This is a genomic window from Cupriavidus sp. KB_39 (assembly GCF_052114485.1).
GTDB lineage: Bacteria > Pseudomonadota > Gammaproteobacteria > Burkholderiales > Burkholderiaceae > Cupriavidus.
Map to the genome: position 1 here is coordinate 1 of NZ_JBFREV010000019.1, position 109,912 is coordinate 109,912.

89 protein-coding genes are annotated in these 109,912 nt (G+C 65.8%); 30 read left to right on the forward strand and 59 right to left on the reverse strand.

The features are described from left to right. A partial coding sequence (locus tag AB4Z27_RS15530; protein WP_441644754.1) for a helix-turn-helix domain-containing protein occupies positions 1-497 on the forward strand: 497 nt, incomplete at its 5' end. Positions 498-641: 144 nt separating this feature from the next. Next, entirely contained in the window at positions 642-1,532 is an 891-nt protein-coding gene (locus AB4Z27_RS15535) for a serine hydrolase domain-containing protein (RefSeq protein WP_441644755.1), read from the forward strand. A 76-nt stretch (positions 1,533-1,608) separates the two neighbouring features. Here the strand turns inward: AB4Z27_RS15535 and AB4Z27_RS15540 are convergent, their stop codons facing one another. Then, positions 1,609-2,559, reverse strand: a complete 951-nt coding sequence (locus tag AB4Z27_RS15540) for a tripartite tricarboxylate transporter substrate binding protein (RefSeq protein ID WP_441644756.1) — start codon at positions 2,557-2,559, stop codon at positions 1,609-1,611. Positions 2,560-2,834: 275 nt separating this feature from the next. Here AB4Z27_RS15540 and AB4Z27_RS15545 point away from each other — a divergent pair, with 275 nt between their 5' ends. After that, a complete protein-coding gene (locus tag AB4Z27_RS15545) occupies positions 2,835-3,476 on the forward strand; it encodes a TetR/AcrR family transcriptional regulator (protein ID WP_441644757.1) in 642 nt (213 codons plus the stop codon). 5 nt (positions 3,477-3,481) lie between these two features. Here the strand turns inward: AB4Z27_RS15545 and AB4Z27_RS15550 are convergent, their stop codons facing one another. From AB4Z27_RS15550 to AB4Z27_RS15565, 4 genes are read right to left on the reverse strand one after another with little or no spacing between them, the layout of a single operon-like run. Beyond that, complete coding sequence (locus AB4Z27_RS15550) at positions 3,482-4,882, reverse strand: efflux transporter outer membrane subunit (protein ID WP_255370868.1); 1,401 nt, start codon at positions 4,880-4,882, stop codon at positions 3,482-3,484. Beyond that, positions 4,869-8,033 (reverse strand): efflux RND transporter permease subunit, encoded by a 3,165-nt coding sequence (locus tag AB4Z27_RS15555; RefSeq protein ID WP_441644758.1) that lies wholly within the window; start codon positions 8,031-8,033, stop codon positions 4,869-4,871. Before AB4Z27_RS15555 ends, AB4Z27_RS15550 begins: the two co-directional genes overlap by 14 nt. Before the next feature lie 4 nt (positions 8,034-8,037). After that, positions 8,038-9,258, reverse strand: a complete 1,221-nt coding sequence (locus tag AB4Z27_RS15560) for an efflux RND transporter periplasmic adaptor subunit (RefSeq protein WP_092296276.1) — start codon at positions 9,256-9,258, stop codon at positions 8,038-8,040. Between the two features lie 4 nt (positions 9,259-9,262). Next, on the reverse strand, positions 9,263-10,069 hold the full coding sequence (locus AB4Z27_RS15565; RefSeq protein WP_441644759.1) for an alpha/beta hydrolase: 807 nt from the start codon (positions 10,067-10,069) through the stop codon (positions 9,263-9,265). A gap of 228 nt (positions 10,070-10,297) precedes the next feature. Between AB4Z27_RS15565 and AB4Z27_RS15570 the strand changes: the two genes are divergently transcribed. Then, entirely contained in the window at positions 10,298-11,305 is a 1,008-nt protein-coding gene (locus AB4Z27_RS15570; RefSeq protein WP_092296823.1) for a LysR family transcriptional regulator, read from the forward strand. 13 nt (positions 11,306-11,318) lie between these two features. Here AB4Z27_RS15570 and AB4Z27_RS15575 read toward each other — a convergent pair whose 3' ends face one another. The 3 genes from AB4Z27_RS15575 to AB4Z27_RS15585 form a co-directional block, all read right to left on the reverse strand. Further along, positions 11,319-11,885, reverse strand: coding sequence for a TetR family transcriptional regulator (locus AB4Z27_RS15575; protein WP_441644760.1), 567 nt, complete (start codon positions 11,883-11,885; stop codon positions 11,319-11,321). A gap of 104 nt (positions 11,886-11,989) precedes the next feature. Further along, on the reverse strand, positions 11,990-13,201 hold the full coding sequence (hmpA, locus tag AB4Z27_RS15580) for an NO-inducible flavohemoprotein (RefSeq protein ID WP_092296285.1): 1,212 nt from the start codon (positions 13,199-13,201) through the stop codon (positions 11,990-11,992). A 158-nt stretch (positions 13,202-13,359) separates the two neighbouring features. After that, positions 13,360-15,300 (reverse strand): lactonase family protein, encoded by a 1,941-nt coding sequence (locus AB4Z27_RS15585; RefSeq protein WP_441644761.1) that lies wholly within the window; start codon positions 15,298-15,300, stop codon positions 13,360-13,362. 289 nt (positions 15,301-15,589) lie between these two features. On the opposite strand from AB4Z27_RS15585, the gene AB4Z27_RS15590 reads away from it, so the two are divergent. After that, positions 15,590-17,443 carry a hypothetical protein gene (locus tag AB4Z27_RS15590; RefSeq protein WP_441644762.1) on the forward strand — a complete coding sequence of 618 codons (1,854 nt, stop codon included), beginning with the start codon at positions 15,590-15,592 and terminating at the stop codon, positions 17,441-17,443. A gap of 33 nt (positions 17,444-17,476) precedes the next feature. Here the strand turns inward: AB4Z27_RS15590 and AB4Z27_RS15595 are convergent, their stop codons facing one another. Then, positions 17,477-19,744 carry an eCIS core domain-containing protein gene (locus tag AB4Z27_RS15595; RefSeq protein WP_441644763.1) on the reverse strand — a complete coding sequence of 756 codons (2,268 nt, stop codon included), beginning with the start codon at positions 19,742-19,744 and terminating at the stop codon, positions 17,477-17,479. A gap of 387 nt (positions 19,745-20,131) precedes the next feature. Here AB4Z27_RS15595 and AB4Z27_RS15600 point away from each other — a divergent pair, with 387 nt between their 5' ends. Continuing rightward, complete coding sequence (locus tag AB4Z27_RS15600; protein WP_441593323.1) at positions 20,132-20,857, forward strand: sensor histidine kinase; 726 nt, start codon at positions 20,132-20,134, stop codon at positions 20,855-20,857. Then, positions 20,854-21,498, forward strand: a complete 645-nt coding sequence (locus AB4Z27_RS15605; protein ID WP_441593103.1) for a response regulator — start codon at positions 20,854-20,856, stop codon at positions 21,496-21,498. Before AB4Z27_RS15600 ends, AB4Z27_RS15605 begins: the two co-directional genes overlap by 4 nt. An 18-nt stretch (positions 21,499-21,516) precedes the next feature. Here AB4Z27_RS15605 and AB4Z27_RS15610 read toward each other — a convergent pair whose 3' ends face one another. From AB4Z27_RS15610 to AB4Z27_RS15705, 20 genes are all read right to left on the reverse strand, one after another. Continuing rightward, entirely contained in the window at positions 21,517-24,111 is a 2,595-nt protein-coding gene (locus AB4Z27_RS15610) for a putative Ig domain-containing protein (RefSeq protein WP_441644764.1), read from the reverse strand. Beyond that, positions 24,108-25,496, reverse strand: coding sequence for an ATP-binding protein (locus AB4Z27_RS15615; protein ID WP_441644765.1), 1,389 nt, complete (start codon positions 25,494-25,496; stop codon positions 24,108-24,110). Before AB4Z27_RS15615 ends, AB4Z27_RS15610 begins: the two co-directional genes overlap by 4 nt. Next, positions 25,480-28,434: a contractile injection system tape measure protein gene (locus tag AB4Z27_RS15620; RefSeq protein ID WP_441644766.1), complete on the reverse strand. Its 2,955-nt coding sequence runs from the start codon at positions 28,432-28,434 to the stop codon at positions 25,480-25,482. Before AB4Z27_RS15620 ends, AB4Z27_RS15615 begins: the two co-directional genes overlap by 17 nt. Then, entirely contained in the window at positions 28,431-31,052 is a 2,622-nt protein-coding gene (locus AB4Z27_RS15625; protein WP_441644767.1) for a hypothetical protein, read from the reverse strand. The genes AB4Z27_RS15620 and AB4Z27_RS15625 overlap by 4 nt, the downstream gene beginning before the upstream one ends. Beyond that, positions 31,049-31,867 (reverse strand): hypothetical protein, encoded by an 819-nt coding sequence (locus AB4Z27_RS15630; protein WP_092296313.1) that lies wholly within the window; start codon positions 31,865-31,867, stop codon positions 31,049-31,051. The genes AB4Z27_RS15625 and AB4Z27_RS15630 overlap by 4 nt, the downstream gene beginning before the upstream one ends. After that, on the reverse strand, positions 31,857-36,041 hold the full coding sequence (locus AB4Z27_RS15635) for a baseplate J/gp47 family protein (protein WP_441644768.1): 4,185 nt from the start codon (positions 36,039-36,041) through the stop codon (positions 31,857-31,859). Before AB4Z27_RS15635 ends, AB4Z27_RS15630 begins: the two co-directional genes overlap by 11 nt. A gap of 11 nt (positions 36,042-36,052) precedes the next feature. Next, positions 36,053-36,472, reverse strand: a complete 420-nt coding sequence (locus AB4Z27_RS15640; protein WP_441644769.1) for a GPW/gp25 family protein — start codon at positions 36,470-36,472, stop codon at positions 36,053-36,055. Between the two features lie 2 nt (positions 36,473-36,474). Further along, positions 36,475-36,747 carry a PAAR domain-containing protein gene (locus AB4Z27_RS15645; RefSeq protein WP_255370870.1) on the reverse strand — a complete coding sequence of 91 codons (273 nt, stop codon included), beginning with the start codon at positions 36,745-36,747 and terminating at the stop codon, positions 36,475-36,477. Positions 36,748-36,845: 98 nt separating this feature from the next. Continuing rightward, complete coding sequence (gene vgrG, locus AB4Z27_RS15650; RefSeq protein ID WP_441644770.1) at positions 36,846-38,633, reverse strand: type VI secretion system tip protein VgrG; 1,788 nt, start codon at positions 38,631-38,633, stop codon at positions 36,846-36,848. Between the two features lie 3 nt (positions 38,634-38,636). Then, entirely contained in the window at positions 38,637-39,335 is a 699-nt protein-coding gene (locus AB4Z27_RS15655) for a LysM peptidoglycan-binding domain-containing protein (protein ID WP_092296328.1), read from the reverse strand. Continuing rightward, a complete protein-coding gene (locus AB4Z27_RS15660) occupies positions 39,336-39,536 on the reverse strand; it encodes a DUF5908 family protein (protein WP_092296331.1) in 201 nt (66 codons plus the stop codon). It abuts the gene before it with no gap. Between the two features lie 4 nt (positions 39,537-39,540). After that, positions 39,541-40,011 carry a phage tail protein gene (locus AB4Z27_RS15665; protein WP_441644771.1) on the reverse strand — a complete coding sequence of 157 codons (471 nt, stop codon included), beginning with the start codon at positions 40,009-40,011 and terminating at the stop codon, positions 39,541-39,543. A 13-nt stretch (positions 40,012-40,024) separates the two neighbouring features. Beyond that, positions 40,025-40,483: a phage tail protein gene (locus AB4Z27_RS15670; RefSeq protein ID WP_092296337.1), complete on the reverse strand. Its 459-nt coding sequence runs from the start codon at positions 40,481-40,483 to the stop codon at positions 40,025-40,027. A gap of 56 nt (positions 40,484-40,539) precedes the next feature. Then, complete coding sequence (locus AB4Z27_RS15675; RefSeq protein ID WP_441644772.1) at positions 40,540-42,096, reverse strand: phage tail sheath family protein; 1,557 nt, start codon at positions 42,094-42,096, stop codon at positions 40,540-40,542. Between the two features lie 24 nt (positions 42,097-42,120). Then, a complete protein-coding gene (locus AB4Z27_RS15680; protein ID WP_441644773.1) occupies positions 42,121-42,783 on the reverse strand; it encodes a hypothetical protein in 663 nt (220 codons plus the stop codon). A 71-nt stretch (positions 42,784-42,854) separates the two neighbouring features. Next, entirely contained in the window at positions 42,855-43,430 is a 576-nt protein-coding gene (locus AB4Z27_RS15685) for a DUF4255 domain-containing protein (protein ID WP_177219951.1), read from the reverse strand. A gap of 676 nt (positions 43,431-44,106) precedes the next feature. Continuing rightward, positions 44,107-44,952, reverse strand: coding sequence for a DUF7281 domain-containing protein (locus tag AB4Z27_RS15690; protein ID WP_441644774.1), 846 nt, complete (start codon positions 44,950-44,952; stop codon positions 44,107-44,109). Further along, positions 44,949-46,184: a hypothetical protein gene (locus tag AB4Z27_RS15695; protein ID WP_441644775.1), complete on the reverse strand. Its 1,236-nt coding sequence runs from the start codon at positions 46,182-46,184 to the stop codon at positions 44,949-44,951. The genes AB4Z27_RS15690 and AB4Z27_RS15695 overlap by 4 nt, the downstream gene beginning before the upstream one ends. 5 nt (positions 46,185-46,189) lie before the next feature. Beyond that, positions 46,190-46,813, reverse strand: a complete 624-nt coding sequence (locus AB4Z27_RS15700) for a hypothetical protein (protein ID WP_441644776.1) — start codon at positions 46,811-46,813, stop codon at positions 46,190-46,192. Beyond that, complete coding sequence (locus AB4Z27_RS15705; RefSeq protein ID WP_441644777.1) at positions 46,806-50,495, reverse strand: ATP-binding protein; 3,690 nt, start codon at positions 50,493-50,495, stop codon at positions 46,806-46,808. Before AB4Z27_RS15705 ends, AB4Z27_RS15700 begins: the two co-directional genes overlap by 8 nt. A gap of 196 nt (positions 50,496-50,691) precedes the next feature. Between AB4Z27_RS15705 and AB4Z27_RS15710 the strand changes: the two genes are divergently transcribed. The 4 genes from AB4Z27_RS15710 to AB4Z27_RS15725 all read left to right on the forward strand — a co-directional run bounded on the left by AB4Z27_RS15710 (position 50,692) and on the right by AB4Z27_RS15725 (position 53,185). Then, positions 50,692-51,513 (forward strand): helix-turn-helix transcriptional regulator, encoded by an 822-nt coding sequence (locus AB4Z27_RS15710; RefSeq protein ID WP_441644778.1) that lies wholly within the window; start codon positions 50,692-50,694, stop codon positions 51,511-51,513. A gap of 18 nt (positions 51,514-51,531) precedes the next feature. Next, the gene (locus AB4Z27_RS15715; protein WP_441644779.1) at positions 51,532-51,693 is read left to right on the forward strand and encodes a hypothetical protein; all 162 of its coding nucleotides are present in this window, start codon (positions 51,532-51,534) and stop codon (positions 51,691-51,693) included. A 67-nt stretch (positions 51,694-51,760) separates the two neighbouring features. Then, entirely contained in the window at positions 51,761-52,834 is a 1,074-nt protein-coding gene (locus AB4Z27_RS15720; RefSeq protein ID WP_441644780.1) for a helix-turn-helix transcriptional regulator, read from the forward strand. A gap of 72 nt (positions 52,835-52,906) precedes the next feature. Further along, positions 52,907-53,185 carry a hypothetical protein gene (locus tag AB4Z27_RS15725; RefSeq protein WP_441644781.1) on the forward strand — a complete coding sequence of 93 codons (279 nt, stop codon included), beginning with the start codon at positions 52,907-52,909 and terminating at the stop codon, positions 53,183-53,185. A 314-nt stretch (positions 53,186-53,499) separates the two neighbouring features. On the opposite strand, the gene AB4Z27_RS15730 is transcribed toward AB4Z27_RS15725, so the two are convergent. Both AB4Z27_RS15730 and AB4Z27_RS15735 read right to left on the reverse strand, forming a co-directional pair. Continuing rightward, a complete protein-coding gene (locus AB4Z27_RS15730) occupies positions 53,500-56,907 on the reverse strand; it encodes a TM0106 family RecB-like putative nuclease (RefSeq protein ID WP_441644782.1) in 3,408 nt (1,135 codons plus the stop codon). Positions 56,908-56,976: 69 nt separating this feature from the next. Then, positions 56,977-58,329, reverse strand: a complete 1,353-nt coding sequence (locus tag AB4Z27_RS15735) for a deoxyguanosinetriphosphate triphosphohydrolase (protein WP_441644783.1) — start codon at positions 58,327-58,329, stop codon at positions 56,977-56,979. A gap of 759 nt (positions 58,330-59,088) precedes the next feature. Here AB4Z27_RS15735 and dgt point away from each other — a divergent pair. Further along, on the forward strand, positions 59,089-60,537 hold the full coding sequence (gene dgt / locus AB4Z27_RS15740) for a dGTPase (protein WP_441644784.1): 1,449 nt from the start codon (positions 59,089-59,091) through the stop codon (positions 60,535-60,537). After that, positions 60,534-61,094, forward strand: a complete 561-nt coding sequence (locus tag AB4Z27_RS15745) for a primase 1D-like protein (protein WP_441644785.1) — start codon at positions 60,534-60,536, stop codon at positions 61,092-61,094. Before dgt ends, AB4Z27_RS15745 begins: the two co-directional genes overlap by 4 nt. 730 nt (positions 61,095-61,824) lie before the next feature. Here the strand turns inward: AB4Z27_RS15745 and AB4Z27_RS15750 are convergent. Beyond that, positions 61,825-63,009 (reverse strand): hypothetical protein, encoded by a 1,185-nt coding sequence (locus AB4Z27_RS15750; protein WP_441644786.1) that lies wholly within the window; start codon positions 63,007-63,009, stop codon positions 61,825-61,827. A gap of 404 nt (positions 63,010-63,413) precedes the next feature. On the opposite strand from AB4Z27_RS15750, the gene AB4Z27_RS15755 reads away from it, so the two are divergent. Next, positions 63,414-64,121: a LuxR C-terminal-related transcriptional regulator gene (locus AB4Z27_RS15755; RefSeq protein WP_441593123.1), complete on the forward strand. Its 708-nt coding sequence runs from the start codon at positions 63,414-63,416 to the stop codon at positions 64,119-64,121. After that, on the forward strand, positions 64,114-66,042 hold the full coding sequence (locus AB4Z27_RS15760; RefSeq protein ID WP_441644787.1) for an ATP-binding protein: 1,929 nt from the start codon (positions 64,114-64,116) through the stop codon (positions 66,040-66,042). The genes AB4Z27_RS15755 and AB4Z27_RS15760 overlap by 8 nt, the downstream gene beginning before the upstream one ends. Positions 66,043-66,057: 15 nt before the next feature. Here AB4Z27_RS15760 and AB4Z27_RS15765 read toward each other — a convergent pair whose 3' ends face one another. The 3 genes from AB4Z27_RS15765 to AB4Z27_RS15775 form a co-directional block, all read right to left on the reverse strand. Further along, entirely contained in the window at positions 66,058-66,708 is a 651-nt protein-coding gene (locus AB4Z27_RS15765) for a DsbA family protein (RefSeq protein ID WP_441644788.1), read from the reverse strand. Between the two features lie 42 nt (positions 66,709-66,750). Then, the gene (locus AB4Z27_RS15770) at positions 66,751-67,248 is read right to left on the reverse strand and encodes a cupin domain-containing protein (RefSeq protein WP_441644789.1); all 498 of its coding nucleotides are present in this window, start codon (positions 67,246-67,248) and stop codon (positions 66,751-66,753) included. Between the two features lie 384 nt (positions 67,249-67,632). Then, on the reverse strand, positions 67,633-68,535 hold the full coding sequence (locus AB4Z27_RS15775) for a LysR family transcriptional regulator (RefSeq protein ID WP_441593129.1): 903 nt from the start codon (positions 68,533-68,535) through the stop codon (positions 67,633-67,635). A gap of 124 nt (positions 68,536-68,659) precedes the next feature. Between AB4Z27_RS15775 and AB4Z27_RS15780 the strand changes: the two genes are divergently transcribed. Both AB4Z27_RS15780 and AB4Z27_RS15785 read left to right on the forward strand, forming a co-directional pair. Beyond that, on the forward strand, positions 68,660-69,352 hold the full coding sequence (locus tag AB4Z27_RS15780; RefSeq protein ID WP_441644790.1) for a type 1 glutamine amidotransferase domain-containing protein: 693 nt from the start codon (positions 68,660-68,662) through the stop codon (positions 69,350-69,352). Positions 69,353-69,545: 193 nt separating this feature from the next. Further along, positions 69,546-70,082, forward strand: coding sequence for a hypothetical protein (locus tag AB4Z27_RS15785; protein WP_143093914.1), 537 nt, complete (start codon positions 69,546-69,548; stop codon positions 70,080-70,082). On the opposite strand, the gene AB4Z27_RS15790 is transcribed toward AB4Z27_RS15785, so the two are convergent. The 6 genes from AB4Z27_RS15790 to AB4Z27_RS15815 form a co-directional block, all read right to left on the reverse strand. Then, a complete protein-coding gene (locus tag AB4Z27_RS15790; protein WP_441644791.1) occupies positions 69,992-71,119 on the reverse strand; it encodes an NAD(P)/FAD-dependent oxidoreductase in 1,128 nt (375 codons plus the stop codon). The genes AB4Z27_RS15785 and AB4Z27_RS15790 overlap by 91 nt on opposite strands. A gap of 22 nt (positions 71,120-71,141) precedes the next feature. Next, the gene (locus AB4Z27_RS15795; RefSeq protein ID WP_441644792.1) at positions 71,142-74,828 is read right to left on the reverse strand and encodes an autotransporter outer membrane beta-barrel domain-containing protein; all 3,687 of its coding nucleotides are present in this window, start codon (positions 74,826-74,828) and stop codon (positions 71,142-71,144) included. Between the two features lie 234 nt (positions 74,829-75,062). Next, positions 75,063-75,710, reverse strand: a complete 648-nt coding sequence (locus AB4Z27_RS15800) for a LysE family translocator (protein WP_441644793.1) — start codon at positions 75,708-75,710, stop codon at positions 75,063-75,065. A 102-nt stretch (positions 75,711-75,812) separates the two neighbouring features. Beyond that, the gene (locus AB4Z27_RS15805) at positions 75,813-76,166 is read right to left on the reverse strand and encodes a helix-turn-helix transcriptional regulator (protein ID WP_441644794.1); all 354 of its coding nucleotides are present in this window, start codon (positions 76,164-76,166) and stop codon (positions 75,813-75,815) included. A gap of 128 nt (positions 76,167-76,294) precedes the next feature. Continuing rightward, complete coding sequence (locus AB4Z27_RS15810) at positions 76,295-76,585, reverse strand: hypothetical protein (protein WP_092296383.1); 291 nt, start codon at positions 76,583-76,585, stop codon at positions 76,295-76,297. Between the two features lie 113 nt (positions 76,586-76,698). Then, the gene (locus AB4Z27_RS15815; RefSeq protein ID WP_441644795.1) at positions 76,699-77,688 is read right to left on the reverse strand and encodes an SLAC1 anion channel family protein; all 990 of its coding nucleotides are present in this window, start codon (positions 77,686-77,688) and stop codon (positions 76,699-76,701) included. Between the two features lie 99 nt (positions 77,689-77,787). Between AB4Z27_RS15815 and AB4Z27_RS15820 the strand changes: the two genes are divergently transcribed. Beyond that, positions 77,788-78,732 carry a LysR substrate-binding domain-containing protein gene (locus tag AB4Z27_RS15820; protein WP_441644796.1) on the forward strand — a complete coding sequence of 315 codons (945 nt, stop codon included), beginning with the start codon at positions 77,788-77,790 and terminating at the stop codon, positions 78,730-78,732. Here AB4Z27_RS15820 and AB4Z27_RS15825 read toward each other — a convergent pair. Further along, the gene (locus AB4Z27_RS15825) at positions 78,701-79,114 is read right to left on the reverse strand and encodes a MerR family transcriptional regulator (RefSeq protein WP_441593145.1); all 414 of its coding nucleotides are present in this window, start codon (positions 79,112-79,114) and stop codon (positions 78,701-78,703) included. The genes AB4Z27_RS15820 and AB4Z27_RS15825 overlap by 32 nt on opposite strands. 99 nt (positions 79,115-79,213) lie before the next feature. On the opposite strand from AB4Z27_RS15825, the gene AB4Z27_RS15830 reads away from it, so the two are divergent. Continuing rightward, entirely contained in the window at positions 79,214-79,432 is a 219-nt protein-coding gene (locus AB4Z27_RS15830; protein WP_092296392.1) for a DUF2188 domain-containing protein, read from the forward strand. 65 nt (positions 79,433-79,497) lie between these two features. Here AB4Z27_RS15830 and AB4Z27_RS15835 read toward each other — a convergent pair whose 3' ends face one another. The 4 genes from AB4Z27_RS15835 to AB4Z27_RS15850 all read right to left on the reverse strand — a co-directional run bounded on the left by AB4Z27_RS15835 (position 79,498) and on the right by AB4Z27_RS15850 (position 82,584). Further along, positions 79,498-79,692 (reverse strand): DUF1059 domain-containing protein, encoded by a 195-nt coding sequence (locus tag AB4Z27_RS15835; RefSeq protein ID WP_092296395.1) that lies wholly within the window; start codon positions 79,690-79,692, stop codon positions 79,498-79,500. A 62-nt stretch (positions 79,693-79,754) separates the two neighbouring features. Then, positions 79,755-80,756 carry a Bug family tripartite tricarboxylate transporter substrate binding protein gene (locus AB4Z27_RS15840; RefSeq protein ID WP_092296398.1) on the reverse strand — a complete coding sequence of 334 codons (1,002 nt, stop codon included), beginning with the start codon at positions 80,754-80,756 and terminating at the stop codon, positions 79,755-79,757. Between the two features lie 45 nt (positions 80,757-80,801). Continuing rightward, positions 80,802-81,776: a tripartite tricarboxylate transporter substrate binding protein gene (locus AB4Z27_RS15845; protein WP_441644797.1), complete on the reverse strand. Its 975-nt coding sequence runs from the start codon at positions 81,774-81,776 to the stop codon at positions 80,802-80,804. Between the two features lie 37 nt (positions 81,777-81,813). After that, positions 81,814-82,584: a GntR family transcriptional regulator gene (locus AB4Z27_RS15850; RefSeq protein WP_441644798.1), complete on the reverse strand. Its 771-nt coding sequence runs from the start codon at positions 82,582-82,584 to the stop codon at positions 81,814-81,816. A gap of 101 nt (positions 82,585-82,685) precedes the next feature. Here AB4Z27_RS15850 and AB4Z27_RS15855 point away from each other — a divergent pair, with 101 nt between their 5' ends. From AB4Z27_RS15855 to AB4Z27_RS15880, 6 genes are all read left to right on the forward strand, one after another. Continuing rightward, positions 82,686-83,522 (forward strand): amidohydrolase family protein, encoded by an 837-nt coding sequence (locus AB4Z27_RS15855; RefSeq protein WP_441593148.1) that lies wholly within the window; start codon positions 82,686-82,688, stop codon positions 83,520-83,522. Positions 83,523-83,809: 287 nt separating this feature from the next. Continuing rightward, positions 83,810-84,751 (forward strand): dihydrodipicolinate synthase family protein, encoded by a 942-nt coding sequence (locus tag AB4Z27_RS15860; RefSeq protein WP_441593150.1) that lies wholly within the window; start codon positions 83,810-83,812, stop codon positions 84,749-84,751. A 120-nt stretch (positions 84,752-84,871) separates the two neighbouring features. Further along, the gene (locus AB4Z27_RS15865; protein WP_441644799.1) at positions 84,872-85,522 is read left to right on the forward strand and encodes a TRAP transporter small permease; all 651 of its coding nucleotides are present in this window, start codon (positions 84,872-84,874) and stop codon (positions 85,520-85,522) included. A 1-nt stretch (position 85,523) separates the two neighbouring features. After that, positions 85,524-86,789, forward strand: coding sequence for a TRAP transporter large permease (locus AB4Z27_RS15870; RefSeq protein ID WP_441644800.1), 1,266 nt, complete (start codon positions 85,524-85,526; stop codon positions 86,787-86,789). Positions 86,790-86,872: 83 nt separating this feature from the next. Next, entirely contained in the window at positions 86,873-87,874 is a 1,002-nt protein-coding gene (locus tag AB4Z27_RS15875; RefSeq protein WP_441644801.1) for a TRAP transporter substrate-binding protein, read from the forward strand. Between the two features lie 80 nt (positions 87,875-87,954). Next, positions 87,955-88,635, forward strand: coding sequence for a GntR family transcriptional regulator (locus AB4Z27_RS15880; protein ID WP_441593325.1), 681 nt, complete (start codon positions 87,955-87,957; stop codon positions 88,633-88,635). A 10-nt stretch (positions 88,636-88,645) separates the two neighbouring features. Here the strand turns inward: AB4Z27_RS15880 and AB4Z27_RS15885 are convergent, their stop codons facing one another. The 3 genes from AB4Z27_RS15885 to AB4Z27_RS15895 all read right to left on the reverse strand — a co-directional run bounded on the left by AB4Z27_RS15885 (position 88,646) and on the right by AB4Z27_RS15895 (position 92,962). Then, positions 88,646-89,314, reverse strand: a complete 669-nt coding sequence (locus AB4Z27_RS15885) for a hypothetical protein (RefSeq protein ID WP_092296424.1) — start codon at positions 89,312-89,314, stop codon at positions 88,646-88,648. Then, positions 89,311-90,696: a cytochrome-c peroxidase gene (locus AB4Z27_RS15890; protein WP_441644802.1), complete on the reverse strand. Its 1,386-nt coding sequence runs from the start codon at positions 90,694-90,696 to the stop codon at positions 89,311-89,313. The genes AB4Z27_RS15885 and AB4Z27_RS15890 overlap by 4 nt, the downstream gene beginning before the upstream one ends. Before the next feature lie 115 nt (positions 90,697-90,811). Next, positions 90,812-92,962 (reverse strand): alkaline phosphatase family protein, encoded by a 2,151-nt coding sequence (locus tag AB4Z27_RS15895; protein WP_441644803.1) that lies wholly within the window; start codon positions 92,960-92,962, stop codon positions 90,812-90,814. A 383-nt stretch (positions 92,963-93,345) separates the two neighbouring features. On the opposite strand from AB4Z27_RS15895, the gene AB4Z27_RS15900 reads away from it, so the two are divergent. Further along, the gene (locus AB4Z27_RS15900) at positions 93,346-94,293 is read left to right on the forward strand and encodes a 2OG-Fe(II) oxygenase (protein ID WP_441644804.1); all 948 of its coding nucleotides are present in this window, start codon (positions 93,346-93,348) and stop codon (positions 94,291-94,293) included. Here AB4Z27_RS15900 and AB4Z27_RS15905 read toward each other — a convergent pair. From AB4Z27_RS15905 to AB4Z27_RS15925, 5 genes are read right to left on the reverse strand one after another with little or no spacing between them, the layout of a single operon-like run. Beyond that, positions 94,265-95,230, reverse strand: a complete 966-nt coding sequence (locus tag AB4Z27_RS15905; RefSeq protein ID WP_092296436.1) for a tripartite tricarboxylate transporter substrate binding protein — start codon at positions 95,228-95,230, stop codon at positions 94,265-94,267. The two genes, AB4Z27_RS15900 and AB4Z27_RS15905, sit on opposite strands and share 29 nt — an antisense overlap. Before the next feature lie 33 nt (positions 95,231-95,263). After that, complete coding sequence (locus AB4Z27_RS15910) at positions 95,264-96,118, reverse strand: amidohydrolase family protein (RefSeq protein WP_441644810.1); 855 nt, start codon at positions 96,116-96,118, stop codon at positions 95,264-95,266. A 28-nt stretch (positions 96,119-96,146) separates the two neighbouring features. Continuing rightward, a complete protein-coding gene (locus AB4Z27_RS15915; protein WP_092296439.1) occupies positions 96,147-97,355 on the reverse strand; it encodes a CaiB/BaiF CoA transferase family protein in 1,209 nt (402 codons plus the stop codon). Positions 97,356-97,381: 26 nt separating this feature from the next. Further along, a complete protein-coding gene (locus AB4Z27_RS15920; RefSeq protein WP_092296442.1) occupies positions 97,382-98,377 on the reverse strand; it encodes a tripartite tricarboxylate transporter substrate binding protein in 996 nt (331 codons plus the stop codon). 49 nt (positions 98,378-98,426) lie between these two features. Next, positions 98,427-99,305: an HpcH/HpaI aldolase/citrate lyase family protein gene (locus AB4Z27_RS15925; RefSeq protein ID WP_441644805.1), complete on the reverse strand. Its 879-nt coding sequence runs from the start codon at positions 99,303-99,305 to the stop codon at positions 98,427-98,429. A 96-nt stretch (positions 99,306-99,401) separates the two neighbouring features. Between AB4Z27_RS15925 and AB4Z27_RS15930 the strand changes: the two genes are divergently transcribed. Continuing rightward, the gene (locus AB4Z27_RS15930) at positions 99,402-100,277 is read left to right on the forward strand and encodes a LysR substrate-binding domain-containing protein (protein ID WP_092296448.1); all 876 of its coding nucleotides are present in this window, start codon (positions 99,402-99,404) and stop codon (positions 100,275-100,277) included. Here AB4Z27_RS15930 and AB4Z27_RS15935 read toward each other — a convergent pair. The 3 genes from AB4Z27_RS15935 to AB4Z27_RS15945 all read right to left on the reverse strand — a co-directional run bounded on the left by AB4Z27_RS15935 (position 100,200) and on the right by AB4Z27_RS15945 (position 102,799). Continuing rightward, positions 100,200-101,171 (reverse strand): DMT family transporter, encoded by a 972-nt coding sequence (locus AB4Z27_RS15935; RefSeq protein WP_441644806.1) that lies wholly within the window; start codon positions 101,169-101,171, stop codon positions 100,200-100,202. The two genes, AB4Z27_RS15930 and AB4Z27_RS15935, sit on opposite strands and share 78 nt — an antisense overlap. Then, positions 101,168-102,091: a bifunctional helix-turn-helix transcriptional regulator/GNAT family N-acetyltransferase gene (locus tag AB4Z27_RS15940; protein WP_092296451.1), complete on the reverse strand. Its 924-nt coding sequence runs from the start codon at positions 102,089-102,091 to the stop codon at positions 101,168-101,170. Before AB4Z27_RS15940 ends, AB4Z27_RS15935 begins: the two co-directional genes overlap by 4 nt. Positions 102,092-102,169: 78 nt before the next feature. Next, complete coding sequence (locus AB4Z27_RS15945; RefSeq protein ID WP_441644811.1) at positions 102,170-102,799, reverse strand: TetR/AcrR family transcriptional regulator; 630 nt, start codon at positions 102,797-102,799, stop codon at positions 102,170-102,172. Between the two features lie 73 nt (positions 102,800-102,872). Here AB4Z27_RS15945 and AB4Z27_RS15950 point away from each other — a divergent pair, with 73 nt between their 5' ends. Genes AB4Z27_RS15950 through AB4Z27_RS15960 form a run of 3 tightly spaced genes read left to right on the forward strand, consistent with a single transcriptional unit; the run spans position 102,873 to position 106,146 of the window. Then, the gene (locus AB4Z27_RS15950) at positions 102,873-104,399 is read left to right on the forward strand and encodes a flavin-containing monooxygenase (protein WP_441644807.1); all 1,527 of its coding nucleotides are present in this window, start codon (positions 102,873-102,875) and stop codon (positions 104,397-104,399) included. Continuing rightward, positions 104,396-105,364: an alpha/beta fold hydrolase gene (locus AB4Z27_RS15955; protein WP_441593170.1), complete on the forward strand. Its 969-nt coding sequence runs from the start codon at positions 104,396-104,398 to the stop codon at positions 105,362-105,364. Before AB4Z27_RS15950 ends, AB4Z27_RS15955 begins: the two co-directional genes overlap by 4 nt. Before the next feature lie 32 nt (positions 105,365-105,396). Continuing rightward, positions 105,397-106,146 carry a Coq4 family protein gene (locus AB4Z27_RS15960; RefSeq protein WP_092296463.1) on the forward strand — a complete coding sequence of 250 codons (750 nt, stop codon included), beginning with the start codon at positions 105,397-105,399 and terminating at the stop codon, positions 106,144-106,146. 12 nt (positions 106,147-106,158) lie between these two features. Here AB4Z27_RS15960 and AB4Z27_RS15965 read toward each other — a convergent pair whose 3' ends face one another. Both AB4Z27_RS15965 and AB4Z27_RS15970 read right to left on the reverse strand, forming a co-directional pair. After that, positions 106,159-108,156 (reverse strand): lactonase family protein, encoded by a 1,998-nt coding sequence (locus AB4Z27_RS15965; RefSeq protein WP_441644808.1) that lies wholly within the window; start codon positions 108,154-108,156, stop codon positions 106,159-106,161. A 46-nt stretch (positions 108,157-108,202) separates the two neighbouring features. Continuing rightward, a partial coding sequence (locus tag AB4Z27_RS15970; protein WP_441644809.1) for a lactonase family protein occupies positions 108,203-109,912 on the reverse strand: 1,710 nt, incomplete at its 5' end.

Genomic DNA, 109,912 nt, shown 5'->3' on the forward strand with positions numbered 1-109,912 from the left:
TGCCCGAGTCCATCACGATGACGATGCGCGAAYTCGACCGATTCAAGGTGATTCAGGCCGTGGTCGAACAAGGCCTGCCGATATGGCGCGCGGCCGAGAAGCTTGGCCTGTCGCGGCGACAGATCGAACGGCTGGCGCTCCGATATCGCRAGGACGGGCCCTGTGGGTTGGGTTCTCGCAAGCGTGGATGCAGCAGCAATCGGCAGCTTCCTCCTGGTCTGGAATCCCGCGTGCGCGGCCTGATCCGCGACAGCTACGCGGACTTCGGGCCGACTTTGGCGGCCGAGAAGCTACGCGAGCGCAACGGCACCCGAATTGGCGACGCAGACGGTCCGTCGGATCATGATCGACGCCGATTAGGCGCAGTCTATTCCCTCGCCGACATCCCCCTCGCCCACGCCCGACTCGAAAGTTCCGGCAACGGCCTACAGGGAAAAATCGCGATAGCGGTCGGACCGTTGGCGCAGCTCGACATGGAGAGGGCTCTCTGCGAATAGAACTCTGCCATTCGCCTCCATCACCTCTATTCCTTCGTCAAGGTCGTAGTTTGAGCAGTCATTGCGGACGGCGCTACCGGTTGATGGTGTATCTTGCCTGCTCCACGCTTTACCACCATCCAGCCACTACCGCTTGAGTGCTCAATGCTGATCTCCGTCATCTCCAACGGCCAATCACCAAGACCTCCCGGGCAATTTGAACCCGCCGTACCATGGTGGAGTTTTACTAAGACAGTATTGGCCGCGACAGCTCTGACACTGGTGCGAGACAGACTGCTCGACCTGGATACTTCACTTCCTGAAAGCGCATTCACCTTGCGCCAACTCCTGCGGCACGAGGCTGGACTCGCAGACTATGGCGAGCTTCCCGAGTACCACGCTGCCATTGCAAACCATGAAGCGGCATGGTCGCCAGACGAGATGATGCGCCGTCTCGATGGTCGCCGGCTTCGATACACCCCCGGAGCTGCCTGGCGCTACTCGAATGTTGGCTACATGCTCGTAGCAAGGCTTATCGAACGTGCGACAGACCAGCCGCTTGAAGAAGCCGTCAGGCGGCAGGTGTTGGTGCCTCTCGATATTTCGGCGGCTCGTTTCGCAACGGAGCGCACAGATATACACCGGGATTACCTCGACAGTTCGTTGAACTACGATCCGGCCTGGGTCTATCACGGATTGCTGATCGGCCCCGTTTCGCAGGCTGCTCTTCTTCTGGATCGTCTGCTCGCCGGAGAGCTTCTTCCCGCCAACTTGCTTCAGGATATGCAGTCGACACGGGTACTGGGTGGCCCGATCGCCGGGCGTCCCTGGATTTCGCCAGGATACGCTCTGGGTCTTATGCGAGGCGCTATCGGAGGCGGCTTGATCGTGGCTGGACATACCGGATGTGGGCCCGGAAGTGTCGTGGCGGTCTATCGTGGCGCCGTTGGTGAAGCCACGGCGTGCTGCGCAGTTTTCTCGCCGGGTGCAAATGAGGGGGACATCGAGGCGCACGTTGTCCAGCAGATACATGAGGCGCTGGAGAAAACGCGCTGAGGGCATTCTCCGGTCATGCCTGGCGTCTAGTGGATATCAGTCTCTGCCCATCCTGGATGCCCGCTTTGGGTTGGAACTACTGGGGCGTCAGCTTGATCGAGGCGGCCATCTTCCTAAGCCTCTCGGTCTCGTCGACGTAGAACTTCGCGGACGCCGCAAGGGTCTGTGGCTTCATCGGCTGCACGCCGGAGAGCTCAAGCGCCTTGATCAGTTCGGGCGACCGCAGCGCTTGCTGCGAGGCGTCCGTCAATACGCGGGCACGCTCCGCTGGGACACCGGCCTTGCTCATGACGCCCAGCCAGATCGAATACACGAACTCGGACTTGCGCGCGACGCTGGTTTCGGAGATGGCAGGCACGTCGGGCAGAGTTCGCATGCGCTGCGTGTCCAGCACCGCCACCGCCTTGATCTTGTGYGTTTCCAGCAACTGCGTGGAGGCACCGAGGTTTGGCAGAATCGTCATGTCAATCTGGCGACCGGTCAGGTCTGCCAGCATTGGCGTGGCGCCCTTGTACGGCACCTGCAGCATCTTGGCGCCGGTCAGCTGAGCCATGTATTCGGCGACGATGTGGTACATGGTCCCGTAGCCCGGATTGCCGAAGGTCAGGCTATTGCTACCTGCCGACTTGCCGGCCGCGATGATCTGTTCCAKCGASTTGTACGGCAGGTCGCTGCGCGTCATCACGACGAGTGGGTGGTTCGAGACCGGCGCCAGCAGAGTTAGTTCCTCTGACTTGTACTTGGCGCTGGCAAGCGCCAGCGGCGTCAGGATGGCCTCGTTGGGCGAGCCCATGATGAGCGTGTAGCCGTCTGCCGGACGGCTCAGCAGCCGCTGCACTGCCAGCGCGCCGCCGGCGCCGGGCAGATTCTCGATGATCACGGGCTGGCCGAGCGCCTTGGCCATTGCCGGCTGCATGGCCCGCGCCAGCACATCGGCGGGCCCTCCCGGAGGAAATGCGACCAGCATCGATATTGGCTTGGTGGGAAACGCGTCGGCAGCGGATGCCGGTGCGCCGGTCAGCGTCATCCCCAGGATGACGGCACTAAGCGCCATCCAGCGKTTGGCGGGGGGGTGTCCTCGGTCTTGCATCTCGTCCTCCACTTTATTAGACCTTCTCGCATCGATACGAGAACCGGTTGTGAGGGGATTGTTGGCCGGAAATYTTGTTCGAGATACAGCAATCCTTACACAAGATCGTTGCTCTGTGGGCAACGCAGAGCGGGAAGGACATGAAGGCGCGATCGGCCWGCAGTCGCCGCTYGAGACCGTGAGAGGCCGTTCAGTGTGTGGCGATATCGGCTATGCTCCGCAGCATCCGCCTTCATCCAGTCGTTCCTCCCATGGGCCATTCGCAAGCCTCCAGGCAAGCCACTCACGCACGCATTGTCACCATTGCGGCGCAGCGTTTCCGCGTGCACGGACTTCGCGGCATCGGCGTAGCGGACATCATGCAGGAAGCCGGGCTGACGGTGGGCGGCTTCTACAAGCACTTTCCCACACGTGAGGCGCTGGTCTGCGAGGCGATGGCCGAGGCGTTCCTCGATACCGACCAGTGGAGCCTGCGCCTGCGTGCAAATCTTCGGCGATCATTGCGGGAATACCTTGGGGAATCGCATCGGGACCGGCGCGAAAACAGCTGCGGCATTGCGGCCTTCCTGAACGACACGGGTGTCAGCGGTGTGGAATCGCGCGCGTTGTATACGAATCGGCTGCGGCGGTTGGTGGAACTGATTGCGTCGCTGCTGCCGGAGGACGGAGGCGACAGGCGGGCCAAGGCGATGCTGGTGTATAGCGCGTGCGTAGGGGCGCTGACCCTGTCACGCGCGGTGTCCGATGCAAAGTTATCGAGGGAATTGCTGAATGCCGTGGCGGATCARCTGATGGCGGTGATTGAAAYGCCMGACCGCTCCCCTGCTCCTCTCCCTGAGGGAGAGGAGCGCTAAGCTACCTACTGCACTTCCCAGCCACCTCCAGCCGCCGCAAAGATCCGCACCAGTGCCTTGCGCAAGTTCGCATCCGAGGCCGCCTGGCGTGACTCCGCCTCTAGCTGATCCCGTTCCGCTACCAGTACATCGAGCAGTCCCACATACCCATATCGATATTGCAGGCGCGCCAGTTCTGCCGCCTTGCGGTTCTGCGCCACCCCTGCCGTCAAGGATGCATTCTTGACGTTCTCGTTCAGATACCCGGACAGCGCGTTCTCCATGTCCTCCAGCGCATCGAGCACAGTCTGCTGATAGCCGAGATAGGCCTGCGTCTGCCGTGCATCGGCCGCGTTGATCTGCGAGCGGATGCGACCGAAGTTCAGCACCGGCTGGATCAGCCCGGCGCCAATCCCCCACGGTGTTGATGAGAACGGCGATGCGCTCTGCGCCCCGAAGAAGGCCGTCAGCGAGATGTTGGGAAACAGTTCCGCCACCGCTGCCTTGCGCGCCGAGATGCTCGCTGCGAACTGGCGCTCCGCCACACGCACGTCGGGCCGCGTGGCCAGCACCGTTGCCGGGGCCGAGACAACGATGCCTGGATCGAGCGGTTGCCAGGCCGGCTCTCCGGCAAGCATCGCCGACAACGAGCCCGGCGTGCGGCCCAGCAGGCTCGACAACCTGTTCATCGCGCCGTCGTATCCGGTACGCAGCGTAGGCAGCAGCGACTCCGTTGCGGATACCTGTGCGGCGGCACGCTGTACGTCGAAGTTGCTCGCCAGCGCGCCCTGCTTCTGCGCCTCGATCAACTGCAGTGTGCGGCGCTGGCTGTCCAGGTTGCGTTCCGTGATGCCAATCTGCTGCGCGAAGTTGCGCAGTTCGAAATAGCTGCGTGCCACCTCGGCCAGCAGCGCCACGCGCACCGCCTGCTGGCTCGCTTCAGCGGACTGCAGCACCGCAGCCGCCTGTGCCGTGCGTGCCTGGTTGCGGCCAAACAGGTCCACCTCCCACGCGGCCGAGATCGCCACTTGATTGATCGTCACGGCCTGGTCATTGGTCACGAACCCCCGGTTGCCGCGCTCGGAGCTGGCCGTCGCATTGACCTGCGGCGCCAGCGCCGATTGCGCCAACAGGCGGCCCGCGCGGGCCTCCTCCACCCTGGCTTTGGCAATCGCCAGTGCCTTGTTGCTGGCCAATGCCTCGCTCACCAGGGTATCGAGTGTCGGGTCGCGGAAGCGCGACCACCACGTCTGGTCTACGCCGGCACCGGCGTCGGCCACCAGATAGGCGTTTGCCGCCCCATTTCCGTCCTCCAGCTTCGTCCACTGCGGCGCAGGATCGATGCCCGACGACTGCGGCCCCACGGGTGCCGTGCAGGCCGCCAGCGCCGCAGCCGCCAGCGCCGTCATCAGCTTAAGCTTCAACATGGTGATGCACCTTTTCGGTCTTGGTGATGCGCTTCTCCAATGCGCGCGCCATCACATAGAAAATCGGGGTCAGGAACAGGCCGAAGAACGTTACGCCGATCATGCCGAAGAACACCGCCACCCCCATGGCATGGCGCATCTCGGCACCGGCACCGTGCGACAGCACCAGCGGCAGCACGCCTGCGATAAACGCGATGGATGTCATCAGGATAGGCCGCAGCCGCAGGTGAGCCGCCTCCACCGCCGCCGCAAACGTGGACTTTCCCTCGATCTCCAACTCGCGCGCGAACTCGCCGATCAGGATGGCGTTCTTGCACGCCAGCCCTATCAGTACGAAGAAGCCGATCTGCGTGAACAGGTTGTTGTCGCCCTTGGTCAGCCACACGCCCATGATGGCCGAGAACAGGCACATGGGCACGATCATGATGATGGCCAGCGGCAGGAACACGCTTTCGTACTGCGCGGTCAGCACCAGGAACACCAGCAAGATGCAGATCGGGAACACGATCAGCGCCGTGTTGCCGGCCAGGATCTGCTGGTAAGCCAGYTCRGTCCATTCGAACGTCATCTCGCCGGTCAGCGTGTCGTCCAGGATCTTGSTGATCGCGGCTTGTGCCTGCCCCGTGGAGTAACCGGGCGCCGGGCCGCCGTTGATATCGGCCGAGCGATAGCCGTTGTAGCGTGCGGCGCTCTCCGGCCCGCTGGTGTCGCTCAGCGTAACCACCGCGCCCAGCGGCACCATCTTGCCCTCGCCATTGCGCACCTTCAGTCGAAGAATGTCATCACGCGACGAGCGGAAGTCCGCATCGCCCTGTGCAATCACCTGATACGTGCGGCCGAACTTGTTGAAGTCGTTCACGTACAGCGAGCCCAGGTAGATCTGCATGGTCTTGAAGATGTCATCCACGTCGATGCCCAGCTGCGACGCCTTGGTGCGATCCACATCGGCAAATAGCTGCGGCGTGGTGACGCTGTACGTGGAGTACACCCCGGCCAGCTCGGGCGCCTTGCGCGCTTTCTCCAGCACCGTGTTGACGGTCTTGCTCAGCGCCAGGTAACCCACATCGCCCCGATCCTCGATCTGCAGCTTGAAGCCGCCCGTATTGCCCAGCCCTTGCACGGGCGGCGGCGGAAACACAGCGATGAACGCATCCTTGATGGCGCTGTACTTCTGCTGCAGCGCGCCGGCCAGGGCCGGACCGGACGAGCCGATCTCGCGCATCTCCTCGAACGTCTTCTCGCCGAAGAACACGGTTGCCGACGAAGAACTGTTGATGAAGCCATTCAGCGACAGCCCCGGGAACTGCACCGCATTGCGGAAGCCCGGCTCCTTGGCGGCGATGTCGGTCATCTGCCGCACAACCGATTCGGTTCGCTCCAGCGTGGCACCATTCGGCAGCTGGATCAGGTTGACCAGATATCCCTTGTCCTGGATCGGCACGAAGCCCGACGGCACCTTGCTGAAGCCCAGCACCGTGGCCCCCAGCAGCACGAGGTAGATGGCGATCGAACCGCGCTTGCGATGCAGCGCGCGCGTCACGCCCCCGCTGTACGCCTCGGAACTGCGGTGGAAGAATCGGTTGAATCTGGTGAAGAAGCCACCAAGCAGCCGGTCCATGAAGCGCGTCAGCCGGTCCTTGGGCGCATCGTGCCCGCGCAGCAGCAGCGCCGCCAGTGCCGGCGACAGTGTCAGGGAGTTGAAGGCCGAGATCACCGTGGAGAACGCAATGGTCAGCGCAAACTGGCGATAGAACTGCCCGGTCAGGCCGCTGATGAAGGCAATCGGCACGAACACGGCGCACAGCACCAGGGCGATGGCGATAATCGGACCAGTCACCTCCTTCATGGCCTTGATGGTCGCATCGCGTGGCGAGAGCCCGGTGGCGATATTGCGCTCCACGTTCTCCACCACCACGATGGCATCGTCGACCACGATGCCGATGGCGAGCACCAGCCCGAACAGCGACAGCGCGTTGATTGAGAACCCGAACGCATGCATCGCTGCAAAGGTGCCCACCACGGACACGGGCACCGCCAGCAGCGGGATGATCGCTGCACGCCAGGTCTGCAGGAACAGGATGACCACAAGTACCACCAGCACGATGGCTTCGATCAGCGTATGCGTGACGGCGGTGATCGAGTCGCGCACGAAGGTCGTGGGGTCATAGGCGATGCGGTACTCGAGCCCCTTGGGAAACCGCTTGCTCAGTTCCTCCATCCGTGCCCGCACATTGTTCGATATTTCGATGGCGTTAGCGCCCGGCGACTGGAAGATCACCAGTGCCAGCGCCTGCTTGTTGTCCAGCAGTGCGCGCAGCGCGTAGTCGCTGGCGCCAATCTCGATGCGCGCCACATCCTTGAGGTAGGTAACCACCCCGCCGTCGCGCTTGACAATGATGTTCTCGAACTGGTCGACATCGGACAAACGCCCCTGCACGTTAACCGGCAACTGGATCTCGACGTTGTTCGCGTATGGCGCGGCACCAATCACCCCTGCCGCCACCTGGATATTCTGCTTGCGGATGGCGGCCACCACCTCGTCGGGATTCATGTTGCGCTCGGCCACTTTTTGCGGRTTGAGCCAGATGCGCATGGCGTAATTGCCCGAGCCGAACATGTTGATCTGGCCGATGCCGCTGATCTTGGCCAGTTCGTCCTTCACGTTGAGCCGTGCGTAGTTGCGCAGGTACAGCATGTCGTACTGGTCATTGGGCGAGACCAGGTGCACCACCATGGTCAGGTCGGGCGAACTCTTGACCGTGCTGACGCCGAGCTGGCGCGTCACGTCCGGCAGGCGCGGCAGTGCCTCATTGACGCGGTTCTGCACCAGTTGCGTGGCGAGGTCCGGATCGGTGCCGAGCTTGAACGTCACGGTGAGCGTCATCTGGCCATCGCTGGCGGCCTGCGACGACATGTAGAGCATGTTCTCCACGCCGTTGATCTGCTCCTCGAGCGGCGTGGCGACGGTTTCGGCAATCACCTTCGGATTGGCGCCCGGAAACTGCGCGCGCACCACCACCGACGGCGGTACCACTTCCGGATACTCGGAGATCGGCAGCTTGGGGATGGCGATCAGCCCAGCCAGGAAGATAATGATGGAAATGACCGCCGCGAAGTTGGGCCGATCGACGAAGAATTTCGAGAGATTCATGCTGTCACTCCGCCAAGGGCGGCGTGCCCCGCGCCGGGCCCGCCGATGCCGTCTTCACCGCCTCGGGAGCGGCCTCCCTCGGGGCGACCACGACATCGGGGCGGACGAACTGCAAGCCCTTGGTCACCACGCGGTCGCCCGCGTTGAGCCCGCTCAGCACGATATGCCGGCCATCGACGCCCGCGCCGAGCGTCACTTCGCGATAGACGATCTTGTTCTCCGGCCCCACTACGAAGACGAACTTCTTGCTCTGGTCGGACCCCACCGCCACGTCCGGCACCAGTAGCGCACGGGTGTCTCCGCTACCGGCCAGGCTGATGGAGACGAACATGCCGGGCACTAATGCGCCGTCCTTGTTGGCAAAGCGCGCTCGCGCGCGGATGGTGCCGGTGTTCACATCGATGCTGTTATCGAACGTGTAGATCTTTCCCTGATAGACGTGTTCGGCATCGCCCTGGAGCCGCATGTCCACAGGGATCTGCTGTTCCTTGCTTTGCGTGTCCGCGTGATTGCGGATGGAGCGGACATAGCTCTGCTCGTCCACCTCGAAGTCCGCATAGATCCCATCGTTGGACACGATACGCGTGAGCACCGGCGCGTTGGGGCCCGGTTGCACGAGGTTCCCCACCGTCAATTCGGCACGACTGATACGGCCCGCGATGGGTGCCTTGACGTAGGCATAGTCGAGATTGATGCTGGCCTGCCGCAACGCGGCATTGGCGGCCAGCACCGCCGCCTGCGCCATGCGGTACTCGTTGCCGCGCTGGTCGTGCACGCTCTTGGGAATYGCCTCGGCGGCRATCAGGCCCTTGGCGCGGTCGTACTCGGTGGTGGCAAACTCCGCCCGCGCACGCGCCGAGGCGAGGTCGGCACTCGCGCGCGCCACGGCGGCTTCGTACGGCCGCGGATCGATCACGAACATGACCTCGCCRGCGCGTACGGACTGACCGTCGCGGACCTTCACTTCCACGATGCGCCCGCTCACCTCGGGCCGCACGAGCGCCTCGTCCACCGCCTTGAGTCGCCCGGAGAAGCTGGTCCAGACGCGCACGTCCTCCGGCTGCAGCGACTTCACGGTCACCTCCGTGGGCGCAGCGGCGGCCGGCGGTGCGGCGGCGCTTGTTTCGGTCAGCGCCACACTGGCTGCCAACCCGGCTGCCACCATGACGGCACCGACGCCCGCCAGCACCGGTGGACGGCGGAAAATGGATCTACGTTGTTCCATGACTTCACTCCTGCGAAGCGTGTCTTTGTGGATGGGATGTTCGTTGCGCGCGGCGCGGGCCGGCTTCGGCAGCGTGGAGACGGCGAGCGAAGAACGCTGCCACGTCGGCCAGCGCGCCGGCATGGGTCACGATCGACTGGTGTGACGCCTCGGCGTAGCGGGTGGTCTCGGTCGGCACGCCCGCCGCAATCAGTTCGCTGGCGTAGGTCTCGCCTTCGATGTGGCAGAGGTCGCGCGCGGCGCTCACGATCAGCGTGGGCGGCAACCGTTGCAGGCGGCGCGACTCCAGCGGCGCCACGTAGGGGTGCAAGTGCTGGAGGACGTCAGGCAAGTAGGCGCGATAGGCCATGGCGCAGTCGCTCGCCGAGAGATCGGCCCCAACCAGCCTCCCGCCATCGGCCAGCCGGGTCATGCTGGGGTCGAGTAGCGGGGCAATCAGCGCTTGCGCGAGCAGCGTCAGGTCCTTGCGGTCACGCGCCATGGCCGCGATGCCAGCCGCGAGGTTGCCGCCGGCATCGTGACCTGCGATACCCATGCGGCGCGCGTCACCGCCGTAGGTGCCCGCATTGGCCAAGGCCCAAAGCCCTGCCAGATACCCGTCCTCAAGCGGTACAGGAAACGGAAACCGGGGCGACAGCGAATAGCCCACCGCAATCACCACGGCTGGGGTGGCGGCGGCAATGGCCCGCGCTGCCGCGTCGGCGTACGCCACACTGCCCTGCACGAAACCGCCGCCGTGCAGGTAGAGCACCACGGGAGGCCGGACGTCCAGTCCGACCGGCACGTAGATGCGCAAGGGAATCGGCTGCACGTGACCCGCAATCCGCACGCTTTCCACGCGRRTCGTTACAGGAGGGGATTGGCCATTCGGGACCATGAGGGGCTGCCTRGAATTGCAAATGCTGCGATGCACGAAGTCTGGTACATTGCGAACTTCTGGTAAACGTTCATAATCCAGAACACAATTTGGCGTGACCGAACAATCGGGCCCGTAACGCACCAGGCGTTCCGGTCCGGCGCACCAATGAAGGGCAAGACGATGGATAAGGTCCAGGCAATGGAAGTCTTCACGCGCGTGGTGGAGATGAACAGCTTCTCGCGTGCGGCGGAGGCGCTGGGGTTGTCGCGCACGTCGGCCACCACGATCATCCAGGGACTGGAAGCGCACTTGCGCGTGCGGCTCATCAACCGCACCACGCGGCAGCTCAGGCTGACGCCCGAGGGCGCCGACTATTACGAGCGCTGCATGCGCATCCTCGCGGAGATTGCCGAGACCGAGGTGGCCATGACGCGCTCTGGTCAGGGGCCGATGGGCAGGCTGCGCGTGGAGATGCCGGCGGCCATCGGCCGCGCCATCGTCGTGCCGCGGCTGCATACGTTCCACGCGCGTTTTCCCGACATCGAACTGGTGGTGGGCTATGGCGACAAGCTCGTGGACCTGATCCAGGACGGCGTGGATTGTGCGATCCGCGTCGGACCGCTACAGGACTCGAGCCTGGTAGCGCGCGGCCTGGGCGACATGCACCTGGCCACCGTGGCCAGCCCGGCTTATATCGCCCGCCATGGCATCCCGCGTACGCTGGCCGACCTGGCACACCACACCGCCATCCATTACTTCTCCAACCGCACCGGGCGCACGCTGGACATGAACTTCATCGTGGACGGCAATCCGGTGGAGGTGGCGATGCGCGGCCGCGTCAGCTTCAATGACGCCGATGCCTACGTGGCGTATGGCCTGAGCGGCGCCGGCATGCTGCAGGCGCCCCGCTTCATGGTGAAGGAGCACCTGCGCAGTGGCGCGCTGGTGGAGCTATTGCCGCAATGGCGGCCACGGCCGATTCCGATTGCGGCGATCTATCCGCAGAACCGGCATCTCGCGCCAAAGGTGCGGGTGTTCGTCGACTGGGTGGCGCAGATGTTCGAATGCTGCCCGCTGCTGGCGGCGGATGAAGGCAAGTGTCCCGATGCGATGCCGCTGGCAGGCGCATCCGCTCGCGTGCCGGCCGCGGCCCCCGCGATAGCACACGAGCACGAAGCCGTGCTGTAGGGCGCCAGCGTCCCTAGCGCAGCGGCGTGGCGAGTTGGACCAGACCGTCCGCCACGTTGTCGAGGAGGTCTTGCGAGTACGCGGGATCGCTGACGGCACGGGACAACCCCATCGCACCGACGAAGGCGGAGAGTTGAAGCAGCGCCATCGCCCGTGAATCGGCGTGCCCTTCCGCCTTGTTGAGTCCTTCCAGGAAGTCCAGCACGCSGTTCACCTCGAGCGTATAGGCATCGCGTGTGGTCGGGTCTGCGTGCGCGATGTCGTGCACCAGCGCCACCAAGGGGCAGCCAACACCGGGTGCGTCCCGGTGCGCGGCATTGAGGTAATTSCGCACCGCACTGGGCGCATCAGGCGATCCTGCAGCCCACTCATCGAGACTGCGCGCGGCGATAYGGACGACTTCGGCCAGCATTGACTCGCGCGACGAGAAATGCCGGTAGAACGCCCCCGGCGTAATACCTGCCTCGCGGGTGATCTCAGCCAGCCCGATCCCTGAAAAACCATGCTCGCGRAAGCGCTGTGCGGCGACGGCAAGTATGCGTTGACGCGTAGAGGCCTTCGTCTCCTTCGAGTGTCCCATGTTGCATGCAGTGATTCAGCGGTTGGCAATATGGCACGCATTGTCGCGCGTAAGTCTCAAGCCAGCAATCATGACGAGATCCACTGCTCGCTGGCCTTCTTGGGTTATTCGGCGAACAGGTCGGGGCCGAAAACCTCGTAATGAATATGCGACTCACGAATGCCCAATCCCTTCAGCGCGTCATGCTGGAGCCGCATGAATGGAATCGGGCCACAAATGTAGTAATCGGCATCGGTCAGCAATATCGAATCCTTGATCGCCGCCACGTCGATTAGCCCGGCAAAATCGTAGTCGTGATTGGCGATATCCTCCGGCAGTGGCGCATCGTAGAACACGATCAAATCGAAATTKGGRAATGTCCGAGCCGTCTCGCGCAGCCGGTCGCGCATGGCGTGAACGCTCCCATTACGGGCACCATGCACGAAAACTACATGCCGCTGCGGGTCCTGGATCGCCTGCGTCAGCATGCTGACCATCGGCGTCAGCCCTACGCCGCCGCTAATCAGCACGATGGGCGTGCGCGCATTGACGTCGATATGGAAACTGCCATAAGGCGCTGCCAACCTGACTTCATCGCCGACATTCACGTGGTCATGCAGCAGGTTCGATACATAGCCCGCMGGCTGCGGCCCGCCCCCTTCACGCTTGACCGAGATCCGGTAGCTGCGGCCATTCGGCATATCGGACAGGCTGTACTGACGAATCTGCTGCATACCCAGTGCAGGCACGTTGATGGCAACGCTGGTGTACTGGCCGGGCTCAAAGTTGACCACCGGCCCGCCATCGACGGGTTCCAGAACGAATGAGGTGATAACGCTGCTTTCCGCGTCCTTTGACCGCACGACAAAATGCCGCCAGCCCGTCCAGCCCCCGTCCTGTGCCCCCGACCGCTCATACAGATCGCTTTCCATCCCCATCAGCACATCGGCAAGATTCCCATACGCCTGCGCCCATGCCGAGATAATGTCGTCCGTCGCTGCACTGCCCAAGACTTCCTTGATCGCCGCAAGCAGATGCTCCCCGACGATAGGATATTGCTCGGGACGAACACCCAGACTCGCRTGCTTGTTSGCRATATTGGTTAATACCGCCATCAGACTGCTCGGATCCTCGATATTTTCCGCATAGGCATAAACCGCCCGCGCCAACGCCTGCTGCTGCTGCCCCCGCTCCTGGTGAGCCATGTTGAAGATGTTCTTCAACTCAGGATGGGCCTGGAACATGCGCGTGTAAAAGCACTTGATAATGTCGTAGCCGTGCTCAGCCAGGACGGGAGCGGTGGCCTTGACGATGTCTTTGGTTTTTTGGGTGAGCATGGGGGATCTCCTTGGGGGCAGGTCAAGCGGCKYAGGCGCTTGAACAGCATAGGAGACGTGAGGCGGAGCGGTGAGGCGAGGCTTATGCCATCGCCGCTGGTCGAGTCGTCCGTCGGCCGGTTGCGGTCCTGCTGGAACCGCAACCGSCCCGCCTCTCCTCAGGGCCTCGGCTCGACAATGGCGATCGCCACGTTGCCGTTGCCGGTGGGGAATGGGCTGCCCGGCACCGCGGTCAAGGCACCGCTCGTCCCGTTAATCGCGTAGCCGTAGACCGATCCATTGAGCGCCGGCGCGTACAGAAACTTCCCGTTCGGCGTCACGCGCAGCCTTTGGGTGCCTATCCCGGCAGCAACATTCACCGGAGCCGTTGTCGGCATGCCTGTTGTGGCATCGATCTGAAGAGACGAAATATTGTTGCTGCCGCTGTTGGCCACGTAGGCAAACTGGCCGGAAGGTGCCATCGCGATATCGGTCGGCGCCGAACCCACTGCAAACGCGTTGGTACCGACAATGAGGCCAGAACCGGCAGCCAGTGCATGAACGCCGACGGTGCCGCTGCCCATGTTAGGGGTATAGAGAAACGCCCCGTTCGGCGAAAGCACAGCCGCATTCGGTCCGATGCCTCCGGAAGGCGTGTCAGCAAAAAATCCGATATAAAGATCGCCCCGCAACGTCGTGACCGCATCCGCACTCGTGCCGGCCACGTAGATCCACTGTTCGTCGGGTGAAATCGCGATAGCCGTCCCCGCCTGCGTTGCGGATCCCACCTTGATGTTGCTAGTCCAGGCACGCGGCATACCACTGGCGGCATCCACGTCGTACCGAAATGTCCAGCCAGAATCCAAGCCTACGTAGAACGACTGCCCAGAGGGCGACACGGCGATGGTTCTAACTCCCGCGATTGGACTCGGTATCGCGGCAGCTGGCACGGCTTCCAAAACGCCGGATGCCGGGTCCAGCGCAAATGGCATCAATCTGTCTGTGTCTCGCATCAGCGCGTACGCTACCCGTCCCGACGGCAAAAAGGCGAGATCGGCGATCTGCCCCGTGGCCGCAAACGGACTACCTTGCACCGCGGCGAGCGCGCCGCTGATCGGGTCGATCCGGTAGACAGATAAGGTGCGGTCTGTGCTGTTGGCCACCACGGCAAACTGCGCCTGCACACAGGTGATCGCAATGTTGGTCACGCTGGCCGCCGCGAGCGTGCCGCTGCCATTGCCCACCGTGCAGGTCTGCCCGGCGGGTTGGCCGACCACGGTGACGTTGTAGGCCGTGCCGACAGCGCGCGAAGCCGGCATCGCGAAACTGCCGTTGGCATTGACGACCTGGGTGTCGCCATTGGTGTCGGCCAGTTGCAGGCTCTTGCCCGCAGCCAGGCCCGACACGGTGCCGCCCACGGTGTAGATCGTCGGTGCAGCGCCTCGCGACAGCGCCGCATTGGCGCACAGCCGGCCGCCAGCCGGGGCGTCGGCGCAGGCCGTCAGCACGCCGGCTGCGGCGGCGACGGCCGAGACAGGGCTCGCCACCTGGGCGCTGTGGCCGTCGGCGGCTGGGGTGGCCACGAAGCTGGCGCCATCCGTTGTCCACGCCCAGTTGGTGAGATCCCCTGCCCCGTCCACGCCGTCCGAGCGGCGCACGGCGACGGTCACGGTCTGCGCGGCGCCGCCGGCCGTCACGACCAGACTCGCCGGGGTCAGCACAAGGGTGTACGACTTGGCGGGCGCGGCCTGCACCACCAGATGGGTGATGCTGGTGATGCGGCTGCCATCGGCCAGCGTCGCCGTGGCCGTGATGTTGGCCGCGCCGGCGGCCAGGGTCTGGATCGTGGCGTAGGTGCCGACCGGCCCCATGACCGATGCCGAGGCGGCTGGCGCCTTGTCCGAGGCGCTCGCCACGGTGGCCACGGCCGGATCGGAAGACGTCCAGGCGAAGCTCGCGCCCTTCACCTCGGTGCCGTCGGCGGCCAGCAGCGTCGCCTTGAGCGTCAGCGTGCCACCCGCCACCGGCGCGGCGCTGCCGGTGTCGACCACCAGGCGCGCTGCCGCGGGCGTGGCGGTCGGGCTTTCGGGGGGATCATCGGAGCCGCAGGCGGCGAGCAAGGCCGCGGCGAGCAAGGCAAGGCCGGCAGCGCGCGCGCCGGCAATAGCGTGTGAGACATGGCCCCAACCCGTATCTATATAGAGAGGGCCGCCCAAGCCTTGAGCCGGCGGCCACTTGCGCCCTCAACGGGGCAGCTTGCGCGCGACTCTATCAGCGCCGGCGATATGCCACATCCCCCAATCGGGGGGTGGCTGGTGCGAGCGCATCGAATACCCACCACGGCCCTCGTGGACAACACGCGAGCGGCCTGCTAGTGTCCTCGGCAATCCCAACCTTCCAGCGATCCCAATGCGTGAATCCCTGACGAGGCAGAAAAAGGCCCCTGATCCTCATGCCACGGAACCCGGCTCCGCCGAGCGATCGGCAACGCCGGTGGGGGCGGGCGGCCGGCAGGCGCTGGTCGACCGCTCGCCCCGGCAGTTGCATCAGCGCCAGGCGCTCGCGTCGCTGACTGCCGCCGGCACGTCTCCGGTCCTGCAAGGCAAGTTCGTCTACAAGAAGGATGAGGAATTGCGCGACATCAGCAGCCGGGCCGCCGCAGGGAAGCTCGCCARGGAACTCTATGGCGACGAGGCCACGCCCAGTCAGATCGCCGCCTTGGTTGCGCTCGCCACCAAGGGCGACCATGGCACGCTGAACACGCATGAACTCCTCGACAAGCTCGACGACCCCCGCCTGGAACGGTTCGCGCTGAAACAGATTGGCCGCCGCCTGCATACCACCCGGAACGTGGGCGCGTCTTATCCGGAAGCGCGCTCGCGGACCCATCGGCATCTGGCGCAAGAAGAGCAGGAGGCGAAGGCCAAAGCGGAAAACAAGAAGAAGCGCAAGCGGAGCGACGACGACTCGGATACAGAGGCCGTGGAGGCCGATCCGGTGGGCGATTTCTCGTACGTCGACCTCCATTCGATCCTTGCCGCGGCCACCCAGGGCATGGATCCCGAACAGGCCAAGCAGGCCGCCCAGGCCGCGGTGGACAATTTCGAGCGCATGAAGCTCCATGTCGATGTCCGGATGGACGCCGACATCCAATTGATGGTGCAGCATGCCCTGCAATATCAGGCGTTCAATCATCCGCAACTGAAGGGGCGCCGGAAGCAGGGCCCGACCGACGAGGAGGCCGGGCAAAACCGGTTCCGCCAGTTCGAGCTGGAAAAGTCCAAGGCCATGCTGGTGCACGACGCCAGCCACGGCTTCGGCAGGACCCTGCCCCCCAAGCCCACCGAACCGGACCAGCCCGAGCTGGCGTTCTCCGCACTGATGGATGTCAACCGGCCGCTGCCCCAGAGCACCCTCGACGGTGCCACCTACAAGGCCGTTTTCCTCTGCACCAAGCAGATCCTCGAACTCGCCTATCGGGCCCTGCCGGAAAACAAGGCGCCCTCCCCGGAGAATTTCTTCACCCAGCGGCTGCACCTGAACAACGCCTTCGCCCAGCAGATGACCCAGATGGACGGCACGCATCTGACGACGCCGGACGAGGCAACCACCTACGTGCAGAACACGCTCGGCTTCCCGAAGTTCAGCACCCGCGGCGAGGAGTCGGACGATGACCAGTCCGATGCAGAAGACTATGGGACGCACAGCGACGCCAGCGTCATGGACGTCGATGAGAACATCTTCCAGAACAAGCCGAGGATGGACTTGTTCACGGTCAGTCTGGCCACGCTTTCCAAGGTGGCTTCGCAGAAGCAGCTGATCGACGAAATGGACTCGGCGCGCCCGGCGCGCCCCGGCCGCAAAACCGCCGAGGAGCGCGACCGCAAGCATACGAAGCGCCGCAAGCTGCTGAAGCGGCGCGTCGAATGGGCGAACCAGCAGCACGGTACGGACTTCCACGTCACGCGGCTGGAGTCCGACTACCTGAAGCGCAAGAAAGCCCTGATCGACAAGATGGAGACTGGTCTGGAGATGGAACTCGACAAGACCGTGGACACAGACGAGCGCCAGGCGCTGGAGGACAAGCTCACGATGCTGTCCGACCTGCAGGTGAATCTCGACCAGTTCTACACCGACACCTCGGTCAAGTCGCTGCGCGAGAAGCGCACGGCAAGCAAGCGCTGGAAGGCCACGAAGGCCCACAAGCCGACCTTCGGGCCCGTGGGCAGCGAGAAATCGCTCACGGCCTACCTGGACGACTAGAACCAGACGCCGGGCGCCAGCGGTGGCGCCCTGTCACAGCCCCCGCTTTCCGCGTCGCCGCTGGTGGTGGAAGATCCGCCGGTAGGCCTCCGGATAGGTCTCCGGGGAGACCAGCACCAGCGTCCGCACGGCCGTTTTCTGGTCCTCCCGCAGCCCGTTCCAGGCGATATGCATCGCATTCGGCGCCTTGCCGTTCAGGTCCGCCGCCAGCGCCTGCATGCCCTTGTAGTATCCGGCGTTGCGGGGCATGTCCGTGAGCAGGTGCACGTTCTTCGCGCCGGCCGTCTCGGCCAGAATCCGATAGATGATGGTCGACTGGGCCCCCGTGGTGTCTCGCATCTCGTTGTTGACCCGGTCCACATACTCGGGCTTCTGGGTGGGCGCGAAATCAAGGTCGCCCAGAGGCGCGTCGGGGGTTTCCGCCGCGCGTTCCGCCCCGGGCACATAGGTCACGATGAAGTTCTTGTTGCCCTTCATGAGCGCCAGGTTTTCGCCCGATGCCGCCATGCGCAGTTCGTCCACCCGGGCGTCGGCACCATGGACGGTGTTGTTCGAGCCGAGTCCGGTGTAGATCTGGCCCAGGTGCGGCTTTTTCTTGCGAAGGTCGTCGAAGCGCTTCGCCGCATCGGGCGAATTGTTGAACAGGATAATTTCCCACCAGGGCTCGGGATGCGCCTTCTTGAACTGGCTGATGGCCTTGGCGACCGCACCCTCCAGCTTGCCGCTGTATTCGGCCTCCAGCCGCGTCTTCTCATCCTTTTTGCGCTGCTTCGCATTCGGCCCCGTGATCAGGTTGGTTGCCGCCGTGATCTTCTCGTCGGCCTGGTGYCCCTTCATTTCGATTTCCACCCGCAGCGGCTTGCCACTGGCCGTGAAGTAAGACTGCGCGACGCCAAGCGTGCCGTCGAGGAAGCCCCTCAATGTCAGGAATGCGCTGTCGGCACTGGCGGTGCGCTGGATGCCGGTCAGCTGGGCAGCGGTCAGGTCCTCGATATGCGTGTTGTCGCCWACCAGTGCGTGGTGCACCAATTTTTGCGCGTCAGAGAGCTGTTCCTTGATGTTGCCTTCGTGGCTGAGGATCGGCACATCGTCCTGCGACAGGAAGACATCGCACTCGATACCGTCCAGCGACGGTGCCGTGGGGGTGCGCGTGGTCTGGGCATAGGCCGCGTCGAACGCCGACTTCGAGTTTTCCGCGGGGTTGCCGGTGCGACGCAGATCGGTCTGGCGGATCAGCCCGCCGCGCGTGCGGTTGGTGGGACCATGGCCGCGATGCGCGACGATGCTGACGCCGGGGCGCTCGGCCATTCTCAGGCGCAGCTTGCGCAGTTCAAGCTGGACATCGTCCGAGCTGTGCTGGTTCTCGAGCCAGAAATCGAGCGGCCCGAGCAAACTGTACGCCTCGTAGTCCTGCGACGTGAGGGCGGTGTCCGGTTTCACGGCCTCCTGGAGTGCGCTGACGCTGTCGCGGTGAATGCCGTCATCGGCAGGCACGGTCGCCTCGGTGAGGCCGAGATCGGTATCGACGGTCACCAGGAAGGTCTTCAGCCCCGTCACCACCGGGTCGATATGGGGCACCGCCCGGTTCTGGTAGAGCGCGCCGGCAAGGCGGTTCAGCTTGCGGAAACGCTGGAACTTGAGCGAGGCATCGAGCGGCGCCTCGGGATGGCCCTCCGCCTGCTTGCCGGCCTTCGTTGTCGCATGCTCGACGTCGCCATACGCGTCKGGCTTTCGCTGGATTGCCCCGTGCGCGGCCGCCACGCCAGACCGGGGCGCTGCCGTGCCCTGCCCCCCTGCCAGCGCCAGGCTGCCCATCCGGTCAGCCTCCCGCTCGAGAGCTTCGTCATCATTGACGGGAATTCCCGCCTTGAGCTGGCGCGTGGGCTGCACGCGGCCTTGTGCCTGTTGCACGACGTGCCACGCCTCGTGGGGCAAGTGATGCGCCTGACCAGCCGCCAGATGAATGTCGTGGCCCTGGGCATAAGCCAAGGCCTGCGCGCGCGCCGGCGCTGGCGAGTTGTAATGAACCTTCACGTGGTCCATTGACATGCCCGAGAGCGCTTCGATCCCCGACTTCAGCTGTGCCGGCAGGCCATCGGACCGCGCATCGGCCATCGCCTGCCGGTCCCGCAGCGCGTTAGCGCGCTCGCCATGGCTGGCGAGGTCCTGGGCCTGCCGSTGGACGGGCGCCTGCAGGCGCCCGTCGTGCATGGCGTCGTGGGCGTTCTCAGGCTCCCGTCGCGCGCGCGGCGATGCGTGGCTGGCTTCGGGGCGATGGGGCTTTTCCACTTTCAGGCGCATGGCAGGTCCGTCTTCTTCCGTCTACTTGAGGGTGGATCCAATACTAGTCAATCGAATGTCACGCGACGATGTCACATGAAGTGGTCGGAGGCGCCAGGGACTAAGCGCCCCGCTATCGCGGCGCGATACGGGATTAAACGCCGCTTACATCTCGATTAAACAAGAAGAAATCGCTCGTTGTTTTACGCGTTTTTTCCGCAGGATGCGCAGCGGGTACGCGATCTATAGTACTGTCCGATACGCGTCGGCCCCCAGGTTCCATCCTGTACGAGGCCGGCCAAAATCCCGGCTGACGGCGCCGCAACCATGCGTCCAATGCAAAGGCATTGCCGGAGAGCTGTTGAGTCTTTTCGGGAATTCGGACGAATGATGAGTGGTTCATTGCCTGTGCCGGCATCGCACTTCGACGATTTGCGTGCCGTCTCTTACCATCGGGGCAGCCATACCGCGCTTGACCCCGCCGCCCGCGCGGCCCTGGCCCAGACATTGCACGACGACCTTGCGCAACGCCTCTCGTTCGCGCTGATCCAGATCGACACGGCCACCCAGGGAGCCGCCGCCGCTGCCGCAAGCACGAGCAGCGACCCGCGCGACGCGGCGCTGCGCCACGGCCGCCAACTCGTCAAGGACGCACTGCGCACCACGCGCGACGTGATTGCCGGCCTGCTCGATGCGGCCACGCCGGCAGCCCCGGAGCCCCCATGCGCGTTTCCGGTGCAATGCGCGCGGATCGTAGAGGCCGCGCGGCAGCAGAGCCGGCAGGGTATCCATATCGATGTCGATGCGGCGCCGCTGCCCGCCGATCCGCCAGCGGCGGTGGCACGTGTGCTGTTGCGCGCGATACGCGAGCTGCTCGCCAACGCCGGCAAGCATGCGTCGGGGGCGCGCGTGGCGCTGGCCCTGCGCGGGGTCGATGGCGCCATCGACATTACGATCGCCGATGACGGCCCCGGCTTCGACGCCGCCCTGCTCCACCAGCCCGCGCGCGGCCACTGCGGCTTGCGCGGGCTGCCGGGCGCGCTGCGCCAGGTCGGGGCGGAACTCGCTCTCGAGACTGCGCCAGGCCGGGGCGTGCGCGCGCGCGTCCGCTGGCCGGGCGCGGGCGCGCCATGACCATCCGCATCGTGGTCGCCGACGACCACGCGATGATCCGCGAGGGCCTGATCGCACTGCTGCAGCGTGAAGCCGACATGGAAGTGCTGGCCCAGGCCCGCAACGGCATCGAGTTGCTTCACCTGGTGCGCTCGGTCCGGCCGGACGTGGCGATCCTCGACATCGGCATGCCGATCATGAACGGCATGGAGGCCATCCGCCGGCTGGCCGCCGAGTCCATGCCGTGCAAGATGCTGTGCCTGTCCGTCAACAACCAGCACCAGGAAGTCATCGCGGCGCTCGACGCCGGCGCATCGGGCTATGTGCTGAAGGAAAACTCCTACGACGAACTGGCCCGCGCCGTGCGCCGCGTGATGGCTAACCAGGTCTACCTGAGCGGCGAGCTGATCGGCGGCGTGCTCCACGCCGCGCGCAGCCCCGCCGCCGTGGAGGTGCCGCTGCGGCTGCCGCAGCTGACCGCGCGCGAGCGCCAGATCGCGCAGCTGTTTGCCGAGGGGCACAGCACCAAGTCGATCGCCCGCCTGCTGTTTCTCAGCGACAAAACCATCGCCAGCCATCGCGAGAACACCTTCCGAAAGCTCGGCATCCGCAGCATCGCCGAGCTGACGCGCTACGCGATGCGCGAGGGCCTGAGCCAGTAGCAAGCGCTTCGCCATGGCTCAGGGCCTCTGCACTTTGGGCTTGAGCAGCGGCACCAGCAGCGCGACGATCACCACCGCCAGTACCGCGAAAAGCAGCTGGTTGCTGAAGTTCGCGGAAGCGAGGTCGGGATCGCAGCGCAACAGCAGCCCGCCGATCACCAGCGGCACAATGCCCGCCACCACGACATAAAGCTGGTACGGCCGGCCCAGCGCGCGCACGCGGCACGAGAGGAGCAACGCGGCCAACGACACGGCCACGATGCCGAGCAGCAGCCAGAACGCCGCGCGCAGCGCCCAGCGCCAGTCGCAGACCAGATTGCACAGCGCGCCCTCGCGCGTCTCGCCCGCCAGGATGGTGCCACGCAAGGTGGTTTCCACCAGGTGGGTGAACGTGGCATCGGCCACCGGCTGCGGCCACAGCGCCACCCCGCCGAAGTTGTCGTTGAAGTAAGCCATGTCGTCGCTCATCTGCTGCGCCTGGCTGCTGCCCACCGACACCAGCGGCAGGATGCGCCGCATCAGGATTGCCCGGTTGGTGCCGGCCAGCGCCGGCGTGCTCTCCACGGCCTCGCGCAGCGTCTTCTTGCTCAGCGTGGTCGGCTCCGGCAGCGCCACCAGGTAACGCACGGTGACATTGGTGTGGGATCGATAGCCACCCGCGCCCACGGCGATGCGACCATCCTGGAACGGCGGATCCTCGGCGCGCACCAGATAGTCGAGCAGCCCGTCGAAGGTCCAGGTAGCAGAGGGAGGGTCAGCCGGCGGCGCCGGCGGCGGAGGCGCCCTGCCCCGTGCGGCGGGCGTGGGCGGATTGGACGGCTTGGGCGCCGTAGCAGTGGCCGGCTCGTCGCCGTGGCGCAGCGCAGGCACGAGGTCCGCCGCCTGGACCATCAGGTTCAGCGTGTAGTGGCGGTGGCGCTGGCGCATCTCGGCAATCAGCGCGTGCACCAGACGGTTGCGGAAGTCGTCGAACGCGGCGTAGCGYGCATCGCCGGGCAACGGCGGTTGGTCGAGGAACAGCGTGATGCCGTCGCCGACATGGCTCTCGCCAGCCAGCCCGGGAACGCGGTCCTCCCAGCGGGTGTCCAGCCGCCGGAGCGGCGTGTCGATCAGCCGCAGCGCCTGCCGTGCGGCCTCCTCGGCCACGCGCCGCCGCTGTGTCTCGGGCAGGCGCAGCAGAAACTGCCAGTCCTTGCGATAGAGCGTCACGTCCAGCTTGCTGCCATAACGGTGGATCGCACGCAGGAAGTCGATCTGCGCCGCATCGGGCGCGAGGGGCGTGACGTTGCCGTCCTCGTCGAACGGYTGCGCATAGCCGACCAGCCGGTCATAGAGCCCGAAGTCGGTCTTTGGCCCGGTCTTCGGGTCGCTCCAGTTCGGCACCATGCCATAGACCTTGCCGGTGGACTCGGACACGAAGCAGTTGCAGCCGGTGCCTGACCAGCCCGGTGCCACGGCCTTGGCGGCATCGTGGCTGGTCATGGCCTGCTCGACCAGCCAGGCGCGTACGCGCGGCGGCAGCAGCGTAGCCGGCAGGTCCTGCCACTTGACCGGCGTCTCGGCCAGTTGGGGCGGCGTCTTCGGCGGCGGGCCCTGCCATGCCGTGAGGCAGCGCTCGCGCCACTGCGCGGCACCGGGGGCGGCCTTGCCGGTATCGAGCGCGACCTTGGCGGTCAGCTCCGCCGCGTAGGTGCAGACACGCGCATCGAGGGCGGCGGTGAACAGCGCGCGCGTCGGGTATTCCACATTGACCAACGGCTGCAACAGTGTGGCCAGTTGGCTGGCGCCGGCCTCGCTCAGTTCGTCGAGGCCATCGGGGTCTGGCGCCGGTGGTGCCGGGGGCGCCGGGGGCGTCGATGGGCCCGCCCCCTCGCCTTCGGCCTCGCCCTCCGGCGCCGGCGGTGCCGCGGGCGGGGCGATCTTGCCGAGCACAGCCTCGGTCAGCAGCCACGTATCGATCAGCGTGCGCCCACGCAGCGGGGTTTGCGTGGCCGCGATCGGCACGGTCTGGATCGGCGGATCGGCGGCGGGCGTGGAAGCCGGCCGTGCCGGCGACGGCGCGCGCGGCCCGACCACGTTCAGCGCAAAGCGCTGGCGCACGCCTTGTCCCCAGCGGTCGCGCAGTTCGACCAGGAAGGTGTGCCGGCCGCGTCTCGCCGTGGCACCCTGCACGTTACCGGCCGCATCGAGCGCCAGGCCCTCCGGCAAGCCGTTGTCAGCCGCGCGGAACACGTAGGGCGGCTCGCCACCCGTGGCGCGGAAGCGGTACGTATACGGCAGGTTCTCTACCGCCGCCGGCAGCGTGGTCACAGCCGTCTTTTCGAACGACAGCGGGTCGGCATCGGCAATGCACTGATCGGGCACGGGCTGGCCCGGCGCCACCGCGCACGACAGCGCAGCCGGCGCCGAGGCGACCACCGTCACCACCGCCAGCGGCGCACCGGCCGGCGCGGACGCCGGCACCGCCACGGCAGCCGAAGCCGGCACGGAAGCCGGGGCAGGCGGGGCCACCCCGGCCGATGCCTGCCCCGGCGTTGCCGCCGGGGCAGGCCAGAGCAACCCGAGCCCGGCCGCGAATAGCGCCGCTGCAAGACCCCGCCGCGCTGGCCTCATGGTGTCCTCCCTTCCTTGCGCAGCTCGCGCGCGATGCCGTGCAACAGATGCCCGGCCCCAATCTGCACCGCGCCCTCCCGATGGGCCTGCAAGGCGGCGAAGCGCAGCACGTTGACCATGGCCCCGCCAGACAGCTCATGCCGCTCGGCCAGCTCCGGCAAATCGATATCGGCCGCAAGCCGCCCCGGCTCGCGGATCAGGCTGCGCCACAGCCGCAGCCGCTGGGTTGCATCAGGCATCGGGAAATAGATCATCGACTGAAAGCGGCGCGAGAAGGCCTCGTCGAGGTTCCCGCGCAAATTGGTGGCCAGGATCACTGTGCCCGGGAAGTCCTCCACGCGCTGGAGCAGGTAGGCCACCTCCTGGTTCGCGTGGCGGTCGTTGCTGCTCTGCGTGGCAGAGCGCTTGCCGAACAGCGCGTCCGCCTCGTCGAAGAACAGCACCCAGCGCCGGCTCTGCGCCTGGTCGAACACGCGCGCAAGGTTCTTCTCGGTTTCGCCGATGTACTTGGAGACCACCATCGACAGGTCGATCCGGTACACGTCCACGCCCGCGTCCTGCCCCAGCAGCGTGGCGGTCAGCGTCTTGCCGGTGCCGGGTGGGCCGTAGAACAGGCAGCGGTAGCCGGGTTTGACGGTCCTGGCAAGGCCCCAGGTCTCCATCAGGGCCGGGCCGTCGCGCAGCCAGGTGCGCACGATCTCGATCTCGTCCATCACGTCCGGCGCGAGCACGAGGTCGTCCCACGCCAGCGCCGTGGCGATGCGCCGCGCCGGAAACTGCGCGTTGTAGTCGGGTTTGTGCCAGACGCCGGTCTGCAGGCGCTGGAGCGTCTCGGCGCTGACGCGCAGCGCGCCGCTCAACTGCGGTTCGCCACCGATCTCCCCATCGAGCTGCAGCAGGCCTGCTTGCGCAAACRCATGATCGGGGTCGAACAGGGCCAGCGCGGCGATCCGGGCGGCCAGGTCCTCGCCAGCCAGCAGGAAGATGGCCGTTTCCCCGCTCGGCAGGAAGCCGCCGTGGTGCTGCGCCCGACTGCCGCCGAATTCAGTGAAGCCCCGGTCGAAATCGCGGTTCTTGACGAAAAACAGGTCGAGCGCAGAGGGCCGCAGGTGCGGTGCCAGCGCCAGCGCCAGCACCAGCCGCTCGTGGGCCGCGAGCCCGTGCTGCGTCACGATGACGGACAACGCGCTGCCGGCGGGCAGCGCGGGCGGCGGCGGCACGTCCGGCGCCACCTCGGTYGCGTCGCCATGCGCTGCGGGAGACGCCCCGGCCGGCTGCGCGAAATGCTGCCGGAAGCGGGCATCKAGCGCGGCGACAAGCCAGTCCAGTTCGCGCCGCAACGCCTCGGCGTGCAGGGCRATGTCCACCTCAGCGCCAGTCGACATACAGCGCCTCCTGCATCCAGGGCAGCTTGATGGTGGCGTACGACCACGGCAGGCGGTCCAGCAGCATGTCGAACGGCGCAGGCCGTACCACCAGGCGCCAGTGCGTGCCGGCGGCGGCTTCCTCGCGCACCAACCGGCCTTCGCGGCGCAGGAACGTCTCGCGCAGGCCATCCGGGGAGGTCTGGCCGATCGTCTTCCAGTGGGCGATCACCGCGCCCAGCAGGCTGTCGAGTACCGCGCGCGTCTCCGTGTCGAGCCAGGTCGGGCCTTCCGCAGGCGCGGACAGCGGCTCGCCGAGCGGCATGCCGCAAAGCAGCTTCGGCAGGATGCACTCGGGCTCGCTGGCGTCGTCGTGACCGTGCGCCAGCCACGCCAGACAGCGCACCGCCTTCGATGCCGCCCGCGCATCGCGCAGGCGCGGACCGTCGAGCAGGTCCAGCATGCGGAACAGTTGCTGGCTATAGTTGGCCAGCAACACGAGCCCGGCATCGGACACGTAATGCGTGCCCGTTGCGATGGCGGCTTCCAGCGCGGCGAGTTCGGCCAGYACGGCGGCTTCGRGGCGCGCCGGCGCCGGAGGGGTTGGGCGGTCGGCCACGGGTGAATTCCTTGTCGATGGCGGAAGCGGCCRGTCCAGTGGCTGGCGGGCTTCCCATTGCTCGGTTTCGGTGGGTGCAGCGTGCAAGGCACGGATGGCGCCTGCAGGCAGGACTGGCGCCGGCAAGGACGCCGGGGCTGCATGCCCACGCCGCCACCAGCGCCCCAGCCGACCCCACTGCCCCAGCTTCGCCAGCTTCACCGGCGGCGCAAGCGGGGGCGTGGCTTCGGGCGCCTCCGGCCGGGCACTGGCCTGCGCCACACGCCGCAGCCACTGGCCAAGCGCCCCTGCGCCGTGGCCGTGCTCGCGATACAGGTACAAGGCATGGCGCCGCGCGAGCGATGCCGCCGTGATCGGCCGCTGCTCCACCAGCACATGGTGTGCGAGAAAGCGCCAGTGGCTGCGCGCCCGCGCCGCTGCCGAGAGGTCGGGACCCAGCAGCGCCGCGGTCTGCGCCAGCGCGGCGCTGGCCTCSCGCAACGTGCCAAGCTCGCGCGGGAACAGCACGCCCAACAGCGCCCAGCGCTGGGTGGGCCGCGTCACCGCAATCCAGTCGGCACACAGCGCGGGATCGGCCAACCAGCTCGTCGCCTGCCGCCGCACCATCCAGTCCCGCCGCGCGGCGGGACGCTGCGGCAAGGCGAGCAGATGGGCAATCCGCAGTGTGCGGGAAGCGATGCRGTGAATCGCGTCCCAGTCGAGCCGGCCGGCCAACGCACGAGGCGTCTGTGGCGCATACGTCGCCGGCCTTGCCGTCGATCCCTGCATGGCCTGGACAGCCTGAGGGCCTGGAACGGCCTGGATGGGCGCCGATGAAACCGCTGCAGCCGCTGAAGCCACTGAAGCCGCCGGGCGGCGCGACGGGCGATGGTCAGGCTGCCATGCCCGCAGCGCGCGCTGCCACAGCCGTTCCCAGCCMCGYTGGTCGGTCGGTGCGCGCTCGCCCAGCGCCAGTTGCCGCAGGCTGTACGCCGCGAGCCACGCTTGCAGCGCCGAGACGCCCCCGGGTCGCGCGGCGCGGCCCACGCCGGCCGGGCGGGCCAGCGCGGCCAGCGCAAACTGCCGCAGCGACTCGGCCCAGTGCACGCCGAGGCTCGCGCCGCGCGCCGCGTCGTCGCGCGGTGCGAGCGCCCGCAACACACGGCCAGTCAGCGGCGCGCCGTGCCGCGCCAGCCACTGTTCGGCCTGCCCGTCCCGCAGCACCAGCCCACGCAGCCGGGCCCGCAGCACGTCGGGTTCGCGTCGATACAGATCCTGCAGCAGCACCTCCAGCGCCGCGCCGTSCAGTGGCACGCTACCGTCCAGTGCGGTGCCAAGCCGTTCCAGCGCGGCATCCAGCGGTCGCCGCGCGTGCTCGGGCGCGCCCCCCGGCATGCCTGGGGCGAGGCGCGCAGGCACCGGGGCCAGCATCGCGCCGGGAGCCACGGTGTCGATGACGCCAGCAAACAGCAGGGGGGCGAGCGCGGCATCGTTGGCGCGGCCCGGGGGTTGCCGGCGTGCGGGCCGCCACGCGCCCAGTCCGCCCTGCCCCAGTTGCCGCGCCAGCGCGGCGCCAAGCTCGCGCCGCAAGCGCTGGATGCCATCTGCGCCAAGGTGCCCGGCGTGCCGGTCCCACAGCGTGCGGAACGCCGCCACCCGCCACGCCTGCTGCAGCTGCTGCACCTGATAGGCGCTGAGGCGACCGCGTGCCTGGAGCGGCGCGAGGATCTGCGCGTCCAGCATGTCGAGGCTCTCGGCCAGTTCCCGATGGCGAATCGCCACCAGCGCCTGCAACCCCTGGTACGGCGTGATCTGGCTCAGGCGCGCGAGCACGTAGTCCGCGGGGCGCAGCGCGCGCAGCAACGACCACAGGCGCGGCCCCGTGCGCCGTGCCAGCGTGGCCAGCCACGCCGACAACCCACGCCCCGCCATCGCACTGCGAGACCACGGCAGGTGTCCGTGGCGCAGATAGAAGAGGAAGTGCTCCAGCCGCTGGTGGTCCGCCGGCCTTGGCGCCATGCCGGCCAGCGCGGCGGCGTCCGCACGCATGCCCCCTCCGCGCTGGCCGTGACGCGCGYTATGCAGTGTGTGATGCAGCGCGTCGGCCAGYTGGCGCTCGAGAATGGCTGACCACTGGCCGAAGCTGCCATCCGCTGGCATCGGGCCGGTGTCGATTTCGAGCCGCTCAATTTGCCACACCTCGCCCGGCACGGAGAGGCGCGAAAACACACGGGCAATCGTCGCCCGCCCGGGCCCGTTCAGGAACGCGCTGAGGCGGGCCTGATGGGCGCGCGCTGCCTCGCGGTCGTCGGAGCCCAGCGCGTGCCAGGTCAGCGTCTCGATCGCATGCGCCTGCCTCATGGCTGGTCTCCCGCCAGGGCGGCCAGCCGCCGCCGCAGCCGCGCGGCGCAGRCGTCGAGCYGCGCCACGGCGGCGCTGTCGCGGGCGTGGGCCATGCGGGCGTCCAGCCATGCCGCGAACTCCCGCTCGAAGGCGGCSAGCGCGGTGGTGTCGAGCCAATGGACGTCCGGCTTGACATGCGCCGGACAGCCRAGMCCGATGGTCTCCGTTGCGAGATCGCGAAAGCTCCGGTCCGCGCCGCGTGCGGTCCATCCCGSCAGCACCACGCTGATCCGGTGGGCGTAGAAGGTTTCGGGCACGTCCGGCTGGCCGCCACCCTGCCCCAGCGGGCGCAGCAGGATGTGTTCGACCAGATGAAGACCTTCCGCCTCGCGCTGCACGCGGCAGGCCAGCTCATGCAGGTAGAGCGCGGGTGCCAGCACGCCGCCGGGTCCGTCGCGCACCGGCAGCGGCCACCAATGGCCCGCTTCGTCCGGCCCCAACCACAGTTCCGGCCCCGATGCCCCTTCCACGCGGTGATAACGCCCGGCATGAACTGCGCAGCGGAACAGTGCTGCCGGCAGCGCCTGCGGCGCCAGTTGCGGGAAGTGAAAAGCCAGCCGTTCGTGCACCTGGCGCTCGGCCAGGTCTTCCTCGTAATGCGCGACAAGCCGCGCGCGTGCCGGCGGGTACATCACCAGCAGCTCGGGGTGGTCGGGCGCGCCCGCCTGGGGTGTCGGGCGGGTGGCGGGGGCGATGGGCGGCTGGGCGACGTGCGGCGGGCGTTCGTCGAGGGCCAGCCCGTGGCGCGCCAGCACGCCCGCGAGGCGCCGGCTGTGCGTCTCGGCGAAGCCGAGCAGCAGCCCCACGCGCTCCTGCAGCGGCGCGGTATTGCCCCGCCGCCCCAGTGAGGGGCGGCTGTAGTCGAAGCCGCCGGCGCGGTCCCGCGTATGGCGCACGATCCGCTGAACGAAGCGCCGCTTGCAAGTCAGCAGATGGGCCTGCCAGGCGGCGCTATCGTAGTACACGCCGAATCGCTGGATGCTGTGCTGGTCGCACGATTCGCCGTGCAGCGCCAGCATCAGGTCCAGCACGCGACTGCGTCGCTCGGGTGCGTCGTCTTCCTGGCYGAGCGCCGCCTGCACGGCCGCCGGCGTGTCGGCCGGCACCCCGGCCAGGCCGGGGATGTGCGTGGCGTCCAGCGGCGTCCACCAGTAGCTGTCGGCCGACGCGCGTGCCACGCTGAACAGTGCCCGCAGGTGCTGGGTCTGCGCGCTGCCGTGCGCCAGCCATTGTTCGAGCAGGGCAAGATAGGCGCCGAACTGGGCCTGCCGTRCCGGGTCGGCCTTCGGCGCGAGGTGAGCCTCCCGATAGAGCGGTGGCAAGTGGTGCCAGCTCGACAGGTAGGGGGCATCGGGCAGGTAGTGTCCGGTGGGCCGCCGCAGCAACTGGCCTGCATACGGCGCCGTACGTGGCGCTGTCAGGGCGACGCGCGCAGCCTGCCGAGCATCGGCCAGCCGTACCAGCAGGGCATGGGTATCCAGATGGAGCCGGCTGCCGCGCCGGCTGACTTCCCAGCGTGCCAGCGCATCGGCATCTTCCGGCCAGCGCAATTGCAGCGCCCAGTCCGGGCCCTGCCACGGCAGGCTGTCGCCGGCCTCGTCATGGGTAACGTCCGTGGCCGGGGCGTCAAGTGGCACGAGCCGTAGCGTGCTGATGTCGGCCACGCCGTCGATCTCGCGGAGTGCGCGTGCGAGGTCGCTGAAGTAAAGCCGGTTGGCCGGATCGTGCCGAAGGTCTTCCGTGGCCATCCAGCCGCACTGCACGGCGGGGCCGTCGAACAGTTCGTCGGTGGGCAGCACGCGGCCCTGGGCGTCGCGCTGGGCGAGGCGGGCCTGCACTGGCTGGCGCGGCGGCGCGGCACCGACGATGTCGGCACAGCGGCGCACCAGTTCGACGAGGATGTCGCCAAGCTCGCGCGGGCCTTCCACGCTGAGGCGGATCTCCAGCGCGCACCAGCGCGGGCGCAGGATGCCGGGTGCGCCATCGAGATCCTCGGCCAGGTTGCGCTGGGCCAGGTAGGCGCGCACGGTGTCGCGCGCGGCGGCCTCGCCGTCGCCATCAGCCACGCGCAGCGCCATCTGCCATCGCCCGTCCGCTGCGGGCATGCGCAGGCGCAACTGGCGTACCGCCGGCACGCGGTCCAGCAGGTAGCGCAGCCAGTCGGCTTCGGTGGTCGGCCGGCACGGCAACGCTTCCTCCGCGCCGTGGAGCGCGTGGCGGCGGTAATGGATGCGGCCATCGGGCGCGGTCAGCAGGTCGGCCACGTCGGCGTCCGCGGCGAATACGCCTTCGGTCATCGCGTAGCACAGCGACTCGAGCAGCGTGACGCCGGGGTCGTGGAGGTTGTAGTCGGTCCAGAGCTGGCCGCTGGCCGCCTGCGAGAGCGCAATGCCCCGCGCGCGCAGGTCGGGATAGCTGAACGGCGCGTCGCCGTACAGCCGTGCGATGGCGGCCGTACCGAGCGCGTCGGCATCCACTGCGCCRGGTGGCAACACGGTGCCGCGTGGCGGCGGATCGGTGGAAGCGCCCGGACCCGACATCGGCCCGGTCATGGGTGCGGGGTTGGTTCGGCTCACGGCTGGCCTCCGCTCATGTGCGGATCGAACCAGAGCTGGGTCAGCTGCGCCTGGATCTGCACGTCCGGCCCGAAATCGCAGCCGGTGCGGATCTGCAACCGGTACGTGGCATTGCGCCCGCTGGTGCCGGTCCAGCGCAATTCGAGCTTGTCGCAGCGGCGGCTGTAGTAGCCGTGCGTGCAGCGGATGCCGCGCTTGCGGTTCAGGAAGTCGAACAGTCCGAGCGTGGGGTTGTAGGTGTTGACGGCGATGGCGTGGACCATCCCGAAGCGGCCCTTGCCGCGCAGCCCCGCGCCGGCCATGACCTCGAACGCCTGACAGCCCTCCAGGTCGTCGGTCAGGTCTTGCCACGTGCCGTCGGCGCGCAGCGGGGTCGCATGCGTGCGCCCGAACGCGCCCTGGCGCCCCCGGCTGCGCACCGCTCCGGCCACGTCCAGCGTGGCCGCAGGCTGCTCCGTGCCGATGCCGATACGCCGCGCCTGGTCCAGGCACAGCAGCGCCGGCCCCACCTCGCCCTCCTCCTTGCCCTCCCCTTCACCGGCACCGGCCGCGCGGCCCTGCACCAGCAGCGCGTCGCGCTCACCGCCGAAGCCGATGCGCCAAGCGGGCCGCTCRGGGTCCTGGTCGCGAAAGAAGCTGATCAACGCATCGTGACCAACCGGCGAATAGACCTCGAAACCATGTTCCACCGTCTTGCGGAAGCCCTCGTCGCTCATGTTGAGCATCGAGTCGATCAGATCGGCGAAATGGTCCTCGTCAGGCAGCGCGCCTTCGCGGAAATAGCGTTTGAGGGATTCTCGGTTCCTACTGGTCATCTCGCTCCTGCGCGGAAGACGTCGGCAGCGAACGGCCCACGATGAAGGTATTGCCCACCTCGAGCCGGGCGATGCCGGTGCGCTGCGGCACCAGCGGGCCGACCTCGTCGCGCAACTCGATCAGGTGACGCCGCGTGGGCAGCAGCAGGCTCCACGGCTGCGCCGGGCGCAGCGTGCGCGCCTCGCCGTGGGTCACGTGCGTGGCGGTGTCGCGCAGCGCGTTGAACTGGCTGTCGTTGCGCACGATATGGAGCATCGACACACGGCCCACGGCGGCCACACCGGGCTGGCCGCGCAGGAACGCTTCCACGGCCTCCGCGCGCACGCTCCAGTCGAACTCCGCGCCGAGCCCGTCCGCATGCCACGGCGACAGGTATTCGACGATCGCCCGGTTCAATTGGCGCACCGCCGCGCCGGGGTGGGCGTCGGCGCGCAGCTGCACGATGCAGCGCAGCTGCGCGCGCTCGTAGGCAGCGTTGCGCACCCGCACGGCCGCGCCGGGCGGCGCACACGACTGAAGGTGGCGCTGCATGGCGTCGAGCACGGCGGCGTCGAAGCGCGGGGCTTCGGTGCTGCGAAACAGGTCGCCCGAATGCGGATGCGGCACCACCACAATCAGCACCTGCCCGGGATGGTTGGCAAGGTGGCGATGGCGCGTACTGCGGTTGGCCGCCGTGTCGTCGTCGATCGTTACCTCGTGGTGGGGGAAGCACTTGGCCTTCCACACCGCCGGGAAGGCATCGAGCACCAGCCGCTCGTAGTCCCAACGCGTGACCGCGCGCGCCTTGTGGCGCAACCGCTCGGCACCGCGCTGGCGCACCGCCTCAGGGCGATCGGCGGCGCGCCAGCCCTCGGACGGGCCGACCTGCACCACCGCGCCGAGACCCGGCACGCTGCGCTCGGGGCGGTCGATGCTGCCCGGCGGCAAGGCTACCTGCACCGCGTCCGGGGCGATGSCGGCATCGGCCGGGACACAGCGCGTGGCSTGCACGGCGTGGGCGTGCACGCCATGGAGACCCGCCAGCCGCAGGAAGCCCCAATCGGCACTGAGCCGCAGCCAGTACGCCTGGCCGGCGGGACGCGACACAGCCAGGCAGTCCGCCGCCATGCCGGCCGGCAGGTTGAGCCGGACGATGCCCGGGCGCAGCAAGCCCTGCGTGCCGTCGCTGACCAGCGCGTGCGCCGGCAGCGGCTGCCAGCCACCGTCCCGCCACGCCGCCCAATGCAAGGCTGGCTCGGCATCGGCCCAGCGCCCGGCTGCTGCCTCCCTGCGCAGGTGGAAGAACAGGCTCAGCGCCCCCTGTGGATTGCCGCCGGACAGGCCGATGTAGAGATTGCCGTCATGGGGGAAGCGCGGCAGCAGCGCGGGCGGCTGGCCGCCAGCTCGCGCCATCGGCGAAACGCCGAACGGATGCAGGTGATAGGCCGCCTGCACCAGCCCATCGACATGGCCGCCGTTCGGCTCCCCGACGAGGTCGATGTCCTGGCTGGCCTGGTAGCGCAGGGACAGGCTTTCCAGCACCGGCGTGTAGGGTTCGCGCGGGAGCGGACCGGCGCGCTTGCGCCGCGCATTGCGGGTGAGCGCTGCGCCGAGGAGCGCCGGATAGGCCGCGTGGCCAAACGCGCCGGCGGGCTGGCTCAGATCGAATCGGAAGAAACCGGCGCGCGTGCCGAGGCCATACTGGAACGGCTGGCCCGGGGCGACCGGTGCGGCCGCGCGCTGGAACCGGCGCAGCACCGTGCTCGGGAACACCAGCCGGTGGCCGGGCACCAGGCGCTCGCCGCGGCCATCGCCGTCGTGCGTGCTGAACAGCGACAGCACCGCAGTATCCGCACCGCGCCATTGCCCATCGGTCAGCACCTGCGCGCCGACACCGAAGTCACTGGCCGACCAGTCGCCGGGATAGCCTGCGTAATGCTCGGGAAAGCCGCCCGGCGCGGTGGGCAGGCCCGACCATTTCAGGTCGACCTGCAGCGCCTGTAGCGGCTTGCAGGCCAACTCGGCGCTGCCCAGGACCAGATGGCTGCCGACGGCAGGCGTCGGGCCGAACGGCAGGAACGGTTTGGAGGGGTCGAGGCGCCCAAGCTGGTTGTAAAGCACCACGTCGCGCATGTCCTGCACGCTCACGCTGAGGCGCATATCGTGGACCGCGTACTGCGCCAGCAGGCCGTGCGCAAAGAGCCGGCTCTGCGTGCGCAGCATGCACTGSAGCACGGCTTGCGCCGGCCACGGCGCGCCATGRCTGGCGGGCTGGCACGGCACCACCGGGGGCTGCTCGGGGCCGAGCCGCAGCGTCAGTTCGATGGCCCCGCCGGCATGGTCGCCGCTGCCGGGCCGCCGGCGTGTGAAGACCGTGTCGATGCGCAGCCAACCCGTGGGCACGCTCAACTGGACGTGCCAGACATCGGCGAACACCCGCTCGAAGATCAGCGCGCGGTCCGGCAGCGCGCCGGCCTGCGCGGCGTCGCGCGGTGGGTGGATCAGGATCAGCGGATCGTCGATCTCCACGCGGCGCCCCGCGCGTGACGGATCGAGCCTGGCGGCGTGCGCGCGCAGTGCGGTGAGATCGGCGGCGCGCAGGTCTTCCTCGCCTGCCACGAGCCAGGCCGCGAACAGCCGTCCCAGCCGTTCCGCGAACCGCTCGGCATCGGCGCAGGCCAGGCAGGCCGCGAGCAGGTAGGCCAGTTGCACGTCGGACCCGAAATCCGGCGAGCGCGCCCAGGCTTCCTGGGCCAGCGTGGCGGGCTCGGACGATTCAGCGGGCGCGGGGGCCGGCGTTGCGCGTGGACGTGGGCGTGGCGGAAACTGCTGGCGCTCCCGCGCCGCGTAGCGCTGGAACAGATCGGCGAGCCAGTCGACGGTGCGCGCCGCGTGCGCGGTGCGCAATGCGCGTTGCAGCGCCGGATCGTCGCTGGCCGGATGCGACAGCTGCAGCCGGACGCGGATCTCGCGCTGGCCCTCGCGCAGCCGCAGCAGCGGGGAGGCAATGGCGAAGCCGAGCCGCGCGTCGTGCGCCTGCGCGGCCGAGTCGCGCACGGCGCCCCCCAGCAGCGGCCACCACGGCGCACGTTCGGCATACGCGGCCTCGGGCGGCAGGAGCGGCAGCGTTTCGACCTGGATGCGCGTGGGATAGTCGAATTCCCGCTCAGGCGAAATGCTCGGGTCGCGCGCCACACGCAGGCTGCACAGCATGGCGACCGCGGTATCGGTCACCGTCAGCGCGGTATCGGCGGCGAAAGCCAGCGCGCGGCCCTGCGCGTCCTTGCCGCCCAGGAAGCGCGTACCGGCGTCGATATCGACCGGCCCGGCATAACGCGGCGCACGGCCCAGCAGCAGGTGCACCGATTCGGGCACCGCCGGGCGCGGGGACAGGCGCAGCACGTCGCGGTAGTAGAAATCGATCAGCCGGTCCGGAAAGCGGTTCAGCGGCGCGCGGCTGTACTGGAACAGCTGGAGCGCCGTCAAAAGCAGGCCCATTGCGGGCTCGTGCCGGCCGGTGGCAAGGCTGGGCCCGAGCCGCGCGCGTGCCAGCGGCTGCAGCCGCGCGATGGCCAACCGCATGGCCAGCCAGGCACGGCGCAGCCACTGCCGCCGCGCGGCGGCATCGTCTTCGGGCAACGTGCCGGCCAGAGGGGCGTCGGCGTGGGCGCCATGCCCGGCCGGCATCGCCCAGGCCGGGTGCAGCGTGCCGCCGCCGTGGCCGAAGGCGTCGATGCCGGTGCGCMGCACGCTCGCCAGTCCCTGGGAGATCTGCGCGTAGAGCGCCTCGCGCAGCGCATCGCCCATGCCGTTGCCGTCGGCCACGGGCGGCTGGTCCCCCACGCCGTGAGCGATCACGCCCTGCCCGCCGAGCCACCAGCACCAGCCGTCGTAGGCGCGCACCAGCTGCCAGATGCGCGCCCACAGCGCGCCCTCGCCTTCGCTGTCCAGTGCGGCCAGGAAATCCCGTTCCAGACGCTCAAGCGGGAACGATGCCAGCTCGGCCAGCAGGATGGATTCGTCCTGGCGCAGCACGGTATCCCAGTTGGCGTCGCCGCCCGCCCCGAAGCGCAGCCCGCGCGCCTGCGCCAGGGTGAGACGCAGGCGGTCCGCCAGACCGAACTCGTCMGGCAGCAGGTGGTGCGATGCGAGCGCATCGGCCAGGCGGTCCTCCTGACGCGTACCGTTTGACATACCGCGCCGCCTCAGTACATCCGGACCGGCTCGGTGGCCTGGTCGAGATAGAGCGGATAGACGAGGTTGTGCCGCGTGTTCGTGGTGCGGACGATGTAGCACACCTGCAGGTCCACGCGGCCTTCCAGCGGCAGCACGKCGGCGTCGATCCGCTCGAGCAGGATGCGCGGCTCGAAGAACAGGATCGCCCGGCGGATCAGTTCCTTGAGTTCGGTCAGCGTGCTCTCGTTGAGGGTGTCGAAGACCGCGCGGCGYACGCTGCAGCCGTAGGCCGGCAGCATCACGCGCTCGCCCGGATAGGTGCCGAGCAGGATGCGCAGGCTTTCCTCGATATCCTCCACGCCGGCCACCATGCCGACCTGGCCGTTGCGCGGGTCGAAGCGCAGCGGGAACTGCCAGCCCCGGCCCAGGAACGGACTCGTCTCGTTCATCGTCAGCCTCCGATGATGACCGTGGGCAGGCCCATCACCACCGTGCCGCCGTGGGCCGTGGTGTCGCCCACGCGTGCCGCCGGGCGGCCGCCGATGATGACTGTGGCCGAGCCTTGCACGATGACGTCGGGCGGGCCCACGCAGACCGCGTTGTCGCCAACCACGGCGGCCGGCAGCTTGCCGATCAGCACTGTCGGCACGCCGGGGCCGATCACCGGCCCGCCCACGTGGGGAATGGGCGGGAGGCCCGGGGTCTGCATCGGACAGGCGTGCATGTCGGTCAAGCGGGCGGCGGGAGGCATGGCGGCAGGCAGTGGGCTCGGTTCGGTTCGATTCGATTCGGTTCAGTAAGGTGCGGGGCGGCCGGTGGGGCTCAGTTGATCATCACCATGGCCCCCTGCACCGTGGTCTGGCCGGCGGCGGACAGCTCGGCCGTGGCGCCGCCCTTGCCTGTGAAGCCGACCTGTGCCTCGCATTGCACATTGAGCCCGGCGGCCTTGACGTCAGCCTGTGCCGTCAGTTCGATCGACACATTCGCGCTCATGCGGATGCTGCCCTGGGCGGTGAGCGTGATGTCGTAGGGACTGTCGCAGGCAATGCCGGCCTCCGAGAGCTTCACGCTGTTGTTGTGCTGGTCCTGCAGCAGGATCGACTGCGCGGTGTCATCGAACACGACCTTGTTCTTGCCCGGCGTGGTAATGGTCACGGTCTTGTTCTTCTCGTCGAACGCAATCACGTGGCGCGCGCGGGTCACGATGGCCTTGGTGTCGTTGGCGGCCTCGATGGCATACGGCGGCACATGGTTGGCGCTGTAGACCGCGCCGATCACCACCGGGTGGCAGGGGTCGTCGTTGAGAAAGCCGACGATGACCTCGTCGCCGACCTCGGGCAGGAAGAAGGCACCGAAGCCGTTCGACGCATAGCCCTGGATCAGCCGGGCCCAGACGCCCTGTGTCTGCGCCTGCGTGACCGGCAGCGAGATCTGGATGCGCTGCGCGTTGAGCGGGTCGCCGTCCAGCTTGAGCACCACCCCGATCTGCAGGCCGCCGATGCCGGGCAGCAGCCCCGACGCAGGCGGCGCCACCACGTCGTGCTGGAGGGGGTGCCAGGCCGGATCGAGGCCGAACTCGACATCGGTGTGCCAGAAGCCGCCCACCAGCGCATGCTCCACTGCGGTGACGTAGACCGCGCCCGAGAAGCGCTGGCCCACCCCGCTGACCTGCACCAGCACACCTGGCCGGGCCAGGGCCGTGCCCATGCAGCGAAGATGGCCACGAATGCGCGCCAGCTCGGCACGGGTCTGCACGCCCTTGGCCCAGCTCGTCAGCATCTGTGGCGACTGCGTCGTGGCCGTGCGCAGCGGCATGACGGACAGGCCGATGACATCGGCCAGCGTGGCGCTGTCGAGATTGCCCTGCGCGTTGAACGGCGYCGGCGCRGCCGCGTCGCCCTGGACGATGGCCTGCGCAGCCGGGTCCCAGGCGGTGGCTTGCACCGACTGGTACTGCAGCCGGGCGTCGATGTCGGCATCGAACTCGTACAGGTCGAGCCCCCACGTCACGCCGAACGCGACGGCGCCGCCGGCCTGCGGCGTCTGGACGTTGACCGTACCGTCCTCCACGTCGACGAGCATGCCGTTGAACTCGGCGCGCGCCAGCAGGAAGTCCCAGTCCGAACTGTGGAACTGAACCATCTCGCCATAGCTGCCCACGGTGGTGTCGACCTTGGCCGTCAGCCCGTGTGCGCCAATCAGCGTGGACAGGACGTCACTGTCGGTGCTGTCGATGAAATTGGCATTGTTGCGACCAACGGTCATCTTTACCGCGGCGTCGCGGCATTCGATCACGAGCCGCGAATCGTTCTGGCCCTCGATGCGTACGCCGTGGCGGATCACCACGCCACTGAAGATCTGCGCCTCGTCGTTGCCGAAACCAGCGCTGATGGTCACCCCGCTGCCGGGCGCGAAATCTGCGGAGTCGCCGCAGGCGAAGGTGCCGGTGGGCATATCGCCGTCGCGGATCACGATCTCGGCCCATGGGATGCGGTTGAACGCGCGGCGCACGGTCACCGAGACCACGGCGAGATCCGGCTGCGCTGTGCCGTTGGCGCTCACGGTGAGGCGCAGCACGCCATCGGTGTCGATCGACGGATAGGTTGGCATGCGCTACTCCAGCGGCGGAAAATGTAGCGCCATGCCCGGCGTCAGCGCACGGAACTGCCGCAGGCCATTGAAGCGTGCCACGGCCATGTAATAGCGGCTGTCGCCGTAGATGCGCTCGCACAGCAGCGGCAGCGTGTCGCCATCGCGCACCTGCACCAGGTGGCTCAGGTCCGGCGAACTGGCGTCCGCCTCGAGCTTGGCCTGCTTGCTGCTGGTATACGAGTCGAAGGCGAGCGAGGCCGTCGCGCGCAGCGGCACGCCGCTGGGGCGGAACATGGTGTAGTCGGTGCTGAAGCTGGTCAACCGGCCCGTGAAGATAAGCTGGCCCCAGAGGATCTGGACGATGCTGGGCTGATGCTGCACGCCCTTGTACTCGTAGATCACGGCGCTCAGCGCCTTGAGCTGGTCCTCCACCTCGGCCGGCACGGCACTGTTGGCCGGGCGCGGCACCACGCCGGTGCCGTCGAAGATCACCGCGAACGAAAGCTTGCCGGGTTGCATATGGCTGAACGGCCGGCCCGAGCCCGTGTCGCCCATCGGCTTCTCCTTGCTGAAGCACGTGTTGCGCTCGTGGCGCAGCTGCGAAGGGTTGATCAGCAGCGAGACGGACTTGCCCGCGCCGGCCTGGGGCGACACCACGCCGCCCTTGTCCTCGCAGGCCGTGATCTTGAGTGGCGTCAATTCGGCCGACTGCAATGGCATCTAGCGCTCCCTCAGCCGGGCCAGCTGCGCCCGCAGCATGCGCAGTTGCGCGCGCTGCTCGCGGTGGCGCGTGCTGGCGGCCTCGTCCTCGTCGCAGCACTGCGCGGGATCGGGCTCGGCCTCGGCACGGGCCGGTGCCGCACCCCGCTGGCCGTTGCCGAGTTCGGAGCGGATTACCATCTGGCGGACTTCGATCGTCATGGGCTCAGAGCTCCCGCGTGCAGTTCAGGTAGGCCAGCTCGATGGTCTCGATGGCGAGGTTGTTCTTGGTGGACTGGAACTCGTCCACGCCCCAGCGGACCGGGTACGCCGCATGGAAGGTCCAGCCGCGTACCTTGTTGCCCACCTCGTCCAGCAGGTAGACGCTCACGTCCATCGGTGTCACGGCCTGCACGAAGCCGCCGCCAAGGACCGACTTGCACCAGCGCATGAGCGGCGAACGCATGTCCGCCACGCCACGCTTCAGCACCAGCYTGTCCTGGCGGATGCCCTTCGGCAGCTTGTAGACGAAGCGGTTTTCGCCGCCGCACTGCACGTCCTCCACCTCCATCGTCTGGTCCATGCCCGACACCTCCTGGAAGGAGCAGTCAACGCCCGTGGCGATGTTGGTGAAGCCAACCGAGAAGGCGAACGAAACCGGCGTGAAGTCGGTGCCGAAGCGCGCCGATTTCTGCATGGAAGATCCCGCGTCAGCTGTTGGCGATGGTCAGGCCCTCGTGGGCGATCTCGATGGTTTCCACGGCCACCTCGTTGCCCTGTGCCTTCAGGTCGGTACCCGTAATCTTCGCCGGCCAGGCGTTGTTCAGCGTCCAGACCATGGTCGGATTGCCGGTCTCGTCCAGCAGGCTGATGATCACCGGCACGCGCTTGATGGTGTTCATCTTGATCTGGTTGAACCAGTCCCAGAACTTGTTATCGGCCTTGAAAACGCCCTTCTTCATCGTGACGTTGCCGAACTTCTTGAGCCCGGGCATCTTGACCGTGGAAAACACCGGGCTGTCGCCCGAACGGTATTCGATCTGCTGGGCCTCGACGTCGAGCCCCGAGACCTCCTCGAAAGACATGACCGTGGAGTCCCACTTCACCTGGAAGTGGAACTTCGGAATGGGCCACACGTTCTTCGACTGTGCCGAGCCGTCGTCTGCCATGACACTTCTCCCTTGCTATCTGTGATTTGTCTTTGGACCCTGCCCGCGACCCGGCGTCAGGACTTCTGCATTTGTTGCTGGAACGTGATCTCGATGAACTCCGCCGGCCGCACCATCGCCACCAGCACGGTCACGCGCAGGATGCCCTCGAGGATGTCGTCGGGCGTCATGGTCTCGCCCAGCCCGACGTGCACGCTGAACGCGTCCTCCGGCACCGCGCCGGCCAGACCGCCGCGCTTCCAGATGCTGGTCAGGAAGTTCTGGATCATGCTCTTGATGGTGACCCAGGTATTGGCCACGTTGGGCTCGAAAACGAGCGCCTTGGCCGCCAGCCGGCACGATTCCTCAAGCATGATCATCGTGCGGCGCACGTTCACATAGCGCCAGTCGAGGCTGTTGCCGTCTAGCGTGCGCGCACCCCAGACCAGCACCCCCTCGCCGATGAAACTGCGGATGGCGTTGATCGACTTGCCCTGCGTGGTGACGTTCAGCTCTTCCTGGTCTACCGCGGAGATCGACACCGACGGCGACACCACGCCGGCCAGGCTGACGTTGGCGGGCGCCTTCCAGACGCCGCGCGTGTTGTCGACCATCGTGTAGATGCCGGCCATCGCCGCGCTCGGGGGCAGCAGGTTCAACTGGTACTTGACTTCGTTGAGGATGGTGTTGAACAGGCTGCTGACCGAAGTCAGCGTCTTGTTCAGCAACGCCTTGCTGGTCAGGATGGCGTCGTCCGTCAGCGGCGGCGTGGTGGCGCTCCAGTCCTTGCCGATGTCGGCGACGGCGCCGGCCAGTTCCCGCGTCTTGGGCGGTGCGTCGTCGGGCAAGGTGTCCGGCAGGCCCAGGTCGCTGCGCAGCAACTGCATCAGCACGTCCGGGTTGGCGATGTTCTCGTAGCTGATGTCCTTGTCGCCGATGACCGTGGTGTTCAGCCACGGGTAGTAGGCGGCGGCGAAATCCAGGAAATTGATCCCCAGCGCGTTGCGGAATGCGGCTACGGGATCGCCGGCGGGGTCGCTGCGCGGCTTGTCGCCGCCCCAGATGTCGAGGATCGCCACGCGGCTGCGCATCTTGTCGCCGCAGTGGGCCAGCACGGCCTGCTGCAGGTCGATGCATTCGGYGGCCTTGAAACGCACGGCCTCCGGAATCACGACCATGGTCGGCTCCTGCTCCTTGAGCAGTTCGTCGATGCCRGCCTTGAATTTGTCGAGGTCGAGGTCCTGCGTATAGTCGCCCACGGAGACGATGTAGCACGGGCCACCGCCGTTCTGGAAGAAATGGCGCAGCGCGCGATAGAGCATGTAGCCGCCGCCGTCCTTGCCTTCCGGCATCTCGAGCACGTAGTCCTTGCCGGCCACGCGGAACGCGGCAATCGCCGAGGCATCGGTCTTTTCGGCGATCGTGAAGCGCGGAAACGGCGAGAAGCCGAAGTACTGGTGATATTCGGCCATGGAACTGATGCGCCACGGCTTCATGCTGAGCGGCTTGTTGCGGTTATCGGCRATCTGCGTATGGCCGATGAACGCCGGAACGGCCGTTGCCACCTCCACCACCGAATTCGGGAAGGCGTTCTTCTCCACGATATAGACGCCAGGCGTCTTCATTGCACCCATTGCACACTCTCCCGGTGAAAACGGTTAGCGGTTGACAAAGATCTCTGATACATCGCACAGCGCACCGTCGATGACTTCCCGGCGCAACGCCACAGGGGCTGCCATCGGCAGGCGCGGCACCAGCACGCGGGCGCCCGCACCCGATGCGCGGCGCAACTGGAAACGGTGGCGCGGGCGCTCCGCCAGCGGCAGCGGCGCGGCCGAGCGGATGGCAGTCACGGTGGCGCCGTCCGGCAGCGTCTCGGGCACCGGCTCGGCAAAGCTGACCGCGCCGGCAAGATCCGCGCAATGCAGCGTATCCAGCGTGCCCCAGTCGCCGATCAGCAGGTATTTCCAGAACGTATGGCGCACCGGCACGTCGATAAYATGGTCGRGTGGCGCGGCGGCGAGCCAGTCGGCCAGCGTCGGGCAATCGCGCGAGGCCAGCGGAAAATTCACGCGCAGGGCACCGGTCGTCGGKCTTTCCGCAAAGACAGGGGCACGCACGTCGGTGTAGTAGGCCCAGAGCGGATCGGCGGAGCGGGCCGTGAACGACAGGCCGGCTTCAGGCCATTCGTCGCGCGCGCGCCAGAAGGTGTCGAGCTGGCTGGCTTCCGCCATGATCACGAAGCGGCGCGGCTCGCCGCGCAGCAGCAGGCCAAAACGGGACACCAGCGCTGCCGTGGGCGGCTCCGGCGCGAGGTGCAAGGCGCCCGGCCATCCCGCRGAGAARTACGRATGTCGGATGGACAGCGCGGTGACCGCACGATAGCCGGACGTCATGGCCGAACACCCACCTCGGGGCGCCCCACCAGCGGGTCGCGACGTTGCGTCGCAGCGGGGTCCAGGCACACGAGCCGCACGCGATACAGCACCGAGGGCAGGTAGTGGCCGCCGTGGATGCTCCACAGACTATGCATCTCGCCCGTGCTCAGGTTTTCGATATTGAGCACGATGCGGTCGATTCGGGGGTCGAGGTCAGGGGTGTTCTGATGGTCGAACACCGGGGTGGCCTGGAAGAACGTGATGGCGTCGGCCAGGGCGCGCAGCGCCTCGGGGTAAGTCTGCCCACTGAACGTGGCCGCGCAGACCACCAGCAGGTTCAGGAACAGCGGCTCGGCGCCGGCCACGCGGCTGCCCTGCTCGGCCGTGACGGCGCCGCGCGCCCGATGCGCGGCAGTATCGCGCTCGATCCCGCCCAGGAACAGCACCAGCTTGTTGGCTACCGAAGGCACCGCGCCTCCCCCCAGCTCCTGCAGGTTGGACACAACGACCATGTCCTCCGCCAGCACCACGCGGCGGCGGAACATCTGATTCAACTGCAAGGCGAGATGGGCGAGCGCGGTATCAATCACACCCGCTCCCGACCGGCTATCACTGGCTTCACCACTGGGCTCCTTCAACCTGACGTCTGCTTGACCGCGTGGATGTTGCGCGGCGCCACACCTGCCGGCCATCGGTAATTGTCTGAACCCGGGTTCGGAAATCCCTAGGTAGTACTTTCGAGGGGTATCTCAGGTAGGCGCTGGGGACTGGCGGCCCCCGGCGCACGCGTGACACGCACAAAAAAAAACCGCTGCGCATTGGCAGCGGTCAGAACGCGAATTTAGGTCTTACCGATTTCTCGGTCGGCGGATATTGTCAGAGACGGCCTGCGCCTGACATTGCTCTGTAGGGGTACGTGATTGTCTGACGGTGGGGGGTGCTGCGCCTATTTTGGAGAACCACTGTCGATACTGATTGGTTCGGAAATTGCCATCGGTGACGAGCAGCGCCTTCCCAACCTAGGTGTTGGCGCAGATATTCGGTGGCAGACACAAGTATCTCGCGACAGCGCTTGGCGAGGATGTCGAACGCAATTTATGTTAAATGAGGTGCGTAGGTCAGAATCATGCTCCGACCTACGATCTATACCCGTACTTCTTCTATTGACTGGCCAGGGACGGCTGCACCCCACAGGCTTAGAACTTGTTGATATCAGACGGCTTCATTGAATACTCCACCGACTGCATGCAAGGACGGCCGGACACGTTACGGCTTTGGGCACAAGCGTTCCTGCGGAAGCGCGTTGGCACTTGCGCGGACAAGCGCCCACAGCCGTTTCACATCAGGATGCGTTGCTTGTTCCAGCGACGCCAGAGCACCAGGCAGCTGCTGGCTGTAGCGACTATGCAACTTCGATTCCGCCAGAAGTCTCCGCAGTACGTTGTCCTGCGGTGCGAGGACGCCTACGAGATGAGGCAAACGCGACGCGATTGCCAGTCCCTCTGGATCGTAGTCGGGCGCAGACCACACGGGGCGGCCATATGCCTCCACGAATCGCATTGCCGTACCTACTGACGATCCGGCTCCGCCACCTCGCCATAAGATCAGCGGGTTCGTCGAAACGTGGCTCAGGTCCACTTTCAGGTCGTCGATTCGCTCAAACGCCTCCCAGTTCTCTACGACGATGACAGCATCGTGGCGAAGATACTGAAGCGCGTCCGTGCAACTCCACTCCATGTTCGCAAGTGGCGGCAGATAGATGCGTTGGCTATCGACAAGTAACGGCCTTCCCTTAAGCGCCTTGATCGCGATCCGCTGTGCGCGTACCGCTTCGCCTGCCCACTTCTCATTCGGGCCGATGTCCAAGGCTTCGGCGCGACCAAGCCTTGACCAGGCATCCACTGGTGTATCGGGGTCAATGTTGTCGGCGTTAAGCCATGCCCGGATGCGTTCCTTGTGGCCCTCATTGAAGAAAACTTTCTCACCCTGCACTAAGCCGATGCCGCTATCTGTAACGAACTTCCGAAGGGTGGCAGACGCACCGAACTCGACGCGCTCGGCCGAGCTTTGGACTACCCTGAGCAGGCTTAGCGCAAGGCCCTTGTCGATCATTGTGGCGCCTTCGAGATCATGATATCGGTGATCCGGATCATGCCGGACAGGCGATCTGCCGACACCGTGACGGCCTCGAAGCGCACATCTGCGCTGCGCTTGCGACGTAGCGCCTCTTCGTGCAACAGGCACAGCAACCAAATGTCGTCGTCGAGCGAGGCGATCTCGGGGCATCCCGCTTTCCAAGTCAGAGCCGAAATCGGCGTCGCGTCCACGGCTCCGAGCAAGGTCGACATGGCTTCCTGCCACGGTTTTGTTTTTGCCTCGAGTTCGTCGGGCAAGACCGGTGCATCCGGCAACAAGGTCCCGAGCCGGGGCAGGTTGGTGCTTGGGGGCTTGACGGCCGGAATGGTTCTCGCGATGTCGAGAAGAATCTCGTCCTGAGACGCATCCTGTACGCACGGGTGTGCGACCAGCGAGAAGCCCGTGGCCCGTCGTACCCATTGCGGCGTGTCCGTGGTGGCATCGAGATCCGCAGGCACGTAGTACGGCGTTCGCTTCAAGAAAAGCTCAAAGGCCCGCATACGTCGTGCGATCAATTCAATCTGGCGCGTCCGGAAGAGGTATTCGCGCAGGATCGCCGTAATGTCGAGCAGCTGAGCCCGCCACTCGGAAAGATGGTTCGCGATCTGCGAACGATACGATTCCAGGAGTCGCTCACCCTCAGGCGTTGATTCAAGCGATTGGATCATGTCGTTCGACTGAATTGCCCCCAATGCCTGACTGATCCGCTCGACCCGCTCCAGATAGAACTCGTTCTGGCGACGCTTTTCGGCGTAGGTGTTCACGTTCGCGAAGCGGTTATCTGCCAGTATCCGCAGAAATTGTAGTGCGCCAATGACGCCGTCCGCCAACTCGAATACCGCGCGGTCAAACTCGTCAATATAGCGATCCGCGTCGTCAGTACGACCGTCGAACGCAGCGTCCGCAACAAGGCTGGCAATCTCGGGCAGGCGCTTGGCCACATCGGCCACATCGGCACCGACGGCTGAGTAGAGTCGCTCAATTTGCAGGATTTCGTCCAGATGCTTTGCCAACGAGGTTGCGAGGCGGTAGGTGCCTTCCCGATATGGCACCAGGATGCGCGCTTGATTCAGCTTGTACAGGCCGCGCCCGCCCTCCGGATCGTCGGACGCATTGACAGAACCATGATGGTAGGCAGCCGCAACCAGTTCCCTGTACTTGTAGAGTTCGCTCAGGTGGTTGATGACGAGGTCGGATTTATCAGCCATGGTGACTAGAATAATTGCGCCGAAGTGTTCTGGTCCTCTTCGATATCGTCGGCAATGTTGTCCGCCGTCATCAGGAATTGAACAATTTCGGTCAAGTACTCGATTTTCCCCGTGACCTGATAGATCTCTCGCTCGGCATTTGCGACGATAAGATAGCCCTCGTCAACCAGCATGCGAAGTTTCCGGTCGAGACTGCCCTTCATCTTGCCGTCCGTCGCTACACCTCGCCCCACGTTACCCAGCGCCTGAAATTCAGCGCGCAATCCGGGATTTCCATCGATGGCGGCCATCAGTGCATGCGCTTCGATCTTGTCGCCCCTCGAATAGAACACCTCGCGCCCGGTGGCTCTCATGGACTTCACGAAGAAATCTACGAGAAAGCGAATCTGCTGCTTGATTCGCGCAAATTCTTCTTTGATGGCGCGCCTCTCGTCCTGGTCAATGCGATCGTAGGCCCCGTACCACGCGCCGCCCTGCTCGGTCGCGGCCAGTGTTCTACCGATTCGGATCAGGTAAGAGTTTGCATCCTTCTGGTTGGATTCCACCGCGAGGAAACGGTAGGCCTCCGGGTACCGCACCTCACAGACGAACTCGCCGGAGAGCAGTAGCGACATGGCTTGCTCAAACATTGTCAACCTCCCCAATCTCGTCGGCGATCAGTCGTGCATCGGCACGTGTCACATCGGACGGATCGTAGATGCACCGGTCGGCTCGAATCGATCGTCGGTTTCGAAAGAGTGCCAGCACATCCGGATCGGGGTCGGGGCAGGCCGACACCAGCGTGATATTGTTCTTCGTCAGGATATCCATCAGCAATTCGACGTTACCGATATCGAGATCCTTGATCTCATCAAGCGCCCACACTACGTTGACGGGAGCCTTGCTCCGCACACGGTTGATGAAGCCAACGAAGATGAGAACCATGACGATATAGGAAAGACCATTCGAGGAGATCGTTTCCAGATCCTCGGCCTTTTTGAACGGGCGTCGGTTCCCATTCTCGACGACGTCTCCCTGGATGCGCACGAGGTTGGTCAGTTCAGCCAGAATCCCCTCTTTCAACTGCCAGTGATTCAGCAGTTCGCGGAGCGCGGCGGCAAAGTCGGGCGGCGGCAAATCGGCTAGATCCCCAGCCATCCATTCACGCCGCGACTCGGCGACCTTTTCGATCGTGCTCCAGTATTCGAGCTCGCGAATGGACGACACGATCTCGATACTGAGGCTGCCGATGCTCTCAAAGCCCTGATTGGAATTGAGGCTCTCTTGCAGTTCGCGATTGAATTGCTGAACCTTCCGGTGAAAGGTGTCCATGCGATCACGGAAGTCCCCCACCGCCTCGGCGATCGTTCTGGCGTCGACGCGGAGCAGGTTCCGGTAGTGCTCATGTTCGCTCGAAAACCATGCCTTGAATGCCGGCACCCACTCCCGAGGCCGCTCGGAACGGTCCGGTCCTATCATCTGACGTTGGGTATCATAGTATTGATCGGCCGGAGAGTTCCGACTTGCGATGAACACCCGTTTGAGGGTGTCGATCTCCTGACGAAGCCGATCTTCGTGCATCTTGACGGCTCGAATCTGATCGCTCGTTTGCCCAACGAGCGCGATGAGCGTCCATGCCGCGTCGTAGTCCAGCAGCACATTCTGATTGACCGGGTAGGGGTCAAGTGCTTTTCGATGGCTCGCCACCCGACTACGCTGCGTGTCGAGTTCGGCCAGCTTTTGCGCGAGATCACTAATCACCCGTGAGCGCCGGCTCTTGTCGTCGTGCCATGCCTTGACAGAAGCGACCTTGGCCTCTTCAAGGACCGACTTCTCTGACTGCACCTTCGTGAGCGCTTCCTCATGGGCGGATTTTTGGCTCCATTCCCCGCTCAGCCAGAGACGCCATTCCAGAATCAGGTTTCGCGACTGGTTGATGATTTTCATCTCCTTTGCCGCCGCGTCGATCTGTTGCTCGAGTTCCGTCAATGCACTCGTGTCGATACCGCGTTCCTTCAACTTCGCTGTTCGGTCGGTATTGACCTGGGCGCAGGCGTCTTCGAAGCGTTTCGTGGCTGCCGCCTCTTTTCCATGAATGTCGACAAGTAGTTGCTCAAGCGTTCGCCCGCTTTCGTCCCTACGTTGCTGCTGTCGTGCCCGTAGCGACGCCACATCCTGTTCAAGGCGGACGCGATGCTGCGACAGGCGCTGCGTAGCCTCGTCCAGATGGCGCGCTGCTTTGTCATGAGCATCTCGCGCCTGTTCTTTCGCGGCCTCCCGGCTGCGCTGAACATCGGCACGTGCTGTCTTTAGCTGTTTCTCAGCCGACAATAGTGCCGATTTTGCGATCGCGGCTTCACTAGACTTCAGACCTTTCATGTCTTCGGCCGCGGCCCGATCAGCGCTGCGCTGAGCGAGGATCGCTTCCTGTTGCGAGACGCGATCTTTTTGCCTCTGCATGGTCTCACGGGCAGCGTCGATCTCACGCTGCAGTGCGGATTCGTCGGCCACGAGAGGCGTATCCAACAGCTCAAGGTCCAACTGGAGGCCATAAACGCTGTCCTGAATCGCACCGACGATCGGCGAAAGATCGGTGCGGTTCAGGATGTCGTCTCGCAGAACCTTTGCGATGTCCTGCGTCCACTCCGGACGCTGGCTACGCAAGACGTGGAGCACACTGTTCTCGTCTGGCGAAGCATGCATGAGCAAGGACTTGAGGGCCTGGTCAAGCTTTTGGGATTCAGCCTGCGATACGCGCAGGGCATTCTCAGTGTGTGCAAAGGAGTTTCGGGCCGCCTCATACGTCTTTTGTGCTTCGCCTTCGTGCTCGATGGCGCCCTGGTGCTTCGCGCGGGCATCATCCACCTTCGCCTCCTGCTGCTCCGCGATCTCAACGAGCGCCAAGTCGGGTTGCGGATTGGTAAACTGCGCCTTGGACTTGCCTACTGCCTCGCTGGCGAGACTGGCAGCTTCCTGCAACCCCTTCTCGCTGGAGGCGGATGCCTGCCGTACTTCGCACTCTTGCTGATCGAAATCCGCGGAGAGTGCGTCTACCCGCGCCTGATGCGCTTCCCTGGCTTCGGAGCGTTGTCGTTCAAAATTAGGGAGTCGCTCGGTGTATTCGAGGCGCAAGGTGTCCAGAATTTTTCGGTACTCGTCCTCGATGTTCGTTTGCGCGCTCAGCAGTGCAGCCTTGCGTGATTCAAGGTGCTGCCTGGCTTGAGCGATCTCCTCTTCACGATCGAGAAGGGTAGCCTTCGCCGCCACCCCTTGGTTCTGATAGGACGCGTGCTTCTGACTCAGTTGATTGAGCTTCCCAGAAATCGCATCAAGGTTACGTTCGGTTTGGTCGAGTTTATCGAGAATAATTCGAAGGGCCGCACTATGCTCCTGCTCGGCCTTTTCCAGATCCTGCTTGGCCGCTTCGTGCTCGCGCCGCTTCATTACTTGATCATCTTCGAGGGATCGGTCCAACGACAGGAACCTCGCATGGATGTTCCGAAGTTCCTGTTCAGCTGCGAGCACTGCGTCGTAGGCCTTTTGCACCGCCTCCATGCGATGCGCCTCGGCCATGACTGCCGTATAGCTCTCGAAGGCATCCGGCCAGCTCTCGATCTTCTTGCGCTCCGCGCCAAGCGAAATCTGCCCACCGGCATCGGTTACGGTGGCCACGATCATGCGTTGCAAGTCCGCGAAGTTGGTCTTGCGCATAAACATGCCGAACACGATGCGCTCGATATGCGGGAGGGGCTGACTGCTGGGGCAGAAGGCGTATTCCAGGATGTCCCGGCGATGTTGCTTCAGGTCGGAGCCATGCGCACGCTTTCCCTGGATGATCGCCCGATACTGGTCAAGCGGCATTTTCCGCGTACAGATTACGCCCCGCAACTTTAGCCGTTCAAGGAGGTTCGAGCTCGCGACGAGGGTGGTTTCGTCGTCGTGCACGAACCATTCCCGCTGGTACACACTCCGCGCGAAGCGGTACTCGACGCCATCGCCGGACTGATCCGCGCACAGGATGGCGCAGCACACGATGTCATCACGCCGATATTCATAGACGATATACGACGTGGATCTGGGCAAGTAGTAGCGCGCAAAATTCTTCTGGTTGCTGACTGGCTTTACGATCCGATCGGGACGCTCTCCATAGAACGCTGGGATGAGACGCAGCAGGGATGTCTTCCCTCGACCATTCCGCCCCGTGATCGCGGTGCCGCCGGCAAGCGGCAATTCGGTGATTCGCCCCTCGGTGTACGAGTCGATCAGAATCACGCGCTGCAGTGCGAAACGTGAACCCGATGGATCGCCGTGCAAATTCACTTGATCGCTCAACCTGAAACCTCCGTAGCCGCGCGCTTGGCGCATGTATGTCGCTTTGTGCTATATGTAGCTTTATACTACCTATAGCGTAAGGTAATGGTTGGTGTTAGCATTTGTCAATACTGGACAAATCCACAGCATCGGCTCCGTGCCTGTGGGACGCGTCACGCCACCCGCGCCTCGGGGATTCTGGGGTAGGACCAGCCCCGTGCCTCAGAACACCGATCAAACAGGTTCCGCGAACCGCCCCAATGATCTGCCGCTCACAGTCATTCAGCGGTTGATGCATATTGAACGCTGCCTATTCTGGCGAGGAGAGTTGCAGCGAGCTGACCTGATTGATGCATTCGGAATCAACCCGATACAGGCTGCGAAGGATTTCCGCACCTACATGGAGCGGTACCCGAACAACATGGAGTACAACAAATCGCGCAGGCGCTATCTCCCGCTGCCCGGGTTCATGCCAAGACTGATCGAGCCGACGACGCTGGACGAATTCGCGGGCGTCCCATCGCAGCTCGTCCCCGTCGCGAACTGGCCGCTACCGAAACGTCGCGCTACGCCGCAAGTGCTACAAGCGATCGTGGCAGCCGTACGCGAACGGCAAAAGATCGAAGTGCAATACCAGTCGATGACGGGGGCGAAGCCGACATGGCGGTGGCTTTCCCCGCACGCTTTCGCGTCCGATGGCGAACGCTGGCACGTGCGCGCGTTTTGCCACACACGGAGCGAATTTCGGGATTTCGTGCTGGGCCGGATTCTCTCCACCCGGCATATCAAGCAATCTGACGTTGATCCTGAACGTGACCACGATTGGAATACCTTCGTCGAGGTGCTCGTGACGCCCAACCCTGGCCTCGAAGAAGAGAAGCGGCAAGCGATCGCGGCGGAATACGACCTGCCGCCGAAGAGCATGGAAACGACGCTGAACCTGAGACAGGCGATGCTCTTCTACGTCAAAGCGAAATTTGACCCGGAGGTCAGCGACGATCCTGCCGCACACCAGCTCTTCGTTGCTCAACTGCGGTAGGATCGGTCACCGAATAGCATGCAGATGCAAGAACAGGAAAAGCTAGTGGACGCACAGCGCAGTGATGCGTTACCGAAAAAACGTTTGAGCCACTTCGGGGATGCTGGCTTACTTTCCGACGTCGCCTCTAGTCCAGATTGCCCGAAAGCAACTGTTTCTTCTCATATGAGCATTGCTTAGGAACAAGGGTGCTGGCGATCCCCGTTGCATCAGATACGCCCGTCAATGCGAGATACTCCACGCTACCATGCCAAAGCGCGAAGCCAAACCTACGGGCAAACAAAGTCAACGGGCTAGCGGCTCCTCAGAGCCCAAGCGCCGCGCGGCGAAGATCTCGATTGAGCGGTTCGGCAAGATCATCCAACTTCTGCGCAAGCGCGGTCCCGTACCGATGGCCACGCTAACGAAGGAGCTTGAGATTTCTGTGGCATCCGTCAAACGGGATATCGAGTTCCTGAAGAACCGATTCGGTTGCCATATCGAATGGAGTGCCACCGAACGTGGACGTGGCTACGTCATTCGCGATGACTTGGCCGAGGGCGGCCGGTTCGAGCTACCGGGCATCTGGTTCAGTTCTGCCGAAATCCTCGCCCTTCTCACGATGCTGCACCTGCTGGAGGGGATTCAGCCGGGCCTGCTCGATGAGGACGTTGCACCGTTGCGAAACCGCTTGCGCGCAATGCTAGCCCAAGGCGCAGCCGCGTCTCCTCACATCGAGGAACGGATAAAACTCATCCACTTTGCCCCTCGCGCCATCGAGCCGGAGCACTTCCGCCGCGTGGCCTGCGCAGTTCTAGAGGGCAAGCGTGTGGCGCTCACTTACTGGAATCGGGACAAGCAGGAGCTCACCGAACGAGTGGCCTCGCCGCAGCAGATGGTCCATTACCGTGAAAACTGGCTCCTTGACGTATGGTGCCACCAAAGAAATGCACTTCGAACCTTTGCGCTGGAAGCAATCAGGGAGATAACCGTGCTGCCCACCGCGGCTGAACGGGTTTCCCGGGAAGACCTGCGCGCGCACTTCGAGAGTGGGTACGGCATCTTCGCGGGTCCCGCGAAGCACCGCGCCCGCATCAAATTTACTGCCAAGCGAGCACAATGGGTGGCGGCCGAACGCTGGCACCCAGATCAAACAAGTGTCACGACCAGCGACGGCGACTACATCCTGGAAGTACCCTACTCGAACGATCAGGAGCTCGTAATGGACCTGCTGCGCCATTGCCCGGAAGTGGAAGTGCTCGACCCACCGGAGCTTCGCGAGCACCTCCACGCTGCATTGTGCGCCGCAGCAGAGAAGAATCGCCCACCGACCGATCACTAGGTCACTATTTGAGCTAGTGCTCTCTGCAGAATTGCTCCATGCCGGCAATGGGTTCCGGCAAGGAGAAATCTCATGAGAGTGAATTTTGCGCACCTTCGGGAGCGCGCACGCAGCGGCGGCTGGATCAATTTTGCCGTATTCGACGCAAGATCAAGCTCTGGCTCGTCGTCGGACAATAGCCAATTGTTGGCTCAACTGACGGCTCAAGCGCGGGCATCGAATCTGCAAGTCGACCAATCAGCACTTGCCTTCACGGCCAACGGCCGGCTGCAGTTCTTTGGCAGCCCCAATCTGGTCGATTACCTGTCCCGTGCCGGTCTGCCCCAGTGGACCCATAGCTTCAACGTCTAAATCAGCGAGTTACGAAATGGCTAAGAACCCCCCTATTGGCGACAACGCTCGACGTGGCGCGGTACGTGACCGGTCGCAAGTCTACAATCCTGTCACCCAGAACTGGACGAAGCGCGATTCGGATACCGGCCGGTTCATGGATCAGAAAAAGGACGGTGACCCGTTCAAAGGAGTCCGAAAAGAACCCCTGAAATGACCGCGGGTGAGCTGCGCGATCCCATTCGCAAAGATTGGGATCGCAACATTTATCGACAACTATCCCTGGGGCGGGGCCGAGAGCGATTGAAGTCAGCTCCCGCAGCGCGCCAGCGCAGTCAACGCTGCGCCTGCTGTACCGACGTCTGCCCCACCCAGCACAGCGTGTTCACCAAGGTCATTTGCTCCGGCGTCTTGCAGCGAATCGACGTCAACTCGGGCGAGGCCACCAGCAACGCTAGGGACTTCGCCCTTGACGGGGCAACGTTCAGACGATTCTTGCTAAACAGGAACTCGATGTTGCGCGGCAGATAGTCTGCGTTGGACGTTGCCATGGAGATGATGACAACCTGCGCTTCCTGCCCCTGAAACTTGTCAACTGTGCCGATCCTGGCGCCAGCCGGCAGACATTTCCGCAGGAGATTGACCTGCATGTTGTAGGGGGCCACCACAAGAATGTCACCTGGCGTAAATCGGCACCGATTCCCCTCGCCATCCAGGAACTCCTGCTCGAGCAAACTTGCATACAGGTCCCGGATCACATCGGCTTCTTCCTGACTTTCCTGCGCGTTGCCGTCGTGGATGACCGGGACGAACCTGATGCCCGAAGGCGCAAGGGCCGAGTGCGCTGCCTCATTGAGGACCAGACCTTGGCGCGCCGTCTTCTCGTGCGAAGTCAGTCGGCCGTCGTAAATGGCTTCGGAGATGAACTCGCACACATCGGGATGCATGCGATAGGTGGTGTTCAGGAAAATGCCTTGCGCCGCCGGAATGGTCGACAACCCATCCAAAAGGTACTCCAGTACCGACTGGCCTGAGTTGCCCGGATGCACGCCCTTTGTCGGCTGTCCCAACTGCATCTGATCGCCCAACAGGACAATGTTGCGGGCCGAAATACCCATGCCCACCACGTTGCCTAGCGACACCTGGCCAGCCTCATCGACAAACAGATAGTCAAGTTCGCCTTCCAGCTCCTCGCGCGAGAATAGCCAGGCGGTGCCGGCAAGCAGTTGTGCACCGCTGCCTGATACCTCCTCATTCTCGAAAACGTCCCTGATCAGTTCGCCTTTTATCCAGCCATCCTCCTGGTCTTTCGAGGACTTCTTGACACCGGAGAACACGAAGCTCTGCTCCGCGGCCGCCACCTCTACCGCCCGTAGCAGGTTGTTGATCGCATGGTGGCTGTTGGAGGAGACGCCCACGCGCTTGCCGGCCTGTAGGAGCGCAAGGATGACCCGGGAGCCGGTGTAGGTTTTCCCCGCGCCTGGAGGACCTTGAAGAAACAATGTGGTCTCTTGCATGCCCAACACAGCCTCGACCACCTGCGGCAGGAGGGGGGCTGCCTCGTCGATGAGCGCCCTGCCTTCCGGAATGTTGTGGATCCGGGGCAGACGGCGCCGCAGAAGATCGTCAATTGCGGGAAAGCGACTCGCCGCGTTTGCCTGCGCGTCCCCCAGCGACGCAGCGTAGCGAAATACAGCATCGACAATGACGTCATAGCCCACCGGCCGGTCCGGCCCCAACGCCAGGACATCCGGCGCCTCGCTCTTCGCTCCAAGGGTAAAGGTGAGGCGCCCTTCTCCGTGTAGCACCTGAACGTTTGACAAGCTCCTTGAAGACCGCAAATCCATCGCTTTGGGTCCGCGCAGTTTCGTCTCTTGCGGCGGAAAGCGATAGGTGTACCGGTAGGAAGCCTTGACCTTCTCACGCTCGACGGTCCGGTCCAGTGTTGCACCCCCGATGCATTCGACATCCTCGATCATCTCTGCCTCGGTCATGTCCATGCGATCGAAGTAGGCCCACCACTCCGGCTTCTGCTCGCGTCGGTGGTAGTCAAGAAGCTGATACGCCACCAATCGATGCTGATCCTGCTCAGTTCTCTCGTCCTCGCGCTCAGGTATCCCGTCACACATCGTCCGCTCAAACTCCTCGAGCCGGACCTCGATGGGCTTCTTCTCGCCGACTTCCACAGTTGGGGATGCTGCACCACTAGCAGACGCCGCCAAGATGGCCCAAGGCATTGCCTCGGGTCGCAGCTGGCAAAGCCATTGATGCAACTTAAAGGTAGACAGGACGTCATCGCGGTTGTAGTCGGCGATCTCCTGGAGCAGTCTGGGGTCCTTTGTCTCCTTCCATTTTTCATAGTAGAGAATACTGGCGCCAGCATTCGTCACGTCACCTACCCGCTGGCCCAGATAGAACTTCTCCACGTACTTGATAGAGTAGCTGGGTTCGGAGATCAGCAACGCTTCGCGCACAACCTTGTAGAGATCGACGAGCTTGCCCCTTCGCAGCAGACCATCGACCTCGGCTTCGCGGGTGCCATGCATCGACATCAGCTTCTTCAGGGCCGTCGCCTCATAAGCTGCGTAGTGATAGATGTGTGCGTCAGGGTACTTCCGCAGCCGTTCGTAGACGAAATCGATGAACCGCTCGAACGCCAGCCTTTCCTCCGCTCGTGTATGCGCCCAGAATGGAACAAATTCTTCGACCCCATCATCGACGATATACAGCCCGAACAGATACTCGAGACCGCCTTCCTCCAATGGATCGCCTTCCATGTCGAAGTACATGTCCCCTGCACTCGGCATCGGTAACCGCTCAAAGCCACGCAGTCCCTGGTCTACCTTGGGAAGCAATTCGAGGTGTATGCCACCCTCGTTGCGCGCCTTGAGTTGAAGTGCTGCCTGCGCTCGCAAGCGCTCGAGCGTCTTTGGTGCCAGCTTGGGGATCGACACTTGTGCCGGCATCACGGCGAGTTCGGCGAGCGTAGTAACGCCACTCTCCGAGAGCTTCTTGATTTGTGCCTTCGAGATATTGGCGACGTACGACAGATGGTCATCATCGGACCGCCTACCATCGCACAGATTAATCCACTCACACTGCGAGCATTTGTCGCACGGATCCGGATACGTATTGACCGCTTCACCCTCCGCGATGCGGCGCTCGAAGCGAGCCAGCACATCCCGAAAATACATGAAATAGTCAGCCACACGAAAAGTGGCCACATGCCCGCTGCCGAGGACTACCTGCATCGACTGCGGCATAGTTCCCTGTTCTCGGCTTAGGAGCCAGGAATAGAAGCAGAGCTGGATGATGAATTTCCCGCGAGCGGAACGGGCTAGCTTCGTATCCTGAACTTCATAGCTGTACGCGCCAAGCTGCGAAGGCGAATCGACCCTCACGAGAAAGTCTGCGTAGCCCAGGTACTGACCATACAAAAATGCGGCCTGAAAGATAACGTCCACGCCCTCTTGCATGGCTTTGCGGGTCGCGGTCACCCGCGCTTCCACCGAATCACCCTCCGCGTTGACATCAACCCACGACCGGCCCTGGATGAGTTTCTCAAAATAGGCCTTCTCGTGCGCGAGCCCCTTGTCCTGAATCAACTTCAACTGCGGATCTTCGGGCGCCTTTTCGAGAGGTGTCTCGAGATTCTGAAGGCCAAGTGTCGTGCTGTGTTCGCATTCGAGAAAGGATACGATGTCTGACGCGGAGAACAAGTACGACCCATTTTTCTTTTGCATGCTGTGCCTCAATGTCACACCGGCGGACCACAGCCGCCGAAACACAAGCTCGTCGGAGGCCCGCCGTGCTCAGGGAAGGGATATGCCTCGGATACGCTGATAAAGGTCGACAGCGTACGAATCCGTCATACCGGAGACGAAATCGGTCACGCGAATCAGACGCTCATACTCCGACATCGTGTCAAATGGCGCATTGCCTCCTGGCATCAGACTGAGCAGCGTGCGGGCCCGTGAAGGCGGCTTCTTCGGATTTTTCGCCTTGTTTTCAACCGCGCCCACAAATGCCGACAGAAGCCCGCTGATGACCTCGAAGCCGCACGCTTCCACCTCGACGACCGGCTTGGCACAATACACCTGACGAACCGCTACGTCCTTGAACCGCTGGAAATGGCCGGCGTATTCGATTTGCTTGGTGAGTTCTTCGTCAAACGCACCGTTCATCAACCCGTCATAGTGCTGATTGAACACCGCAACCGTCGCGTGGATCAGCGCGTTCACCGTCACGGCCCGGAAGTACTCGGCCCTGCGTTCGTCGTCCCCCAACCGGTCGGCGCGTTCAAGGCTTCTGTCATTCAACCAAGGCCGATGGAGATCGCGGAGTTCCTCGAAACTAACCACCCCCGCGCGGAAACCATCTTCGATATCCATGATGTGATAGCAGATATCGTCCGCGGCCTCGACAAGGAATGCCAGGGGGTGCCTATGCCAAGCGAGCCCGTCACCGCGTTTCCTGATGAGGCCTAGCTCACCCGCAAGCTCCTCGAACAGCGGCTTCTCGGATTGCATGAACCCGAACTTCGCACCGGATTTGCCTTGAGCTTGGCTGTCTTCCACTTCGGACTCACGCGGATACTTCGTAAACGCGCCCAATACTGCGCTCGTCAACTGCATTCCGCCTTTCTGGTCGGGAAACTGCAGGGTCGCCACCGTACGAAAGCCCTGCGCGTTACCTTCGAACTTCAGGAGATCGCGAAGCTGAGACCCGGGCAGCAATCGGCTTGCATAGTTGGCCCCTTCACGCCCCGTCTCAAACCATTCCTGGATCGCATCTTCACCTGAGTGCCCAAACGGTGGATTGCCAATATCATGCGCAAGGCAGGCAACGGCGACTACGCTTCCCACGTCTTGGGCCACTACGGAACCTGCCAAAGGCTTGTCGCGTTCGAGGATTGTTTCCGTGACCATCATGCCAAGCGATCGACCGACGCTGGCAACCTCGAGACTGTGCGTCAGCCTCGTTCGAATGTAGTCGCTCTTGGCAAGCGGAAAAACTTGGGTCTTGTCCTGAAGCCGGCGAAAGGCAGAGGAGAAGATGATTCGATCGTAATCCCTTGTGAACTCTGTTCGTGGCAGCGGCTCGCTGCCTGCAGCTTCCGGCTCTCTCCCCAGGCGCTTAACTGATAAAAGTTTTGACCACTCCATGCTTTTCCTCCACTCAAGACCACTCCGCCCGCCTCTTCCCTTGATCTTCGGCTGCTGGGGCCGGAGCAAAGTTCACGCAAGCCGATAGTTGAGTTCTTCTTATGTGTTTGCCTGCTTGTTGCATCCCTAGCACTGCCCACGGGCCACGTTTCCGTTTAACGAAACTTCCCCCACGCGAAAAATCGATCGGTATTCCTGAGTGTTTTACCTGTTCACCTGAAATGAAATAAACGTTTCACTGCTGGCATAGATGCAACGATGATGGTCAATTGATTCCCATGGTAGCTCGCATGCTTATCGCTGTGCTCCCTCCGAATGGGGGGCGCGTAATTCGCAGATACCTTTTCCTCTATGTCAGTCCGCGCGTCGTGAATCGTGATGTCACCGAGAAACTTGCCGGTAGGGACGGCGCCCCATTCTGGATTCCTGCTGTTACGACCAACGCAAAAATCATCTCTGCCGCCGCCGAGCGGTATCTAAAGTCTGGGTAGAGAAGGCCTCGCAGAGAATCGCAACATTGATGGTGCAGTTTTGTCGACGGCATTTTGGACCTCGCCAAACCGGAATCTAGCGTCTTACTATTGTCTCCTGAGAAAGCAACCCTTGGCCATTGCGACTATGCCCCGGCAGAGTTTTACCTTGGAGTGTCGCACATCGGTCGAGGGCCGCTTGGTGCCTTCCCCCCTTCTTACCAACTGAACACGCCGAGGCCTCGCGCTCGATATAATGGCGAATCAAAGCAGAAACAACGGGACAACAATGCAATACTCTGGCTGGATTACCCAAGAACGGGCAGAACAAAGTACCCGAACATTCGCGGACGTCAACCAAGCGATAGAAAGTGACCGTGGGAGAATCATTTTCTCGAGCCCCTTTCGCCGACTGCAGAACAAGGCCCAGGTGTTCCCCCTCGAAGGAAATGCAGCGGTGCGTAGCCGGCTGACGCATTCACTGGAGGTTGCTCACGTTGGACGCTACGTCGCGCAAGAAGTGCTTTCCCGATTTGAGGAAGCCAACAAGCTTGGCGAGCTTGGCCTTTCTGACCGTCAATCCGCATTCATAACTCTGGTGGAAAACGCCTGCCTCTTACACGACATCGGCAACCCGCCCTTTGGACACTTCGGCGAAGCAGCCATTCGTACATGGTTCAAGACGGCTGGCCAAGGGGCCTTCGAAGCTGCCGTCGGTGAGTCAAGCGACACTACCTACCTTGACGGACCGTACCAGGATTTCCTCCGATTCGATGGCAATGCGCAGGGCTTCCGAATCGTAACAAGGCTACAAGGAGAGGATGGCACGACCGGCTTGAACCTCACGTACAGCCAGCTAGCCAGCTATCTGAAATATGTGCCGCTGCCGCAGGATGTCACCGACAAACCCAGAGTCTGCAAAAAACCGGGCTACTTCAATACGGAAGCGGACGTTGTGGCCAAAATTCGCACGTCATTCGCACTTGGAGAACGGCAGCGTTTTCCCATCGCGGCGCTGATGGAAGCGGCGGACGATATCGCGTACTGCCTCAGCGACATAGAAGATGGCATCGAAAAGCGACTCATTACCTTTGATAGATTCATATCCGAAGTCGAAGCCAAAGCCGCTGACGAGGGGTTACCGGAGCAACAGAGGACGGAGTTGCAAGACCTCCTCAGCGCTAAGGAGGATGCGCGCACGTCGAAATTTGTCCAAGTCCGGACCCGCATCTTCAACGAGGCCGTCCGCCATGTCGCAAGACGGTTCGTCGACCATCATGACGCAATCTGTGCCGGAGAACACGTTGAGCTCATAGAGCCTAAAAGCGTCCTTGAGCGCGTATTCTCCGCGATTCGAAAGAGTGTCGCGCGGCACGTCTACACTTCCCCGGAGGCAGAGCATGTCGAACTCGCCGGGAATGCAGTGGTCTATGGGCTCCTCGAGAATTTCGCACGCATCCTGCAGCTACCTGCCAAAGATGCGTGGCCCATACTTGAGGATGACGTGGCGTACTGCAAGGAACATCACTTCGATCTGGAAATGCGGCTCGCACATATGTTGCCTGATGCCGCGCTGCGCGCCTATCGTGTTTCCGTATCGCGGAACCACGGCGCTATTGAGGAATGGCACGCCCGGGCACATCTGATTTTGGACTATATTTGTGGCATGACTGACAGCTTCGCACTGAAGACCTTCCAGTTGCTGTCGGGAATCCGCGTAGGCGACGGACAGCGATGAATTTTGACACGCATCCACTGGTGGTGCTGGAACGCTTGAGACAGCAGTATGGAGACTCGGCGCTCTGCACCTTCGGCGTGTACGAATACGAGCCGCAGAGTCTCGAGGATAAGCGCCGCACATTCAACGTTGCGATAGCCGAGGTAACGCGCCCTTGGGTGCAGTCTACCCTTGACGGGCTGCCAGCAGGTATGGAACTGGCCTTGCATTCCAGCATCGTCCTCGATGGAGAGACCTTTCACATTCCAATGGTCGATTTTGCGACCCAAAGTCGTGCCCAACTGGCCAAACTGAACGAGTACCTCGGCCACAAGATATCTGACTGTGTGCTGTGGTTTGACAGCGGTCGCTCATTCCATGGCTATGGAGTAACACTCATTACGGCGGTCGAATGGCGGGAGTTGATGGGACGACTGCTACTCGCCAACAGACCCAATCTTTTTCCGTTGATTGACCCACGATGGGTTGGGCACCGGCTTATTGCTGGCTACTCAGCGCTCCGCTGGAGTTGCAACACGAAGCAATATATTCAAATGCCGCAACTTGTCATGCGGTGACGGCAAGGCGGCCGGCTGACGATGGTCCAGTCTGAAGCAGTCAATTTTTGGAGGCATCTGACCTGCGGCCCTACCCAACGACAAAAACACTGCAATAGGCATTTTAAATTGGGAGTTCGGCAGGAAATCCGCCCCACAACGAAATCGCCCGAGGGTCAGCAGCTCTTGACGAGATGAGCGCTGCTGACGCGGCACACCCTTCAGCCAGATGCCGGGCGAGCATTCATTTTCGTCCCAACAAGACCCAAATGTGGACCCGAGACACCAAGTCAGGTGTTTCAGCGAATCGATGTCCTGCCCCACAACATGCTGCTGTATCGATAACAAACCTTATCGATATGGATCGATTTGTGTGACAGACGTCCCGAGCGACGTGCATGCGCAACCGACGCCGCTCGCCGCGCGCATCGTGCTTCCAAGCAATGCTGCCTGGACGCTCTGAGGCCATGTCGAAACCCAGTCTTTAGGGGGAGTCCGGCGGATCTGCTGAGGGACGCCGTGGTGTCATCGAAACTGCGAGACCCATGCTTTCGTTGGCGCGGTGGCCCAACTCTGGGAGGGCGCCAGAGTTATTGATCAGCAGCGCGCCAATCGCTCAACCCGGAAATGCACAATTGGCCGCCGTGCGTTGGGCGCACGGCAGCCAATCTGGAAAAAGCCAACGCCAAAAGCCATCCCAGCCGATGGCCAGGCCAGTTCATGGCAAGTCCACCGGCATAATGCTCTACGGCTACCCCTTCCGACACATCCCCTGCACGACGAACGTCCAATTCCTCGGGTCGGTCGGCTTGCTGGTCACCTCGGCGTAGTAGGCCATGCTGTTCTCGTCGAGCGGCATGAACACCTGCGTGCGCAGGCCCGTGACGGTGTTGGGCGGAACCGCCGGCACGATCCAGTCCGCGTACATGGTGCCCTGGATGGCGGCCGGCGATGAGACGCCGAGCAGGTTGTTGGCCYGATTCAGCGCCAGCGAGGCGACCTGTCCGGTCCCGGCACTGGTGACCGAACCCGTGCCGGAAATGGTCAGCGCTTCCTCCTGCATCGAACCATCGAGCGCGGCACTAATGCCGAGACCCGTGACAGCGGCATACGACACGCCCGGCTGCCGGCAGACCCACTGCCCGGCTACCTGGCTCGCCGTCAGCGTCTGGGCGGGCCGGAAGACGCCCGTGCCGGTCATGCGGTTGCCTGCGGAATCGAGTTGAAGGTGGTCGAGGTACAGCGCAGTGACGCCGCTCGTCTTCAGCGGGAAGACCTGTCCCCAGACCTTGCCACCCAGGGTCAGCGTGTAGGCGCCCGGGTAGCGCGTCTGGTCCGCCAGCGCGAGTGTGCCGGCGAGGCCCATGCTGCAGGTGTCGCTGTACGTGCCAGCCTGGCACAGCCGCACGGTACCGTCGGCGCCCACGCGCATCTGACCGCCCATGCCGTACTGAATCTGGAGGTTTCCGGAACTTGCGTAGTACGTGGATTGTCCGCGCAGGAAGGTGTAGGTACCGGCCAAATCGGCGGCCGTCACCGGCGTGCTGACACTGCTTGCCGTGACCTGTCCCGACAGCTTGCCGTTGCCGAGCTGTTTCGGCAGGCCGGAGATCTCGCCCGTCAGCGTGGTGCCCGACACCGTGAACGACGCGGTCACCGAGCCCAGCAGCGCGGTCACGAAAGCCGGCGGCGGTTCGGCGCTGTCGGCCTCGAGCGCGCTGACCGTGTAGASGTTCCCGTTCTTGACGTAGTGGCCGATCACCGCACCAGCCAGCCCGAACGCCGAATCGGAGAAGCGGATCCGAACCTGGCCTGCGGCCGGGGCATCGAGCGTCACGGCAAGCGTGTCGCCAAAGCTGATCACGCCCAGGTACGTCACGGCCTGCGGCGTCGCGGGCGTCTCCGGATTGCCCGGGGTGCTCGGTGTTTCGGGCATCGATGGCGTCCCCGCGCCGCCGTTACCGCCACCACTGCCCGCGCCGTTCCCCCCGTTGTTTCCCCCGTTGTTTCCCCCGTCCCCGCCGCATGCGCCCAGTGCAACACTGACCGCCAGGGCCGCCCATGCCTTCACCCAGGTTTCCCGTTTCATTCTGCGACCCTTCCCCGTTCGTTAGTCTGTTGGCTCGTCGAGCCTGTTGTTTTGGTGCATGCCCGCGCGCGCCGTCTTTGCATCCGGTCCCGTGCGTGCAACAATCCGGCTGGATCATAGCCTTGGGTTTTCGGGCTGTATGTCCCCAGATCGTGCGACAAGCCGTCATGCCCCACGATCGTGGGGGGATAGCGGCTGCACGGGCCGTTGCATGTCGTGCSTCGACCCGTTCGTCTCGCATTCGWCCTCCCGTGTCCACTGACCGCTCCTCTCCCCTTTCCCCGCCCATCCGCGTCGCCCTGATCGAGGACGATCCCGGTTTCAGTGCGGCATTCCTCGAGGCGCTGTCCAGCGCGCCCGACATGCGCACCGCTGGCGTCGTCACGACGTTGTGCGATGGGCTGGCGCTGCTGCAATCGGCCCCTGCCGCAGACATCCTCGTTGTCGATCTGGGGCTGCCCGACGGGTCCGGCATCGATGCCATCCGCGCGGCACGCGTGGCATGGCCGCGCTGCGATGTGATGGTGGCCACGGTCTTCGGCGACGAAAGCCACGTCATGCAGTCGATTGCCGCGGGCGCCACCGGCTACCTGCTCAAGGACAGCACGGCGGCCCATATCGTGCGGGAGCTGCGGTCACTGCATCAGGGCGGCAGCCCGATCAGTCCGCTGATCGCCCGCCAGGTGCTGTCCCGCCTGCAGGCGCCGCCAGCCGATGCGCCGGTGCGAGCCCCCCAGGCAGCGGCCGGCCCGAAGCCTTCCGCCCTATCCCCGCGCGAATATGAGGTCCTGAACGACATCACGCGGGGCTTCTCGCACGACGAAATTGCGCAACGGATCGGCGTATCGAGACATACGCTGCTGACCTATGTCCGACGCATCTACGTCAAACTGGACGTCCATTCGAAGGTCGAGGCCATCAACGTGGCCCGGCAACATGGCCTGCTGCGCGATGACTGACGGCGCGGGCACGCCGACATGGCGGCGGTGGCTCCCCTTCGTCCTGGCCCTGCTGCTGGCGGGTTCGCTCCAGGGCGCGCTGGCGGAGGTCCTGCCCTGGCACATCACCTCGGCGCAGCTACGGATCACGCCCGGCGGCACGCTCGACCGGCTTCCGCCGCAGCTCGCGCTGCCCGCCGCCGGCGAAGCATGGCGGGATACGCCGCTGCCGATGGCCGTGCCGCGTCACGTGACACCCGATGAGGTGGGGTCAGGCCAGATCGAAACGGTCTGGGTCAGACTGGCGCTTCCGGCGGCCACGGCCGCTGCCGGCGAACCCCTCTACCTCTACGCGCCGCGCTGGCAGACCGTGGGACGCCTCACCGTGTACGCGGACGGCGAGCAGCTCTGGCAGTCTCGCGGCGGGCCGGTATGGAACGGCTACAACTATCCCTTGTGGATCGCGCTCGGGCAGGCGCCGCGCGACATCGTCATCCGTATCGATGTGGTGGGTCAGGTCGGCGCCGCCCTGTCGTCGGTGCGGATTGGCACCCGCGACGACTTGTTCTGGCGCTACGCAGCACGAAGCTTCCTCCAGACGCAGTTTCCCTATCTGTCCAGCGGCGGCCTGCTTGCGGTCGGCATCTTCTCGTTGCTGGTCTGGCTCCGGCGCCGCGACGAAACGCGCTACCTGCTGTGCTTCCTGGCCGCAGGGGCCTATTTCCTGCACACACTCCAGTATCTGGTTGGCCAGGACCCATTGCCGATTCCGGAGGCCTGGTTCAGCTGGCTGGCCTTCAACAGTATCGCGTGGCTGATCCTGGCCTGCTACCTGTTCATCTTCCGATATCTGGGCCTGCGCTACCGGCGCCTGGAAGCCGCGCTGTACTGCTCGGTCGTGTTCCTGGCCACCAGCACGCTGCCACTGTCGTGGCTCACGCATGTGGTGTTCCTCTACCCGCTGTCCCAGTTGCTGCTGGTGGCGCTGAACCTCGTGGTGTCGATTGCGGCCTTGCGGGCTGCCTGGCTAGCCAGGTCGCGCGAGGCGCTGACGTTCTCGGCCTGGAATGCGATGAGCACGCCGATCGCCGTGCATGACGTGCTGCTGCAGAACTACCGCATCGATATCGAGGGTATCTACCTGCTGTCCTACCTGGGATGCGTGCAGCTGCTGCTGTTCATGGTGCTGATGTATCGCCGCTATACCAGCGCGCTGGATGAGGTGGCGCAGGCCAACGCCAACCTCTCGCTGCGCCTGGCGCAGCGGGAGGCGGAACTGCTGGAAAGCCATCGGCAACTGCGCGATGTGGAGCGCCGCGAGACGCTGACGCGTGAGCGACAGCGGCTGCTGCAGGACATGCATGACGGCCTCGGATCATCGTTGATCAGCGCCTTGCGCATGGTCGAGAAGGACCCATCCGGCACGGCGCGCGCCGACGATATCGCCCAGGTGCTGCGCGAATGCATCGACGACCTCAAGCTGACAATTGACTCGCTGGAACCGGTATCGACGGACCTGTTGCTGCTGCTGGCCACGTTGCGCTACCGGCTGGGGTCGAGGCTCGAAGCCGCGGGCATCTCGCTTACGTGGGACGTCGACGACATCCCGCCGCTGCAGTGGCTCGGCGCCCAGAGCGCCCTCCACATCCTGCGCATCCTGCAGGAAGTGTTCACGAACGTGCTCAAGCACAGCCACGCGACCGCGATCYGCGTGCAGACCAGCCACGACGACCACGYRGTGATGGTGCGTGTGCACGACAACGGCACGCCGTTCGACCCCACCGGCGTGCCACTGGCACACGGCGGCAGAGGCCTCGCCAACGTGCAGCGCCGCGCGTCGGCCCTCGATGCAGCGGTATCCTGGGAGCCGGACGCAACAGGCACGTGGTTCACGTTGAGCCTGCCAATTGCGCCGGTGACCGCTTCGCTGGATGTGGGCTAGCGGCTTCCTCCTTCGTCAAGCGGCCGCACTGGCGGCATCGATCACACGCGTCAGTTGTTGCGCGATATCGCCGGCTCGTGCGTAGCCGTCCGAGACGCGGTACAGACGACCGCCATGATGYAAGCGCAGCGCCGGGAAACTTGAAATGCCCCAACTGCGTGCGGTATGGAAGTCTTCGATGGTGGCCGCGATGGCGGCGTCGCTGGACCACTGATCCAGGAACGTCTTCGCGGAGACGTCATGGCCTTGCCGATTCAGCGCTTGCGCGGCGACTTCCGCTAGCACCTTGCCGTCGGTGGTGTCGCGGGCRTCGACATAGAACGCTTCCTGCAAGGCACGGAATAGCGTCAGGAGGTCGCMCTGCGGKACCAGCAGGCGAGCCGTGACGACGGCGCGGCAGATGGGTTCCGTGTCGTAGACGAAGTTCTCCCGAGCCATCAGCCCCTCGCGATTGAACGGCAGGCCGCTTGCGTTCTCCACCAGGCCCCAATGATGCAGGCGGAATCGCTTGCCGGCGTCGTCGAGGATATCGGTGGCCCCCGCTCGGATGCCACCCACTACGATCCGSAGCGGCAGATCGGGCAAGATTTTGCGGACTTCCGTCAATTCCTTGCCGAATCCATAGCACCAMGAGCACATCGGGTCGGCAACATAGASCAGTTCCATATCATTCCTTCAATCTTTTTTAGCTCGCCGCAAGGCTGCGAYTCAGTGGATGTGTGCCTTCTGGCGCGGATCGTCTTCGACGTTCACGTAGTCGATCCCAAGCGGGCCATTCCCGCTTACCTGGGTGACATAGTCCCCCGACCGGGCCCAGTGGAAATGCGGCGTGCCACCCGGCAACACGATGACGCTGCCCGGGGGATATGCGACCAGCTTCTGCGGCTCGAACTCCTCGCCGATACCGATATAGAACACCCCTGAGATCACGGTGTARACCCGATCCTCTCGATGCACGTGCGGCATCAACTTCACGCCTGCGGGCACGTTGACGCGCACCACGTAAGGCCCCGCGGCCGACGGATCTCCRACCAGCACCGACAGGCGCGCACGTTTTGGAAAGGCTGGGAAGGACGACCACTGAAKGTCCTCCTGCAGGATGGCCCCGTTGGACGTGGGCGACAGGCYGGCCGCCCATCCAGTCCCGGCCGCGAGGGTKGTGGCCAGTGCCAACCCTACGCCGATGCGTTTCGCAAAGAATGTCATGTGTCTATCTCCTGACGTGCTTGAAGCATCGGCGTGYTGCCTTGCCTCCAGCGATGGAGAGCACTATAGAAGCGCGGATTGGCCCGATGAAGCCATCCAGGAGAACTTGAATTGATACATGGTGGAACAAGTCCGCGCCCCAAAGTCCCCGACTCACGTGTCCGCGCTATCGCAACGACACGAAGCTCTTGCGGACGTCTTCCGTGAATGCTTGCGGTTGTTCCCAGGCCGCGAAGTGGCCGCCCTTGGGCAGGCGGTTGAAGTGAATCAGCTTCGGGTAGGCCTTCTCCGCCCAGCACTATTCCGCGCCACGAAGCGTGTGAGACAGGAACAACACAGGCGCCCCGGGCCTGAGGCGGTTCGCCGGAGGCTATCCGAAATCGATCACCAGTTGTCCTCGCTCGCGGTGGCCAGCAGGAAGTCCCGCAGGAGCTTGGCGCTAGGGCCGATCTGCTTCGAATGGACCAGGAAGATCTCCAGCGGCGCGGTCTCGGCGTCTGGCAGCACGCGCACCAGATCGCCGGAGGCCAGGAGCGACGCGGCGTCGTAGGCCGGCAGCCTGGCGATGCCGTCACCCGCGAGCACGAACGCGAGCCGCGAGGCGGCGCTGTCCGTCACGACATCGCCCTGCACCGGGACCTCGATGTCCTTGCCGCCAGCGCGTACGACCGTGGTGCGCTGGCTCGGCGGATAGACGACCCAGCGATGACCGTCCAGTTCCTCGACCGAACCGGGCGCCCCGTGCTGACGTAGGTAGGCCGGGGATGCGCACAGCATGGTGGCTTCCCGAAGCAAGCGGCGAGCAAGCAGTGACGAATCCGCCAGCGGCCCCGCCCGCACGGCCAGTTCCACACCGTGGTGGACGATATCCACGTTGGCATCCGACATCGCGACATGAAGGCGAACCGCCGGATAGCGCCGCCGGAACGCGACCAGCGCCGGCAGGATCCGCTTGGTGCCGAAGTGGTGCGAGCAGGTCAGCCACACCTCGCCGCGTGGCTCGGCGCGCATCAACTCCATGCTACGGATGCCGTCCACGGCCTCATCGAGTAGCCGCTCGCAATGCACGCGGAACGCCTGCCCCGCCGGGGTGAGGCTGAAGCTGCGTGTGCTGCGCTGGGCCAGGGGCACACCAAGTTTCGTTTCGAGGGCGCGGATATGGTGGCTCACCACGGCGCGGGTGAGCCCAAGCGAGCGCGCCGCGGCGGCGAAGCTGCCACAGCGCACGACGGTGGCGAAGATCGCCATCGCGCGGAGTTCGTCGAGGATCGTATTGGTCGGGTCCATGGCCGATTGTCTTATGCCATGAGCCAATGTGTCAATGCGATGCTATCTACTCCSAGGCTGCCTGTCTGGCTACAGTTCATTTAACCGCGCTGTGCGGCGAAATGCAGACCAGAAGGAGTTCATCATGACCGTCAAGCATGTCCTGTTCATTTTGACAAATGCGGCCGAGATCGGGCCGAACAAGCGCGCCACCGGCTACTTCTAYCCGGAGGTGGCCCACCCCTTCGAAGTGCTCGACGCCGCMGGCATTGCCGTGGAGTACGCGTCGCCCCTCGGTGGCAACCCACCGTTCGACGGCTACGACGAGACCGATCCCGCGCAGCTCGCGTTCAGCAAGAGCSAGGCGATCCGGCGCATGGCGCATAGCCGCAAGCTCTCGGAAGTCGATGTCCTGGACTACGACGCGATCTTCTTCCCCGGCGGCCTTGGCCCCATGGTGGATATCGCAAACGACCCCGACGTCAAGCGYGCGGTGCTGCGCGCCTGGAACGGCGGCAAGATCGTCGCCGCCGTTTGCCACGGGCCGGCCGCGCTGCTCGGCGTCACGCTTGAGGACGGCACGCCGCTGGTCCAGGGTCGCCGCCTGACCTCCTTCTCGAACGCCGAGGAAGAGGGCTACGCCAAGGCGGACGTCCCGTTCCTGCTGGAGGATGCGCTGCGCGCGGCAGGCGCCGAGTTCGCTTCCGCCGATCCGTGGCAGTCCAAGCTCGTGGTCGATGGTCGCCTGATCACTGGCCAGAATCCGKYATCGGGCAGCGCCGTCGGCGAGGCCATCGTCGCCGCGCTCCGCGGGCAAGTCGAGTTGGCGCGCGCATGACGCGCTGATCAAGGGAAACTGCCATGTTTCCCTTGATAACTGACAACGTGGCGGCCTTCTTTTGAAAGATGCCTCGGCAGATTCAAAGTGACTTAGTAAACACCCCTTTTTCCGCGCATTGCGACCTATCGCGCTGCCTAGAATCGTCAGCGCCGGAATTCCCCGGCATCACTTTTCTCCTAAGGAAATATTGATGAGCCAACTCAGACTCGGTGGACTCGATGCGATTCGCAGTGCACAGGCATCGTCGTCACTCAGGCGCACGCAGGCCGCGGAAACGGCCAGTGCGAATGCGGGTGCCGTGGATCGTTTCAAGGCACGGGGCATGGCCCTGAAGTTGGTGGACATGGTCGATGCGTTCAAGACAGAGCAGCTCAAGGCCACCGACCTCAACAGCGATAACGTGGTATCCCTCAGCGAACTGGGCAAGCAGTTGGCCGGCAAGAGTGAGGCGGAACTGGCGAGCATCCATGAGGCCATGGACATCGACAAGGACGGTCAGGTATCTGGCGCGGAATTCAAGGACAGCATTCCCCTCGATGAATTCTTCAACAGCGTGGCAACGGCCAGTAACCAAGACGCGTTAATGGCTCGTTTCAGCGCGCAAGGGGCGGCATTGCAAGTACGTGCCGGCATATTTCAAGCCGCAAGCACCCCGTGGTTTTCACCGAGCAGCGCCATGGATCCCAATCTGCCCAATTCGTCCGAACACTTCGCGCTTTTGCCGTAGCAGCCGAATGCAACGGTAACGCGATCCGAAAGCGGCCCGATGCGCGGCAGGCCCRTTGTGCCGAAGGTGGTCATGCAGGGCACGACGCGCCGTTCTTCGATTTGCAGGCCGGGGATACGCTCGAGGAGCTGCGCTTCGAKCCCTTCCGCCACGGGAATCGAGCCGCCGGACCGAAACCAGTCCTGGATATTCCCCTCGCTTTCGAGGGGRATATCCACCGGATCGCYGCCGAGCTTCAGCCAGGTCTGGCCGTCCGGATAGAGGATGGGCGGCAGGATATAGGGATCGGCACCCTTGGGTCCGAAACAACGCATCGATGGCATGCCGGCCAGGCGTTGCACCTCCGCCGCATCGAGCCGAAACATCGCGGCAGTCCGTGCGTACACCACGAAACCCAGGGATTGGCCCAGCAGCGATTGGGTATGTCCGCCGGCCGCAACGAGAACGCGCTCCACCTCCACATCGCCCGATCGCGTCCGGATCGTCACGCCAGTGGCGCTTTCCGAGATGCCCAGCGCGGGTTCGGCGAKAATCYGCGCCCCGGCGCGCTGCGCCGCAATCGTCTGCGCMCGGACCAGRCGGCGCGGGCTGATATAGCCAGCGTGTTGCGGCTCGAAGTAGCCCCGGGTTCCAGCCGGAAATCCCAGGTACGGGAATCGCTGAGCGAGCCCCGCATCGTCATAGGCTTCAACAAGAATGCCGGCTTCCGCCGCAATGCCGCCGATGGAGGACACGTCCGGGCTCTGACCAGGGCCCACGTGAAGCACGCCGACTTCCCGGTAGAACTCGACCCCGCTTTCCGCAAAAATCTCGCCGTAGCGCGCAATCGATGCGCGGTTCATGTCCCGCCAGAATGGCGTCGAATCGAACTGCCGCGTGATACGGCCTTCATCGTAGTGGCTACCAAAGACCCCGGCATGGCCAGCGTAGCCGGCCGGCTCATCGGGCCCGATCAGCGCCACCTCATGGCCCATCTTCGACAAATGGCGCGCCGCCGCCGCGCCGATCAATCCCCGTCCGATTACCGCGAGTTTCATGCTCTATTTGCCCTGACGACAGCTACCACGTGTACTTCACCCCGGCGCGCACCACATACTGATAGAAGCTCTGCGCGCCCCACGCGCCGGACACATTGGTCCAGCCAGTCCAGCGCTTGCGCAAATCCACATTGACGCCGATTTTCAMTTCGTACCGATTATCCGGGTACATGCTGCCCACGGGAAGCTGATTGAACGAGACGTTGCTGCCGACGCTGGTATGCCACCAGTTGAGGGTCAGGTACGGTTGCCATTTGCGCGCGTCATCGCGGACGTAGGTGCGATGCAGCCGCGCCCCGAGCCGCGTGATCCAGCCGTGCGAGTCCGCCCCGCTCACGCGGGTGCCATTCGGCTCCGTGATGTCGTCCTCGCTGTAGCCGACGTAGATCAGCTGCCCTTGCGGCTCGATCACCCAATCGTTGCGCAGCGGCATGGCATACCCGCCCTCCGCCGATACGGCGAAACCCTGCGCATGGTAGCGGACCACCGGCAGCAGGTCGCCTTCCACGCGATTGGTGAACCAGCCGTACTGGAACCAGGTGTCGACGTAGGCGCCGAGCTTGTGCTCATCGTTCTGGTACCAGGTGCCGTAGGCGCCCACGCTCCAGCCTTCCACCTTGCCCTTGGCGCGGAAGGCGTTGCCTTGCGCTTGCGCGTCCGTCCAGGCGTTGCCGTAGCTGCCCATCAGGCCAAGGTGGGCGCGGGCGGCTTCGCCGAAGACTTTCCACTTGGCCATTTCGGCGCCCCCTTGCAGCAGAAAGGCGTCCGTGCTGGTCTTGAACACACCATTGCTGCTGCGGCTGCCCTCCCACTTGCCCACCGCGCGCAGCCAGCCCGACCGCGGCTTGTCGTTCTCGTGGTCGAAATCCTGCCCTTCCACGTACTGGGGCTCGCCCAGCCGGTCATGGAGGCTATGGACGAACATCTGGCCAGCCAGGCGCTGATTGGCGAGGTAGGCCGCCACCTCGGGCCGATAGAGCGCCCCGCCCGGCGTCGGAGTTGGGGTTGGATTCGGGTCCTGCTCGGACCGCAGATACCAGACGTTACCCGCGCTGCCATCCGGCGCGCCCTGGAACAGCCGGTATTCGTAGGCGCCCGCCACGGCGCGGCCTTCCAGCGCGAAGGCACCGGGAGCGCTGTCGGTGGCCACGGGGCTCAGGATTTCCACGAGCGGTATCCCGTTGGCGACCGTGAGCGCGCCCTGCCCCCCGACATTGTTCACACGGAGCCGTGTGGCACCGCCGGCCCCGGTCGCCGTGGCATCCGCCACGAGCATGTCGGCACGGGAGGCGGGCCCTCCCTCATTGAGCACGGCATTGAGCTTCAGCGTCCCGCCATTGGAGACATAGAGGCCCCCGCCGTACTGCCCTGCCGTCTGGCCGCCCCCGATCACCAGGACGTTGCCGACCGCCGCACCGCCTCCGGTCAGATCGATGGTGCCGCTGTTGGTGAACGTCCGCACGCCGAGGATTTGTCCCTGCACCGCGCCGCCAGCSACCGGCGTGTTGGCGGCCTGGCCCAGCGGCAGGTAGGCGCCGGCGGGGTTGAAGGTGACGATGGCGTCCGCCGGTTGCCGCGTGCCGCCCGCCCCGCTCACCGGCTGCGCGGCCAGCGCCAGCGTGCCGGTGTTGTCGACCGTGTTGTTCAAGCCCGTGCCGAGGTTGGCGATGGCGACGTTCCAGCTATCCCGCGAACCGCTGCCCGTGCTATCCAGGAAGCTGCGCAGGTTCCACGTGCCGCTGTTGTTGAGCGTGACGTCCGACGTCGCCGCCGAGACCACGCCCGTCATGGTGCCAGCGTTGTCGAGCCGGAACGATCCGGCCGAGCCGTTGCTGTCGGCGCGCACGGCCTGATCGCTCAGGGCCTCGATGGAGGACGCATTCCGCACGGCCTGTGTCAGCCCGGCCGTGGCGATGCCCGCGCTCGTGCCCCATCCCGCCCGAACCGGCTGGAGGTTCTGCACATCGACCGCGCCGCCCACCGAGGTGATCTCCAGGCCCGACGCATTGTTCCCGACGGTCGAGATCGCCCCTTCATTGACAACGGACATCGCCGCCGCGCCGCTGCCCCGCGCCAGGATGCCCTGCGCGTCGATCGCGCCGAGCGTCTGGATCGCGCCGCGATTGATGATAGTCTGCGCGCCCGTTCCCGAGAGCGTGGCGATCCCACGCTGGGCGTTGCCGCGCGCCGTCAGCGTGCCGGCATTCTGCACGGTGACTTTCCCCAGCCCCGTACCGCCGTTGTAGCCGCTGCCCGCCACGATGGCCGCGCCGCTGCCATTCACGTCGATGCTGCCGCTCAGGAAATTGATGTCGACGTCGCCGCCCAGACTGGTGCCTTGCAGACCGAACGAGCCGCCGCCGGATCCTTCTCCACCGCCATTGTCCGAGTGCGTGATGATCGTGCCCTGCGCCGTGATGCCGACCGTGTTGGTCGCCGCACCCGTGGTRGCGTAGATCCCGTTGGCATTGCCGTTGAAGGTTTCGAGGCGGGCACCGGTGTAGGTCACCTGCGTATTGSCGCTGACGGAATGCGCGCGAATGGCGGCCGAGCCATCGCCGTAGGTGGTGATGTTGCCCGAATAGTCGACGRTGACGGCGCCAGCTTCCGCGCCCACGGTAATGCCGAAGGCGCGCACTGTCGCCGGGTTGCCGTACACCGTGATGTCACCAGTGCCCGTGACGGTGGCCGTCCCGCCAGCCCGGGCGATCATATAGATGCCGCGTGAGCCCTCGGYATTCCCCGTGGCGCCAACCGTGATCGGCGCCCGGTTGTCGACCGACAGCGAGCCGGACGTGTTCAGTCCCGACGTGACATAGATGCCATGGCCCGCCTGCCCCGTGGCCAAAATGGCGCCCTCGTTGACCACCGCGACGTCGCCGCCCTGCGTGCTGGATCGGATGCCGAAGCCGTTCAGCCCGTCGGTGGTGATGGCGCCGCCGTTGCGGATGCGGGTGGTGCCGGTGCCGGCATCGGTCATGATGCCGAACGCATTGGTCGCGGTGGCGCGGACCGTGGCGTTGCTGTCGATGGTGATGGTGCCGCTGCCGGGGCTGTAGGCGCGTATGCCGGCATGATTGGCGGGGCCAGCCTCGAGACCCGGGTCCGACGGATCCTCGATTGCCGTGGTGTTGTCGATAAGGAAGGTCACGCCGCTGCCGACCGTGGCCGAGACCGCGCCCGCGCTGGTCGCCGTGGTCTTCAGGTTCATGCCATGGCCACCGACCGTCGAAATGGTCCCGCTGCCCTGATGCACGATAGTGGCGCTGCCGCCGCCGTTGGCAGTAATGTCGAGCCCATCGTGCTCGTTGCCGGTGACCCGGTTCGTCACGTTGAGCGTCGTGCCGGRCGTYACCGTAATCGTCGAGCTACCCGGGCTCAGGTTGATCACGCCAATCCCGTCCAGGCCAGCGCCCTGCATGGTGATCGACGTGGTGCCGCCATCGATGTTTGCGGCGGCATTGCCGGCCGTTACCGTGCCGGTGACCTGGGCCGTCACCCCGTTTGCGGCGGCGGCCGGCTGGTTGGTAATGGTCGTGCCCGCCACGGTCGCCGTGGCGTTGGCTGCGGACGTGGTCGCCCGGATACTGGCCCCGGTCGTCGTATTGAATGTGGTGCCCGTCAAGGTGCCGATATTGGATGGCGTGCCCGCAGCCGGTTGGCAGAACACGCCCACCGAGAACGTTCCGCTGATACTCGTACTGCACATGGACGTCTGCGCTTGCAGGGCCGAGGGGAACAATGCTGCGGCGCCCAGCGCGATCCGCGTCCTCACACAACGTGCCGGCCGGCCCATAGAGTCTCCCGTGTCACAGTCAGACGTGGTCGAAYCAGTATGGAATGTCAAATCTGTCGGGCAAGTGAAACTTTTGGCAAAGCGAGTTAAAGACGTCAGTATGGAATGTCAAATCTGTCGGGCAAGTGAAACTTTTGGCAAAGCGAGTTAAAGACGTTGAACCGCGCCGACTGCCCGCCGGCCCACCGCCACGAGCACTCCCGCCCCGAACACCATCAGCATGCCGCCCGCCGCGCGCTCCAGCTTGGGCAGCGCCCGGGCGAAGCGCCGCAGCACGCGCGGGTGGCCGATGGACACCGCGACCAGCAGGTCCCACCCCAGCACCGCGGCGAACATCCACACGCCGTACGCCACCTTCCACGGCGCGCTGGCGTGCGGCCCGCTGAGCATGGCGGCCAGGCTGGCGTAGAACAAGGCGTTCTTGGGGTTGTGGATGCCGGACAGGAAGCCTCTGGCCACCTCCTGCGCGAAGCCGGTCGCCGCCCCGCCGCCCGCCTTTGCCTCTCCCAGGGGCGTGGTCCCGGCGAACCGCACGAACTGCCAGCCGAGGTAGAGCAGGTACAGGCCGCCGGCCAGTTGCGTCAGGCTGAACAGCGCGCTGTCGGCCCGCATCGCCGAGACCCCCGCAAATGCCCCGGCGATGAACACGCCGTTGGCCAGCGCGATGCCGAGGCACGCCCCGGCGGCGCGTCGCCAGCCGGCGGCCAGCGAGGTACGGGCGATCAGGAAGAAGTCGGGGCCGGGCGATAGCAGCGCCAGAAAGTGGGCCGTGGCGACGATGAGGAATAGGTGCATGACGCAGACTCGCTGAGGAAACCGCCGGAGTCTGCCGCCCCGCGCGGGCCGCGTCTTGAAGGAAATTGCAGGATTGGGAGGATCAGGCCCAATCAGGCCCGATCAGGCCCGATACCGCGCCGGTGTCACGGCGGCGTGCGCCTTGAACACGCGCTGGAAGTGGCTCTGATCCGCAAAACCGAGCCCGTAAGCCACCTCGGCAATCGCTTCGCCGGCCCGCAGGCGGTCGCGAGCCAAGTTGACGCGCTGGTTGACCTGCCACGCGTGCGGCGTCATGCCGGTGGCCCGGCGGAAGGCGCGGATCAKCTGGTAGCGGCTCAGGCCGGCCAGCGCCGCCAGTTCCGCGAGCTGGCGGCAGCGCCACCGGCGGGGGGCCGGCCCCCGTGAAAACGCTGGCGCCGCCATCCACGGCGCCAATCGACCAGGTCGGATGGCTGTGCGGCCGATAGGCGGCACGGCTCCGGCACRCCCGGCGGCTCTCGGCGCAGGGCATGGCGGGGTCGCGCCAGAACTCGGTGGTGTCATCGGGGCCAGTCATGGCGGCGATTCTACCTTCGAGGAACCGCCGCGCCTTRCCCTATCCATCACTTCGACTGCACGATCACTGTGCCTTCGGTAATCGTCGGTGCGCCCACGGAGATTCCGGTAGCGTGCTCCGCGATCCAGGTCTTGGCGACCTTGACGCTTTCGTCCGTGCCCGCCTTGTCSGTGCAGGTGGTCACCGAAAAGCCGCCGGCGTCTCCGCGCACCAGCGTGTAGCTGAGCAGGCCCTGAACCTCCCGCATCAACGGCTCGATCTCATCCTTGTGTTGTGCCAGCAGGTCGAATAGCTCGCTGGCGCCGCTTCCTGAATACGTTCTGACGACGGTGTGCATGATGGGTCCTCCAATGCTTGAACCCCGGCCTTTCGCGCAGTGCGCAAAGATAAGCTGCAACGGAACCAGTCTAGGTGCCAGCGGCCTCGGCAGGCCCCGGGCTTGCATCTATATCAACCGCCCAGCGAATCGCCGTTGAACAGGATGTGCAGGGTCAGGACGAACAGCACCACGATGGCGATGCTCAGCAGGGCCAGCAGGACGATGGCAATCGCCGTCACCGGCCAGGCCTGGACGAACATCGCGTACTTCAGCGCGGCGATGGCCAGCGCCGCCAGCGGGAARCTGATGGCCCACCAGCCGGAGGCGAACGGCAGGCCGCGGCGGAACACCTTGGGCGCCAGCGCCAGGAAGATGAACAGGCCGAAGTAGAACAGCAAGGCGGCGAAGGTATCCACGCGCTGCGTCATGTTCGTATAGGCCAGGAAGCCGACCTCGAACGGCGCCATCAGGATCAGCAGCGACGGCACCATGCCGGCCGGCACCGGCTCGTGGTGGATCATGCGCGCCATGATCATCGTGAAGAACAGCAGCGCGATCATCGTCCCCACGGCCATGGCGAACAGGTTCACCTCATGGGCCCACGGCATCGGCATGGTGGCGCCGGCCACGGCGATATCGAGCGTGGCCACGCCGGGGATGAACCAGGCCGGCACGGCGTGCGCCGCGTCGATCTTGCCGCGCAGCAGGCGGCTGGAGATGGCGAAGCAGATGGCGAGCGTCGCCACGGTGCCCACGGTCCACATCCCCTCGGCCAGCGGCTGGCTCAGCGGGGCGACCACCGTGGACAGCAGCAGGATGGCGATGGTGATCGTGCCGAAGAAATTCCCCGCGACTGGATGCCGGTACTCGCTGGCCACCGCCGCMGGGTACTTCGCCGCCTTGACCAGATAGCCCGTGCCCAGMACGACGAACACAGCCAGCGCCAGCCAGCCGGCCACATCGGCAATCCACGGGCTGGCCCCGAACGCCTGGCTGGCCTGCCGCCATGCCAGCGACAGCCCGGCAATCCCCATCACCGACGCGAACAGGTTGACGGGCAGGTGCCTGACGGAGGCGGATTTGCGCAGGGTTTGGGGGTGAGGGTTCGAAAGCGTGGACACGGCAGGACTCCAGATTGAGGGGTTCGCCCGATACTAGGCCCTTCCACCCATAAAGATAATCTGGCACGATCGGGAATCACTCTCCCAAAAATCGAGAATATGGCGGATCGTTTCGAATCCATGTCGATCCTGGTGGCCGTGGTGGAGGCCGGCAGCTTTTCCGCCGCCGCGCGCCAGCTCCGGATGCCGCTTGCCACCGTGAGCCGGAAGGTGGGCGAGCTGGAGGCGCACCTGAACACCCGGCTCCTGCATCGCTCCACCCGGCAGCTCTCGCTGACCGAGACCGGCCACGCCTACGTGGCCGCCTGCCGGCGCATCCTCGAGGAGGTAGGCGAGGCGGAGCGCGCCGCGTCCGGCGAATATGCCGCGCCCAAGGGCGAACTCGTCATCACGGCGCCCATCGTCTTCGGCCGCCTGCACCTGCTGCCCGTGGTGGCGGATTTCCTGAAAACCTATCCGGACATCGACGTCCGCATGGTGCTGACCGACCGCGTGGTGGCCCTGCTGGACGAGCATGTCGATATCGCCCTGCGCATTGCCGACCTGCCGGACAGCAATTTCATTGCGATGCCGATCGGCACCGTCCGGCGGGTGGTGTGCGCCAGCCCGGCCTACTTCGCCGCGCACGGCACGCCCGCTCGCCCCCAGGATCTCGCCGAGCATGCCTGCATCACGTTCGAGCAGATGACCTCCCGGCAGGTCTGGCATTTCACGGCGGGCAAGGTGGCGAAGGGGGCGAAGGCGGGCAAGGCGGGCAAGGCGGAGATTGCGGTGCCGGTGCGTTCGCGGCTGGCCGTGAGCACGGCCGAGGCGGCTGTCGATGCGGCGGTGGCCGGCGTGGGCATTACGCGCGTGGTGTCCTACCAGATGGCGGGCGCCCTGCGCGCGGGCGCGTTGCAGATCGTGCTCGAAGCGTTCGAGCCGCCGCCGTGGCCCATCAGCCTGGTCCACACCGGGCAGGGCCTCCTTCCGCTGAAGCTGCGCGCCTTCCTGGACTTCGCCGCGCCCCGGCTCAGGGCCCGGGTGGCGGCGATTGCCGTCTGACGTTGGACAAGCTATCGATCAAGGGGCAGGACGTCCCGCTGCCATTGGCGTGGCATTGCGCAATGAGGGTCTTCAGTTCGTCGCGCAGGCGTAGCAGATCCTTCAATCGATCTTCCACCAGCCCGAGTTTCTGCTCGGCCAGCACCCGGGCCGTGCCGCACGTGTCGCCATGGCCCTGCCGCAGCAGGACTCGCACTTCGTCCAGCGTGAAGCCGAACGACTGCGCCTGGCGAATGAACTGCAGCCGCTGCAGGCTCGCCTCCGGATACTGGCGGACGGCGCCGAACGCGCGCTCCGGCATCGGCAGCAGCCCGCAGCGGTGGTAGTAACGCACCGTCTCCACGCCAACGCCTGCGGCCTGGGCCAGCTTCCCGATTGTCATGGTGTGATGCATTGCACTTGACTCCGTACCTTGGTACGGATCTAGCCTAGCGGTAAATCTGACGGAAGAAAATGGCGGGGAATACGGAGAGAGAACGATATGCAATCGCGCATCATTCGCGTTCTGCCCGCCGAGTATGGCTGGGCACTGCAGTTCGGTGGTCTCGATATCAAGCCCCAGCGCTTCACGACCATGGAAGCGGCCATCGCCGCCGGCTGGGACATGGCCCGGCGCGAGCACGCCGAGTTGCACATCCATCGTCACGATGGGGACGTGCACCTGCGCAGGGCATGGTACGACCCGTATCAGGACCGCTAGCCGCGCGCCGGAAGTGCGGGATCAGCCGCTGGCCGGTCCCGCCTCTCGCTTGACAACGCCGGCGCTCAGGCCGGCGGGGCACCCTCCTTGAACAAGGACTTCAGCTGCGTGCGCAGTTCAGGGGAATCCTGATGCTGATGCACCGCCACCGCATGCTGGACCGCAGCCTCGAGCAGTTCGTCTTCATTGTCGGCGCTCAGCGCCACAGTGCAGTTTTTCTCGCTCGGATAGTCGCGGCAATCGATGTACTTGCGTCCCATATCGCCTCCTGACACCGGCCTGGGGCCGGTGCCTTGAAGTATAGGTAGGACGGCGGCAACGCCTAGTCCGGCTTGATGCCCGCGCGCGCCACGATCGGCTTCCAGCGTTGCTGCTCCGCCGCGATAAAGCGGGCGAATTCCTCGGGCGTGCTGCCCACCACCAGGGCGGCGTCCGCGCCCAGCCGCTCCACCGAGGTGGGACTCTTCACCGCCTTGATCGTGGCCTCCGCCAGCTTGGCCACCGCCGGCTGCGGCAGCGAGGCCGGCGCCAGCAGCCCGTACCACTGCGTCATCTCGAAGCCCGGATAGCCCTGCTCCGCCACCGTCGGCACATCGGGGAGCTGCGGAATGCGCTGCGCCGTGCCCGTGGCGATACAGCGCACCTTGCCCGTCTTGATGAACTGGATGATGGCCGGCGCGCCCACCGCCGCCGCATCGAGCCGCCCGGACAGCAGGTCGGTGATCTGCGGGCCGCTGCCGCGATACGGCACGTGGGTGATAAAGGTGCCGGTGGTCGCCTTCAGGTACTCGAAAGCCAGGTGGCCGGCGCTGCCATTGCCCGCCGAGCCGTAGTTCAGCTTGCCCGGCTTGCTCTTGGCCAGGGCCACGAACTCCTTGAGGTTCTTCGCCGGCAGGTCCGGGTGCACCACGTACAGGCTGGGCACCTTCGACAGCAGCGAAATCGGCCGGAAGTCCCTGTTCGGGTCGTACGGCAGCTTGGGGAAGATGTACGGATTGACCGCCAGCGTGCCGATATGGCCGAGGATCAGCGTGTGGTTGTCGTCGGCCCGCGCTACCTCGCCCATGGCGATATTGCCCGCCCCGCCCGGCTTGTTTTCGACGAATACCGATACGCCGAGCAGCTTGGTCAGCTCCGCCGCCGTGGAGCGCGCCACGATCTCGGAACTGCCGCCCGGCGCGAACGGCACCACCAGCCGGATGGGTTTGGACGGCCAGGTTGCCTGCGCGCGCGCCAGCGTGGGCGCCAGGGCGCCGGCGCCCAGCGCAGCCATCAACCCGAGCAGGTGCCGGCGATCGGCGTCAAAGGGGGAATCTGTGGACATGGGGGTCTCCTTCGTTTTTAGTGTGCTACGACGTCAAGCCGGCGCTTATTCCGSCTTGACGTTACCGTCYTTGATGACCTTGGCCCAGAGCCGCGTCTGGGTGTCGATATAACGCGCCGCCTCGGCCGGCGGGGCGCCTACCACCTCGCCGCCCAGCTCGGCCACGCGCTGGCGGATCTCCGGACTGCCCATGACCTTCTGGAGCGCGTCCGACAGCCTGGCCACCACGGCTTCCGGCGTGTTGGCGGGCAGGAAGGCGGCATTCCATTCATAGACCTCGTAGCCCGCCACGCCGGCTTCCTGCATGGTCGGCACGTTGGGCAGCGCCGAGGTGCGTGTATGGCTGGTCACCGCCAGCGGGCGCAGCTTGCCTGCCTTGATGTGCTGGAGGCTGGAAGCCACGTTGGCGAAGAACAGCGGCACCTGTCCGGCGATGACATCGGTCATCGCCGGACCGCCGCCCTTGTATGGCACGTGGAGCAGGTCCACGCTGGCGCGCTGCTCGAACAGCACGCCGGACAGGTGCTGCGCCGAGCCATTGCCCGACGAGGCGAACGCCACCGTGCCCGGCTTCTGCTTCGCCAGCGCCAGCACGTCCTTGACGTTCGTCGCCGGGAAGGCGGGATTGGCCACCAGCACATTGGGATAGCGCGCCAGCACGCCCACCGCCCGGAACGCCTTGGCGGGRTCGTAGGGCAGGCGCGGATAGAGGCTCGGGTTCACCGCGTAGGACGACGCGTCCACCATCAGCGTGTAGCCATCGGGCGCGGCCTTGGCCACGTACGACGCGCCGATCTGCCCGCCCGCCCCTGGGCGGTTTTCCACGATCACCGTCTGGCCGAGTTCCCGTCCCAGCCCCGGCGCGATCAGCCGCGCCATCAGGTCGGCACCACCGCCGGGCGGATAGGTGACGACGATGGTCAGCGGGCGCGTCGGCCACGGCTGGGCGGCGTCGGCGGCGTGCAGCAGGGTCGGCTGCAAGGCCAGGCCGGCCAGCGTGAGAGGGATCAGGGAACGCATGGGGTGTCTCCGTCGAATTCAGTTTTTGTGGGCGAGGTCAGCGGATCTCGGCCGTGTAGCGGAAGGCATAGGCATCGCCCCGGGTCAGCCGGTATTCGACGCACTGGCCCTGGATATCGAACGCCTGACGCGTGACCAGCGCACAGGGATGGGAGGGCGGCAGCGCGAGCAGCTCGGCTTCCTCGGCATCGAGCAGCCGGAAGGTCACCTCGTCCATCGCCCGGTGCACGGTGATGCCGCAGCGCTGGCTCAGCAGCGGATAGAGCAGCTCGCCCCACTCGGCCATCGGCGTCTCCTGCAGCGCCGCGCAGCGCGGCAACGGCAGCCAGATCGATTCGAGCAGGCGCGGGGTGTCCGCCACCCAGCGCCGGCGCGAGATGGCCAGACCCCGCGCGCCGGCCTCCAGCCCGAAGCGGCTGGCCATGGCCTTGTCCAGCCGCACGCTGCGGCAGGACAGGATCTCCGAGCGCGGCACCGCCGTGGGCGCCGCATCGGCATCGGCCTCCGAGCGGAAGCGGAAGAAGCGCATCATGCTGGCGCCGCTCCCCCCGGTCAGCCCGGTGCACACGAAAGTACCCTTGCCCTGCACCCGCTCCAGCAGCCCCTGCTGCACCAGCACGGCAATCGCCTGCCGGATCGTGCCGAGCGCGATGCCAAACTCGCCCGCCAGCGCACTTTCGGCCGGAATGGCAGTGCCCGGCGACCACTCGCCCGTGACGATCTTCTGCTGCAATAGCGCGGCAATCTGCCCGTAGCGGCTCAKGCCTGCCGAGGCGGCGGCCGGTTGGCGCRTGGCATTGTCTGGCATCTGGTGTCCGTGTTAGATTCCACTCCTATAGAGGACTAGAGTACCCGGACCGGGCCAGCCCGCCATATCGGGGCTAACCCGCACAGAGGAGAATCGTGCCGATGACGACAAGCCAGACGCTGGTGGACTGCCACTTTCATGTCTTCGATGCCGGCGTGGCCGTGGCGTCGGCGCGCTATCGGCCGCCCTACGCCGCGCCGCTGGCGGACTGGCTGTCCATGGCCGGGTCGATGGGCGACGCGACCGTGGACCCCTACGGCGTGGTGGTCCAGACCAGCTTCCTCGGCACCGACAACGCGGCGATGCTGGCTGCGCTGCGCCGCATGCCGGGGCGGCTGCGCGGCGTGGCCGTGGTCGATCCGGCCGTGGACGACGCCGAACTCGCCACGCTGGATGCCGCCGGGGTCCGGGGCATCCGCCTGAACCTGTATGGCGATGCCGGCTGGCGGCGCATCGACACCGCGCCGTGGCGCTCGCTGTTCCAGCGCGTGGCAGCGCTGGGCTGGCACGTGGAAGTCCACACGAACAATGGCGACGGCGCGATGGTGCTGGCCGCGCTCGATGCCGCGCTCGACAATGCGCCGGCCCCCATCGTGCTCGATCACTTCGGCCGCCCCGGCCCGCTCGGCGTGGACGACCCGGTCTTCGACACGGCCCGCACCGTGGCCGTGCGACGCCCGCTCTGGATCAAGATCAGCGCGCCCTACCGGCTGGCCAGCCCTGACCAGTGGCCGACACTGGCCGCGCATTGGGCCGAGATAGCCGGGCCGGACCGCCTGCTCTGGGGCAGCGACTGGCCGTGGACCAACCACGAGGCCCCCGCACGTGCCGACGAATGCCGCGCGGTGATGGCCTGGCTCGCACAGCGGCCGGATTTGTCGGAAGGCTTGCGCTGGCGCAATGCCGCCGCGCTCTACGGCTTCGCACTGGCGGGCTGAAGCGCCCACACAGCCGCCCATCTAGCTGACGCGGCGCGTCCGCGCCGGTGCACCGGACCCGCCGGCGGTGCACGGCATGCCCCGCTCCGGGGCCCGGGCTTCCTCCCCCCTTCCGCCCGCCTTTCCCACCCCATTTCCCCCAATCCCAGTCCCCAAGCCGGATTCCGGGCGCGCCGGCTATCAGGGTATTCACTGGCATTGCTCTTGCTAGACCAATGCTGGAAGATATTCTAAATATATTAAGCAGATATTTGCGAGCCCAACCCGACCCAACCGAGGAGTCCCCTGTGACCAATTCGACCAATTCGAGCAACGCCACCAATCCCCGCTGGACCGGCATCTTCCCCGCCATCACCACCAAGTTCCACGCCGACGAGCGGATCGACGCCGAGGGCACTAGCCGTCACATCGAATTCCAGATCCGCAATGGCATCCATGGCCTGGTGACCTGCGGTTCGCTGGGCGAAGCCAGCACGCTGTCGCTGGAGGAGAAGCTCGACGTGGCGCGCATCGCCGTGGAAGCCGCCGATGGCCGCATCCCGGTGCTGGCCAACGTCTCCGAGACCAGCACGCGAGACGCCCTGCGCTATATCGACGGCGCGAACAAGCTCGGCGTGTCCGGCTTCATGGTGATGCCCTCGGTGATCTACGTGGCCGATGCCCGCGAGGCGATGCAGAACGTGCGCGTCATGGCGGAAGCCGCCCAGAAGCCGGTGATGGTCTACAACAACCCGGTCGCCTACCGGGTGGACCTCAAGCCCGAGCACATGGTGGAGCTGGCCGACTGCAAGTGGGTGGCGGCGATCAAGGAAAGCACGGGCGATATCCGCCGCGTGACGGACCTGCGCAACACCCTGGGCGACCGCTACCAGATCTTCATGGGCGTGGACGACCTGGCCTACGAAGGGCTGGCGCTGGGTTGCGACGGCCTGCTGGCCGGCGTGGGCTGCGCCTTCCCGCGCGAAACCGTGGCGCTGTTCGACCTGATGAAAGCGGGCAATTTCGCCGAGGCGCTCAAGCTGTATCAGTGGATGACCCCGATGCTCCACCTCGATGTCTCGAACAAGCTGGTGCAGAACCTCAAGCTGATCGACACCCTGGTCGGCGTRGGCTCCGAGTTCATGCGCCGCCCGCGCCTGCCGCTGGTGGGCGAGGAGCGCGCCTTCGTCGAACGCGTGGTGCGCCAGGCGCTGGAGACGCGGCCGGCGAAGTACCAGTCGGTGGTATGAGGCCAACTGCGTGATGCATGCCTGCGGCGGCCCCCGGGGCCGCAGCAGGCATCCAACTTGCACCAGCCGTCGTGTCCGTGATCGTCACGACCGCCCCCTTCGTCCTGGAGTCTGCCTGCCATGCCTGACCTTCCCTCCCTCACTGCCACCGATGCGCCCGCCACGGCCACGGCCACCGTCAAGCGACCGGTGCGCTGGGTGATGCGCGCCTCGGACGCCGTGCTCGCCGTGGAGCGCCATGCGCTCGGCGGCCTGATGACGCTGCTCGTGCTGCTGATCCTGCTCAACGTGGTCACGCGCTACGCGGGGCTGCCGCTGTACTGGGTGGACGAAGCGTCGGTCTACGCGGTGGTCTGGCTGACCTTCGTCGGGGCGTCGGTCATGACGCGCCTGCGGCTCGATTTCGCCGTGGGACTGCTCACCGAGCACCTGCCCCCGAAGGCCGCCCGCGCTGCCAAGGCCATCTCCACGGGCGGCGTGCTGCTGTTCGGGCTGGCGCTGCTGGCGATGTGCTGGGTCTGGATGGACCCGGTCGGCATCGCCCGCTACGGCTTCGACGCCCGCGAGTACGCGGCCGAATCGTTCAACTTCCTCTACACCGAGCACACCCAGACGCTGGAATGGCCGGTCTGGGTGCTCCAGCTGATCATGCCGCTGTTCTCCTGCACCCTGAGCCTGCACGCGCTGGCCAACCTGCTCGAAGACCTCGACCTGGCGCCGCGCCGCGCCTACCCCGAGTTCCAGGTGGGCAACTCCGAGACGGTGAACTGACATGCCGACAACCTTCTTCTTCTGCGGCGTGATGCTGGTCGGCGTGCCGATCGGCATCTGCCTGTGCCTGGCCGGACTGGCGTTCATTTTCAGCACCGGCGCCACCGTGCTGCTGCAATCGTTCCCCTCGCAGATGTTCGCGGGCGTGGACAGCTACGGCCTGATCGCCATCCCCCTGTTCATCCTGATCGGCGAGATCATGAACAGCGGCGGCATCACGCGCCGGCTGGTGGATCTGTCGATGGCCTTCGTCGGCTCGATCAAGGGCGGCCTGGCCTACGTCAACATCCTGGCCAATATGCTGGTGTCGTCGATCATCGGCTCGGCCACGGCCCAGGTGGCGATCATGTCGCAGGTGATGGTGCCCGAGATGGAGAARCAGGGCTACGACAAGACCTTCGCGGCGGGGCTGACCGTCTACGGCGGCATGCTGGGGCCGATCATCCCGCCCTCGGTAATGTTCGTGGTCTACAGCGTGCTGGCCCAGGTGGCCGTGGGCGACATGCTGATCGCCGGCATCCTGCCCGGGCTGCTGCTGACGGTGCTGTTCTTCATCATCATCGCCATCATGGGGCTCTTCTACAACTACCCCCGCAGCGCGCGCAAGACGCTGCGCGAGCGCGCCACCACCGTGATCCAGGCCAGCCCGACGCTGCTGATTCCGGTGGTGATCGTCGGCTCCATCCTCGCCGGCGTGGCTAACCCGACCGAGGCCGCCGCCGTGGGCGCGCTGGCCGCGGCGCTGGTCGGCCGTTACGTGACCAAGGAGTTCGACCTGCGCACGATGCCGGCCATCCTGCTGCGCTCGGCCATCTATTCGGCCATCGTGCTGTTCCTGGTGGCAGCCGCCGCCGTGTTCTCGTGGCTGCTGATCTACGGCAAGATCCCGCAGATGGTGGCGGCCTGGATCCAGACCATCGCCCACAGCCCGRTCGAATTCCTGCTGCTGGCCAACGTGATCCTGCTGATCATCGGCACGGTGATCGACGGCATTCCGGGCCTGATCATGACCGTGCCGATCCTGCTGCCAATCGCCACCGAGGTCTACCACATCGACCCGCGCCACTTCGGGGTGGTCATCGTCATCAACCTCGTGCTCGGGCTGATGTCCCCGCCCGTGGGGCTGAGCTTCTTCGTGGCCTCCGCCGTCACCGGCGCCAAGCCGGGGAAGATGTTCATGGTCACGCTGCCCTTCTTCCTGATCAGCTGCGTGGCCCTGGTGCTGCTCTCGCTGTTCCCGAGCCTGTCCATCGCCCTGCTGGACTAGCCGACCGATCCAACCCGATCCAACCCGATCCATAGCCGTCCCATCCGCCTCGCCGTTACCCATCGAACCGCACAGGAGCCGCCATGACCCTCATCACCCGCCGCCGTTTCCTCAAGACCACCGCGCTGGCCACCGTTGCCGCGCCCATGGTCATCACCTCGACCACGCGCGCCGCCACGACCAAGGAGTTCCGCCTCGGGCTGATCACGCCCGCCGGGCACTCGTGGAACCGGGCCGCCGTGGCCTTCGGCGAGTCGCTCAAGAAGGAAACCGACGGCCGCCTGACCGTGACCGTGTTCCACTCGGGCCAGCTTGGCAATGARTCGGCGATGATGCAGCAGCTCCAGTCCGGCGCGCTCGACATGGGCTGGATCCAGGCGGCCGAACTCGGCTCGCGCGTCTCCAGCGTGGCCGCCATCAACGCGCCCTATCTGGTGCGCTCCACCAGCAGCGTGGCCAAGCTGGTGCGCACGCCGGCGGCCCTGAAGCTGCTGGACGCCCTGCCGCGCGAAACCGGCACCATCGGCCTGGGCTGGGGCATCACCGGCATGCGGGTCGTGTTCGCCACGCGCGACATCAATTCGCCGGACGACCTCAAGGGCATGAAGCTGCGCATCAACCCCACGCCGGTCTACCGCGACTTCTWTTCGATGCTGGGCGCCGCGCCCACGCCGATCCCCACSCCGGCTGTGTTCGACGCCATGACCAATGGCCAGGTGGATGGGCTGGAGGCCGACATCGAACTGTCCTGGAACCAGCGCTACGACAAGATTTCCAAGTCCCTGCTGCCGATGAACGCGCTGTTCATGCCGTTCGCGCCGCTGGTCTCGGGCCGGATCTGGCAAGGGCTGGACGCGAAGGACAAGGACATCGTGCGCGCGCTGGTCACGCAGTCGCTGACCGCGCAGATCAACGACATCGTCACCACCGAGGCGGGGCTGATCGAGAAGCTCAAGCAATCGTCGGTCCATTTCAAGAGCGTCGCCAACTACGACCCGGCGCCGGCGATCCAGAAGTTCGACGCCCTGTGGGTGGCCAAGGCCCCGGCGATTCCGGAGCTGCGCAAGATCGGCGCCACGCTCTGAGTGCGCCAAGGCCCCCTGAGCCCCCCGGCGGCGGTCACGGCATAATGTCGACCGCCGCCCCCGCTGCCAACCTGTTCGAGATGCCGACACCTTCCAGAAACCAGAGCGCCGAGACTGACAACCGTGAAAAGCGCCGCGCCGCCGACGTGGCCTACGACCGCATCGAGACGCTGATCTCCAAGCTCGAGATCGCCCCCGGCAGCCCCGTGGTGGAGGCCGAGCTGGCCGAACTCACCGGGCTGGGCCGCACGCCCGTGCGGGAGGCGCTGGTGCGCATGGTGTCGATGGGGCTGGTGCTCCAGCAGCCCCGGCGYGGGCTGATCGTCTCGACCATCGACGTCATGGACCATCTGGACGTGCTGGCCACGCGCCGCGTGCTGGAGCGGCTGATTGCCGCCAATGCCGCGCGCCGCGCCACCGATACCCAGCGCAAGGCGCTGATCGCCAGCGCCCAGAAGATGGTCAAGGCCGCCCAGCGTGGCAACCTCGACGAATACATGGCCGCCGACCAGGCGCTGGACCACGTGAACCACGCGGCCTGCCGCAACCGCTCGGCGGTCAAGGCGGTGATCCCGCTGATCGTGCAATGCCGGCGCTTCTGGTACGCCTATCAGCACGAGGGCGAGATTGCCGAAGGCGCCCAGGCSCACCTGGTCATGGCGCAGGCCATCGCCAGCGGTAACGAAGCCGAAGCCGCCGACGGCGCGGAGCGGCTGATGGACTACCTGGAGCGCTTCGCGCGCCGCGTCGTCAACGCCTGATTTCCCCTCCTTACATCGGCTGCCAGCCGCCGCTGGTGGCCACCAACTGCTGCGTCAGCTCCATCGTGCCGCTGCCCCGCACCACGCGGGCCAGCACCGGGAAGGCGCCCTGCACCGCCGCGTCACTGGCCCASGGGGCCGGATCGAGCATGTAGGTGTAGCGAACGGTGGTGGTGGCGTGCGCCGCCTTGTCGCCCACGCCGCTGGCCTTGGGCGTGTCCCAGCCAGTCACCTTGTTCACGCGGACGTGCCCGTAGCAGAGATCCGGCTCGGCGGTGTCCGTGCCTTTCGCTGCCGTCCCGGGATGGGCATTGACGAAGCCGCGCCCCTTGTCGGTCAGGTCATAGCGCAGCGCCTTCACGGTTTCCGTCTCGCCGTTCTGGTGACGCAGCGTCATCTCGGCACTGGTGTGCGCCACCAGCCCGGCATGTTCGAGCGCGGGCATCTGGATGCCGTCGCGCAGTGTCCCCGCCACGGGCAGGTCCGGCACATCCACGGGCCAGCTATGGCGGCCGATGCAGAGGTCGCCGTGGGCTTCGAGCTGCTTCTCCAGCGCGGCGCGGAAGTTGGCTTCGTTGGGGGCGTCCGGGGCGCTGCAGCCAGCGAGCATAGCCAGCGCAGCAAGGGTGGCGAAAAGGATCGGTTTCATGGTCTTGGTGTCGATGGAATAAGGGGTCATGGCGTCTGTGCCTTGTGCGCGGCGTTCCGGGCGGCGTTCTCGGCCGCGGCTTCCGCCACCGTGTGGGCCTGCGGACCGCTCTCGGCGGTGCCCGCCGGCGGCACGAAGCCATCGGTCAGCGTCTTCAGGAAGACGATCAGGTCCTGCATCTCCGAGTCAGTCATCGGCGTGGCGCTCCCCGGCTTGCGCAAGTCCAGCGGCATCTGGTCGTCCAGGTTGGCGCGGTACGACGCCGGCAGGTCGTTGAACTTGTTCACGCGGCCCCGGGCATCACGCGGGTACCACTTCTCCGGCGCGGTGTCCCGGGTGTTGTAGAAGCGCACCACCTCCTCCAGCGACTTGAATACCCCGTTGTGCATGAACACGTGGCGCGTGGCCACGTTGCGCAGCACCGGCGTCTTGAACATGCCGCAGGTGGCCGCCGCACCCTTGTCCTTGCCGGGGCGATGGTCGGTGCGCAGCGGGCCGCACAGGCCGAGGTCGAAATATTTCGGATCGGCGTTGGCCGGGATCTCCATATTGCGCGGCACGCCGATGGCGGCGAACGAGTAATCGCTCGTCATGTCCTGGCTGCCGTCGTTGCCACCGCCGATCAGGTGGCAGGCCATGCAATTGCCCTTGTTGGGATCCAGGAACACGCGCAGGCCGCGGACCTCCGCATCGGTCAGCGCGCCGCCGAGCTTGTTGTTGCGGTAGCGGTCGAACTTGCTGCTGTAGGGGTGGAAGCTGCGGTCTTCCACCTGGAACGCCTGGAGCGCGGCGCCGACCAGCGTGAAGGCGCGCTCGGTGTCATCGAACACGGTGGCGCCGTAGGTCTGGCGGAAGGCGTCGGCGTGGGCGCCGTGCTGTACGGCCTCGACCACGGCGGCTTTGCTCGCATTGGCCATCTCGTTGGACGCCAGCAGCGGAATCGCGGCCTGCTCGGCGATGGTGTTGGCGCGGCCGTCCCAGGTCAGGCCGCCGCCGGGACCGGGCGGGCTGACCATGTCGGGGTTCTCGAAGGTATCCGAGTAGGCGTTGGTGTACTCCTTGTACATCAGCGTGGGCACCGCGCGCGTGCCCGGCKCCTTGCCGTCGGCCCCGCCCAGCTGCACCGAGAGGTCATTGGCTGGTGCGTAGGCGTGGTTGGGGTCGTGGCAGGTGGCGCAGGACATCTTGCCCGTGCCGGACAGCGAGGGATCGAAAAACAGCTTCGCGCCGAGCTGCGCGGCGGGTGACAGGGGCGATGCCGGAGCCGATGGCGCCGGCGCGGAAACGGTCTGCACCGCGGCCTTGGCTGGCGTGGCAGCGTGCGGCGCCGTCTCGGTGGCCGGCTTGCAGCCGACGAGCGTGACAGCACACGCGGCCGCCAGCAGGCTGGCGGCAAGAATGGAGTGGGACATGGTCTGGATCAGCGGTGGCAGCCGGGCGCACAGCCGGGCCAGGCCCGGTTGCGCACCATAAGAAGATCGGGGCCCCGGGCGACGGCCTGCGCCGCGCGCCCGGCGCCCCGCCACATCAGGACTTGATCGCCCAGATATTGGTCTGCGTGGCATCCGGCCCGCTGGCCGTGTTGCCGCCGCTCAGCGTGCCGCTGCCGCTCACACCGCGCGTGGCGCCGCCCGAGACGATATCGCCGGCCTTGACCACGTAGTTGTGGTTCATCGGACGCACCGAATCGAAGTGGGTGTTGGCGCTACCCGAGTACTCGGCCAGATTGGCCAGGTTCTGGGCGATGTACTGCTCGGTGTACTTCGAGCGGTTCATGTACGACGTCGGCACGCCCGGGTCGGCCAGCGCGAACATGTCCTGCATCGTGCGCACGAACGAGAAGTGGCTGTAGGCATCCGAGTCGATGACCTGCTTGGGCGCGCCCGGCTGGTTGGTCAGCAGACCGAAGATGGTCGGACCATCGCCCTTGTTGCCGCCGTTGTAGCGCGGAATCGCCGTGGTGATGCCTTCGTCCAGCGGAGCGCCGCTGGTGRCAGTACCGCCCACGTTCCAGCCGCAGCACGACGARCTGCCGAAGAAGCTCGAACCCTCGTCGAACAGCATGACGATGGCCGACCGGCGGCTGGTGTTCTGCCACACCGGCGATGCCTTGATGGTCTCCACCAGGTACTTGGCGTAGGCGTCGCCGCGCTTGATGCCCGGCACGCCCGAGGTGCAGTCCGCCACCGCCGAGCCGGTGCCGTGGATGTCATCGCACTGGTCGGGGACGATGTAGTTCAGCGCGCCCACGTCGCCGCTCTTCAGGTCATCCTCGAACTGGTGGGTGTTCCAGGTGATGCCGTGGCCCTGCGCATAGGTCTGGATGGCCGCATCCCACTGGCCGCCGCCCACGGTACGGTTCAGGTTCTTGAAGAAGTCCGGACGATTGCGCACCTCGTCGAAATTCACCGCCGGGTGGTGCTTGGTCTTGTACAGGCTGGAGATCATCGGCTCGGTGGCGCCCGCGCCGGACGTCACGTTGACGGCGGTGATGGCCGCGTTGCCGGCGCCGTCCTTGCGCGGGTCCTGGCCCGGGTCCATCGACTCGCTGTACACCCGCGTGCCCATGCCGGCGTTGTACATCGCCGTGAACAGGTTGCGGCGGCCCTTGAGGTTGTGGACCTTGGTGTCGGCGTTGCAGGCGGCCAGCGGCTGGTAGACGTCGGTCGGCTGGTTGGCGGTGTCGCCGGCCGGCAGGCAGTTCCAGGCGTTGTCGTCGGCCACGCCCCAGTCGTCGGCGCTGGCCAGCGAGATGTAGTTCGGCTCGCTGGGGTTGCCGGTGGAGAAATAGTTGGCCGCCTTGTTGCCTTCTTGGTTCAGGTACTTGTAGAAGTTCGGGTAGGCCGGATCGTCGATGGTCTGGTTGCTGTGGTTCTCGAAGACCACCACGAACAGGTGGTCGTAGCGCGGGATGCCTTCCGGGTTGAACGCAGCGTCCTGCGCAGCCTTCAGTGTGGTGACCGGATCGGTGGCGGCATCGCTGATAAAGCCACGGTCGAGGATCTTCGAGGCCAGCGTGTAGCGCCCGGCGAGCGTGTTCGACTCGGTCAGCAGCGCGGTGGCGGCGTGGGCGTCGGCCACGCTGGCCGGCAGGGCCAGCACGTCATCGGCCTTGACCGTCACATCGGCGGTGCCGCCGGTGAGGCTCAGCCGGCTGGCGATGGCGGTCTTGGCATCGGCCACCGTCAGCGATTCGGCTTCGGTCAGGCGCACCACTTCCGTCGATAACGGACTGATGACTACCTGAGCGCCATTTGCCGCCTGGTCGGCCGCGCTGCGCAGCACCAGCTTGCTGGCGACCTTGGCCGGGGCGCCGCTGGCGTCCGTGTAGGTGGCGTCCGTGCCGACCACGGCCACCAGGCTCGTGGCCGCCGTGGTCAGCGTGAAGCGGCCATCGGCGCCGGTGCGGGTGGAGGCTTCGCCGCTGTCGCACGCGCCGTTGCCGTTGGTGTCGGCACACACGGTGGCGTTGGCATAGGCGATGGGGACGATGGTCTGCTGGACGGCATCGCCCGTGCTGCTCTTGGCGTAGTCCACGCCCGTGGCGGACGATTGGGCGACGCCAGTCGGGTTCTTGATCGCCGTGCCCATCACGCTGCCGCTGACCGTGGCCGGGGTGGCGTTGGGCGTGGACGCGGCCGGGGTGCCGCCGTCATCGCCGCCGCAGGCGGTCAGCATGGCGGCTGCGGCCAGCGCCGTGAGTAACGGAACAAAGCTGTGGTGGTTTGGGTGCATTGTATTTTTGGCTCGCCGGGCTAGGGCGATATGTAGTGGGTATCGTTGGAGTGCCGCACCCAAAAGCCCGCCCCGTCGCGATGGTTCTGGCGGGTGGCCCGCCTGCGCGAGGGAGTTTTTCGACGGGGGAAAGCCGGTACGCGATTCCCTGTCATGTGTGCAGCGGCCCTGATCCTAGGAGCCAAATATGACCGTTTGATTGCTCCGGTACCACACGAAARTTACAGAAAATTTCAAGCCGGCAACCGGTTGCATGCCGCGCGCAATGCCGGGATACTGGCGCCGCCCGTTACCCATGCCGTCCCATGCACGCCTCGCCCCAATCCTTGACTACCCCGCCGCGCCAGCTTGCCACGCTGCATTTCACCGCCGAGTTGCGCGACTGGATCGTGCAGGCCTTGCAGCGCGGCGGCCGTCCGGACGAACTGGTGCGCGCGCTGGCCGCGCAGCGCTTTGCGCCGGACGTGGCGCGCGAACTGGTGGAGGCTTTCGCCCGCGTGCTGCGCGAGGGACTGCCAWTGCCGGAGGGCAGCATCACGGTGGAGCGCACCGCCCCCGCCACGGCGCCAGCCCAGCCCCGGCTGCCGCGTGCGTCGGTGCTGCACGGTGGCGACCGCGACGTACCCGTGCTATCCCGCACCGAGCGCCCCGTGGTGGCCGTGCTCGAAGGCGTGCTCAGCCATGATGAGTGCGATGCATTGATGGCGGCGGCGCGGCCTCGCCTCGCGCCATCGACCCTTGTCGATCCACGCACCGGCGAGCACATCGTGAGCCCGGACCGCACCAGCGAGGGCATGTTCTTCCGCCTGGCCGAGGCGCCGTGGCTGGCTACGCTCGACGCCCGCATTTCAGCCTTGATGCAGATGCCGATGGAGAACGGCGAGGGCTTGCAGGTGCTGCGCTACGCCCCGGGGGCGCAGAGCCGCCCGCACTTCGACTTCCTGATGCCGAACAACGCCGCCAATCGGGCGTCGATTGCGCGCAGTGGGCAGCGTGTGAGCACGATGGTGATCTACCTGAACGACGTGCCGGCGGGCGGGGAAACGCTCTTCCCCGAGATCGGCCTGTCCGTGGTGCCGCGCAAGGGCAATGCGCTGTACTTCGAGTACTGCGACGACCACGGCCAGCTAGACGGCCGCACCTTGCATGCAGCCGCCGAAGTGCTGGCCGGCGAGAAATGGGTGGCGACGAAGTGGATGCGGCAGCGGCGCTTCGTGCACGCCGCCGAAGCCGAGCGCCAGGAACTTACTCCACCCGAATCCCGCGCGCCTTGACCAGCGCCTGCCAGCGCGTCGATTCGGTGTGCAGGAAGCTCTTGAACGCCTGCGGCGTGTTGCCGACCGGATCGAGCCCGGCCTGCTGGAGCTTGGCGCGCACGGCCGGGTCCGCCACCGCCTTCTGCACCGCGTTCGCGATGGTCTGCACGCGGTCCGGCGGCGTGCCCTTGGGCACGAAGACGCCGTTCCACTCCAGCACCTCGTAGTTCGGCATGCCGCTCTCGGCCAGCGTCGGCGTATCGGGCAGCGCCTTCAGGCGCGTCTTCGAGGTCACCGCCAGCGCGCGCAGCTTGCCGCCGGTCACGTACTGGAGCGTAGAGGCCGTATTGCCGAAGTAGGACGCCACCTGGCCGCCCATCACATCGGTCAGCGCCGGCGCGCCGCCTTTGTATGGCACGTGAAGCAATTCGATCTTGCCCTGCTCGTTGAACATCTCGGCGGCCAGATGGGAACCCGTGCCAGCGCCGGCGGACGCGTAGGTCAGCTTGCCGGGCGTCTTCTTTGCGGCAGCGATGAACTCGGCCACGGTCTTGTACGGCGCGTTGATGGCCACCACGAGGATCTGGGGCGCCGTGGCGACCAGCGAGATCGGAATGAAATCGGCCGATGGGTCGAACGGCAGCTTGCGCAGCGCGCCGTTCACGGCGAAGGCCGAGGCGTCGTAGAGCACCGTGTAGCCATCCGCCGGGGCCTTCGCCACGGCGTCCGCGCCGATCACGCCGCCGGCACCCGGCTTGTTGTCGATCACCACGGTCTGGCCGAGGAGTTCGCCCACCTTCTGGGCGACGACCCGCGCGGTGTTGTCCGCCCCGCCGCCGGCCGAGTACGGCACCACCATGCGGATGGGCTTGTCCGGGAAGGCGAAAGCGGCGAGCGGCACGGCCGCAGCCAGGGTCGCCACGGCCTTGCCGAGGCGTTGCAGGGTCTTGCTCATGGTTGTCTCCGTTCTTGAGTTCTATGGACCGGCTTACGCGGCCTCGAATCCGTACAGCGYGGCGGGGTTGTCCACCAGGATGCGGCGGCGCGCCGACTCGGTGCCGGCCCAATCGGCCAGCAGGTCGAACAGCAAGGCATCGTCCGGCTTGGCGTGCGGCTCGGTGGAATGGGGCCAGTCGCTGCCCCAGACGAGCCGCTCCGGCGCCGCCTGCACCCACGCACGGGCCACCGGCGCGATGTCGGCATACCCACCGCCGGCGCCGACCATCGAATCCAGATAGGCGCCCGACAGCTTCAGCCACGCACGGCCCTCCGCCAGCAGCCTGGACACCAGCGCGAACGCCGGGTGCGCCGTGCCGCCGGGCAGCGGCAGGCGGGCCAGATGGTCGAATACCAGCGGCGTGGGCAGCCGCGCCAGCAGGTCGCCATGGGCGACGATCTGGTCGGCRGTCCAGTGCAGTTGCAGATGCCAGCCCAGTTCGGCGATGCGGTGCGCCAGCGTCTCCACCATCTCGAAGCCCACCACGGCGTGGGCCGGGGTGTACAACGAGAAGCGGATGCCCCGGATACCGCCGGCATGGAGCGTCTCCAGCGTCTCGTCGGACACATCGGGCCGCACCACCCCCACACCGCGCGTGCTGGCGATGCCAAGCTGCCGAATCGCATCGAGGGTGCAGCYGTGATCGGTGCCGTAGCAGCGGGGCTGGACGATCACCGCGCGACGCGTGCCCAGCAGCGCCTGCACGCGCCGGTAGTCCGCCACGGTGGCGTTGGCCACAGCCGGGGCGATGGCCGGGAAACGCGAGTCGTAGATATGGAGATGGGCGTCGCAGGCGTCCGGCCATGCCGTGCTGCGTGGCGCGGCGCTGGCCGAACTGTTCGGCACGGGATGGAAGCCAGCCTCGGTCTCCCCCTCAGCCACGGCCAGCCAGCCGGTCGGCCGCCTCGCGGACGGTGTCCCCGTGCTGGTCCAGCGCCGGCGCGGCAAACGGCTCCGGGCCCGGCGTGCGGCCAAACTTCACGGCGCGCGTGAAGCCGCGATAGCGGCCCACCACCGGGTGATCGAACGTCGTCACCATCTCCTCGGCCAGCACCTGCGGGAAATCGAACATGTCTTCCACCGAGCGCGCCGCCGCGCAGGGCACTTCCTCGCCGAACTCGGCCTCCCATTCCAGCGCCGACCGCTGCTGCAGGGCCGCGTGCAGCTTGGGCAGGATCTCGCCCTGATGCTGGGCGCGCTTGCGCACGCTGTCGTAGCGGTCGGTGGAGAGCAATTCCCCCAAACCCGTCTTCTCGCACAGGGCGCGCCAGAAGTGCGGGGTGTTGGCCGAGATGTAGAGATAGCCGTCCCGGGTGGGATGGATGCCGGTGATGCCGCCCGAGCGCATGTCGCGCCCCACGTCGCGCGGCTCCGAATCGGCCCAGACCATGCGGGCCGACTGCATGGTCAGCGCCGCCCGCAGCAGCGACACGCCCACGTACTGCCCCACCCCACTCTTCTCCCGCTCATAGAGCGCGGACGCCACGCCGCCCGCCACCAGCGCCGAGGCGTAGTAGTCCACCACCGAGCCGTACAGGATCTCGGGCGGCCCGCCGTGCTTGCCCTGCAGCGTGCACATGCCGGTCATGGTTTGCAGCACCTGGTCGTAGCCGGCCTTGTCCTTGAGCGGCCCGGCCTCGCCGTAGCCGGTGACCGCGCAGTAGATCAGGCGCGGATTGACGGCGGCCAACTGCGCGTAGCCGATCCCCAGCCGCCCCGGCACGCTGGGCCGGAAGTTGTGCACCAGCACGTCGGCCTCGCGCACCAGCGCCAGCAGTCGCTCCAGATCGGCCGGAGCCTTCAGGTCGAGCACCACGCCCAGCTTGCTGCGGTTCACGCCCAGGAAGGCGCGGGACTCCGTCTCCAGCGTGGACGGGTACTTGCGCAGGTTGTCGCCGACGGGCGGCTCCACCTTGATCACGTCCGCGCCCTGATCCGCCAGCAGCGAGCAGCCGTACGGCCCCGCGATATAGGCGCTCAGGTCCAGCACGCGTACGCCGCTCAGCGGACCGGGCTGTCCTGCCCGTGGCGCGCCGAAACCGCCCGCCTGGCCCTCGGTCTGGCCCTTGGTGTTGGGTTGCATACTCACTCCGAAAATTCTCTAAATACTCAATCCGCGACGATGTTCTGCTGCTTGGCCAGCGCCTTCCAGCGGGTCACATCGGCGGCAATCGTCTCGGCGAACTTCTGCGGCGTGCCGGGCGTGACCTCGGCGCCTTCCTTCAGGATCGCCTCCTTGACGGCGGGCTTGGCCAGCGCCTGATTCACCGCCGCGTTGAGCCGCGCGACAATCGCCGGCGGGGTGCCAGCCGGCGCCAGGAAGCCCCACCAGAGTTCGAACTCGTAGCCGGGCACGGCGGTGGCCATCGGCACCAGATCCGGCGCAATCGGGCTGGGCTTCAGGCTGGTGATGCCCACGGCGCGGACCTTGCCGGCGCGCACCATCGGCAGCAGCGACGGCCCGCTGGAGATCAGCAGTTGCGTCTGGTTGCCGATCAGGTCGGTCACGGCCGGGCCCATGCCCCGGTACGGCACGTGGGTGATGGCGAGCTTGCCGGCCTGCGCCTTGAGCAGTTCGGTGCCGAACTGGTTGACGCTGCCCGGGCCGGACGACGCGTAGTTGTATTTGCCCGGATTGGCGCGGATGGCGTTGACCAGCTCCTGCGGCGTCTTGGCCGGGAAGTCATTGCTGACCGCCACGATGAACGGCCCGTGGGCCACCATCGCCACCGGCGCGAAGCTCTTCACGGCGTCGAACGGCAGCTTGCTCTGGATGGCCGCGTTGGTGGTCATGCTGGAGGACACCGCGACGAGCGTGTAGCCGTCCGGCGCCGCCTTGGCCGCCAGGCCGGTGCCGGTGTTGCCGCTCGCGCCGGGGCGGTTGTCGATGACCACGGGCTGCTTCAGTTCCTCGCCGATCTCCTTGGCCACGATGCGCGCGAAGATGTCGTTCGAGCCGCCCGGCGGGTACGGCACGATCAGGGTGATGGGCTTGGAGGGGTAGGCGCCCTCGGCGACGGCCACAGCCGGCACAGAGATCGCGGCCGTTGCAGCAACCGTCAGGCCAAGGCATGCCACGGCACGCAGCGACGATGGATTCGTCATGGTGTTTGTCTCCTGTGTGTTTTTTATATAGATACTGCGGGGAATCCGATCAGGCGGCGATCAATCCAAGCTTCCGGCCAATCTCGACAATCGCCTGCGCGCGGCGCACAAACGGGGGATCGATCATCTTGCCGTCCACCACRTAGGCGCCCACGCCCTTGGCGTCCGCCTCCTCGGCAGCCACCACCACGCGCAGCGCGTGGGCGATTTCCTCGTCGGACGGCCGGTAGACTTCGTTGGCCAGCGCGATCTGGCTCGGGTGGATGCAGCTCTTGCCCAGGAAGCCCATCTGGCGGGACATCTCGGCCTCGGCGCGGAAGCCCTCGGTGTCGCGGATATTGGCGAACACCGTGTCGTAGGCATAGACATTGGCCTCGGCGGCCGCCATCCGCACGGCGAACATGGCGGAGGCAATCGCCGCCGTATTGCGTCGATGTACGCCAGCCGGCTCGAACAGGTCGCCCAGCCCAAGCTGGAGGCCCGCCACRCGCGGATGGGCGCCSGCCAGTTCGGCGGCCAGCCGCAGCGCCCGGGGCGTTTCGATATTCAGCAGCAGTCCAACCTTCGCATCACTATCGCCAAACCCATTGGCCCGTTCGGCCTGTTCGATGGCCGCCGCCGCGCGGCGCACGTCATCGGCACTTTCCGGCTTGGGCAGGTTCACCAGATGCAAACCCGGCACGACCACCGCCGCCAGATCAGCCTCGAAATGTGGCGTATCGAGACCATTGACGCGCACGATCAGCGTCTTGGTGCTGGCGCGCGTCTCGGCGGCGCGCAGCARGCCGGACAGCAGCRCCCGGGCCTCGCCCTTCTTCTCCTSGGCCACCGCGTCCTCGAGGTCGAACGACAGCGCGTCGGCATCGCTCGCCAGCGCCTTGGCGAAAAACTCGGGGCGTGAACCGGGCACGAACAGCTTGCTTCTCATGGCGAATACCGTATCTCCGTGGGGGTGACAGGCAGTGTCCGCGAACCGATGAAAAAGATAAACTATCCTTTACTACGTTCGTACATTAGAAATTCTATGGAAACCGCTTACCTGAAGGCTTTCGCGCTGGTGGTGGARACTGGCACGCTGGCGGAAGCCGCGCGGCGGCTCAATGTGACCCCGGCGGCGATCTCGCAGCAGATCCAGGTGCTGGAGCGGCAACTCGGCACCACGTTGCTGGGCCGGGCCGGCCGTACCGTGGCGCCCACCGAGTCCGGGCGACGGCTGGCGGAGCGCTGCGTGACCCTGCTGCGGGAAGTGGATGAACTGAGGGGATGGGTGAATCAGGCGGACGCCGTACGCGAACTGCGCATCGGCACGATCAACACCGCGCTGCACAGCCTGCTGCCGGACGCGCTCGCGCGGTTCGCGGCGGTGCACCCCGGGGTGTCGGTGCATATCCGCTCGGCGCTGTCCCACGAATTGTTCGATGCGGTGAAGGATGAATCACTCGATGCCGCCGTCTGCCTGCATCCGCCCTTCGCCCTTCCCAAGACCTTCGCCTGGGATTTGCTGCGGCAGGAGCCGCTGGTGGTACTGGCGCCGGCGCAGGACCGCGACGCCGATCCGCACGAACTCCTGCGCACCCGGCCCCTGATCCGCTATGACCGCAGCCTGGGCGGCGGCAAGCAGGCCAGCGACTACCTGCGCCGGGCCGGCATCACGCCCGCGCAGGAGCGCTTCGAGCTGAGTTCGCTGCTGGCCATCGCCATGATGGTGGACCGTGGGCTCGGGGTGTCGCTGGTGCCGGACATCGCCTCGCCGCTGACCGCCGGGCTCCATATCGCCAAGCTCCATCTGCCGATCGAGCCGGAGCCGCGCCGCTTCGGCCTGCTATGGCGCCGGACGTCGCCCGGGGCCAGCGTGATCCGCTCCTTCCTCGAGCAGGCCCGGCTGGCGGCGGGTACCTGATCGCGCGACCGTGCGGCCCTGCTGGGTGATCAGCAGCCCGCTGACCACCARCGCAATCGACACCAGCAACGACCCCGACGGCCACTGGCGACCCACCAGCAGTTCCAGCACCGCCGCCGYCACCGGCCCCAGCGCCTGGAAGCCGACGACCCGGCTCGCTTCCAGCCGCGTCAGCGCCCAGAGCCAGCAAAAGTACCCCACGCCGCTGGACAGCCCGATAAACGCGACATGCCCCCACTGCCTCAACGACAGGGACGGCCACAGCGGCTGCCCGGTCGTCGCGCAGAGCGCCAGCAGGAACACCACCGCCGCGCACATCGCCAGCACGCTGGTCGGCAAGGCGGGATAGCGCTGCAGCAAGGGCCGAACCAACAGGCTGCTCACGGCGCCGATCACGGTCGCCCCGATCAGCGCGGCCATCGCACCAAGGTGTGTGCCGCCGCCGGTGCCACCGAGGGGCGCCCCATGCAGCAACACCGCCACGCCCGAGACGGCGCAAACCAGCCCCGTCAGCTTGGGCAGGCTGAACGCCTCCTGCCCGCTCAGCACGGCCAGCAGCATCGTGAACAGCGGCATGGTCGAGAAAACCAGCGCGCAGGTGGCGGCCGAGAGCACGCCGAGCGCGTGGTTCAGCAGCACGATCAGCACGGCGAACTGGCACACGCCCAGCCCGGCGAGCACCGCCGCATCCTTCCGGGCAAAGCGGGTGCGGGTCCGGGYGCGCATGCCGAGCCAGGCCGGCCCGATCAGCACGCACAGGCCAATCAGATAGCGCAGGAAGGCCARCGTGGCYGGCGACGCATCGGCMGACACCGCCCGGGTCGACACCATCGCCGCGCCCACCAGAATGCCAGTCAGCGCGGCCGCGACGATGGCCGAGGGGTCGCCCCTCACAGATCCCGCGCCCAGATCTGACCGACAAGATCCTTGCCGAAACTGTGGTGGGCCTCCTCCTCCACGAGCGTGAAGCCGGCCTTTTCGTAGATCTTGCGSGCGTCGGTSAGGATGTCGTTGGTCCACAGCATCATCCGCTTGTAGCCCACCCCGCGCGCGAAGCGCAGGCACTCATCCACCAGCCGATGGCCGATACCCAGCCCGCGCGCGCTGGCATCCACATAGAGCATGCGTAGCTGGGCGGTCTCCGCGTCATGCCGCACGACGAACACCGAACCCACCGCCTTGCCGTCCTTCTCCGCAATCCAGCAGCGCTCGGCGCTCGGGTCGTAGTCGCGCAGGTACTTGGCGACGATCTCCGCCACCAGCGCCTCGAACTCGCTATTCCAGCCGTACTCGCGCGTGTACAGCACCGCCTGCTGGCGCACGACCCAGCCCATGTCGCCCGCCTGCGGGTCACGCAGGATGTAGCTCGGGGTCGATTCGCCGAGCAGGGCTTCGATCTGCGTCATGGCGTCCACCAGTTGCTGCTGGGTGGACTCGGTCATGCGGCCCAGCATCGCGGTCACCTCGTTGCGCGAGGCCAGGTTCAGTACCTCGAAGGTGGCCCGGCCGGCATCGGTCAGCGCCAGCTCGCTGACGCGGGCATCGGCCTGCGAGCGGGTCTTGGCGACCAGCCCCTGCTTCTCGAAACCGGCGATCACCCGGCTCAGGTAGCCGGCGTTCAGGCCCAGTTCGCGGCACAGGTCGGACGAGGTCAGGCCCGTGCGATGGGCCAGCTCGTAGAGGATCCGGGCTTCGGTGAGAGAAAACTCGCTTTCCAGCAGATGCTCGTGCAGCAGGCCGATCTGGCGGGTGTAGAAGCGATTGAAGCGGCGCACGGTTTCGGCGCGCGCAAGAACTTGCGGATTGGGAGACATGTCGGGGACGATTTATTTGCCTGAGGCAAATTATTTGTTGCCTCAGGCAAATAAATCAAGAAATTCCGATGGACGCGCTCAGTCCCTCGCGCCCAGTTTCAACACCAGCGCCAATTGGAGCGCGGTAGCGGCCACCGTATCCACCTCCGGCACATGCTCGTGACGAATCCAGTGCAGCGCCACGTGGATGATGCCGCCCGCCACGCCGGCCAGCAGCATCGGATCGGGCTCGGGCGCACCCGGCAGCAGCGTCCGGGCGAGCAGTCCGCCGAATTCGCGCAGGGACCGCCCCAGCGCCTCGTCCACCAACCGGCTCACGCCCCGGATCTCCACCAGGAACACCCGGGCCGAGCGGGGCTCGCACTGCAATGTGCCGAAATAAGCACGCAGGATAGCCAGCGCGCGATGCTCGCCATCGCCCCCGGCATCCTCGCCCGCCTGTTCGATGCGCAACAGCAACCGGTGCGTGACCGTTTCAAACGAAGCCAGCAGCAACGCTTCGCTATTGGCGAACGATTCGTAGAAGTAACGCTCGGTCAGGCCGGCGGCTTCGCACACGGCCTTGACCGTGGCGTTCTGGTAGCCGCGCTCGCCGTAGACCTGCACGGCAGCGGCAATCAGCTGGGCGCGKCGCTGGGCGCGCCGCTCTTCGGCTTCGGCGCCGCGATAGCGGCGGGCGGGGATCAGCTCGGCAGTCATGGGCGCCAGTATGACATTCCCTATTGTCAGATGGCGTCTGACAACCTATGTTGTCAGAACTCCCAAGATCCGGATGCCCGTCATGACCGCCCCCACTCCCGATGACGCAGTCCTCGATGTCCTGATCGTCGGCGCCGGCCTGTCCGGCATCGGCGCCGCCCGCCAGCTCCAGCAGCGCTGCCCCGACAAGCGCTTCGCCATCCTCGAAGCCCGCGACACCCTGGGCGGCACCTGGGACCTGTTCCGCTATCCCGGCATCCGCTCCGACTCGGACATGTACACGCTCGGCTACCGCTTCAAGCCGTGGCGCGGCGCCAAGGCCATTGCGGACGGCCCGTCCATCCTCAGCTACATCCAGGAAACCGCCGAGGAAGCCGGCATCACGCCCCACATCCGCTTCGGCCACAAGGTGGTGGGCGCGGCGTGGGACAGCCGCGACGCCTGCTGGACCATCGACGCCGAACGTGCGCAAAACACCACTCCGGCCGTCCGCGTGCGGCTGCGCGCCCGCTTCCTCTACGTCTGCGCCGGCTACTACAGCTATGCCGAGGGGCACCGCCCCGCCTTCCCGGGCGAGGAAACCTTCCGGGGCCAGATGGTGCACCCGCARTTCTGGGATCCGTCGATCGACTATGCCGATAAGCGCGTGGTGGTGATCGGCAGCGGCGCCACCGCCGTGACGCTGGTGCCGGCCATGGCCGACACCGCCGCGCACGTGACCATGCTCCAGCGCTCGCCCACCTATATCGTGACCCGCCCCGGCGAGGACGCCATCGCCAACAAGCTGCGGCGCCTGCTGCCGGAGCGGCTGGCCTACCGCGCCACGCGCTGGAAAAACGTGCTGCTGGGGATGTTCTTCTTCCAGCTCGCCCGCCGCCGGCCCGAGAAGGTCAAGCAGCGGCTGGTCAGCATGGCCGCCGCGCAGCTCCAGCCGGGCTTCGACGCCGCCACGCACCTGACCCCGCGCTACAACCCGTGGGACCAGCGCGTCTGTCTGGTGCCCGATGGCGACCTGTTCCAGTCGATCCGTAACGGCCGCGCCTCCATCGTCACCGATCAGATCGAACGCTTTACCGAAGATGGCATCGTGCTGAAGTCCGGCSAGACGCTGCCGGCCGATCTGGTGGTGGTGGCCACCGGGCTCAAGCTGAACATGCTCGGGGACATCGCCGTCCATGTGGATGGCCAGCCGCGCCGGCCGTCCGAGCTGCTCGCCTACAAGGGCATGATGCTGAGCAACGTGCCGAACCTGGTGCTGGCTTTCGGCTACACCAATGCGTCCTGGACGCTGAAGGCCGACCTGACCGCCGAGTACGTCTGCCGGCTGCTCAAGTACATGGATCACCACGGCCATCGCTACGCCCTGCCGCAGGTGGACCCGGACGTGCAGCGCGTGCCCTTCCTCGATTTCAGTTCCGGCTACGTGCAGCGCGCCGCCGCCGTGCTGCCGCGCCAGGGCCACCGCAAGCCGTGGCGCGTGTATCAGAATTATCTGATGGACATGCTGACGATCCGCCATGGCCGCATCGACGATGGCGTGCTCCGCTTCGACACCACGCAGGCCACCACGATGCCCACCCAAGACCCCCTCGCCGAAGCCCAATCATGAATGCCTTGCTGATTTTCGTACTCGTCATAGCGATAGTGGTGCTGGTACCGCTGGCGCTGCTGTTCCTGTTCACCTGGCGCACGGCACGCAAGATCGAGGCGGCCCTGCCGCCCACCGGCCGGTTCGTCGAGGTGCCCGGCGCCCGCCTGCACGTGGTGGAGCGTGGCGAGGGGCAGCCAGTGCTGCTGGTGCACGGCCTGGCCGGTCAGCTCGCCAATTTCGACTACGGCATGATCGCGCCGCTGGCGCGTGACTTCCGCGTGATTGCGGTCGACCGCCCCGGCGCCGGCTACTCCACCCGCACGCCCGGCGCCCCGGCGGACCTGCGCGCGCAGGCCGACACGCTCGCCGCGCTGATTGACCATCTCGGGCTGGAGCAGCCGCTGGTGGTCGGCCATTCGCTCGGCGGCGCCATCGCGCTGGCGCTGGCCACCTATCACCCGGCGCGCGTGGGCGGGCTGGCGTTGATCGCCCCGCTCACCCATCCGCCCGAGGTGGTCTCGCCGGTGTTCAAGGCGATGGCCATGCAGAGCGCGCTGATGCGCAAGCTGATCGCCTGGACGCTGCTGATTCCGATGTCGATCCGCAACCGCGAGCAGGTCATGGAGGTCGTCTTCGGCCCGGACGCGGCGCCAGCGGACTTCCCCACGCGCGGCGGCGGCCTGCTGGGGCTGCGGCCCGGCCATTTCCTCGGGGCGTCCGAAGACCTGCACGGCGTGGCGCACAGCCTGCCGCCGCTGCTGCCCACCTATGGCGATCTGAAGATGCCGGTCAGCATCCTGTTCGGCCGCGAGGACCGCATTCTCGATTACCGCGAGAACGGCGAGGCGCTGGTCGCCAAGCTGCCGGCAGCCCGGCTGACATTGGTGGCCGGCGGGCATATGCTGCCGGTGACGGCCGTCGAGGCCAGTGTTGATTTCGTGCGTAACGCCGCCGCCAGCCTGCGCGCGGCGGTGCCCGCCTGACCTTCCTGCCCGTGATGACCGAGGAGCCTGCCATGGCCAGTTCCGCTTCCCCCTCTCCCGCCCCCTCGACTGCGTCCGATCCCTACCAGCGCGACCTGCTCACCGCCTTCCGCGCCGTGCGCAAACTGCTGGCGGACGGCAACGACACCGAGCAGGTCTTCCTCATCATGCGGGCGCTGAACGGCCCCGCCATGCCGAAGAACTACCGCCGCCTGCTCAGTACGCGGCAGGGGCGGCGGCTGGCCTACCAGCGCATCGAACTGGCCGAGCGGCTCACCGACCCGGCCTTTATCGCCAGCTTCGCGCCGGGCACGGTGGGCGCTGCCTATCGGCAATTTCTGGAAAAGACCGGCTATAGCGCCGATGGACTGGCCAAGGTGTCGAACCTGAACCAGGAGCCGGTGATGGAGGACGCCTATCTGTGGTTTGGGCGCCGCACGCGGGACATCCACGACATCTGGCACGTCCTGACCGGCTATCGCGCCGATGAGAGCCTGGGCGAGGCGGCGCTGGTGGCCTTCAGCTACGCCCAGACCGGCGGCACCGGCTGGGCCTTCATCGCCGTGGCCGCCGCCCTGAAAAGCCTGCGCGTCTCGCGCAGCACGGCCTTCGCCCGCGCTGTGCTGGAAGGCTACCGCCGGGGCCGCCGTGCCGGCTGGCTGCTGGGGGAAGACTACGAAACCCTGCTGCACGAGCCGATGGACGCGGCGCGCGCCCGGCTCGGGATTGCCGAACCGGCGCGCTACCTGGCCTGCAACCCGGCGCAGGCCTGGACAGCGTAACGAKCCGCCGATTTATGGCGTCGGCTGCACAATCGCCATGCCGACATTGCCCCTGCCCGAGGCGAATGGGCTGCCCGGCAGCGGCGTCAGCAAGCCAGTCGTCGCATTGATCTCGAATCCATACACCGGCCCCGTGTAGGACGGCGTGTAGAGGTAGCGGCCGTTCGGTTCGATCCGCAGGCGCTGGCCGGTGACGCTGGCGGGCGTGCTCCCGACACTGAAGTCGACCAACCCCGTCGCGAGATTGCGACGGAACACTTCGATGCTGTTACTCATCGAGCCAAGGACATAGGCGAACGAAGGCGCGAGCGCGACATCGGTCGGCCCGGCCGCGGCCGTCGGGAAGTCCGCGACCGCCGCGACCATCCCAGTGCTGGTGTCGATCAGGCCGATGCCGAGCGAATTGCTGAAAAGGTTCGCGAAGAACAGGGAACGGCCATCGGCAGACACGGCGCCCCCGCCCGGCCGGGCGCCAAGGCTCGGCGCGGTGTTCGGCGTGGACAGGACACCGGTCATCGCATCGAAAGGCATGCTCCAGAGCAGGTCCGGCATGGCGTTCATCGCGTAGACATACTGGCCGTCCGGGGACACGGTGAGCCCCGTCGTGGCACTCGACATGCCGCTCGGCTGCGTGGTCGAAGGCGTCAGCGCGTACGTCGCGGCGTCGATGCCATACGTTGCCACGGATACGAGCCCACCAACAAACAGCCACTTGCCGGACGGGTGCATGGCGATAACCTCCGGACCCGGCAGGGTCAGGGCCGTCGCCCCGGGGATGGCCGCCAGCGCGCCGGTGACCGGGTCCAGCCGGAATCCGACGACCGTGCTGTTGTCCCCCGCTATCGCATAGCCCACCAGTCCCGAGGGCAGGAAGGCGATGTCGTTGATCTGGTTCACGCTCGGGAACGGACTGTTGGGCACGGCGGCCAGCACGCCGGTATTCGGATCGATCCGATAGACCGAAATCGTCAGATCGATGTTATTGGGCACCACCACGAACTGCGCCTGCACGCAGGTAATCGCCACGTTGGTGACGTTGGCGGCGGCGATGGTGCCGCTGCCGTTCTGCACCGTGCAGGTCTGGCCGGCCGGCTGGGCGAACACGGTGACGTTGTAGGGCGTGGCATCGGCCAGCCCGCTGGAGACGGTGAAGGCGCCGTTGGCGCTGACAACCGCCGTATCCCCATTCACGCCGGAAAGCGTCAGGCTCTTGCCCGCCGCCAGCCCGGTGACCGTACCGCCGACGCTGTAGGTAGGCGGCGGCGCGGTCGGACGCGCCAGCGCGGCGTTGGCGCACAGGCGAGTGCCCGTGGGGGCGTCCGCGCAGGCGGCCAGCACGGCCGAGCCGGCCAGCCTGGCCGAGGACGGGCTGCTGACCTGTGCCGAATGGCCGTCCGCCGCTGCCGTCACGGGGAAGGTGGCGTCGCCGGTGGTCCACGACCAGTTGGTCAGGTCGGCGATCCCATCGACCCCATCCGAGCGGCGTACGGCTGCGGTCACGGTCTGSGCCGCCGCGCCAGCGGTCAGGGTCAGGTTTGCCGGCGACAGGGTCAGCGTGTATGACTTGGCCGGCGCTGCCTGCACCACGAGATGGGTGACCGAGGTAGCGCGGCTGCCATCGGCMARCGTCGCCGTGGCGGTGATATCGACTTTCCCGGCATTCCGGGTCTGCACGGTGGCGTAGGTACCGACAAAGACCGAGGCCGAAACACCCGTCGGCGCCTTGTCCGAAGCCGCCGTGACTACGGCGACCGATTCATCGGAAGACGTCCAGGCAAAGCTGGCGCCTTTGACCTCGCTCCCATCGGCGGCCAGCAAGGTCGCCTTGAGCGTCAAGCTGCTGCCAGCCACCGGCGCGCCGCTGGTGGTGTCGACCACCACCTTGGTCGCCGCTGGCGTGGCCGAGGGGGCCGGCGCGGCCTTGTCATCGGAACCGCAGGCGGTGAGCACCGCAGCGGCAAGCAAGGCAATGCCGAGCGCGCGTGCGCCGGCAGGAAGACGAAGGAACATGGAACCCGACCCCGTAATGTGATTGGAATGGTTTGATCCGACTGGCCTATGGCGCCGGCTGGACAATCGCCATGGCAGCGTTGACGTTGCCCGTGGCGAACGGACTGCCTGGCACCGGTGTCAGCGCGCCGCTGCCTGCATCGATGGCGAAGCCGTACAGCGTGCCGTTGAGGGACGGCGTGTACAGGAAGCGCCCGTTCGGCTCGATCCGCAGACGCTGGCCGCTGATGCTGGCGGGCGTGATGGCGAGCGGCAAGGGGCCAAACATGGGGTCGATCCGCATCGTCTGGATATTGTTGCTCCCTGWACCRAGKACATAGACAAAYTGGCCCGACGGCGTGACAGCGACGTCGATGGGACGCGACACCCCAATCAGCATGTCCATGACGCTCGTAATCGCCCCTGTGGCATCGAGCGTGCAGCTACCGAAGCTATTGGTGCCCATGTTGGCGAAGTACAGCGCGCTGCCATCGCGTGACAGGGCCGTYCCCATCGGCCGTGAGCCAAGCGATGATCGGGTGTAGGCGAACGTAAGGGAGCCCGTCGCCACACTGACGGGAGCGTGCCACAACGCGTCCGTCGCGATGCTCGTGGCATAGACGTTCTGCCCGTCGGCGGACACCGCGACCCCGCCCGCACTGGCCGATCCGCCTGGGGACAGGCTTGACGTCAACTCCGCGGCTTGCGTCACGGGATTGATGGCAAAGCTCGCCAGCGTACCTAGGCCGCCGACATAGAGATGCCGGCCTGTCGGATCCACCGCGACGACCTGAGGCGCGAGCGGCGTCGGGGCACTCGCCGCCGCAATCATGGTCAGCCTGCCGGTGGCGGCATCCAGCTGGAAGGGGACGATCGTGTTGTTATCCACCATCACCGCATAGCCCACCCGGCCGGACGGCAGGAAGGCGATGTCGTTGACCTGGTTCACCGTCGGGAACGGGCTGTCCGGCACGGCGGCCAGCGCGCCGGTAACGGGGTCGATCCGATAGACCGACAGGGTCCGGTCTCCGCGGTTGGCCACTACCACGAACTGGGCCTGCACGCAGGTGATCGCCACGTTGGTGACGTTGGCGGCGGCGATGGTGCCGCTGCCATTCTGGACGGCACAGGTCTGGCCGGCAGGCTGGCCGGACACCGTGACGCTGTAGGCCGAGGCGGCGGCCAGCGCGGTGGGCAGCGTGAAGGCGCCGTCGGCACTGATCGCCAGCGAATCGCCATTGGGGCCTGCCAGCAGCAGGCTCTTGCCAGCCGCCAGGCCGGACACCGTGCCACCCACGGTGTAGGTGGGCGGCGGCGGCGTGGCCGGGCGAGCCAGCGCGGCATTGGCGCATAGGCGGGTGCCGGTGGGGGCATCCGCGCAGGCTGCCAGCACGGCGGAGCCGGCCAACGTGGCCGACGAAGGGCTGCTGACCTGTGCCGAGTGGCCGTCCGCTGCTGCCGTCACGGGGAAGGTGGCATCACCGGTGGCCCACGTCCAGTTGGTCAGGTCGGCGATCCCATCGACACCATCCGAACGCCGTACGGCTGCCGTTACCGTCTGCGCCGCTGCGCCAGCCGTCACGGTCAGGTTCGACGGCGACAGCGTCAGCGTGTACGACTTCGCCGGCGCTGCCTGCACGACCAGATGGGTGACCGAGGTCGCTCGGCTGCCATTGGCCAGTGTGGCCGTGGCGGTGATATCGACTTCCCCGGCGTTCCGGGTCTCCACCGTGGCATAGGTGCCGACGAACACCGAGGCCGAGACCCCCGTCGGCGC

What these genes read in the sequence shown, in the direction of transcription:
- AB4Z27_RS15535 (WP_441644755.1), top strand. Translation starts at nt 642, where the DNA reads ATGCTGATCTCCGTCATCTCCAACGGCCAATCACCAAGACCTCCCGGG.
- AB4Z27_RS15550 (WP_255370868.1), bottom strand. Translation starts at nt 4,882, where the DNA reads ATGTTGAAGCTTAAGCTGATGACGGCGCTGGCGGCTGCGGCGCTGGCG.
- AB4Z27_RS15570 (WP_092296823.1), top strand. Translation starts at nt 10,298, where the DNA reads ATGGATAAGGTCCAGGCAATGGAAGTCTTCACGCGCGTGGTGGAGATG.
- AB4Z27_RS15605 (WP_441593103.1), top strand. Translation starts at nt 20,854, where the DNA reads ATGACCATCCGCATCGTGGTCGCCGACGACCACGCGATGATCCGCGAG.
- AB4Z27_RS15645 (WP_255370870.1), bottom strand. Translation starts at nt 36,747, where the DNA reads ATGCACGCCTGTCCGATGCAGACCCCGGGCCTCCCGCCCATTCCCCAC.
- AB4Z27_RS15655 (WP_092296328.1), bottom strand. Translation starts at nt 39,335, where the DNA reads ATGCCATTGCAGTCGGCCGAATTGACGCCACTCAAGATCACGGCCTGC.
- AB4Z27_RS15660 (WP_092296331.1), bottom strand. Translation starts at nt 39,536, where the DNA reads ATGACGATCGAAGTCCGCCAGATGGTAATCCGCTCCGAACTCGGCAAC.
- AB4Z27_RS15670 (WP_092296337.1), bottom strand. Translation starts at nt 40,483, where the DNA reads ATGGCAGACGACGGCTCGGCACAGTCGAAGAACGTGTGGCCCATTCCG.
- AB4Z27_RS15690 (WP_441644774.1), bottom strand. Translation starts at nt 44,952, where the DNA reads ATGATCGACAAGGGCCTTGCGCTAAGCCTGCTCAGGGTAGTCCAAAGC.
- AB4Z27_RS15695 (WP_441644775.1), bottom strand. Translation starts at nt 46,184, where the DNA reads ATGGCTGATAAATCCGACCTCGTCATCAACCACCTGAGCGAACTCTAC.
- AB4Z27_RS15700 (WP_441644776.1), bottom strand. Translation starts at nt 46,813, where the DNA reads ATGTTTGAGCAAGCCATGTCGCTACTGCTCTCCGGCGAGTTCGTCTGT.
- AB4Z27_RS15715 (WP_441644779.1), top strand. Translation starts at nt 51,532, where the DNA reads ATGCAGATGCAAGAACAGGAAAAGCTAGTGGACGCACAGCGCAGTGAT.
- AB4Z27_RS15720 (WP_441644780.1), top strand. Translation starts at nt 51,761, where the DNA reads ATGCCAAAGCGCGAAGCCAAACCTACGGGCAAACAAAGTCAACGGGCT.
- AB4Z27_RS15725 (WP_441644781.1), top strand. Translation starts at nt 52,907, where the DNA reads ATGAGAGTGAATTTTGCGCACCTTCGGGAGCGCGCACGCAGCGGCGGC.
- AB4Z27_RS15730 (WP_441644782.1), bottom strand. Translation starts at nt 56,907, where the DNA reads ATGCAAAAGAAAAATGGGTCGTACTTGTTCTCCGCGTCAGACATCGTA.
- AB4Z27_RS15735 (WP_441644783.1), bottom strand. Translation starts at nt 58,329, where the DNA reads ATGGAGTGGTCAAAACTTTTATCAGTTAAGCGCCTGGGGAGAGAGCCG.
- dgt (WP_441644784.1), top strand. Translation starts at nt 59,089, where the DNA reads ATGCAATACTCTGGCTGGATTACCCAAGAACGGGCAGAACAAAGTACC.
- AB4Z27_RS15745 (WP_441644785.1), top strand. Translation starts at nt 60,534, where the DNA reads ATGAATTTTGACACGCATCCACTGGTGGTGCTGGAACGCTTGAGACAG.
- AB4Z27_RS15775 (WP_441593129.1), bottom strand. Translation starts at nt 68,535, where the DNA reads ATGGACCCGACCAATACGATCCTCGACGAACTCCGCGCGATGGCGATC.
- AB4Z27_RS15785 (WP_143093914.1), top strand. Translation starts at nt 69,546, where the DNA reads ATGAGCCAACTCAGACTCGGTGGACTCGATGCGATTCGCAGTGCACAG.
- AB4Z27_RS15800 (WP_441644793.1), bottom strand. Translation starts at nt 75,710, where the DNA reads ATGCACCTATTCCTCATCGTCGCCACGGCCCACTTTCTGGCGCTGCTA.
- AB4Z27_RS15820 (WP_441644796.1), top strand. Translation starts at nt 77,788, where the DNA reads ATGGCGGATCGTTTCGAATCCATGTCGATCCTGGTGGCCGTGGTGGAG.
- AB4Z27_RS15825 (WP_441593145.1), bottom strand. Translation starts at nt 79,114, where the DNA reads ATGACAATCGGGAAGCTGGCCCAGGCCGCAGGCGTTGGCGTGGAGACG.
- AB4Z27_RS15830 (WP_092296392.1), top strand. Translation starts at nt 79,214, where the DNA reads ATGCAATCGCGCATCATTCGCGTTCTGCCCGCCGAGTATGGCTGGGCA.
- AB4Z27_RS15835 (WP_092296395.1), bottom strand. Translation starts at nt 79,692, where the DNA reads ATGGGACGCAAGTACATCGATTGCCGCGACTATCCGAGCGAGAAAAAC.
- AB4Z27_RS15840 (WP_092296398.1), bottom strand. Translation starts at nt 80,756, where the DNA reads ATGTCCACAGATTCCCCCTTTGACGCCGATCGCCGGCACCTGCTCGGG.
- AB4Z27_RS15855 (WP_441593148.1), top strand. Translation starts at nt 82,686, where the DNA reads ATGACGACAAGCCAGACGCTGGTGGACTGCCACTTTCATGTCTTCGAT.
- AB4Z27_RS15865 (WP_441644799.1), top strand. Translation starts at nt 84,872, where the DNA reads ATGCCTGACCTTCCCTCCCTCACTGCCACCGATGCGCCCGCCACGGCC.
- AB4Z27_RS15905 (WP_092296436.1), bottom strand. Translation starts at nt 95,230, where the DNA reads ATGAGCAAGACCCTGCAACGCCTCGGCAAGGCCGTGGCGACCCTGGCT.
- AB4Z27_RS15915 (WP_092296439.1), bottom strand. Translation starts at nt 97,355, where the DNA reads ATGCAACCCAACACCAAGGGCCAGACCGAGGGCCAGGCGGGCGGTTTC.
- AB4Z27_RS15920 (WP_092296442.1), bottom strand. Translation starts at nt 98,377, where the DNA reads ATGACGAATCCATCGTCGCTGCGTGCCGTGGCATGCCTTGGCCTGACG.
- AB4Z27_RS15955 (WP_441593170.1), top strand. Translation starts at nt 104,396, where the DNA reads ATGAATGCCTTGCTGATTTTCGTACTCGTCATAGCGATAGTGGTGCTG.
- AB4Z27_RS15960 (WP_092296463.1), top strand. Translation starts at nt 105,397, where the DNA reads ATGGCCAGTTCCGCTTCCCCCTCTCCCGCCCCCTCGACTGCGTCCGAT.